Annotated in this window: 74 protein-coding genes, 3 pseudogenes and 1 riboswitch (1 of these 78 only partly in view); of the genes and pseudogenes, 34 read left to right on the forward strand and 43 right to left on the reverse strand. The window is 72.6% G+C overall.

Annotated features, from left to right (window positions below; genetic code table 11):
* Positions 1 to 339, reverse strand: partial view of an aldehyde dehydrogenase family protein gene (locus GA0070623_RS07985; RefSeq protein ID WP_231932715.1) — the 5' end (the start) only. 1,119 nt of this gene lie to the left of the window's left edge; only the first 339 of its 1,458 coding nucleotides appear in the window; it begins with the start codon at positions 337 to 339; its stop codon lies off the left edge, out of view.
* 218 nt (positions 340 to 557) lie between these two features.
* Here GA0070623_RS07985 and GA0070623_RS07990 point away from each other — a divergent pair, with 218 nt between their 5' ends.
* Together GA0070623_RS07990 and GA0070623_RS07995 are read left to right on the forward strand one after the other, a co-directional pair.
* Positions 558 to 2,264 carry an MFS transporter gene (locus GA0070623_RS07990; protein WP_067302514.1) on the forward strand — a complete coding sequence of 569 codons (1,707 nt, stop codon included), beginning with the start codon at positions 558 to 560 and terminating at the stop codon, positions 2,262 to 2,264.
* A gap of 144 nt (positions 2,265 to 2,408) precedes the next feature.
* On the forward strand, positions 2,409 to 3,191 hold the full coding sequence (locus GA0070623_RS07995; protein ID WP_067302511.1) for a DUF427 domain-containing protein: 783 nt from the start codon (positions 2,409 to 2,411) through the stop codon (positions 3,189 to 3,191).
* Positions 3,192 to 3,305: 114 nt separating this feature from the next.
* Here GA0070623_RS07995 and GA0070623_RS08000 read toward each other — a convergent pair whose 3' ends face one another.
* Positions 3,306 to 4,004 carry an alpha/beta fold hydrolase gene (locus GA0070623_RS08000; RefSeq protein ID WP_067302508.1) on the reverse strand — a complete coding sequence of 233 codons (699 nt, stop codon included), beginning with the start codon at positions 4,002 to 4,004 and terminating at the stop codon, positions 3,306 to 3,308.
* A 217-nt stretch (positions 4,005 to 4,221) separates the two neighbouring features.
* On the opposite strand from GA0070623_RS08000, the gene GA0070623_RS08005 reads away from it, so the two are divergent.
* Both GA0070623_RS08005 and GA0070623_RS08010 read left to right on the forward strand, forming a co-directional pair.
* Positions 4,222 to 4,611, forward strand: a complete 390-nt coding sequence (locus GA0070623_RS08005; protein WP_067302505.1) for a hypothetical protein — start codon at positions 4,222 to 4,224, stop codon at positions 4,609 to 4,611.
* Positions 4,612 to 4,807: 196 nt separating this feature from the next.
* Positions 4,808 to 5,152 (forward strand): annotated as a pseudogene (locus GA0070623_RS08010) (DUF4291 family protein); the annotation flags it as partial.
* 623 nt (positions 5,153 to 5,775) lie between these two features.
* Here GA0070623_RS08010 and GA0070623_RS08020 read toward each other — a convergent pair.
* Positions 5,776 to 6,075 carry a hypothetical protein gene (locus tag GA0070623_RS08020; RefSeq protein WP_067302502.1) on the reverse strand — a complete coding sequence of 100 codons (300 nt, stop codon included), beginning with the start codon at positions 6,073 to 6,075 and terminating at the stop codon, positions 5,776 to 5,778.
* 118 nt (positions 6,076 to 6,193) lie between these two features.
* Positions 6,194 to 6,838, reverse strand: a complete 645-nt coding sequence (bluB, locus tag GA0070623_RS08025; protein ID WP_067302499.1) for a 5,6-dimethylbenzimidazole synthase — start codon at positions 6,836 to 6,838, stop codon at positions 6,194 to 6,196.
* 36 nt (positions 6,839 to 6,874) lie between these two features.
* Positions 6,875 to 7,073, reverse strand: a riboswitch (cobalamin riboswitch).
* Positions 7,074 to 7,217: 144 nt separating this feature from the next.
* On the opposite strand from bluB, the gene GA0070623_RS08030 reads away from it, so the two are divergent.
* From GA0070623_RS08030 to GA0070623_RS08040, 3 genes are all read left to right on the forward strand, one after another.
* Positions 7,218 to 7,634 (forward strand): MerR family transcriptional regulator, encoded by a 417-nt coding sequence (locus GA0070623_RS08030; protein WP_067302495.1) that lies wholly within the window; start codon positions 7,218 to 7,220, stop codon positions 7,632 to 7,634.
* Between the two features lie 62 nt (positions 7,635 to 7,696).
* A complete protein-coding gene (locus GA0070623_RS08035) occupies positions 7,697 to 8,497 on the forward strand; it encodes an SDR family NAD(P)-dependent oxidoreductase (RefSeq protein ID WP_067302491.1) in 801 nt (266 codons plus the stop codon).
* 73 nt (positions 8,498 to 8,570) lie between these two features.
* Complete coding sequence (locus tag GA0070623_RS08040; protein ID WP_067302488.1) at positions 8,571 to 9,128, forward strand: dihydrofolate reductase family protein; 558 nt, start codon at positions 8,571 to 8,573, stop codon at positions 9,126 to 9,128.
* A gap of 143 nt (positions 9,129 to 9,271) precedes the next feature.
* Here GA0070623_RS08040 and GA0070623_RS08045 read toward each other — a convergent pair whose 3' ends face one another.
* The 8 genes and pseudogenes from GA0070623_RS08045 to GA0070623_RS08080 all read right to left on the reverse strand — a co-directional run.
* Positions 9,272 to 9,937, reverse strand: a complete 666-nt coding sequence (locus tag GA0070623_RS08045; protein WP_067302601.1) for an O-methyltransferase — start codon at positions 9,935 to 9,937, stop codon at positions 9,272 to 9,274.
* Positions 9,921 to 12,737 carry a helix-turn-helix transcriptional regulator gene (locus GA0070623_RS08050; protein WP_067302485.1) on the reverse strand — a complete coding sequence of 939 codons (2,817 nt, stop codon included), beginning with the start codon at positions 12,735 to 12,737 and terminating at the stop codon, positions 9,921 to 9,923. Before GA0070623_RS08050 ends, GA0070623_RS08045 begins: the two co-directional genes overlap by 17 nt.
* 46 nt (positions 12,738 to 12,783) lie before the next feature.
* Entirely contained in the window at positions 12,784 to 13,605 is an 822-nt protein-coding gene (locus tag GA0070623_RS08055; RefSeq protein WP_084261063.1) for an SAM-dependent methyltransferase, read from the reverse strand.
* Between the two features lie 25 nt (positions 13,606 to 13,630).
* Complete coding sequence (locus GA0070623_RS08060) at positions 13,631 to 18,844, reverse strand: type I polyketide synthase (RefSeq protein WP_067302478.1); 5,214 nt, start codon at positions 18,842 to 18,844, stop codon at positions 13,631 to 13,633.
* A complete protein-coding gene (locus GA0070623_RS30570) occupies positions 18,841 to 35,433 on the reverse strand; it encodes a type I polyketide synthase (protein ID WP_089003962.1) in 16,593 nt (5,530 codons plus the stop codon). Before GA0070623_RS30570 ends, GA0070623_RS08060 begins: the two co-directional genes overlap by 4 nt.
* A complete protein-coding gene (locus tag GA0070623_RS08070; protein WP_067312022.1) occupies positions 35,433 to 35,954 on the reverse strand; it encodes a nuclear transport factor 2 family protein in 522 nt (173 codons plus the stop codon). The genes GA0070623_RS30570 and GA0070623_RS08070 overlap by 1 nt, the downstream gene beginning before the upstream one ends.
* Positions 35,951 to 41,152, reverse strand: a pseudogene (locus tag GA0070623_RS08075) (SDR family NAD(P)-dependent oxidoreductase); the annotation flags it as partial. The gene GA0070623_RS08070 and the pseudogene GA0070623_RS08075, both read right to left, overlap by 4 nt.
* Before the next feature lie 132 nt (positions 41,153 to 41,284).
* Positions 41,285 to 46,138: pseudogene (locus tag GA0070623_RS08080) on the reverse strand (type I polyketide synthase); the annotation flags it as partial.
* A gap of 463 nt (positions 46,139 to 46,601) precedes the next feature.
* Between GA0070623_RS08080 and GA0070623_RS08085 the strand changes: the two are divergent.
* The 7 genes from GA0070623_RS08085 to GA0070623_RS08115 all read left to right on the forward strand — a co-directional run bounded on the left by GA0070623_RS08085 (position 46,602) and on the right by GA0070623_RS08115 (position 52,355).
* Positions 46,602 to 47,468, forward strand: a complete 867-nt coding sequence (locus GA0070623_RS08085; RefSeq protein ID WP_067312012.1) for a 3-hydroxyacyl-CoA dehydrogenase family protein — start codon at positions 46,602 to 46,604, stop codon at positions 47,466 to 47,468.
* Positions 47,465 to 47,734 carry an acyl carrier protein gene (locus tag GA0070623_RS08090; RefSeq protein ID WP_067312009.1) on the forward strand — a complete coding sequence of 90 codons (270 nt, stop codon included), beginning with the start codon at positions 47,465 to 47,467 and terminating at the stop codon, positions 47,732 to 47,734. The genes GA0070623_RS08085 and GA0070623_RS08090 overlap by 4 nt, the downstream gene beginning before the upstream one ends.
* Positions 47,715 to 48,848: an acyl-CoA dehydrogenase family protein gene (locus tag GA0070623_RS08095; protein ID WP_231932716.1), complete on the forward strand. Its 1,134-nt coding sequence runs from the start codon at positions 47,715 to 47,717 to the stop codon at positions 48,846 to 48,848. Before GA0070623_RS08090 ends, GA0070623_RS08095 begins: the two co-directional genes overlap by 20 nt.
* On the forward strand, positions 48,841 to 49,920 hold the full coding sequence (locus GA0070623_RS08100) for an HAD-IIIC family phosphatase (RefSeq protein ID WP_067312006.1): 1,080 nt from the start codon (positions 48,841 to 48,843) through the stop codon (positions 49,918 to 49,920). Before GA0070623_RS08095 ends, GA0070623_RS08100 begins: the two co-directional genes overlap by 8 nt.
* Positions 49,921 to 50,025: 105 nt before the next feature.
* Positions 50,026 to 50,505: an SAM-dependent methyltransferase gene (locus tag GA0070623_RS08105; RefSeq protein ID WP_084261460.1), complete on the forward strand. Its 480-nt coding sequence runs from the start codon at positions 50,026 to 50,028 to the stop codon at positions 50,503 to 50,505.
* A 93-nt stretch (positions 50,506 to 50,598) separates the two neighbouring features.
* Positions 50,599 to 50,832 carry a hypothetical protein gene (locus GA0070623_RS08110; protein ID WP_067311998.1) on the forward strand — a complete coding sequence of 78 codons (234 nt, stop codon included), beginning with the start codon at positions 50,599 to 50,601 and terminating at the stop codon, positions 50,830 to 50,832.
* A gap of 257 nt (positions 50,833 to 51,089) precedes the next feature.
* The gene (locus GA0070623_RS08115; RefSeq protein ID WP_089003963.1) at positions 51,090 to 52,355 is read left to right on the forward strand and encodes a prolyl oligopeptidase family serine peptidase; all 1,266 of its coding nucleotides are present in this window, start codon (positions 51,090 to 51,092) and stop codon (positions 52,353 to 52,355) included.
* An 85-nt stretch (positions 52,356 to 52,440) separates the two neighbouring features.
* On the opposite strand, the gene GA0070623_RS08120 is transcribed toward GA0070623_RS08115, so the two are convergent.
* The 14 genes from GA0070623_RS08120 to dpgA all read right to left on the reverse strand — a co-directional run bounded on the left by GA0070623_RS08120 (position 52,441) and on the right by dpgA (position 76,036).
* Entirely contained in the window at positions 52,441 to 53,931 is a 1,491-nt protein-coding gene (locus GA0070623_RS08120; RefSeq protein ID WP_067315121.1) for a DUF7405 family protein, read from the reverse strand.
* 3 nt (positions 53,932 to 53,934) lie between these two features.
* Positions 53,935 to 54,378 carry a hypothetical protein gene (locus GA0070623_RS08125; RefSeq protein ID WP_157517658.1) on the reverse strand — a complete coding sequence of 148 codons (444 nt, stop codon included), beginning with the start codon at positions 54,376 to 54,378 and terminating at the stop codon, positions 53,935 to 53,937.
* Between the two features lie 58 nt (positions 54,379 to 54,436).
* The gene (locus GA0070623_RS08130; RefSeq protein WP_089003964.1) at positions 54,437 to 64,171 is read right to left on the reverse strand and encodes a pre-peptidase C-terminal domain-containing protein; all 9,735 of its coding nucleotides are present in this window, start codon (positions 64,169 to 64,171) and stop codon (positions 54,437 to 54,439) included.
* A 222-nt stretch (positions 64,172 to 64,393) separates the two neighbouring features.
* Positions 64,394 to 64,534 (reverse strand): hypothetical protein, encoded by a 141-nt coding sequence (locus tag GA0070623_RS29875; protein ID WP_197700063.1) that lies wholly within the window; start codon positions 64,532 to 64,534, stop codon positions 64,394 to 64,396.
* Positions 64,531 to 66,357: an asparagine synthase (glutamine-hydrolyzing) gene (gene asnB / locus GA0070623_RS08135; protein WP_067308937.1), complete on the reverse strand. Its 1,827-nt coding sequence runs from the start codon at positions 66,355 to 66,357 to the stop codon at positions 64,531 to 64,533. Before asnB ends, GA0070623_RS29875 begins: the two co-directional genes overlap by 4 nt.
* A gap of 18 nt (positions 66,358 to 66,375) precedes the next feature.
* On the reverse strand, positions 66,376 to 67,638 hold the full coding sequence (locus tag GA0070623_RS08140; RefSeq protein WP_067308940.1) for an MFS transporter: 1,263 nt from the start codon (positions 67,636 to 67,638) through the stop codon (positions 66,376 to 66,378).
* A 31-nt stretch (positions 67,639 to 67,669) separates the two neighbouring features.
* Entirely contained in the window at positions 67,670 to 68,956 is a 1,287-nt protein-coding gene (locus GA0070623_RS08145; RefSeq protein WP_067308943.1) for a hypothetical protein, read from the reverse strand.
* Positions 68,953 to 70,140: a GNAT family N-acetyltransferase gene (locus tag GA0070623_RS08150; protein WP_067308946.1), complete on the reverse strand. Its 1,188-nt coding sequence runs from the start codon at positions 70,138 to 70,140 to the stop codon at positions 68,953 to 68,955. The genes GA0070623_RS08145 and GA0070623_RS08150 overlap by 4 nt, the downstream gene beginning before the upstream one ends.
* 36 nt (positions 70,141 to 70,176) lie before the next feature.
* Positions 70,177 to 70,368 (reverse strand): ferredoxin, encoded by a 192-nt coding sequence (locus GA0070623_RS08155; RefSeq protein ID WP_067309005.1) that lies wholly within the window; start codon positions 70,366 to 70,368, stop codon positions 70,177 to 70,179.
* A gap of 14 nt (positions 70,369 to 70,382) precedes the next feature.
* Positions 70,383 to 71,567: a cytochrome P450 gene (locus tag GA0070623_RS08160; RefSeq protein ID WP_067308949.1), complete on the reverse strand. Its 1,185-nt coding sequence runs from the start codon at positions 71,565 to 71,567 to the stop codon at positions 70,383 to 70,385.
* Positions 71,564 to 72,853 (reverse strand): aminotransferase-like domain-containing protein, encoded by a 1,290-nt coding sequence (locus GA0070623_RS08165; protein ID WP_067308953.1) that lies wholly within the window; start codon positions 72,851 to 72,853, stop codon positions 71,564 to 71,566. Before GA0070623_RS08165 ends, GA0070623_RS08160 begins: the two co-directional genes overlap by 4 nt.
* Entirely contained in the window at positions 72,850 to 74,196 is a 1,347-nt protein-coding gene (gene dpgC / locus GA0070623_RS08170; protein ID WP_067308956.1) for a (3,5-dihydroxyphenyl)acetyl-CoA 1,2-dioxygenase DpgC, read from the reverse strand. The genes GA0070623_RS08165 and dpgC overlap by 4 nt, the downstream gene beginning before the upstream one ends.
* Positions 74,193 to 74,891: an enoyl-CoA-hydratase DpgB gene (dpgB, locus tag GA0070623_RS08175; protein WP_067309008.1), complete on the reverse strand. Its 699-nt coding sequence runs from the start codon at positions 74,889 to 74,891 to the stop codon at positions 74,193 to 74,195. The genes dpgC and dpgB overlap by 4 nt, the downstream gene beginning before the upstream one ends.
* Before the next feature lie 20 nt (positions 74,892 to 74,911).
* The gene (gene dpgA / locus GA0070623_RS08180; protein WP_231932717.1) at positions 74,912 to 76,036 is read right to left on the reverse strand and encodes a 3,5-dihydroxyphenylacetyl-CoA synthase DpgA; all 1,125 of its coding nucleotides are present in this window, start codon (positions 76,034 to 76,036) and stop codon (positions 74,912 to 74,914) included.
* On the opposite strand from dpgA, the gene dpgD reads away from it, so the two are divergent.
* Positions 76,035 to 76,832 (forward strand): enoyl-CoA-hydratase DpgD, encoded by a 798-nt coding sequence (gene dpgD / locus GA0070623_RS08185; RefSeq protein ID WP_084261329.1) that lies wholly within the window; start codon positions 76,035 to 76,037, stop codon positions 76,830 to 76,832. The two genes, dpgA and dpgD, sit on opposite strands and share 2 nt — an antisense overlap.
* Before the next feature lie 7 nt (positions 76,833 to 76,839).
* Here the strand turns inward: dpgD and GA0070623_RS08190 are convergent, their stop codons facing one another.
* A complete protein-coding gene (locus tag GA0070623_RS08190; RefSeq protein ID WP_067308963.1) occupies positions 76,840 to 78,000 on the reverse strand; it encodes a glycine amidinotransferase in 1,161 nt (386 codons plus the stop codon).
* Positions 78,001 to 78,425: 425 nt separating this feature from the next.
* Between GA0070623_RS08190 and GA0070623_RS08195 the strand changes: the two genes are divergently transcribed.
* From GA0070623_RS08195 to GA0070623_RS08215, 5 genes are read left to right on the forward strand one after another with little or no spacing between them, the layout of a single operon-like run.
* Complete coding sequence (locus tag GA0070623_RS08195) at positions 78,426 to 79,463, forward strand: methyltransferase (RefSeq protein ID WP_067308966.1); 1,038 nt, start codon at positions 78,426 to 78,428, stop codon at positions 79,461 to 79,463.
* A gap of 44 nt (positions 79,464 to 79,507) precedes the next feature.
* Complete coding sequence (locus tag GA0070623_RS08200; protein WP_084261330.1) at positions 79,508 to 80,845, forward strand: DUF6002 family protein; 1,338 nt, start codon at positions 79,508 to 79,510, stop codon at positions 80,843 to 80,845.
* Between the two features lie 37 nt (positions 80,846 to 80,882).
* Positions 80,883 to 82,031: a glycine amidinotransferase gene (locus GA0070623_RS08205; protein WP_067308972.1), complete on the forward strand. Its 1,149-nt coding sequence runs from the start codon at positions 80,883 to 80,885 to the stop codon at positions 82,029 to 82,031.
* Between the two features lie 9 nt (positions 82,032 to 82,040).
* Positions 82,041 to 82,544 (forward strand): thiamine pyrophosphate-binding protein, encoded by a 504-nt coding sequence (locus GA0070623_RS08210; RefSeq protein WP_067308974.1) that lies wholly within the window; start codon positions 82,041 to 82,043, stop codon positions 82,542 to 82,544.
* Positions 82,541 to 83,110, forward strand: coding sequence for a thiamine pyrophosphate-dependent enzyme (locus tag GA0070623_RS08215; RefSeq protein WP_084261331.1), 570 nt, complete (start codon positions 82,541 to 82,543; stop codon positions 83,108 to 83,110). The genes GA0070623_RS08210 and GA0070623_RS08215 overlap by 4 nt, the downstream gene beginning before the upstream one ends.
* A gap of 66 nt (positions 83,111 to 83,176) precedes the next feature.
* Here GA0070623_RS08215 and GA0070623_RS08220 read toward each other — a convergent pair whose 3' ends face one another.
* A complete protein-coding gene (locus GA0070623_RS08220; protein ID WP_067308980.1) occupies positions 83,177 to 84,556 on the reverse strand; it encodes a transposase in 1,380 nt (459 codons plus the stop codon).
* Between the two features lie 256 nt (positions 84,557 to 84,812).
* A complete protein-coding gene (locus GA0070623_RS30575) occupies positions 84,813 to 86,006 on the reverse strand; it encodes a PKD domain-containing protein (RefSeq protein WP_067308982.1) in 1,194 nt (397 codons plus the stop codon).
* A 549-nt stretch (positions 86,007 to 86,555) separates the two neighbouring features.
* On the opposite strand from GA0070623_RS30575, the gene GA0070623_RS08230 reads away from it, so the two are divergent.
* Together GA0070623_RS08230 and GA0070623_RS08235 are read left to right on the forward strand one after the other, a co-directional pair.
* Positions 86,556 to 86,993, forward strand: a complete 438-nt coding sequence (locus tag GA0070623_RS08230; protein ID WP_067308985.1) for a hypothetical protein — start codon at positions 86,556 to 86,558, stop codon at positions 86,991 to 86,993.
* Positions 86,994 to 87,086: 93 nt separating this feature from the next.
* On the forward strand, positions 87,087 to 88,121 hold the full coding sequence (locus tag GA0070623_RS08235) for a helix-turn-helix domain-containing protein (protein ID WP_067308988.1): 1,035 nt from the start codon (positions 87,087 to 87,089) through the stop codon (positions 88,119 to 88,121).
* Positions 88,122 to 88,282: 161 nt separating this feature from the next.
* Here GA0070623_RS08235 and GA0070623_RS08240 read toward each other — a convergent pair whose 3' ends face one another.
* The 8 genes from GA0070623_RS08240 to GA0070623_RS08275 are packed head-to-tail and all read right to left on the reverse strand — an operon-like array spanning position 88,283 to position 97,115.
* Entirely contained in the window at positions 88,283 to 89,266 is a 984-nt protein-coding gene (locus tag GA0070623_RS08240) for a DNA topoisomerase IB (RefSeq protein ID WP_067308992.1), read from the reverse strand.
* A gap of 1 nt (position 89,267) precedes the next feature.
* Complete coding sequence (locus tag GA0070623_RS08245) at positions 89,268 to 90,197, reverse strand: glycosyltransferase family 9 protein (RefSeq protein ID WP_067308995.1); 930 nt, start codon at positions 90,195 to 90,197, stop codon at positions 89,268 to 89,270.
* Positions 90,194 to 90,907, reverse strand: coding sequence for an SDR family oxidoreductase (locus GA0070623_RS08250; RefSeq protein ID WP_067308998.1), 714 nt, complete (start codon positions 90,905 to 90,907; stop codon positions 90,194 to 90,196). Before GA0070623_RS08250 ends, GA0070623_RS08245 begins: the two co-directional genes overlap by 4 nt.
* A complete protein-coding gene (locus GA0070623_RS08255) occupies positions 90,904 to 92,433 on the reverse strand; it encodes a PfkB family carbohydrate kinase (protein ID WP_067309002.1) in 1,530 nt (509 codons plus the stop codon). The genes GA0070623_RS08250 and GA0070623_RS08255 overlap by 4 nt, the downstream gene beginning before the upstream one ends.
* On the reverse strand, positions 92,430 to 93,263 hold the full coding sequence (locus tag GA0070623_RS08260) for a D-sedoheptulose-7-phosphate isomerase (RefSeq protein WP_089003965.1): 834 nt from the start codon (positions 93,261 to 93,263) through the stop codon (positions 92,430 to 92,432). Before GA0070623_RS08260 ends, GA0070623_RS08255 begins: the two co-directional genes overlap by 4 nt.
* Entirely contained in the window at positions 93,263 to 94,480 is a 1,218-nt protein-coding gene (locus tag GA0070623_RS08265; RefSeq protein ID WP_067314006.1) for a glycosyltransferase, read from the reverse strand. Before GA0070623_RS08265 ends, GA0070623_RS08260 begins: the two co-directional genes overlap by 1 nt.
* On the reverse strand, positions 94,465 to 95,439 hold the full coding sequence (locus GA0070623_RS08270) for a glycosyltransferase (RefSeq protein WP_067314003.1): 975 nt from the start codon (positions 95,437 to 95,439) through the stop codon (positions 94,465 to 94,467). Before GA0070623_RS08270 ends, GA0070623_RS08265 begins: the two co-directional genes overlap by 16 nt.
* Entirely contained in the window at positions 95,436 to 97,115 is a 1,680-nt protein-coding gene (locus tag GA0070623_RS08275) for an HAD-IIIA family hydrolase (protein ID WP_231932718.1), read from the reverse strand. The genes GA0070623_RS08270 and GA0070623_RS08275 overlap by 4 nt, the downstream gene beginning before the upstream one ends.
* Positions 97,116 to 97,377: 262 nt before the next feature.
* Here GA0070623_RS08275 and GA0070623_RS08280 point away from each other — a divergent pair, with 262 nt between their 5' ends.
* Together GA0070623_RS08280 and GA0070623_RS08285 are read left to right on the forward strand one after the other, a co-directional pair.
* Positions 97,378 to 97,818: an SRPBCC family protein gene (locus GA0070623_RS08280; RefSeq protein WP_331715204.1), complete on the forward strand. Its 441-nt coding sequence runs from the start codon at positions 97,378 to 97,380 to the stop codon at positions 97,816 to 97,818.
* A gap of 90 nt (positions 97,819 to 97,908) precedes the next feature.
* Positions 97,909 to 98,676, forward strand: a complete 768-nt coding sequence (locus tag GA0070623_RS08285) for a polyprenol monophosphomannose synthase (RefSeq protein ID WP_067313996.1) — start codon at positions 97,909 to 97,911, stop codon at positions 98,674 to 98,676.
* A gap of 147 nt (positions 98,677 to 98,823) precedes the next feature.
* Here GA0070623_RS08285 and GA0070623_RS08290 read toward each other — a convergent pair whose 3' ends face one another.
* A complete protein-coding gene (locus GA0070623_RS08290) occupies positions 98,824 to 100,428 on the reverse strand; it encodes a phytoene desaturase family protein (RefSeq protein ID WP_067313994.1) in 1,605 nt (534 codons plus the stop codon).
* A 70-nt stretch (positions 100,429 to 100,498) separates the two neighbouring features.
* Here GA0070623_RS08290 and GA0070623_RS08295 point away from each other — a divergent pair, with 70 nt between their 5' ends.
* Positions 100,499 to 101,932 carry an aldehyde dehydrogenase family protein gene (locus tag GA0070623_RS08295; protein WP_067314012.1) on the forward strand — a complete coding sequence of 478 codons (1,434 nt, stop codon included), beginning with the start codon at positions 100,499 to 100,501 and terminating at the stop codon, positions 101,930 to 101,932.
* Positions 101,933 to 102,016: 84 nt separating this feature from the next.
* Here the strand turns inward: GA0070623_RS08295 and GA0070623_RS08300 are convergent, their stop codons facing one another.
* Positions 102,017 to 102,418, reverse strand: a complete 402-nt coding sequence (locus GA0070623_RS08300; protein WP_067313991.1) for a ChaB family protein — start codon at positions 102,416 to 102,418, stop codon at positions 102,017 to 102,019.
* A 171-nt stretch (positions 102,419 to 102,589) separates the two neighbouring features.
* On the opposite strand from GA0070623_RS08300, the gene GA0070623_RS08305 reads away from it, so the two are divergent.
* The 4 genes from GA0070623_RS08305 (at position 102,590) to GA0070623_RS08320 (ending at position 105,083) form a co-directional block, all read left to right on the forward strand.
* Positions 102,590 to 103,573 (forward strand): YihY/virulence factor BrkB family protein, encoded by a 984-nt coding sequence (locus tag GA0070623_RS08305; RefSeq protein ID WP_067314011.1) that lies wholly within the window; start codon positions 102,590 to 102,592, stop codon positions 103,571 to 103,573.
* 65 nt (positions 103,574 to 103,638) lie between these two features.
* The gene (locus tag GA0070623_RS08310) at positions 103,639 to 104,055 is read left to right on the forward strand and encodes a DUF2795 domain-containing protein (protein WP_067313989.1); all 417 of its coding nucleotides are present in this window, start codon (positions 103,639 to 103,641) and stop codon (positions 104,053 to 104,055) included.
* A 52-nt stretch (positions 104,056 to 104,107) separates the two neighbouring features.
* Complete coding sequence (locus GA0070623_RS08315; protein ID WP_067313987.1) at positions 104,108 to 104,569, forward strand: SRPBCC family protein; 462 nt, start codon at positions 104,108 to 104,110, stop codon at positions 104,567 to 104,569.
* Between the two features lie 250 nt (positions 104,570 to 104,819).
* Positions 104,820 to 105,083 carry a hypothetical protein gene (locus GA0070623_RS08320; protein WP_067314010.1) on the forward strand — a complete coding sequence of 88 codons (264 nt, stop codon included), beginning with the start codon at positions 104,820 to 104,822 and terminating at the stop codon, positions 105,081 to 105,083.
* A 151-nt stretch (positions 105,084 to 105,234) separates the two neighbouring features.
* Here GA0070623_RS08320 and GA0070623_RS08325 read toward each other — a convergent pair whose 3' ends face one another.
* A complete protein-coding gene (locus tag GA0070623_RS08325) occupies positions 105,235 to 106,455 on the reverse strand; it encodes an MFS transporter (RefSeq protein WP_084261319.1) in 1,221 nt (406 codons plus the stop codon).
* A 161-nt stretch (positions 106,456 to 106,616) separates the two neighbouring features.
* Here GA0070623_RS08325 and GA0070623_RS08330 point away from each other — a divergent pair, with 161 nt between their 5' ends.
* Entirely contained in the window at positions 106,617 to 106,829 is a 213-nt protein-coding gene (locus GA0070623_RS08330; RefSeq protein WP_067308773.1) for a hypothetical protein, read from the forward strand.
* A 19-nt stretch (positions 106,830 to 106,848) separates the two neighbouring features.
* On the opposite strand, the gene GA0070623_RS08335 is transcribed toward GA0070623_RS08330, so the two are convergent.
* Positions 106,849 to 107,682 carry a hypothetical protein gene (locus tag GA0070623_RS08335; RefSeq protein ID WP_157517543.1) on the reverse strand — a complete coding sequence of 278 codons (834 nt, stop codon included), beginning with the start codon at positions 107,680 to 107,682 and terminating at the stop codon, positions 106,849 to 106,851.
* 171 nt (positions 107,683 to 107,853) lie between these two features.
* Here GA0070623_RS08335 and GA0070623_RS08340 point away from each other — a divergent pair, with 171 nt between their 5' ends.
* Together GA0070623_RS08340 and GA0070623_RS08345 are read left to right on the forward strand one after the other, a co-directional pair.
* Positions 107,854 to 108,771 carry a hypothetical protein gene (locus GA0070623_RS08340; protein ID WP_157517544.1) on the forward strand — a complete coding sequence of 306 codons (918 nt, stop codon included), beginning with the start codon at positions 107,854 to 107,856 and terminating at the stop codon, positions 108,769 to 108,771.
* Positions 108,772 to 109,078: 307 nt separating this feature from the next.
* Positions 109,079 to 109,444 carry a DUF6401 family natural product biosynthesis protein gene (locus GA0070623_RS08345; protein ID WP_067308783.1) on the forward strand — a complete coding sequence of 122 codons (366 nt, stop codon included), beginning with the start codon at positions 109,079 to 109,081 and terminating at the stop codon, positions 109,442 to 109,444.
* 107 nt (positions 109,445 to 109,551) lie between these two features.
* Here the strand turns inward: GA0070623_RS08345 and GA0070623_RS08350 are convergent, their stop codons facing one another.
* Positions 109,552 to 110,427, reverse strand: coding sequence for a mechanosensitive ion channel family protein (locus tag GA0070623_RS08350; protein WP_067308786.1), 876 nt, complete (start codon positions 110,425 to 110,427; stop codon positions 109,552 to 109,554).
* 199 nt (positions 110,428 to 110,626) lie between these two features.
* Between GA0070623_RS08350 and GA0070623_RS08355 the strand changes: the two genes are divergently transcribed.
* Together GA0070623_RS08355 and GA0070623_RS08360 are read left to right on the forward strand one after the other, a co-directional pair.
* Positions 110,627 to 112,747 carry a SpoIIE family protein phosphatase gene (locus tag GA0070623_RS08355; protein ID WP_067308789.1) on the forward strand — a complete coding sequence of 707 codons (2,121 nt, stop codon included), beginning with the start codon at positions 110,627 to 110,629 and terminating at the stop codon, positions 112,745 to 112,747.
* A 280-nt stretch (positions 112,748 to 113,027) separates the two neighbouring features.
* Entirely contained in the window at positions 113,028 to 114,323 is a 1,296-nt protein-coding gene (locus GA0070623_RS08360; protein WP_067308847.1) for a cation:proton antiporter, read from the forward strand.
* Positions 114,324 to 114,390: 67 nt separating this feature from the next.
* On the opposite strand, the gene GA0070623_RS08365 is transcribed toward GA0070623_RS08360, so the two are convergent.
* A complete protein-coding gene (locus GA0070623_RS08365; RefSeq protein WP_067308791.1) occupies positions 114,391 to 115,341 on the reverse strand; it encodes an NAD(P)/FAD-dependent oxidoreductase in 951 nt (316 codons plus the stop codon).
* Positions 115,342 to 115,343: the final 2 nt, after the last annotated feature.

The raw sequence follows: 115,343 nt of genomic DNA on the forward strand, positions 1-115,343 counted from the left end.
CGCCAACGCCGGCATCCGCCGGGCGAGCTGCATCGGCAGGCCGATCTCCAGGCTCTGCAGCGCGGCGAGGGGTTCGGCGTGCACGAGCAACAGGTCGGCCAGCCGCAGCAGCGTGTCGCGCCGCACCTCGGCCGAGCTGTCCCGCCACCCGGGCAGGCTCTCCCGGGCCAGGGCCACCGCCTGGTCGATCTCGGCCGGCCCGGCGAGCACCACCTCCGTCGTCGGCCGCCCGGTCGCGGCGTAGACGTGTTCCGCCCGGCCGCCCGAGGACTCCACCACCCGGTCCCCGCCGATCCACAGTGCCGGCTCGGGCACCAGGTGGGTGGGGGGTTCGCTCATTCCCATCGTGTGCTCCTCGCGTCGGCATCACCGGTCGTACGTGTCTTTGCAGAATCCCATAAAAGACTCGTAGGACACTAGCGGGCATCTCTGATAGACACTCCTACACGCCGCAGATAGCCTGTCTCTCAGCAACCGAAGTGGCAGCGGTGTCCGCGCTGGTCGCTCCCCTTCCCAGCCGGCCGAAACCCGAAAGAACGATCATGGAAGGTACGCGAATGACACCACCGAGGACGCGACCGTCCCCCAGTCCCGCGGAGACGCCTGCGACGCCGGCCGCGGAGCCGACCGTCGAGCCGGCTCCGATCGCCGGCCGGGCGCGGGCCATCGCGCTCTTCGCCGTCCTGGTCGGCCTGCTGCTCGACCTGCTCGACATCGTGATCGTCAACGTGGCCCTGCCGACCATCCAGGAGGACATCGGCGCCACCAGCTCGAACATGCAGTGGATGGTGGGCGGGTACGCCCTCGCCTTCGCCACCATGCTGGTGACCGGTGGCCGGCTGGGTGACATCTACGGCCGTAAGCGCATCTTCATCATCGGCATGATCGGGTTCGCCACCGCCTCGCTCATCGCCGGCATCGCCGACAACCCCGAGCAGCTCATCCTGGCCCGTTTCTTCCAGGGCGGCATGGGCGCGCTCATGGTCCCGCAGGTGCTGTCGATCCTCCAGGTCATGTACCCGCCGGCCGAGCGGGGCCGGGCCTTCGCCGGGCTGAGCGTGGTCTTCGCCGTCGGCACGGTGGCCGGCCCGATCGTGGGTGCCCTGCTCACCGCCGTCAACGTCGCGAACCTCACCTGGCGCACGGTCTTCCTGGTGAACATCCCGATCGCCGTGGTGTGTCTCCTGATCACCGCCAAGCTGGTCCCCGAGTCCAAGGGCAAATCCGCCCAACGCCTGGACGTCGCCGGTGCCGCCCTGGTGGGCATCGGCATGCTCCTGCTGGTGTTCCCGCTGATCACCGGCCCGGAGCAGGGCTGGCCGGCGTGGACCCTGGTCAGCCTGGCCGCCTCGGTCGTGACCTTCGCCGTACTGGTCGCGGTGCAACGCCGACGGACGGAATCCCCGCTCATCCCGATGTCGCTGTTCTCCCACCGTTCCTTCCGCGGTGGCCTCGCCGTCTCGCTGTTGTTCATGAGCGGCGTCATGCCGTTCTTCCTGGTCAACACCCTCTACCTGCAGTTCGGGCAGGGCTTCTCGGTGATCAAGGCGGGCCTGATCGGCATCATGTGGGGCTTCGCCGTCCCGCTGTTCACCGCCATCTCCGCCCGCCGCATCACCCCGAAGATCGGCCGGCTCGGCCTGCAACTCGGACTGACCATGCTGATCGCGTCGATGGTCATCCTGATCACGGTGATCAACCAGATCGACGCCGCCAATCCCTGGGCGCTCGCCCCCGGGCTCGTCCTGGGCGGCGCGGGCATGGGCATGACCTTCGCCCCGCTGCTCACGTACACCCTCAACGACGTGCCGCTGGACAGCGCGGGCGCGGCCTCCGGGGTCTTCAACACCGTGCAGCAGATGGGTGCCGCCATCGGCATCGCCCTGAGCAGCATGGTCTTCTTCATCGCCCTGGCGGTCCAGTCCTCCGCCGTCGGCGACGACCTGCGGAACACGGTCCGGGACGAGCTGACCGCCCGGGGGGTGCCGGTGGCGACGGCCGAGTCCGCCGCCGACGACGCCCGTTCCTGTCTCACCGAACGGATCAAGGCCGCCAACCCCATCGCCGACCTGGACGTCTGCCGCGCCGTGTCGTCGCAGTCCGGCGCGGACGTCGCCGACCGGCACGACGAGCTGCAGTTCACCGCGAACCGCACCGCGTACCAGGAGGCCACGGTACGCGCGCTGGTCTACCAGATCGTCGTGTTCGCACTGGCCATCGCCGCGAGCTTCCTGCTCCCCCGCCGCGTCGAGCACCGGGGCTGAGCCCAGCCCGCCCCGGGTCCGCCGCCGAACCCGGCGGCGGACCCGGGGGACGTGGCGGAACCCGGGACGGCGGTAGAGACTCGACGACACCAGCCACGACGACGGACGGACACGTGTCGAGACACGTGTGCCGAGGGGGTCACCATGCTCGTGCCCGCACCACGTTTCGCCCCACCCGGGGACCGGCTCACCTACCACCACAGTGAACGCCGGGTCCGGGGCAGCATCGGCGACGTCGTCGTCGTGGACAGCCGGCAGCCGATGCTCGTCTGGGAACCCGGCCTGCCGGTGCCCTTCTGGGTCTTTCCGCTGGCCGACCTGGTCGGTGCGACACTGCGGCCCGCCGCCCAGCCCCCGGACCCCGGCACCCGGGCCGGGAGCAGCTTCCACGACCTGGCCGTCGGCGGGCTGAGCCTGCCCAACGCCGCGTGGACCTACCCGGGGGACTTCTTCTCCGAGACCGTGTGCCTGGCCTGGCGGGAGTGGTTCGGCCAGGGCGTCGAGCGGTGGTACGAGGAGGACGAAGAGGTGTTCGTGCACCCCCGGGATCCGTTCTCCCGGGTCGACTCGGTGTCCAGTTCCCGACACGTGGTGGTGAGACACCAGGACGTCGTCCTCGCCGACACCCGCCGCCCGGTGCTCCTCTTCGAGACCGGCCTGCCCACCCGCTACTACATCCCGGCGGACGACCTGGCCCGGGAGTTGCTGATCCCCTCGGACCACCACACCCGCTGCCCCTACAAGGGAACCGCCTCGTACTGGTCGCTGCGCGACGTACCCGGACCGGCGGGGCGCTCCATCGCCTGGTTCTATCCCGAGCCGCTGCCCGAGGTGGCCAACATCGCCGGACTGACCGCGTTCTACCCGGAGCGGGTGACGATCCTGGTGGACGGCGAGTCGGTCAGTCCGACCACCGCGCTGCCGTGACGGACGTCGCGGGGACGTCCGAGACCTTCCGGCCCGGCGGGCACCCGTTCCCGGCGTCCCCGATGTCGCTCCGGTCGACGGTTCCCCGACCGGGCGGACCGCCCTCCGCCCGGATCACTGGCCGGTGCAGGCGTCGGTGACGGTCGCGGTCCAGACCTCGGGGTGGGTGGACCAGAAGTCGTGCGGCACACCCGGAACCGTCGAGAACCTTCCCCGCGGCACGAGTGCGGCGAGCTGTGCCAGGGGCCACGACGGGCGGATGTCGTCGCCGGCCGCGATGAAGTGCATCGGCACGGCGCAGGTAGCCAGCCCGCGCCACAGGTCCGGCCGGTGGATCCACTCGGTGAACGACTCCCCCAGCGCGGCGTGGACCCCGGGTACCCAGGCGATGTCCACCACCGGTTGGGACGCCCGGCCGGCCTCGTACGCCGCCAACCAGGTCCGGTCGCACTGCGGTCCCCTTCCGGCGACGCTCACCACCGCGGCCACCGCCTCCGGATGGTCGACGGCGTAGCGCACCGCAAGGTCACCACCCCACGAGTGGCCGAGGACGGTCCAGGTGGCGACACCGACCTCGACACGGATGGCCTCAAGATCGGCGATCGCCTGTGCCATGGTGTGCGGACCACCGGCCGACCGGCCGACACCGCGAGGCTCGGGGTACCAGGCCCGGTGACCCCGCGGCGCGAGCCCGTCCCTCTCCAGGTACTGCACGCAGCCCGGACCACCGCTCAGGACGACGACGGCCGGCCCTCGACCGGTGACCCCCACGTGCAACGCCGCCGATCCCACCTGGACCATCCGGGACTCCATGCCCGGGAACGCTAGTGCCTGGACACACCGCGTGTCGATGGGCTCCGCGCCGTCGGGAAACTCCGTCGCCCCGGCACCCGCGTCCCGGCGACAATGCTCACCTGCGACCTTCGCCCTGGCCTGGGGCCTGGCTGCCCGGTCGCCACACACGATCGTCTACCTTCCGCTCCGCCACCGGGAGCCGCCCGTCGACCATGCCTGGGGACGCCCGCTCGACATGGTGCTGCTGCACCACCGTCTCGCGTTCCCGCCGTCACGATGGAAGCAGGTCCGCTCCCGGCTCGGGGCCGGCAGGCCGCACACCGTCGTGCTGTCCGACCGCGCATGGCCGTCGCGGTCGATCGGCGACTACCGGAAGGCCCGGCACCACGGGTTTCGTGATCATCTTCGGTGGGACGTCGCCGCCGACACGTTGGTGCTCACCGGCAGCCGCGAGGCGTTCGAGCTGGAGGCCGACCAGGTCCGTGCCCTGGCCGAGGAGTGTCCCGCACACCGCGCCCCGGAGACACACTGCTGCGCCGAGATCGGTATGGGCGTGAACCGTTGCCCTCCCCACCAACGGCGGCCGTACGCCACACTGCACGCCGAGTACTCGTCGACAGCCTGAGCCACCCCGGAGACAGCTGCGCCACTCCTCCTGCGGCATGTGCGGACACTGCGGTCGGTCGAGGCGACGGGCCGGTCCGGCCGGCTCGGCTCGGCCGGGCTCAGCTCGACGTGGCTCGGCTCAGATCGGCCCGCTCGCGGTCGCAGGGACCGGAATCCGGTGGACCGGTCGGGTCCTGGTCGTCGAGGATCGGCGGGTGTCCGCTCCCGTACGTCAGATCCGTGCTCGCTACTCGGCTGCGACCATCACCGTCTACCAGGCGTACCCGCCGCAGATCGCCCTGCCGTCGGTGTCGGCCGGTCGTTTCGTGGCCCCCTTCAAGCGGGACCGGATGACGTGGATCAAGCCGTCCTTCCTGTGGATGATGTACCGCTGCGGATGGGCCACCAAGCCCGGACAGGAGCGGGTGCTGGCCATCGAGATCACCCGCGAGGGGTTCGAGTGGGCACTGGCACACGCCTGCCTGAGTCACTACGACCGGAACATGCACGGCGACAGGGCGAACTGGTCACGACAGCTGAGGAGCAGCCCGGTCCGGCTTCTCTGACCAGGCTTTCGACCGCATCGGCCAGCTCGGAAACCTCCCGACGGCCGTCGAGTTCCACGGTGGCGCCACGTCGCAGCAGCGGCTCCACGGTGTGCACGTACCGGGCGATCTCCGCGCGCTGCTCAGGCATCCTCCCATACGGGTTGCTCCGGTGGGCGACCCGTCGGAGGAGGACCTCCAACGGTGCGCTGAGCAGGACGATGTGCTGGAAGCGATGGTAGAAGCGGACCTGGTTGTCCACCGTCCCGGACACGACCAACTCGCGATGCCGAGCGAGCAACCCGCTCATCCGGTGCTCGTCCCAGGTCCCGTCGGGCAGCTCCCGGCCACCGTAGTCCGTGTCGACGGTGCGGAAACCCCGGCGGCGCAACTCATCGAGCACCGTGGTCTTACCCACGCCCGTACGGTACCGGGCGACGAACGTCCGCTACGTCACCTCCGGACACCCCGTGACAGACCGTCGCGGCGAGGGATTCCGCGGAGCCTCCGGCACGGCGTCGTTCGGTCGCGCGACGCCATGCCGGATCAGTCCCGTGGAGACGGCCGCCGTGACTCCGGCGGCCTGGAGTACCGGAACCTGTCCGGCGTACGCGTGAGTCGTGCGTACGCCGGACGGCTCACTGCCAGGGGCCGCTGCGGCAGATGAACCGGGTGGTGCCGCTGTACTGGGTGGTGCTGCCGTCGTAGTAGCTGTAGCTGGCCCGCACGGGGTGCCCGAGGTTGCTGGCCGGGCAGGCGGCGAAGAGGGTCGGACCGGCGGTGGTGAAGGTGCCGACGCTGCCGGAGTACCAGGTGATGCTCCAGGTCGTCGTGCCGGTGCTGCTGGCGTCGCAGAGGAACTGCGAGGCGCCGGACTCGCAGAACGGCGCCGGGGCGGCGGCGAGGGCCGGGGCGGCCCCGGCAGCGGCGAGGCTCACGGTGGCAAGGGCGGAGGCGGCCAGAACCTTGACGGTGGTACGCAGGAAACTCCTCCCACGGTGATCGAGAAGTAACTCACTGCTACACCAGGGTAGCCGCCGCATAGGCGTACCTGGATTAGCTGTTCGGTCCATCAGCCACCCGCTGCCGCCAACGGTCGTGGTGCACCGCCTCGGCGAGGGGCCTGCGCCGCCGCCACCCGTGCCGTTCCAGGTCGGGCACCGCCTCCAGGTGGGTGACCGGGCCGACGCAGAGCCAGGCCACCGGCCGGATACCGGCCGGCACCCCCAGCAGTTCGGCGAGGAACGGCTCCCGGTAGAAGGACACCCACCCGACACCCCACCCCTCGGCGGTTGCGGCGAGCCAGAGGTTCTGGATGGCCAGACAGACCGAGTACAGACCGGCGTCGGCGATGGTGTGCCGCCCGAGCACGGCCGGACCCCCGCGCCCGGGGTCATAGGTCACCACGATCGACAGCGTCGACTCCAGCACCCCGTCGATCCTGATTCCGGCGAACCGCTCGGCCGCCGCGCCGTCCAGACTGGCCGCGAACGCCGCCCGCTCGGCCTGTACGTGCCGGTGGAACCGGCGACGGACGGCCGGATCCCGCACCAGGATGAAGTCCCACGGCTGCGAATAGCCGACGCTGGGTGCGGCATGAGCGGCGTCGAGAACCCGGTGCAGGGTGTCGGCCGGCACCGGCTCCCCGGTGAACTGCGCCCGGACGTCCCGGCGGCGATGAATGGCGTCATAGAGTTCCACAGGCAGGCTCCCGCTGCGCTCGGCCCACCCCGGTGGGTGGGCGGTCGACGCGAGGCCGGTCTTCGGACTCCCGGATCGACGCCGACCCGTCCGCCTTCCCAGCCGTACGGCCAGTGGCTGCGCTCCTCGCGCCTGGACGGTCGCTCCCCGGTCACCGCGGCGGGCCCGTGCCGGATTCACACCGGCTTCCCGATTCTCCCCGCACCCGCGGGGCACCTCGCACGATCGTGCCGTCGGCGATGCTAACCCGCCTCGACGACACAGGTCGACCACGCCCCGGCACAGCGGTCACGGCTCCGGAGACGGAGCTCGGCACGGGTCGCGTGGCCAGCGCTAGATTTGACGTTCACACGGATGTCAGGGTTGACCGGGGGGTCGGATGCGGATCGGTGAACTCGCCAGGCGCACCGGCGTGAGCGCCCGGTCGCTGCGCTACTACGAGCAGCAGGGCCTCCTGACCGCCGTCCGCCTCGGCAACGGATACCGGGAGTACGACGAGCAGGCGGTGCTCCGGGTCGCCTTCATCCAGGATCTCTACGGTGCCGGAGTACCGTCGGAGGTCATCCGGGAGATCCTCCCGTGCTCCAGCGGCCGGCACCCCACCGGCGACTGCTCCGCACTGTACGAACGGGTCCGGCAGATCCGTGACCGGCTGGCCCAGCAGGAGCGTCTGATCGGACAGCGACGGGCGATGCTGGACAGCTACCTGTCCGGTGCCGCCTCTCCCGCCGACCTGGCCGTGCCGTCCCGGGGCACGGCCGCACCCGCTCACCACGTTCCCCCAGGTCCCGTGTAGCGACGGGCACCTCCCGGCGCATCTTGACCTTGACACTGATGTCAGTGTCTAGCGTGAGCGGCATGACAACCGCATCCGACATGAAGGACCGCTACGTCCTCGTCACGGGCGGGTCGAGCGGCATCGGCGCGGCGATCGCGGACGAGTTCGCCGGCCGTGGGGCGAACCTGGTGCTGGTCGCCCGTGACGCCGGGCAGTTGGAGAGGACCGCCGCCGACCTGCGTGAGCGGCACGGCGTCACCGTGCTGAGCGTCGCGCTCGCCCTCGACCGACCCGGCGCTCCCCGCCACCTGATGGAGATCGTGCGCGAGGCGGGGGTCGAGGTGGAGGTGCTGGTCAACAACGCCGCCGTGGGCTCGCGGGCGATGGTGGCGGACAGCGACCCCACCAGGTTGCGTCAACTGGTGGACCTCAACGTCGGTGCCCTGACCGAGCTGACCACCCTCCTCGTCGCCGGCATGGTCCACCGCGGACACGGCTCGGTGGTCAACATCGCCAGCACCGGCGCCTACACGCCGGCGCCGGTCATGGCGGCCTACGCGGCCTCGAAGGCCTACGTCCTCTCGTTCACCCGGGCTTTGTGGGCCGAGACCCGGGCCAGCGGCGTCAGGGTGGTGGCGGTGAGTCCCGGGCAGACCCAGACGCCGATGAACCCTCGGCCGGGCCGTGACAAGCGTCAGCCCGCTCAGGTTGCGCGCACGGTGCTCGCCGCGCTGGAGGGGACCGGACCGGCCGTGGTCGACGGGGGCCGCAACAAGGTGGCCACCGTCCTGATGTGCATGGTGCCCGCGCGGCTCATGGCCACTCTCGCGCTACGGATGATGGCGCGTGGCGGGGCTGCGGCCACGGCGTCTCCACACTGACAGTGCCCCGACACGGGTCCGAGGTGCCGATCGTGCCCGGACCGACGACGTCGGGACACTAGACTCGCCGGCCATGGGAATCCTGACCTTCAGCCTCAACGTCACCCTGGACGGTTGTGTCGACCACGAGGAGGGGATCGCGGACGACGAGACGCACGCCTTCTTCACCCGGCTCATGGACGAGAACGGGGCGATGCTGTGGGGGCGCGTCACCTACGAGATGATGGAGAGTGCCTGGCCGGCCGTCGCCCGCGGCGACGTGGCGGCACCCCCGGCGCTGCGCGAGTGGGCGGCCAAGCTGGAGGGCAAGCCCAAGTACGTGGTGTCGTCGACGCGCACGGACTTCCCGTGGACCAACAGCCACCACGTCACCGGTGATCTACGCGAGAGCGTGCAGCGCCTCAAGGACGCGAATCCGGCCGGGGTCCTGCTCGGCAGTGGCAGGCTGGCGACCGAGCTCGACCGGCTGGACCTGATCGACGAGTACCGGATGCTGGTCCATCCCCGGATCGCCGGCCACGGTCCGACCCTGCACCAGGGCGGGCTGCCCGGCACGCGCCGGCTCGAGTTGCTCTCGGCGGAGCCGCTCCGCAGCGGCGTGCTGGCCGTGCACTACCGCCGCGCCGACTGACCCGGAACCGCTCCGGCACGGCCGGCGGTACCCGGCCCGCGCGCCGCAGATCATGCCGGCGCGCAGCGCGTACGCGGCCGCGCGGCAACGGCTGCGCGGCCTGTCGGAGCGGCCCGAGCCCGTCGGTCGGCACCCGACGTCCCTCAGCGCTTCACCGCCAGCGTGAGGCCGTCGGCGAAGGACAGCATCGCCAGGTCGACCCGGTCGTCGGCGAGCAGCGAGACGTTCAGCTCCCGGATGGTGGCGGTGTCCCGGTCCTGGTGTTCCTCGTCGACCACCCGGCCGAAGAACACCGTGTTGTCGAGGACGACCAGCCCGCCGCGGCGGACGAGTCGCAGCGCGGCCTCGTAGTAGTCCGGGTAGCCCGCCTTGTCCGCGTCGATGAACACGAGGTCCACCGTGCCCGGCCCGAGTTCGGTCTCCAGGTCGGCCAGGACCTCCCGCGCGGCACCGATGCGCACGTCGATGCGGTCGGCCACCCCGGCACGTTCCCAGTACGGTACGGCGATCATCGGCCACCGGGCGGAGATGTCCACCGTGAACAACCGGCCACCGGTGGGGAGCGCCCTGGCCATGCACAGCGTGCTGTAGCCGGTGAAGGTCCCGACTTCGACCACCGCCAGCGATGCCGCGGTCAGCCTGACGAGCAGGGCCAGCAGCTGGCCTTCTTCCGGCATGATCTGCATCGCCCGGCCCATCGGCAGGGCGGCGGTCTCCCGACGCAGGTCGGCGAGTATCTCGTCGTCGCGCAGCGAGACCTGCCGGACGTAGTCGAGCAGGGCCTCGGTGAACTCAGTCTGCTGTGCCATCCGCATCCCATCCGGCTCGTATCTCCAGGGCGTCACGCAGCCCGGTCCGTGAGGTGACCCCGAGCTTGGGGTAGACCTTGTAGAGGTGCCCGCTGACGGTACGGTCCGACAGGCGCAGCCGGACGGCGATCTGCTTGTTCGTCAGACCCTGGGCGGCGAGTCTGGCGACGGACTCCTCCTGCGCGGTGAGCCCGGCCGGCCCTTCGGCGGGGCGGGCGACGGCCAGACCGGCGGCCCGGAGCTCGTTACGGGCCCGCGCCGCCCACGGCCTGGCGCCGAGCCTCTCCAGGACCTCCAGTGCCGCGCCCAGCTCCACCCGGGCCGGGCCGATCTCCTTGGCGCGTCGCAGCCGCTCACCGTAGGCGAGGCGGATCCGGGCGTGCTCCAGCGGCCAGCGTTCATGTCCCGGTGCGGTCAGCGCCTGCCGGAAGGCCTCGTCGGTGTGACTGTCCCGGGCGAGCAGCGCGGTGGCCCCGTGGGTGAGCATGGTCATCCGCGGGGAGAGCCGGTCGAAGCCCCCGTCGCGCAGCGTGTGCAGATATGCGGCCGCCTGTGCGCCGTGCCCGGTGTGCGCGGCGGCGTCCGCCAGGTCGAACACGATGCGACGGGCGCTGACCGGCATGCGGGTCATCGCGCCGGCAGGGGCGATGTTGGACAGGGTCGCATAGGCCTGTTCATGGTCGCCGGTGCCCAGAGCCACCAGGGACCGGGCCTGGTGGGCCAGGATGACCGCCAGGCCGATCCCGCGGGGTACGGCCCACCGCAGAACCTCGTCGGCCAGCTCCAGCGCCTGCTCCGTTTCACCGCGTACCGCGGCCAGCAGCGCACGCTGGCACCGGGCGACGCCCTCCAGGGTCCGCAGGCCACTGACGCCCGCCACGGTGGCGCTCTCCCGCAGCAGGGTCTCCGCCTCGCCCCAGCGTCCCGAGTGGTACCGGTCCAGGATCTCCATGTGCAGTCCGAACCTCGCCGTCGGTGCTCCCCGGCTGTCGGCCGGCGCCTCGTGCAGGCCACGCAGCACCGGCAGCAGTTCGGTGACCGCGTCGAGGGCGGCGGCGGTGGCGGAGAGGGACGCCGTGGACAGGGCGGTGAGTTCCGCCGGTGTCGTCGGCCAGCGGTCGAGCAGTTCCAGGAACCGCTCACGCATCGTGGCGGCGTCGCCGTCCCGACCGGAGAGGATCGCGCGGCACCGCAGGACGATCTCCGCCGACGCGCAGTCGGGACGGGCGAGCACGGCGTCCAGGGCTGCCCAGTGGTCCGGCCGGTCAGCGAGGACACACACGTGGAACAGCATCTCCAGCGCCATGCGGCGCATCGGCACGCTGGTGGTGGGGTCGTCGAAGACCCGCACGAGGCGACGGTGGGCCATGTCCACGTCGCCCTCGTCGAGGGAGAGGAGATAGGCGCTGACGGCGGCGGTGTGGGTGGTGACGCCGAACTCTTCCGGGGCCGGGTTGAGGTGTTTCGCCCATTGCAGCCAGCCGGCGCGGCAGGCCAGTTGGGCCGCGATGCCCAGGCGTTCGGCGCGGGCGGCCGGCGCGGTGCTCAGCTCGGCGGCCCGGGCGAACATCTCGGTGGCCGTGGTGAGGACGCCCCGGTCGGCGGCGCGGTCGCCGGCCGCCGCCAGGGCATCGGCCACGGTGTCGTCCGGGCCCAGTGCCGCGGCCGCCAGGTGGGTGGCCCGGACGTCCTGGTCGACGTTGGTCACTGCGGCCAGGTGGCGGTGGGCGGTGTACAGCTCGCCCCGGGTCGCCAGGTCGATCGTGGTCAGCCGGACCAGTGGGTGGGTGAAGAGCAACCGGTCGGTGTCCATCGTGACCAGGTGCTGCCGTTCGGCGGGGCAGAGCCGGGCCGTGACGTCGGTCTCGCCGGTCGCTTCGGCGATCGTCGCGAGCTGGGCTCTCTCATCGAGGGCGGCGACCAGCAGGAGCCGTCGGGTCGGCTCGGGCAGGGCGCGGATCCGGGCGCCGACGTGCCCGCTGATCCGCGGGGTGACCGGCAGGTGGACCGGCAGCGGCATGCTCGCGCACCGCTGCTCCTGGCTGAGTGCCTTGGGTAGTTCGATCAGTGCCAGCGGGTTGCCGCGGGCATGGTCGAGGATGATGCGTCGGACGCGGCTGTGCAGGGTGGGGTGCCACACGTCGATCAGCAGACCGGCGTCGTGGTCCGACAGTGGCGCGAGCTGACGGCCGTACGGCCCGGCGGCGGCGAGCGGCGGCCCGGGTTGGCGGGTGGCGACCACCAGCACCAGACCGGCCAGTTCACACGTCCGGCGGGCGACGAAGGCGAACAGTTCGGTGCTCTCCCGGTCGATCCACTGGGCGTCGTCGACCAGCACCACCAGCCCACCCTCGTCGGCGAGCTCGGTGACCAGGGACAGGGTGGCCGCGCAGGTCGCCAGTCTGTCGGGCAGGGGGCCGTCGGCGTGCCCGAGGATGCGTGACAGGGTGACCCGCTGGTGGGCGGGCAGACGGTCGAGGTCCGCGCGCAGGGAGTACAGGAGCTGGTGCAGGCCCGAGTAGGGAAGGTCGGCTTCGGCGGGCGCGCCGGTGACCCACACGACGCGGCGACCGGCCCGGTGGGCCTGTTCGTCGGTGGCGCGGAGCAGCGCTGTCTTGCCGACGCCGATCTCGCCGTTCACCAGCAGGGCCGGGATGCGCTCCCGGCCGCGTAGCAGGGCGTCGATCAGTTCGGTCTCGGCTGTCCTGCCGATCAGCCCGGCCCGGCTGCGGGATGGTGCCGGGTGCCTGTCGTCGGATGCCGGGGTGGCGAGCAGGGCGAGCTGATGCCGGGAAAGCACCTGGTGACTCCCCACCGATCGATGGGATGGACCCTTCCTCTCACGGTCATCGGCGCTGGGCCACCGCCAGGACGTAGCCGGCCGCGGTGACGGCGCTGAAGCGCCTGAACAGTTCGACCAACTGGTCGAAGTGCGCGGGCGCGATCCTGCCGACGAAGTCCGCCCGGACCTCGCGCATGCGATCGGACAGCGCCGCGAACGCCCGCATCACGTGGGTGCTGATGTCGTCGAACTCGACGATCTCGAAGCCCGCCCGGTTCAGTTTGTCGGGCAGCGCGGCGATGGTCCGGCACTGTGTCACGGCACAGAAATTGTCGATGATCTCTTTCTCTGCGCCGCTCGCCGGGTGTCTGTCGACGATGTCGGCGATGACCAGCCGTGCGCCCGGGCGCAACACGGTGGCGATCTCCTGGAGTGCCCGGTCCTGGTCCGGCATGTGGATGAGGGATTCGATGGCGAAGGCCGCGTCGAACATACCGGGTCCAAACGGCATGTTCATCGCATCAGCGTATCGGAAATGCACGCGGTGGGCGACGCCGAGTTCCCGGGCACGCGCCCTGGCCGTGTCGATCTGTCCGTGGCTGACGGAGATCCCCGTCACCACCGTCCCGTCCTGTGTGGTCGCGAGCCGCAGCGAGGCGGTGCCCGCTCCGCAGCCGACGTCCAGCACCTGACTGCCGGGGCCGGCACCGACGCGTCCGACCACCATGTCGGTGAGGCGGGTGGCCGCCTCGGCGACGGAGGCCTGGTCCTCGTCGTCGCTCCAGTAGCCGACGTGGATGTTGCCGTCGAGCAGCGCGGTGAACAGTTCGGTCATGACGTCGTACATGTGGCCGACGTCGGTCGATACCGGCGCTGAATTCGCCATGTGGTGTCCCTCGCCTTTCTGGGGTCTAGAGGCCGAACCTGCTGTCGATCAGCTTGAGGACCTCCTGCCGTGACGCGCTCGTCAGATCGATGCCGGACGGCGTCGACCGGTCGCCGAGTTCGGCCAGCAGACGACCGAGTCGATCCGTGACCTGCGGTCGGATGCCGTCGTCCGGGTCCAGGGACGCGAGCTGCGTTTCCAGTCGGGTCAGCGTCTCCAGCACGGGCGGCGGTGTGGCCTCGCGCACCGGGACGGCCGCCGCGCGGAGATGGGCCGCCAGTTCCTCGGGGTTCGGATGGTCGAAGACCAGGGTGGGCGACAGTCGCAGGCCCGTCGCGGACTGCAACCGGTTGCGCAGCTCGACGGCCATCAACGAGTCGAATCCCAGGTCCTTGAAGGCCCGCCCGGCACCGACGGCGTCCGCGCCCGGGTGACCCAGGACGGCGGCGGCGTGGCCGCGTACCACGTCGACCAGCACCCGGTGCTGTTCCCCGGGCGACAGCCCGGCCAGCCGATGCAGCACGGTGCGCTGGTCGGTGCTCCGGCGCACCTGTGCGGGGCGCAGGCCACGCATCAGGGGCGACGGGTTGCCGTTCGCGGTCACGTCGAGACGGGCGGGCACGAGCAGGGGCAAGTCGGTCCGCAGCGCGGCGTCGAACAGGGCGGTTCCCTCGGCGGCGGACAGGGGCGTGACGCCGGCCCGGTCGGCCCGGGCGCGGCCGGTCGCGTCCATCGCTGCCGCCATCCCGTCGTGCTGTGCCCACAGCCCCCAGGCCAGCGACTGGGCGGGCAGCCCCAGCGACCGGCGGTGCACCGCGAGGCCGTCGAGGGTGGCGTTCGCCGCGGCGTAGGCACTCTGGCCGGGACTGCCGAGGATCCCGGCGGCGGAGGAGAACATCGTGAAGAAAGCCGGTGGTCGGTCCCTGGTCAGTTCGTGCAGCGCGACGGCGGCGTCGACCTTGGCCCGGAGCACGGCGACGATCCGCTCCGGTGTCATCGACTCGACCACGCCGTCGTCGAGCACGCCTGCCGCGTGGACGATCCCGCCGATCCGCACGCCGACGAGCACGCGCGCCAACGCGTCGCGGTCGGCGGTGTCGACCGCGACGACCTGTGCCCCGAGGTGCTCGACGAGTTCCGTGGCGGCGGGCGATTCCGGGCCGCTACGGCTGAGCACCAGCAGGTTCCGTACGCCACGGTCGACGACGAGGTGGCGGGCGATCAGCCGGCCGAGCGCGCCGGTGCCTCCGGTGATGACGACCGTTTCGTCCGGGGGCACCAGCGGTCCGTCGTCCGCGGCGGCGGGCACCGCGGTCCGTGCCAGCCGGGGCACCAGCATCCGCCCGTCGCGGACCGCGATCTGGTTCTCCCCGGCGGCGACCACCGCGCTCAGGGTCCGCTCGTCGTGTGTGCCGTCGGTGTCGACGAGGACGAGACGTTCGGGGTGTTCCGACTGGGCGGAGCGCACCAGTCCCCAGACTCCCGCGGCACCCAGGTCGGACACGGTGTCGTCGGCCGTCACCGCCACCGCCCCGGCCGTCTGGATCATGAGCCGTTCCTGATCGTCGTGGTGTTCGGCGAGCCATTGCTGCACCTGCCGCAGGATGTCGGTGATCGCGTCGCGCGGGTTCGCGCCGCCGCACCGCCGAACGTCGAACGTGATCCCGGTGGATTCCTGCCCGGCCGACGTCGGCTGCCACCGCACGTGGAACATCGCCCGCCGTGACACGGTGTCGGCAGCCACCTGTCGCGTGCTCGCCGGTCGCAGCGTCAGGGAGTCCACCGCGTACACCGGGCTGCCGGCCTGGTCGAACGCGGCGACGGCGATGGTGTCCGCGCCGGTACGGCGCAGCCACACCCGGGCCGCCGTGGTGCCGGTGGCGAACACCGCGACGCCGCTCCAGGCGAAGGGCAGGCCGGCGGCGACGAGCAGGGTGGCCGCGTGCAGGGAGGAGTCCAGCAGGGCCGGGTGCACGCTGTGGCGGCCGGCCTCCTCCACCGCCACCTCGGCGCCGACGACGTCGTCGCGCTGCCACGCGGCATGGAGGCCCTGGAACGCCGGCCCGTACCCGAAGCCGTGGTCGGCGAGCCTGTCGTAGGTGCCGTCGGTGTCCACGGGCGTGGCATGCGCCGGTGGCCAGTCCGGCCCGGTCAGGGGCAGGGTCGGCTGCCGGTCCGACAGGGTGCCGATGGCGTGGCAGGTCCAGCCGGGTTCGTCCGGTGTCCGGGAGTACACCTTCACCGTGCGCTGACCGGTGGTGCCGCCCGGCTCCAGCACGACCTGCAACGGGACCTCGCCCTGCTCCGGCACTGCCATCGGCGTCGCCACGGTCAGGTCGTCGACCACCGGGCACCCGACCAGGTGGCCGACGGTGAGGGCGAGGTCGACGAACGCCGCGCCGGGCAGGAGCACCACTCCCCCGTACGCGTGGTCGGCCAGCCACGGCTGGGCGTTCCGGGACACTCGACCGGTCACGACCAGCCGGTCCGTGTCGGGTGACTCCACCACCTCGCGGAGGATGTCGTGGTCGAGGGCGGACGACGCACCTCCGACGGCACGCCCCAGACTGATGCCGCCGGCCCAGTACCGTTTGTGCTGGAAGGCATAGGTCGGCAGGTCGAGCCGGCGCCCGGCGTCGCCGAGCCACCCGGTCCAGTCGACGGTCCGACCGTCGACGTGCGACCGGGCCAGCGCGGCCAGGAGCGCGGCCGGTTCGGTCAGCCGGCGGCGCTGCGCCGGCACCCACGGCACCCGCTCGGTGGCCAGTCCGGCCAGTACGGCGTCCGGGCCGATCTCCACACTGGCGGCGACATCGTGCTCGGCGAGGGCACTGACACAGTCGGCGAACCGGACGGTGTCCCGGATGTTCGCCACCCAGTGCTCCGGTGAGCACAACTGGGCCGCCGAGGCGAGTTTCCCGGTCACCCCGGACAGCAGCGGCAGGACCGGGGGCCGTAGCTCCACCGTGGCCAGGACCCGGCGGAACTCCTCGGTCATCCCCTCGATCAGCGGGGAGTGGAAGGCGTGGCTGACCGTGAGCCGGGTGGTCCGGATGCCCCGGGCGGCCAGCTCGGCGGCGGCCGCGAGAACCGGCTGCTCCGCTCCGGAGAGCACCACGGCGGTGGGTCCGTTCACCGCGGCGAGGGCCACCTGCCCGGACAGGTACGGTGCCACCGCCGCCTCGTCCGCGCGTACCGACACCATCGCGCCGCCGGGCGGCAGTGCCTGCATCAACCGGCCACGGGCGGCGACCAGGCGGGCCGCGTCGGGTAGGGACAGCACCCCGGCCACGTGGGCGGCGACGAGTTCACCGACCGAGTGGCCGAGTACCAGGTCCGGCCGGATGCCGAAGGTCCGCATCAGTTCGGTGAGCGCCACTTCGAAGGCGAACAGTCCGGCCTGGGCGTACTCGGTCTGCTCGACCAGTTCCGGGGCGTCGCCCCAGACGACCTCGCGCAGCGGACGCGACAGGTACCGGTCCAGCTCCGCGGTCACCGCGGCGAAGGCCGCGGCGAACGGCGGAAAGGCCCGGGCGAGGTCGCGGCCCATCCCCAGTCGCTGGGAGCCCTGCCCGGTGAAGGCGAATGCCGTCGGCCCGGCCGGTCGCGCTTTCCCGGTGACCACCGCGGGGTCGTCCGCTCCGGCGACCAGCGCGGCGAGGCCCCGCCGCAGGTCGGTCAGGCTCGCCCCGGTGACCACCGCGCGGTGCGGGAACGTTGGACGGACGGCCAACGAGCGCGCCACGTCGGCGGGGTCCGGCTCCGGCTGGCGGTCCAGGTGGGCCAGCACGCGCGCGGCCTGCGTCCGCAGGGCTTCGGGCGTCCGCCCGGACACCGGCCAGACCGGGCCGGGTGGGGTCGTCACGGCGGTGTGCGGCCCCGCTGCCGGCCGGGGAGGCCCGGCCGGTGGTTCCTCGATGATGACGTGCGCGTTGGTTCCGCTCACGCCGAATCCGGAGATCCCGGCCCGCCGGGGTCGCTGTCCGCGGGGCCAGTCGCGGGGTTCGACGAGCAGGCGCACCCCGCCGCTCGACCAGTCCACCTGCCGGCTCGGCTCGTCCACGTGCAGGGTGCGGGGCAACCGGTCGTGCCGCATCGCGAAGATCATCTTGATGATGCCGGCGACACCGGCGGCCGCCTGCGTGTGGCCGATGTTCGACTTGACCGATCCCAGCCACAGCGGTCGCTCCGCGGGCCGGTCACGTCCGTAGGTGGTGAGCAGGGCCTGCGCTTCGATCGGGTCGCCGAGGGTGGTTCCGGTGCCGTGTCCCTCGACCACGTCGACGTCGCCGGCGGTCAGGCCGGCGGTCGCCAACGCCTGGCGGATCACCCGCTGCTGGGCCTTGACGCTGGGGGCGGTGAAGCCGTTCGACGCGCCGTCCTGATTCACCGCGCTACCGCGGAGCACCGCCAGCACGGTGTGCCCGTTGCGCCGGGCGTCCGACAGCCGTTCCACCACCAGGACGCCGACGCCCTCGGCGAACCCGGTGCCGTCGGCGCCCTCGGCGAAGGACCGGCACCGGCCGTCGGCGGAGAGTCCCCGGCGGCGGCCGAACTCGATGACCGCCTCCGGTGTCGCCATGACGGCGACCCCGCCCACCAGCGCCAGCCCGCATTCCCGGGCACGCAGCGCCCCGGTGGCCACGTGCAACGCCACCAGCGACGCCGAGCAGGCGGTGTCCAGGGTCATCGCCGGACCTTCCAGGCCCAACGTGTACGAGATCCGGCCGGAGATCATCGCGCCGGTCCCGGTGCTGCCGAGGTAGTCGTGGTACATGGCGCCGACGAACACACCGGTGTCGCTGCCCCGCAGCGTGGTCGGGTCGATCCCGGCCTGCTCGATCGCCGACCAGGACACCTCGAGCAGCAGTCGCTGCTGGGGATCCATCTCCAGGGCCTCACGCGGTGAGATGCCGAAGAAGTCGGCGTCGAAGGCCCCGGCGTCGTGCAGGAATCCGCTGCCGCGGGTATAGGTGTGCCCGGGCGTTCCCGGCTCGGGGTGGTAGAGGTCCTCGGCCCAGCCCCGGTCGGTGGGCAGCGGCGTGATGCCGTCGCCGTCCCCGACGACGAACTGCCACAGTTCCTCCGGTGACCCCACCCCGCCCGGGTACCGGCAGGCCATGCCGACGATCGCGATCGGCTCCCGCAGCGAGTCGGTCAGGCCGAGGTTGCGCAGGCGCAGCCGTTCGTTCTCCTTGACCGCGGCGCGGAGCGCCTGGACCAGCTTCTCGTCGCTCATGGAGACGGGACCTCCTCGTCTGGGTCGCCCGGGTCGGCACCGTGCAGCGCCCTGGCGATGAGGCTCTCGGTGTCCAGGTCGTCGATCGCTTCCAGCGCGTCCGCCCGGGCCGGCTCACCGGTGGCCAAGGCGAGTAGGCGGTCCAACAGGCCCGACTCGCGCAGCTCGCTCATCGGGATGGTGTGCAGCAGCTGCCGGACCTGCTCGTCGTCGGCGGGGCCGGCGGTCGGTTCGGCCACGGGGAAGAGCACGGTGTCCAGGTGGACGGCAAGCTCGTGCACGCTGGCGTGCTCGAAGACCATGGTGGCGGGTAGTCGCAGGCCGGTGGCGTCGTCCAGGCGGTTGCGGAACTCGACCGCCATGAGCGAGTCGAATCCGAGGTCGGTGAAGGCCCGGTGTGGGCCGATCGTCGCGGTCGTAGGGTGTCCCAGCACGACGGCCGCATGGCCGCCCACCAGGTCCACGAGCATCCGTCGGCGGTCCTGCGTCGAGCGTCCGACCAGCCTGGCCCGGATGTCGTCGCGGCGGGGCCGCTGCCGCGGGGACCGCGGCAGCAGGCTCCGGAGCAGCGGTGCGGTCGTCTCTCCCGGTGTGGGTCGCAGCCGGGCCGCCACCACGACGGGCCGCGCGCAGCGCAGCGCGGCGTCGAACAGCAGCAGGCCGTCCCGGGTCGGCAGGGGGGTGACCCCGGCCCGCGCCGCGCGGTCCCGGTCCACCGCCCCCATGCCGGCGGTCAGGGTCGAGGGTGTCTCCCACAGGCCCCAGACGATCGACCGGGCCGCGAGCCCGCGAGCCCACCGGCGCGTCACCACCGCGTCCAGCGCCGCGTTGGCGGCCGAGTACGCGGCCTGTCCGGCGTTGCCCAGCATTCCCGCGAGCGAGGAGAACACCACGAAGAAGGACAGCTCCTGGTCGCGGGTCAACTCGTCGAGCCACCTGGCCGAGGTGGCCTTGGTGGACACGACGTGCCGGACACGCTCCGGTGCCAGCGAGGCCACCGGGCCGTCGTCGAGCAGTGTCGCGCAGTGCACGACCCCGCCGATCCGGACGCCGTGCAGGGCTCGGCCCAGCGCCTCACGATCGGATACGTCGACGGCGACGATCCGCGCCCCCAGGTCGGCGGCGAGCCCGGCGGCTTCGGGGGCGTCCGGCCCGCTCCGGCTCAGCAGCAGCAGATCGCGGACACCGTGTTCGGCCACGAGGTGCCGGGCGACCAGCGCGCCGAGGCCGCTGGTGCCCCCGGTGACCACGACGGTCGCCTGTGGATCGACGACCGGGAGGTCCGCGTCCACCGTGGTGGGCACCAGGCGGGGCACCAGCGCGCCGGTGGATCGCAGCGCGACCTCGGGCTCGTCCCAACCGGAGAGGTCGGCCGGCGGCTCCTGGGTGCTGCCGGCGGGCAGGTCGGCCAGGATGAACCTGCCGGGGTGTTCGACCTGGGCGGACCGCACCAGACCCCAGACGGCCGCGGCGCCGGGCTGTGGTGGGTCGTCCTGGGCGGTCGTCTGGACCGCGCCGTGGGTCACCAGCACCAGCGGCCGGCCGGTGGTGTCGGCCAGGCGGTTCTGGAGGATCTCCAGGACGTCGCCGACGTCCCGACCGGTGACGTCGATCCGGTCGTGGCCGCCGGTGACGGCAGGATCGGGGTGCTGCGGTGGTTGCCATACGACCGCGAACAACGCGTCGCGCACCCGGCTGTCGGTCGGGTGACTGCGCAGGGTGAGCGCGTCCACGGTCAGGACGGGGGTGCCCGCCTCGTCGGTGGCGTCGACCGACAGGGTGTCCGCACCGGTGTGCCGCACTCGCGCCCGCAGGACCGCACCGCTCGGCGCGTGGAAGCGCAGACCGCTCCACAGGAACGGCACCCGGGGTCGGTGGCCACCCTCCAGGAACACCGCAGCGTGCAGAACGGCGTCCAGCAGGGCCGGGTGTGTTCCGTAACCCTGCGGGTCGGTGGTGGTCCGGGCCTCGACGAGGATCTCCTCGCCGGCCCGCCAGGCCGACCGTAGGCCCTGGAACGTCCCGCCGTAGGCGAAGCCCTGGTCGGCGAGCCCGGGATAGAGCCCGTCGAGGTCGATCGGCACCGCCGCGGGTGGGGGCCATTCGCCCGCCGGGCCGCCGACCTGCGGCACCGTCGGGGAGAACACGCCCGTCGCGTGCTGCGTCCACGGTCCGTCGTCGTCACCGGTCCGGGCGTAGACCGCCACCGGACGCCGGTCGGAGGCGTCCGGGCCGTCGACGATCACCTGGATCTGCACGGCACCGGCGGCGGGCAGGACCAGGGGCGTCCGGAGCGTCAGTTCGTCGACGGTGAAACTGGCGACAGCTGCCGCGGCGCGACGTACGAGCTCCACGAAACCGGTGGCCGGGAAGAGGGTCACGCCGTGGATGACATGGTCGGCCAGCCAGGGCTGGGCGGCGACGGACAGCCGGCCGGTGAAGACCCGTCCGTCCCGGTCGGGCAGGTCCACTCCCGCGCCGAGCAGGGCATGGTCGACGGCGTCCAGGCCGGCGCGGGTGACGTCGCCGGTCGCGAGGCTGACGCCGGGCCAGAACCGGGTGGACTGGAAGGGGTACGTCGGCAGGTCGACCCGGCGGGCGCCCGGGAACAACGTCGGCCAGTGCACCGCGATGCCGTGCAGGTGGGCGCGTGCGGCCGCGGTGACCACGGTGACGTCCTCGGACCGGTTGCGCCGGCAGGTCGGGAGGTTGGCCGCGTCGCGTGGACCCAGTGCCGACAGGAGCGAGTCCGGTCCGATCTCCAGCGACACGGTGACGCCGAGGTCGGCCAGCCGGGCGACCCGGTCGGCGTAGCGCACCGTGTCGCGGACGTGCCGGACCCAGTAGCCGGGATCGGTGACGTCCCCGCCGGCGACGAAGTCGATCACGGGTTTGTTGAGGGTCAGCTGCTCGACGACCTCCCGGAAGTCGGCGAGGACCGGCTGCATGAGGTGCGAGTGGAAGGCGTGCGAAACCCGCAGCCGTGTCGACCGGTCGAATCCGGCGGCCACCCGCAGGACTGCCTCCTCCGTGCCGGCGATCACCACCGCCCGGGGGCCGTTGACCGCGGCGATGGACACCTCGTCGGACAGCAGCGGCAGGACGTCCGCCTCGCCCGCCCGCAGCGCCACCATCGCTCCGCCACGGGGCAACGCCTGCATCAGGCGGGCGCGCTCGGCCACCAGCGTGCACGCGTCGTCCAGGGAGAGGACGCCGGCGACGTGGGCGGCGGCGATCTCGCCGATCGAGTGCCCGGCCACGTGGTCGGGCACGATCCCCCAGGACTCGACCAGCCGGAAGAGTGCCACCTGGAACGCGAACAGGGCGGGCTGGGCGTTGCCGGTCTCGGCGAGCCGGGCCTGGTCCTGGCCGAAGAGCACATCGCGGATCGGTAGCCGGGCCAGCACCTCGTCCATGGCCTGCGCGAAGGCGCGGTGTCGGCGGTACAGTTCGGCGCCCATGCCGGGCCGCTGGGAGCCCTGGCCGGAGAAGACCATCGCCAGTCGGGGCGCGGGCGCGGCTACTGCCCGGAAGAGTCCGGCGTGTTCGTCGCCGGCCGCCAGCGCCTGCAGGGCGGTACGGAACGCGGTCCGGTCCCCGGCCACGACGACCGCACGATGCTCGAACGCCGTCCGCGTCGTCGCCAACGAATACCCGACATCCACCACATCGAGATCCACACACGACACCAACTGCTCCGCCCGCGCCCGCAGAGCAGCCGGACTCCTCGCCGAAATCACCCACGGAACAACCGACACACCCGGCGAGACAACCGACCCCACCACCACCGGCTCCTCCGCCGGCTCCACCACCGCCGGAACCACCGCCACCGGCTCCTCCGCCGGCTCCTCCAAAATCACGTGCGCGTTCGTCCCACTGATCCCAAACGACGACACCCCCGCCCGACGCACCCGACCCACCTCCGGCCACACCCGCGCCTCCCCCAACACCGCAACACCACCACCCGACCAATCCACCCCCGACGACGGCACCGACACATGCAACGACGCCGGCAACACCCCGAACCGCAACGCCTGCACCATCTTGATCACACCCGCCACACCCGCCGCCGCCTGCGCATGACCCACATTCGACTTCACCGACCCCAACCACAACGGCCGCCCCACCACCCGACCCCGCCCATACGTCGCCACCAACGCCCCCACCTCAATCGGATCCCCCAACCGCGTCCCCGTCCCATGCCCCTCCACCACATCCACATCCCCCACCCCCAAACCCGCCCGACCCAACGCCAACCGAATCACCCGCTGCTGAGCAACCCCACTCGGCGCCGTCAACCCATTCGACGCACCATCCTGATTAACCGCACTCCCCCGCACCACCGCCAACACCCGATGACCCCGCCGACGCGCATCCGACAACCGCTCCACCACCACCACACCCACACCCTCCGACCAGGCGGTGCCGGCGGCCGAGTCGGAGTACGAGTGGCAGCGGCCGTCGGGGGACAGGCCGCCCTGCCGGGAGAACTCGATGAAGGTCGTCGGCGTGGCCATGACGGTGACGCCACCGGCGAGGGCGAGCGAACACTCCCCGGCCCGGAGCGCCTGCGCGGCCAGGTGCAGCGCCACCAGCGACGACGAACACGCGGTGTCCACGGTGACCGCCGGACCCTGGAGACCCAGCGTGTAGGAGACCCGGCCGGACACCACGCTGGAGGCGCGTCCGGTGAGGGTGTATCCCTCGACGCCGCTGGTGCTCTGTTGCAGGATCCCGTAGTCCTGGCCGTTGGTGCCGGCGAAGACCCCCGTGTCGCTGTCGCGCAGGGTGGCCGGGTCGATGCCGGCCTGTTCCAGGGCCTCCCAGGAGACCTCCAGGAGCAGCCGCTGCTGCGGGTCGGTGGCCAGGGCCTCCCGCGGTGAGATGCCGAAGAACTCCGCGTCGAAGTCGGCGGCGTCGGGCAGGAAGCCGCCGCCCCGGGCGTGGGTGTGTCCGGCGCGGCCCGGCTCCGGGTCGTACAGGTCGTCGGGCCAGCCACGATCCGTCGGGAAGCCGGTGATCGCGTCGCGTTCCTCGACCACGAACCGCCACAGGTCGTCCGCCGAACGGATACCACCCGGATAGCGGCACGCCATCCCCACGATCACCACCGGATCATCGGCGGTGACGGGCGCGACGGTCGGGGTGGGCTCCGGGCGTTCGCCGCCGACCAGCAGTTCCCGGAGGTGGTCGACGAGGCGTACCGGGGTGGGGTGGTCGAAGGCGACGGTGGTCGGCAACCGCAGGCCGGTCGCCTGGTTGAGCCGGTTGCGCAGCTGAACCGACATCAGGGAGTCGAAGCCGAGGTCACGGAAGGCGTGGTCCGGTGGAACCCGGGACGCGTCGCCGTGCCCGAGGACGAACGCCGCCTCGGTGCCGACCAGGTCCCGCAGGTAGCTGTTCTGTTCGGAGACGGACATGTCCCCGATCCGGGTGCTGGACGCGGCGGGTTCCCCCGGCTCCCGCGTGAGCTGCCGTTGCCCGTCGATGTCGGCGATGACCAGGAACGTCTCGTCCCGGTCGAGGGTCTCCTGGAGGGCGTCGACGGCGGTCTCGGCCCGCATCGCGACGAGGCCCTGGCTGGCCAGCCTGCGGTTGCGTCGGTGGGCGTCCGGTGTGTCCCAGGCACCCCACGCGATGGAGGTGGCGGTACGGCCCTGTCGCCTCCTGCGGTACGCGAGACTGTCGAGGAACGCGTTCGCCGCGGCGTAGGCGCCCTGCCCGGCGTTGCCGATGACTCCGGCGACCGAGGAGAACAGGACGAACGCGGACAGGTCGAGGTCCCGGGTCAGTTCGTGCAGGTTGGTCGCCGCGTCGACCTTCGGCCGTAGGACGGTCTCGAGGCTGGCCGGGGTGATATCGGCCAGCACGGCGTCGTCGAGCACCATGGCCGAGTGGAACACCGCGGTGAGCGGGAACTGCTCGGGCACCTCGGCGAGCACCAGGGCCAGGGCCTGACGGTCGGCGGCGTCGCACGGGACGACGGTGACGCGGGTGCCCAGTCCGGTCAGTTCCGTGGTGAGTCCGGCGGCTGCCTCGGCGTCCGGGCCACGCCGGCTCAGGAGCAGCAGGTGCTCGGCGCCGTTGCGGGCCAGCCACCGCGCGACGTGTCGGCCGACGGCTCCGGTTCCCCCGGTCACGAGGACCGTTCCGGAGGGCTTCCACCGGCGGCGGGCCGGGGTGGCGGTGTACCGGGCCGCCGGGCTCATCCGGCGGACGTACGTCACGCCGGCCCGGATGGCGATCCGGTCCGCGCGCCTGCCGCCGGCCAGGACCCGGCACAGGCGGGCGGTGACCTGGTCGTCGCCGGGCGGCCCGGGCAGGTCGATGAGGCCGCCCCAGCGGTCCGGCAGTTCGAGGGCGGCCACGGCGCCCAGACCCCAGACCAGCGCGCCGACGGTGCCCGTCACGGGATCGGCGGGTTCGGCCGGCACGGCGTCGTCGGTCAGCAGCCACAACGTCGCCGCGCTCCCGGTGTCCTCGATCGCCTGGACGAGGGCCACCGTGGCGGCCAGCCCGCAGGGCACGCCGGGGTGGTCCGGCAGCGGTTCGTCGGCGGCGGCCAGGAAGGACAGCACACCGCGTAGACCGCTTCCGGCAGAGGTGATCAGCTCGGCCAGGTCGGTCCGGCTGGTGGTGCCGGCCGGCACGTCGGCGTGGACGACGTTGACGCCGTGCGCGGTGAGCGCCTCGGCCCAGGCGGTCCCCCACGGGTCGCCGGCCGTCAGCACCAGCCATGTTCCGAGCGGTGCGGTCACGTCGCCGACTCCCGGGGAAGCGGACGCGGTGCCGACGTCAGTGGGGTGCCAGACGACATGGTGACGCCAGGCGTCGGAGGTCGGCCGCGCCCGGTCCGCCGTGGTCAGCCAGAAGTGTTCGTGTTGGAAGGGATACGTCGGCAACCCCACCCGACGACCACCCCGAAACGCCACCCCCCAATCAACCCCCACACCCGCCACGAACACCTCACCCAACGACAACAAAAACCGACCCCAACCACCCTCACCACGACGCAACGTCCCCACCACCGCCACACCCCCACCACCACCACCACGAGCCTCCACCACCTCCTCCACCGCCACCGTCAACACCGGATGCGGACTCACCTCAACAAAAACATCAAACCCCTCACCCAACAACCCACCCACCGCACCCTCAAAACCCACCACCTCCCGCAAATTACGACACCAATAACCCGCCCCCAACTCACCCCCATCAACCACCCCACCCACCACCGTCGAATAAAAAGGAACCCCACCCGACACCGGCACCACCGACCCCAACTCCACACCCAACCGACCCACCACCTCATCCACCTGAAACGAATGCGCCGCATAATCCACATCAACCACCCGCACCCACACCCCCAACTCCCCACACCGCACCACCAACTCCCCCAACGCACCCACCTCACCCGACACCACCACCGACGACGGACCATTCACCGCCGCCACCACAACCCGACCCCCCAACCCCACCAACAACCCCTCCACCACACCCACCGACACCCCCAACACCGCCATACCACCCCGACCCGACAACACCCCCAACAACCGACTCCGCACCGCCACCACCCGCGCCGCATCCACCAAACTCAACGCCCCCGCCACACACGCCGCCGCAATCTCACCCTGCGAATGCCCCACCACCACACCCGGCACCACCCCACACACCCGCCACACCTCAGCCAACGACACCATCACCGCAAACAACACCGGCTGCACCACATCAACCCGATCCAAACCCACCCCACCCGACACCACCTCCAACAAATCCCACTCCACAAAAGGAGCCAACGCCACCGCACACTCACCCATACGCGCCGCAAAAACCGGCGACGACACCAACAACTCCGCCGCCATACCCACCCACTGCGAACCCTGACCCGGAAAAACAAACACCACACCCCGCCCACCACCACCAGAAACACCAGCAACCACATTCGCCGACGCACCCCCGTCCGCCAGGGTCTGCAGGGCCGTTCGGAACCCGGCCCGGTCGCCCGCGACAATGGCCGCACGGTGCTCGAACACCGTCCGGGTCGTCGCCAACGAGTACCCCACATCGACCGGATTCAGATCCACACACGACACCAACTGCTCCGCCCGCGCCCGCAGAGCAGCCGGACTCCTCGCCGAAACCACCCACGGCACGACCGGCAACGCCGGAGACACCAGCGAGGCAGCCGACGCCGGCGGCGCGGACGACCCCGACACGGCTGATGGATCCAGCCCGACAGCCGGCTCCACATCCGCCGCCTCCTCCGCCGGCTCCTCCAAAATCACGTGTGCATTCGTCCCACTGATCCCAAACGACGACACCCCCGCCCGACGCACCCGACCCACCTCCGGCCACACCCGCGCCTCCCCCAACACCGCAACACCACCACCCGACCAATCCACCCCCGACGACGGCACCGACACATGCAACGACGCCGGCAACACCCCGAACCGCAACGCCTGCACCATCTTGATCACACCCGCCACACCCGCCGCCGCCTGCGCATGACCCACATTCGACTTCACCGACCCCAACCACAACGGCCGCCCCACCACCCGACCCCGCCCATACGTCGCCACCAACGCCCCCACCTCAATCGGATCCCCCAACCGCGTCCCCGTCCCATGCCCCTCCACCACATCCACATCCCCCACCCCCAAACCCGCCCGACCCAACGCCAACCGAATCACCCGCTGCTGAGCAACCCCACTCGGCGCCGTCAACCCATTCGACGCACCATCCTGATTAACCGCACTCCCCCGCACCACCGCCAACACCCGATGACCCCGCCGACGCGCATCCGACAACCGCTCCACCACCACCACACCCACACCCTCGGAGAAACCCGTGCCGTCGGCCGTGTCGGAGTAGGGCCGGCACCGTCCGTCGGGGGACAGCGCACGTTGGTGACCGAAGTCCACGTAGAGACCGGGGGTGGACATGATGGTGGCGCCGCCGGCGAGGGCGAGCGAACACTCCCCGGCCCGGAGCGCCTGCGCGGCCAGGTGCAGCGCCACCAGCGACGACGAACACGCGGTGTCCACGGTGACCGCCGGGCCTTCCAGGCCCATGACGTACGCGACCCGGCCGGAGGCGACGCCGCCGGTGGTACCCGAGCTGAGGTAGCCGGCCACCTCGTCGGGTGGCACGTCCACCCGGATTCCGTAGTCGTGGTACATCAGTCCGGTGAAGACGCCGGTGTCGCTGCCACGCAGGGTGGCCGGGTCGATGCCGGCCTGTTCCAGGGCCTCCCAGGAGACCTCCAGCAGGTGCCGCTGCTGCGGGTCCATCGCGAGCGCCTCGCGGTGGGAGATGCCGAAGAAGCCGGCGTCGAAGTCGGCGGCGTCGGGCAGGAAGCCGCCGCCCTGCGCGTAGGTGTGTCCGGCGCGGCCCGGCTCCGGGTCGTACAGGTCGTCGGGCCAGCCACGATCCGTCGGGAAGCCGGTGATCGCGTCGCGTTCCTCGACCACGAACCGCCACAGGTCGTCCGCCGAACGGATACCACCCGGATAGCGGCACGCCATCCCCACGATCACCACCGGATCGTCGGCGGTGACCTGCTGGTCCCCGCTCGCCGGGCGGCCGGGCGTGGCGGGTGCCTCTCGCCCGTCGGTCAACCGCTGGCGCAGGTACGCCGCGAGGGTGCCCGGATCGGGATGGTCGAAGACGAGGGTGGCGGGCAGCCGCAGGCCGGTCGCCCTGCTGAGCCGGTTGCGGAACTCGACGGCGAGCAGCGAGTCGAAGCCGATCTCCTTGAACACCCGGTCGGGTCGGATCAGGTCCGGGCTGTCGTGGCCGAGGACGGTCGCGGCGTGCGTGCGGACCAGGTCGAGCACCAACCGCAGTTGTTCCTCGACCGGCCTGCGGGCCAGCCGGCCGTCGAGCCGGTGCGGCGGGGCGGCCGGCGGGGCGGCCCGGCGACCGCGCAGCAGTGGGGAGGCCCCGTCCCCCGGGGTCCGGGTGAGCCGTGCCGCCACGAGTTCGGCAACGGGGGTCCGCAGGGCCGTGTCGAACAGCCGCAGACCGTCCCGTACGGACAGCGGGTGTACGCCGGCCCGGGCCAGCCGGGCACGGTCCGCGTCGGTCATCGCCCCGGTCAGGCCGGTGCTCACCTCCCACAGGCCCCAGGCGATCGACTGGGCCGGTGCGCCGCGGGCCTGCCGACGCCGGGCGATGCCGTCCAGCGCGGCGTTGGCGGCGGCGTACGCGGCCTGACCCGCGTTGCCGAGGACACCGACGACGGAGGAGAACAGCACGAAGAACGCGAGGTCCTGGTCGCGGGTCAACTCGTCGAGAAGGGCGGCCGAGGTGGCCTTGGCGGCCATCACCCGGGCCAGCCGGTCCGGTGTCAGCGACATGAGTGGGGCATCGTCGAGTACGCCCGCAGCGTGCACGACGCCGCCCACCCGTACCCCGCGCAGCGCCGCACCCAGTGCCGCCCGGTCCGTCACGTCGACGGCCACGATGTCGGCGCCCAGTTCCGCCGCCAGATCGGCTGCCCCCGGAGCGGCCGGTCCGCTGCGGCTGAGCAGCAGCAGGCGGCGTACCCCGTGGTCGGTCTTCAGCCGGCGGGCGATCAGTGCGCCCAGGGTGCCCGTGCCTCCGGTGACGACGACGGTGGCCCGGGGGTCGACGGCGACCGGTGTGTCGCCGGGGTCCGCGGGGACGAGCCGTGGCACGTGGGCGACGCCGTCGCGGAAGGCGAGCTGCGGTTCGTCCCAGCCGGCGATGTCGGCCGGCAGGGGGCCACCGTCGGAGTCCACCAGCAGGAAGCGGCCCGGGTGTTCGGCCTGTGCCGACCGGACGAGGCCCCACACGGCTGCGCTGTCCGGGCTGGGTGGTTCGTCGTCCGTCGTGACCGCCCAGGCCCGTCGGGTGGTCAGCACCAGCGGCTCGGACGGGCCGCCCAGCCGACGCTGCAGGATCTCCAGTACGGCGGCGATGTCCTGGCCGGTGACGTCGACGACGTCGCCGACGCCGGTGGTCGCCGGTGGATCGAACCGCTGCCAGGCGACAGTGAACAGTGCCCCGGCGGGCGTCCCGGCGTCGCCGGCCGGGGCACGCAGGGTCAACGCGTCGACGGTCAGGACGGGCACGCCGGTCTCGTCGACGGCGTCGATCGCCACGGTGCCGGGCGCGACGCGGCGGAGTCGGGCACGCAGCGCCGATCCGGCCGGTCCGTGCACGGTGACACCGGTCCAGACGAACGGTAGACCGCCGTCGGTTGCGCCGTCGAGCAGCGTCGCCGCATGCAGCACGGCGTCGAGCAGTGCCGGGTGTACGGTGTGCCCGCCGGTGGCCAGGTCGGTGCTCGTCTCGACGGTCACCTCGCCGTCGAGCGACCAGACCGTGTCCAGGCCCCGGAATGCCGGCCCGTACTGGAATCCCCGGCTTTCGAGCTCCTCGTAGAAGCCGGTCAGGGGAATCTCGGTGCCCCCGGTGGCGGGGTGGTCCTCGGGTGGCCGCTGCGGTTCGCGGCTGAGGGTTCCGATGGCGTGGCAGGTCCACTCGGGCGAGCCGGTGGCCTCCGTCCGCGCGTTGATCCGCACGGAGCGCTGTTCCGGGTGGTCGGCGGGGTCGATGACGACCTGCAGCTCGACGGTTCCCGACGGGGGGACCACCAGCGGGGTGCGCAGGGTCAGTTCGGCGATACGGGGGTATCCGGCGAGTCCACCGGCGGTCGCCGCGAGATCGAGGAAGCCGGTGCCGGGGAAGAGCACGTCTCCCCGTACCCGGTGGTCGGCCAGCCAGGGGTGGGTCCGGTGCGACAGTCCGCCGAGCAGCAGCAGACGTTCCGGGTCGGGGGTGGACACCAGTGCCCGGAGGATGCCGTGCTCGATCTGGTCCAGGCCGGTGCCGGTGGCCGGCGGGCCGGTGGGGTCGGTGTGCCAGAAGTGTTCGTGTTGGAAGGGATACGTCGGCAACCCCACCCGACGACCACCCCGAAACGCCACCCCCCAATCAACCCCCACACCCGCCACGAACACCTCACCCAACGACAACAAAAACCGACCCCAACCACCCTCACCACGACGCAACGTCCCCACCACCGCCACACCCCCACCACCACCACCACGAGCCTCCACCACCTCCTCCACCGCCACCGTCAACACCGGATGCGGACTCACCTCAACAAAAACATCAAACCCCTCACCCAACAACCCACCCACCGCACCCTCAAAACCCACCACCTCCCGCAAATTACGACACCAATAACCCGCCCCCAACTCACCCCCATCAACCACCCCACCCACCACCGTCGAATAAAAAGGAACCCCACCCGACACCGGCACCACCGACCCCAACTCCACACCCAACCGACCCACCACCTCATCCACCTGAAACGAATGCGCCGCATAATCCACATCAACCACCCGCACCCACACCCCCAACTCCCCACACCGCACCACCAACTCCCCCAACGCACCCACCTCACCCGACACCACCACCGACGACGGACCATTCACCGCCGCCACCACAACCCGACCCCCCAACCCCACCAACAACCCCTCCACCACACCCACCGACACCCCCAACACCGCCATACCACCCCGACCCGACAACACCCCCAACAACCGACTCCGCACCGCCACCACCCGCGCCGCATCCACCAAACTCAACGCCCCCGCCACACACGCCGCCGCAATCTCACCCTGCGAATGCCCCACCACCACACCCGGCACCACCCCACACACCCGCCACACCTCAGCCAACGACACCATCACCGCAAACAACACCGGCTGCACCACATCAACCCGATCCAAACCCACCCCACCCGACACCACCTCCAACAAATCCCACTCCACAAAAGGAGCCAACGCCACCGCACACTCACCCATACGCGCCGCAAAAACCGGCGACGACACCAACAACTCCGCCGCCATACCCACCCACTGCGAACCCTGACCCGGAAAAACAAACACCACACCCCGCCCACCACCACCAGAAACACCAGCAACCACACTCGCCCCGCCGACGTCCACGCCACCGCCGGCCACCTCGGCCAGACCCGACCGCAAACCCTCTCCCGTACCCACCACCACCGCCCGCGTGCCGAAGACCGAGCGCGACCCCAACGAGAAGGCGACGTCCACATCACTCAACCCGGCCACCGCATCCACCAGGCCGTCCGCCATTGCACGCAACGCCGGCTCCGACCGGGCGGACAGCACCCACGGAACCACCGACGCGGTGGACGCCACCGGCACCACGGACGGCACCGGTTCCTCCACCGGTGCCTCCAGGATCACGTGCGCGTTCGTCCCACTGATCCCGAACGAGGAGACGGCGAACCGCCGCGGCCGGCCGGTGGTCGGCCAGGGGGTGGGCTCGCGGAGCAGCGCGACGGAGCCGGACGTCCAGTCGATGCGGGGTGAGGGCACATCGGCGTGCAGGGTCCGGGGCAGCGTGCCCCGTCGCATCGCGCAGATCATCTTGATAACGCCGCCGACGCCGGCGGCGGCCTGGGTGTGGCCGATGTTGGACTTCAGCGAGCCGAGCCACAGCGGACGGTTCGACGGCCGGTGCCGACCGTAGGTGGCCAGGAGGGCCTCGGCCTCGATCGGGTCGCCGAGCCGGGTGCCGGTGCCGTGGGCCTCCACCGCGTCGACGTCCTGCGCCGTGAGACCGGCGACGCCGAGTGTCTGCCGGATGAGGGCCTCCTGGGCGGCGCCGTTGGGCGCGGTCAGGCCGTTGCTCGCACCATCGGAGTTGATCGCCGAACCACGGAGCACGGCCAGCGGCTGGTGCCCGTGACGACGCGCGTCGGAGAGTCTCTCCAGCACCAGCACGCCGGCCCCCTCGGCCCAGGCGGTGCCGTCGGCGTCGGCGCCGAACGCCTTGCACCGGCCGTCGGGGGCGAGGCCCCGCTGCCGGCTGAACTCGACGAACATGCCCGGACCGGCCATCACGCTCACGCCGCCGGCCAGCGCGAGGGTGCACTCCCCCTGCCGCAGGGACTGCGCGGCGAGGTGCACGGCGACCAGCGACGACGAGCAGGCCGTGTCGACGGTGACGGCGGGTCCGGCCAGCCCCAGGGCGTAGGCGATCCGGCCGGAGACGACGCTCACGGTGCCGCCGGTCAGCCGGTAGCCGTCCGAGCCCGCACCGGTGGCGTCGAGCCGGGGTCCGTACTCCTGGTCGGTGGCGCCGACGAAGACGCCCACGCGGCTGTCGGCGAGGCTGAGGGGATCGATGCCGGCGCGCTCGATGCCTTCCCAGGACACCTCCAGCAGGAGGCGCTGCTGGGGGTCCATCGCCGCTGCCTCGCGTGGGCTGATGCCGAAGAACTCGGCGTCGAAGGCCGCCGCGTCGTGCAGGAATCCGCCGTGGCGGACGTAGGAGGTGCCGGGCCGGTCGGGGTCGGGGTTGAAGAGTCGTTTCAGATCCCATCCCCGGTCGGTCGGCAGCGGTGTGATCGCGTCGGTGCCCTCGTCGACCAGACGCCACAGGTCCTCCGGTGACCGGACGCCGCCGGGGTAACGGCAGGCCATGCCGACCACCACGACCGGGTCGTCCGTGCCCGGCGGTGACGCGACCGGCAGTGACGCGACCGGCAGTGGCACGGCCGGCGGTGACGCGACCGGCAGTGGCACGGCCGGCGGTGGCGTGGCCGGCAGTGGCACGACCGGAGGTGACACGACCGGCAGTGGCACGACCGGAGGTGACACGACCGGCAGTGGCGTGGACTGGCCGGTGGGTTCCGCGCGCAGGAACTCCGCCAGGCCGGCGGGGGTGGGGAAGCGGAACGTCAGGCCGGTGGGGAGTTGCCGGCCGGTGGCGGTGCTCAGCCGGGCGGTGAGACTCGTGACGCCCGTCGAGTCGAGCCCGAGGTCCCCGAAGGTGCGGTGCGGGTCGACCGCGTCGCCGGTCCCGTGTCCGAGTTCCGCCGCCACGGTGGCACGGACCAGTTCCAGGGTGTCCCTGGCCGGGCCGGTCGGCGCGGCGACCTCCCCCACCCAGTAGCGCTTGCGGGTGAACGCGTAGGTGGGCAGGTCGACGTACCCGGCCGGGTCGGGTTCCAGGTCGGACAGCCAGCCGGTCGGGGTGCCGGTGTCGGCGCGACCGGCCGCGATCTCCGCCAGCGCCTCCCGGTGCCCGGTGCTGCGCCGTCCGTCGACGACGGCGTGGTGGGCGAAACGTGTCCTGGTCAGCGCGAGGGAGCGGCCGACCGCGTCGGGGTCCGCGTCGGGATGCTCCTGGAGCCAGGTGAGCAGGGCGGCGGCCTGGGCCTTCAGGGCGTCCGGTGTCGGTGCCGAGATCAGCCAGGGCACGGGTGTGCCGGGTCGGGCCGGCGGCCGGTCGGTGGTCGGTGGGGGCGCGTCGGTGAGGACGAGGTGGCAGTTGACCCCGCCCATGCCGAAGGAGCTCACGCCGGCGAGCAGCCGGCCGGCGGACGGCCACGGTCGCAGGGTGGTCTGTACCCGCAGTCGCAGGTCGTCGAGCGGGATCCGGGGATTCGGCCGGGTGAAGTTGAGACTCGGCGGCAGGTGGCGGTGCCGCAGGCTCAGCACGAGCTTGAGCAGGCCGACCACGCCGGCGGCGCCTTCGAGGTGGCCGACGTTGGTCTTGGCGGAACCCACCAGCAGCGGCCGGTCGGCGGGATGGTGGCGGCCGAGGGCCGCGCCGAGCGCGCGGGCCTCGACCGGGTCACCGACCCGGGTGCCGGTGCCGTGCAGCTCGACGTACTGCACGTCGGCGGGGTCGACGCCGGCCCGCCGGTGGGCCTGTTCGATGACCTCCCGTTGGGCGTCCGGGCTGGGCACGGTGAGCTGGTGGTCTCCGCCGTCGTGGTTGACCGCGCCGCCGAGGATGACGGCATGGATCCGGTCACCGTCCGCGACCGCCCGGGACAGCAGCTTGAGCACCATGACGGCGCCGCCTTCGCCGCGGACGTAGCCGTTGGCACGTTCGTCGAAGGTGTAGCAGCGTCCGTCGGGTGACAGGCCGCCGAAGCGGATCGCGCCGAGGGTGCTCTCGGCCAGGATGTTGATGTTGACGCCGCCGGCGATGGCGGCCGTGGACTCGCCCCGGCGCAGGCTCTCGCAGGCCTGGTACACGGCGACCAGTGAGGACGACTGGGCGGTGTCGACCGTCATGCTGGGGCCGCGCAGGCCGAAGAAGTGCGACACGCGGTTGGCGATGATGCCGCGGCCGATGCCGGCGAGGGTGTGCTGGTCGACGGCCTCCGGGTCGGCGTGCAGCACCAGCGACGCGTAGTCGTCCCACATCGCTCCGACATAGACGCTGGTGGCGGTGTCGCGGAGCCGGGCGGGCGGGATCCTGGCGTCCTCCAGGGCCTCCCAGCTCAGTTCGAGCAGCAGCCGCTGCTGCGGGTCCATGGCCGCGGCGGCGCGGGGCGGGATGCCGAAGAAGTCGGCGTCGAAGGTGTCGATCGTGTCGAGGAACGCTCCGAAGCGATGGGGCAACGTGATGCCGGGCCAGCGTCCCGGGGGTGCCTCGCCCACCGCGTCACGCCCGTCGGTCAGCAGATGCCAGAAGTGTCGCGGGGTCGGGGCCTTCGGTAGGCGGCAGGCCATCCCGATGACGGCGACGGGCTCACCCGCCGTGCTGTTCGTACCCGTGGCCATCACTGCCCCGGGCGGGTCGGGTCGGCGGCGGTCGTCCGCAGCGGCGGCGGGGCCGACATGTGCACGGTGCGGTGGGCGATGCGCCAGCGCGTTCCCTCGCGGCGTAGCCGGTCCACGTAGTTGCCCAGGCGGCGCAGTCCCAGCTGCCCGTCGGTGTACAGGCCGGTCACCGTGAAGATCGAGTACACCTCGGCCGTGGTGGGTCCGAGCGAGGTGACCAGGAGGTTGGAGGTCACGTGCCGGAACGCCACGCCGACCTCGTCGCGGGCGTGGTTCCACTGGTACGTGAAGCCCATGATGATCTGCTCCGGGGTGGTGAGCACGCTGGGGTAGCCCTCGGGGGGCGGGTCCATCCGGAAGACCGCGTCGGCGGTGTAGAGGGTCCGGAGGGTGTCGAAGTCGCCGGCGTCCAGCAGCAGTCCGGCCGCGACCACCACGTCCTGGATGGCGGCCCGGTCCCGGAGCGCCCCGGCGTCGAGGAGTTCGGTCTCGCCCGGGTCCAGCCAGTCCGTTCCGCTCATGACATCCCTTCCGTGGTGGCGCTGTCGCGCCGGATTCCGTCCAGCCATGTCCACATGGCGGCAGCGGTGCTGTCGGCGTACTCGCCGACCATCGTGCAGTGGTCCCCCGGTACCTCACCTGCCTCGTGGTCGCCCGGCCATCGTGAGCGCCAGTCGCCGGTGACGGGCGGCTCGTCCGGCGATCCGGGAACCGGCTGCAGTGGACGCAGGAACAGGGTGCGGGTCCGCACCGGTTCGGGACGCCAACCGCGGAACATCCGGCGGTAACTGCCGAACGTGGTGAGGGAGGTGAAGTCGGGGGTGGCGAAGGTTGCCCGGCGGACGACCAGTTCGTGGTTCATGGCACGCCGTAGGGCCGGGGACATGCCGTCGGGCAGGTAGGTGTCCAGCAGGATGAGGGCCAGGGGCGGTGTCCCTGCTTCCTCCAGGGCGGCGGTCACCGCGTGGGCGAGCCACCCTCCTGACGAGTAGCCGAGCAGGACGGGTGCCTCGTCGCCGCGACGTCCGACGACGTAGCGGGTCAGCACTCCGACCAGCGCCTCGACCGAGGTGGCCAGGGGGTCACCGGTCCGGAAGCCGGGCACCGGCAGCACCGAGAGGGTCGTGCGGCCCTGGAGGTAGCCGGCCAGCCGGGCGAACTGGATGGCGGCATCGACCGGCGCGAACGGCGGCACGGCGAACACCGTCGGTCCCTGTCGCCCACGTGCCAGGTCGACGAGGGTCGCGTCGGAGCCGAAGTCGGCGGCGCAGTCGAACGTCTCGCGCAGCGCGGCCGCGCCGACGCACAGGGATTCGATGGCGTTCATCTCGCCGCGCAGCGCGAGCCGTCGGTAGATGTCGTGCAGGCCGCCGTCGGTGCCGCTGGCGAGGGGGGTGGCGGTCGTGGTGTCGCCACTCAGCAGCGCCAGCAGATGGTCGGCCAGGGCCAGCGGGGTCTCGTGGTCGTAGATCAGGCCGGGGGGCAGCGGCAGGTCGGCCAGCTTGGCCAGCCGGTCGCGCAGCGCGACGGCGCGTAGCGAGTCGAAGCCGAGCTCCCGCAGCGGGCGGTGCGGTGCGACGGAGTCCGGTGAGGGGTGGCCCAGTTCGGCGGCGATCTCCGCGCGGACGAGGTGCAGGAGCAGGTCGGTCCGCTGCTCGCCGGACCGGCCGGACAGCCGGGTGCGCAGGTCGGATCGGGTGGACGGATCGGTGGTCTCCGGTGGTGGTGCCAGCTCGGTGATCAGGGGTCGGGGGCGGGCCGCGGTGTAGGTGGCGGCGAAGCGGGGCCAGTCGATGTCGGCGACGACCGGGACCGGGTTCGTGGTCGCGACCGCGCGGGACATCGCCTGGAGGGCGGTGCCGGGCGTCATCGACCGTACGCCCCGCACGGCGTAGTGCTCGCCGGCCAGTTCGGCCATGCCCGGGCCTGCCCATGCTCCCCACGCGATCGAGGTGGCGGCCTGCCCCCGTGCCCGTCGTCGCTGCGCGATGGCGTCGAGGGCGGCGTTGGCGGCGCTGTACCCGGCCTGGGAGCCGCTGCCCCAGATACCCGCCGCGGAGGAGAACAGGATGAACGCGTCGAGATCGTCGTCGCTGGTCAGCGCATCGAGAACCGCGGCGCCGCCGACCTTGGCGTCGAGCACCCCGGCGAGGTCGGTCGCCCCGGTCTCGGTGACCGTCGCCGGCGGTTGCGGGGTTCCGGCGGTGTGCACGACGGCCCGCGGTGGTCGGCCGGTGGCGCGTAACCCGGCCAGCAGGGTGGCCATGGCGGTCCGGTCCCGCACGTCTGCCGCCACCACCGTGGCCTCGACGCCCGTCGCGGCGAGGTCGTCGAGCAGCGCCGCGGCCCCGGGTGCCCGTGGTCCCTGCCGGGACAGGAGCACCAGGTGTTCGGCACCGGCGGTGGCGAGCCAGCGGGCGACCTGGCCGCCGAGGCCTCCGGTGCCACCGGTGACCAGCACGGTTCCGCTCGGCTGCCACGGGGTCGCGGCCGCCGTGGCGGTCGCCCGGGTGAGCCGGCGGACGTGGCATCCGCCGGGACGCAGCGCGATCTGGTCCTCGCCGGGGTCCAGCGCCAGCACACCGGGCAGCGCCGCGAGGTCCGCGTCCGACGGTGCGGCGGGAAGGTCGATCAGGCCGCCCCAGCGGTCCGGTTGTTCGAGCCCGAGCACCCGGCCCAGGCCGGCGGCGGCCGCGCCGGCGACGGTGGCGACGGGTTCACCGGCGACGGACGCCGCGCCTGCCGTCACGTACCACAGGGGTGCGGTGGTGCCGGCTTCCGTGAGGGCCTGGGCCAGGGTGACCGACCTGGTCAGTGCGGTCAGTGCGGTGTCCGCGCCGTCGGGTAGCCACAGGATGCCGGCCGGTTCGGTGGGCAGCTCCCTCAGCCGGGCCGCCAGGGCCTGTCGGCTCGTGCCGTCGTCGGTCAGTCGGGTCACGGTCATCCCGGCCGTGCCGCACGCGGCTGACAGCCGGTCGGCGAGTTCCCCGGCGGCGGCGACGATCAGCCAGGTACCGGCGGGGCCGTGGGCCGGTCGGGGGACGGTCAGCGGCTCCCAGCGGATCTCGTAGTGCCAGTCGTGCCCGTCGGCCGTGGCCTGCGGAGTGGACTCCGGGGCCGGGTCGGGCCAGTAACGGGTTCGTTGGAAGGCGTAGGTGGGCAGCTCGGTCCGGGCGCTTGCCGGGTGCGGGGGGACCAGGGCCGCGACGGGCCCGCCGTGGGTGAACAGGTCCGCCATCGCCTGTTCGAACGCGGCGGTCTGGCCGGTGTCGCGGCGTTGGATCGGCACGATCGCCCGGCCGGGCGACTGCGGGAGGCACTCACGGGCCAGCGTGGACAACACCGCGTCGGGGCCGACCTCGACGTAGACGGTGACGTCGGCGGCGTCCAGTGATCGCAGCGCGTCGGCGAAACGGACGGTGCGGCGGGCGTTGTCGAGCCAGTACCGGGGGGTGGCGAGTTCGACACCGGAGGTGATCCGGCCGGTGGTGGTGGAGACGAAGGCGATGGTGGGTGCTGCGAACGAGATGCCGGCCAGCACGTCGGCGTACCGGTCGAGGATGGGGTCGATCGCGGCCGAGTGGAAGCCGTGGGTGACCGTCAGCCGGGTGCTCCGCCACCCCCGCGCGGTGAAGAGCGTTTCGGCGGCGGTCACGTCGGCGTCGGTGCCGGACACCACCACCGACGTCGGCGCGTTGACGGCGGCGATGTCGACGGCCCGGTCGAGGGTGCCCAGCGCGGCGAGGACGTCGACCTCGCTGGCGCGGACCGCGCTCATGGCTCCGCCGGGTGGTAGTTGCTGCATGAGGGAGCCACGGGCGGCCACCAGGGCGGCCGCGTCCGGCAGGGAGAGCACTCCCGCCACGTGCGCTGCGGTGATCTCGCCGAGGGAGTGGCCGAGTACGTAGTCGGCGGTGTGGCCGAACGACTCGTACAGCCGGTACAGCGCGACCTCGACGGCGAACAACGCGGGTTGGGCGTACCGGCTCTGCTCCAGGTGGGCGGCGTACGGGGACGCCGGGGCCGCGAACACCACGTCGCGCAGGGGGATCGGCAGGGTGGTGTCGAACTGTCCGCACACCGCGTCGAACGTCTGGGCGAAGGAGGGGAACCGGTCGTACAGGTCCCGGCCCATCCCGGGTCTTTGCGCGCCCTGTCCGGTGAACAGTACGGCCGTCCGGACGACGCCGGCCCGCCCGACGTGGACGCCGGCGGCGGGTCCTCCCCCGGCCAGTGACCGCAGGGCGGTGAGCCGGTCGTCGCGGTGCTGGCCGGTGACGACGGCCCGGTGGTCGAACAGGGTCCGGTTGGCGGCCAGCGTGTGGGCCACGGCGGAGTCGGTCAGGTGCGGGTGGGTGGTCAGGTGGGCGTGCAGCTTCGCGGCCTGTGCCCGCAGCGCGGCGGTGTTCCTGGCGGTGAGGATCCAGGGGTGGTGGCCTGCCGGTTCGTCGGTGTCGACGTGCGGGTCGGCCACCTGTTCGAGGACGACGTGGGCGTTGGTGCCGCCGATGCCGAAGGAGGACACGGCGGCGCGGCGCGGCCGCCCGGTGTCGGGCCAGTCCCGGTGGCGGTGGAGGAGTTCGACGGCGCCCTGCGTCCAGTCGACGTGGGACGAGGGTGGTGTCGCGTGCAGGGTCGCCGGTAGTCGGCCGTGTCGCATGGCCTGGACCGTCTTGATGACACCGGCGACGCCGGCGGCGGCCTGGGTGTGGCCGATGTTCGATTTCACCGAGCCCAGGTAGAGCGGTCGGCCGGCTGGTCGGTGCTGGCCGTAGGTGGACAGGAGCGCCCGGGCTTCGATCGGGTCGCCGAGTCCGGTTCCGGTGCCGTGTGCCTCGACCAGGTCCACGTCGGCCGGGGAGAGCCCGGCGTTGGCCAGTGCCTGGGCGATGACCGCCCGTTGGGCGGCGCCGTTGGGTGCGGTGATGCCGTTCGACGCGCCGTCCTGGTTGGTCGCGCTGCCGCGTACCAGGGCCAGCACCGGGTGACCGAGCCGGTTCGCGTCGGACAGGCGTTCCACCAGCAGCAGGCCCGCGCCTTCTCCCCAGCCGATGCCGTCGGCGTCGTCGGCGAACGCCTTGCAGCGTCCGTCGGCGGCGAGGCCGCCCTGGCGGGCGAATTCCCGCAGCGGGGCGGTCGTGCCCATCACGGTGACCCCGCCGACGAGGGCCAGGTCGCATTCGTGTGCGCGCAGTGAGCGGACGCCGAGGTGCAGCGCCACCAGGGAGGACGAGCAGGCCGTGTCCACGGTGATCGCCGCGCCGGTCAGTCCGAGGGTGTAGGCGATCCGGCCGGACAGCACGGACAGCGAGCTACCGGTGACCGCGTCTCCCTCGCGGACGCCACCGGCACCGGTGGCGCTGGGCGCGTAGCCGGTGAACGCGGCTCCGACGATGACGTCGGTGCGGCTGCCGCGCAGGGCGGTCGGGTCGATGCCGGCCCGCTCGACAGCCTCCCATGCCGACTCCAGCAGCAGTCGCTGCTGCGGGTCCATCGCGAGCGCCTCGCCCGGTGAGATACCGAAGAACTCGGCGTCGAATCCGCTCGCGTCGTGCAGGAATCCGCCCAGGTTCGGTCCGACGTCGAGTGGGGTCCATCCCCGGTCGGTGGGCAGGGTGGTGATGGCGTCCGTGCCGGCGGCGACGAGGTTCCACAGCGCGTCCGGGGAGTCGACGCCGCCGGGGTAGCGGCAGGCCATGCCGACGATCGCCACCGGTTCCAGGGGCCGGGCCTCGACTTCGGCGAGCCGCTGGCGGGTGTGCTGCAGTTGGGTGACGGTCTCGCGGAGGAAGTGGCGGAGTCGCTCGGAGTTGGTCACGGACCCTCCTCGGCTGGTGGGCGGTCGGCCGGGTCACGAGATCCCGAAGTTCTCCTGCAGGTACTCGAACATCTCGTCGTCGCTGGCGGGCAGCGGTGCGGTCGTCGCCGTTCCCGCCGCCCAGTTCGCGGTCAGCTCGGCCAGTCGGGCGGTCACCCGGGCCCGGGCCTCGGCGGTGAAGGCGGTGGTGTTCAGGCCGGCTTCGAGCCGGTCCAGGTCGGCGAAGACGGCGTGCGACGGCGGTGCGTCGTTCGCGGGCAGGAGCGCGTCGCGCAACTGTCGTGCCAGCAGTTGGGGGGTCGGGTGGTCGAACACCACGGTGGTCGCCAGCCGCAGGCCGGTGGCGGCGTTGAGCCGGTTGCGCAGTTCCACGGCCATCAGGGAGTCGAAGCCCAACTCCCGGAAGGGCCGGTCGACGTCGACGGCCTGCGCCTGCGCGTGCCGCAACACCCCTGCGGCGCGTTCCTGCACCAACGCGGCCAGGATCTTCTCCTGTTCCGCCGGGTCGTGCGCCACCAGGTGTTCCCGCAGTCGGGCCGCCCGGTCCGTGCCGCCGTCGCGGTCGCCGTCGGCCTCGACGAAGTGCTCGACGAGCGTGCTCGGGCGCAGTGCGGTGTAGGCGGAGATGAACAGGGACCAGTCCAGGTCGGCCACGACCACGGTGGTGTCGCCGCCGGCGACGGCTCTGCCCAGTGCGGTGATCGCCGGCTGCGGGGCCATGGCGCGTACTCCGACGAGGTCGAACAGGTCGCGTAGTTCGCCGGGCGTCTCCGTCAGCCCGGTCTCGGTCCAGCCGCCCCACGCGATGGCCGTCGCGGTCCGGCCACCGGCACGACGACGGCAGGCCAGGGCGTCGAGGTGGGCGTTGGCTGCGCTGTAGGCGGCGTGTCCGGCGCCGCCGAGCACCCCGGACAGCGACGTCATCAGGACGAACGCGTCCAGGTCCGCGCCGCCCAGCAGGGCGTCCAGGTGTTCCGCGCCGTGCACCTTGCCGGCGACCACCTCGGCGAACTGCGCCGTGGTGAGGTCGGTGGTGAGGGTGTAGCCGCCGCTGACGCCGGCCGCGTGGACGACCGCGCGCAGCGGGAACTCCTGCGGGACGCGATTGAGGGCGTCGGCGAGCGCCGTGCGGTCGGCGGTGTCACACGCCTCGAAGGCGACGGTGGCGCCGCAGGCGCGCAGTTCCCCGGCGAGGGTGTCGGCTGCCGGTGCGGCGGCGCCCCGGCGGCTGAGCAGGACGATGTGCCGGGCACCGTTGCGGGCCGCCCACCGGGCGATCCGGGAGCCCAGTGCGCCGGTGCCGCCGGTCACCAGGACGGTGTCCCTCGGCTGCCACCGGTGGCCGTCGGGGCCGGGAGCCGGTGCCCTCACCAGGCGGCGGGCCAGCACCCGGGAGGTGGTCACCGCGACCTGGTCCTCGCCGGTGCGACCGGACAGCACGGCGGGGAGTTGGGCCAGGGCGGCGGCCTCGGGCAGTGGGGGCAGGTCGGCCAGGCCGGCCAGAAGTCGTGGGTGTTCCTGGGCCACGGCCAGGCCGAGACCCCACAGTTGGGCCTGTTCGGGGTCGGGTGCGGGGGTGGTCGCCGTGGTCGCGCCCCAGGTGAGGCACCACAGTTTCGCCGCCAGTGTCACCTGGGTGAGCGCCTGGACCAGGGCCAGGGTCAGGGCGACGCCGCCGGACACCTGGGGATGGTCGGGGTCGGCCTGCCGGGCCAGGGCCAGCAGCGACACCACGCCGACCACCGCCGGGGCGTCCCGCACGCCGTCGCGCAGCCGTTCGGCCGCCCGCGCGCCGCTCGCGTCCCGCGGTGACAGGGTCACCGTCCGCAGGTGGGCGCCGCTGTCCTGGAGCCGGGTGAGTACCGCGTGCAGGCGGTCGTCCTGGTCGTGGACCGCCGGCAGGACCACCACCCAGGTCCCCAGCAGGCCCGCCGGGGGCTGCGGGGGCAGCGGTGTCCACGAGACGTGGTAGCGCCAGGAGTCGGCGAGGGTGGTCTCGGTCGACTGTTGACGCCAGCGGGCGATCGCCGGCAGCGCCGCCCGCAGGGTGGTGTCGTCCGGTACACCGATCAGCCGGGCGAAGTCGGCGGGGTCGGTGCGGTGCGCGGCGTCCCAGAACCGTTGGTCCGCGACGCTGGTGGGGGCGACCGGTGTGCCGGGTCGTCGGTCGGCTGCCTCGTCGGCCTCGGGGAGCCAGTAGCGGTCGCGTTGGAAGGCGTAGGTCGGCAGGTCGACGACGGTCGCGCCGGTGAACGCCGCGCGCCAGTCGACGTCGGCGCCGCGTGCGTGGGCTTCGGCGACGGCCGACAGGAACTGGCGTCGGTCGCCGCGGCCGCGCCGCAGCGTGCCGATGATCGTGGCATCGGTGCCCGACTCGTCGATCAGGTCCTGGACCCCCATGGTGAGCACGGGTTGGGGGCTGACCTCGACGAAGAGGCTGTGCCCGGTGTCGAGCAACGCCCGGGTCGCGACGTCGAGCGCCACCGGCTCGCGGAGATTGCGGTACCAGTAGGTCGCGTCGAGGCCGCGGGTGTCGAGGTGGGTACCGGTGACGGTGGAGTAGAAGGGGACGTCGGACGGCCGCGGGGTGAGGTCGGCCAGCGTCGACTCGATCTCGTCGCGGATCTGCTCCACCTGGCCGGAGTGTGCCGCGAAGTCCACACCCTCGATGCGCCAGCGCAGCATGCCCCGACGGGACAGCTCGCGTTCCAGGTCGGTGAGGGCGGTGTCGTCGCCGGAGACGGTGACGGCGGCCGGTCCGTTGACGGCGGCGATCCACAGCCGGCCCCGCCACGGCTCGATCAGTTCCCTGACGTCGGCCACCGGCACGAGGGCCGAGAGCATCGCGCCGGCGCCGCGTAGCCGTCGCAGGGCTCTGCTGCGCAGGGCGACGACCTTCGCGGCGTCGGGTAGGGAGAGTCCGCCGGCCACGTACGCGGCGGCGATCTCGCCCTGGGAGTGTCCGGCCACCGCCGCGGGGCGTACGCCGTAGGACGCCCACAGTTCGGCCAGGGCCACCATCGTGGCGAACAGCACCGGCTGGACGACGTCCACCCGGTCCAGCGTCGGCGCGTCGGGCAGCCCGCGGACGACGTCGAGCACCGGCCAGTCGAGCCAGGCGGAGAGGGCATCGGCGCATTCGGCCATGGCGCGGGCGAAGGCGGGTTCGGTTTCCAGCAGGTCGCGTGCCATGCCGTCCCAGTGGGTGCCCTGCCCGGAAAAGAGCAGCACCGGTTGCCGGGCGGCCTCGGCGCGGCGTCCGGTGACGGTCGTCGGGGCGGGCCGGTCCTCGGCGAGTGCTCCGAGGCCGTCGAGGAGCGTGGCGCGGTCGGTTCCGGTCACGACGGCGGTGTGTTCCAGGGTGGCGCGGGTCGCGGCCAGTGAGTAGCCGACGTCGGCGGCGTCGAGGGCGTGCTCGTCGACGTGGGCGCGCAGGCGTCGGGCCTGGGCGCGCAACGCCTCGGGTGTGCGGGCGGACAGCACCCACGGCAGGATCACGGCCGGTCCGGGGATGGGTGCGGGGGCGGGGACGGGGACGGGGGCCTGTTCGAGGATGACGTGGGCGTTGGTGCCGCTCATGCCGAAGGACGACACGGCGGCGCGGCGGGGGCGGTCGACCGTCGGCCAGGGCCGTTGCCGGGTGGTCAGGCGTACGGCGCCGGTGGACCAGTCGACGCGGGTGCTGGGCTGCTGGGCGTGCAGGGTCGCGGGGAGCACGCCGTGGTGCAGTGCCAGCACCATTTTGATCACTCCGGCCATGCCGGCGGCGGCCTGGGCGTGCCCCAGGTTGGATTTGACGGAGCCGAGCCAGAGTGGTTCTCCGGCCGCTCGGTCCCGGCCGTAGGTGGCGAGCAGTGCCTGTGTCTCGATCGTGTCGCCGAGCCGGGTGCCGGAGCCGTGTCCCTCGACCGCGTCCACGTCGCCGGGGGTCAGCCCGGCGGCGGTCAGCGCGGCCTCGATCACCTGCTGCTGCGCCGCGCCGTTGGGTGCGGTCAGGCCGTTGGAGGCGCCGTCGGAGTTGACGGATGACCCGCGCAGCACGGCCAGGACGGGGTGGCCGTGTCGGTGCGCGTCGGACAGTCGTTCCACCAGCAGCACGCCGACCCCTTCGCCCCAGCCGGTGCCGTCGGCGGCGTCCGCGTAGGACCTGCACCGGCCGTCCGGGGCGAGTCCGCCGTGTTGCGCGAAGGCGACGAAGCTGGCCGGTGTGGCCATGACGGCAGCGCCTGCGGTCAGGGCGAGGTCGCACTCGCCACCGCGCAGGGAGTGGGCGGCCAGGTGCAACGCGACCAGTGAGGACGAGCAGGCGGTGTCGACCGTGATGGAGGGTCCGCGTAGGCCGAAGGTGTAGGAGAGCCGGCCGGAGCCGACGCTGCCGGACACGCCGGTGAGCAGGTGTCCCTGGAGCCCGGCCGGGGGTGGGACGGCGGTGAAGGCGTAGTCGGTGTTGCCCATGCCGACGAAGACGCCGGTGCGGCTGCCGCGCAGGGTCCGGGGGTCGACACCGGCCCGTTCGAGGACCTCCCAGGTGGTTTCCAGCAGCAGTCGCTGTTGCGGGTCCATCGCCAGGGCTTCGCGGGGGGCGATGCCGAAGAAGCCGGCGTCGAAGTCGGCTGCGCCGGTCAGGAATCCGCCGCTGCGTACGGACGGGGGTCCGGTGGTGTCGGTGGACGGCGGTGGCCAGCCGCGGTCGTCGGGGAAGCCGGTGATCGCGTCCGTGCCGGCGGTGAGCAGCCGCCAGAGGTCCTCGGGTGAGGCCACGTCCCCGGGGAAGCGGCAACTCATCCCGATGATGGCGATCGGCTCCCGCTGGCGTTCCTCCTCCGCGCGGAGCCGATGGGTGGTCCTGTCCAGCTCAGCGGTAACTCGTTTGAGGTAGTCCAGCAGTTCGTCGTCGCTCACCAAGATCGAAGCTCCTCAATTGTCAGAGAACGCCTGATCTATGTACCCGCATCGGGCCACGCGGATCTTCCGTAATCTGACTCGCGTGACGGAGACCACAGGGTGCGACGCCGGCATCCGTTCAACCATCCCCTGGTCAAACCGGCTGCGCAGAGGGCAATGATCTGCGGGACACCCGACGGAATCCATTTCCGATATTTACCGGCAATGTCCCGCCGCGCGTTTTCGCACCCTGCCCTGAATGGACGGATGAGTCATCTGACCTATGTCGGTAAATGTGCCAGGTGCTAGCCTCGCTCGCGGTGGGACCGGACACCGGTCAGCCGGTTCCCGGGAATCCGCCACGTCAGCAGCAGGAGTCCGCCACGTCAGCAGCAGGCCCACGTCGGGCCGCGCGCCACCAGGAGTCCGCTCGGGGCGAGGATCGTCGAGGGTCGGGGGCACACGCATGGGAGTCGAGTCCGAGCAGCGGCCGGTCGCCGTGGTGGGCGCCGGGGTGATGGGAACGGGCATCGCCACGACCGTGCTCGGCAGCGGACGACCGGTGGTCCTGGTCGACAACGACCCGGCGGCGCTCGACCGGGCCGCGCAGACGATCCCCCTCCAGCTACGCCACGCCCGGCTGATGAACGCGGCACCGCCCGACGGGCGGTCCGGCCGGCTGGTGACGGCCACCTCCGTACGGGAGCTGGGTGGCGTCTCGGCCGTGATCGAGGCGGTCAGCGAACACCTCACCACCAAGACCGCGATCCTGGTCGAGGTGGCCGGGGTCGTCAGCGCGGAGGTTCCCCTCGTCACCAACACCTCGGGCATCCCGATCGACGAGTTGGCCGAGGCCCTGCCCCGGCCGCACCAGCTGGTCGGCACCCACTTCATGAATCCCGCGTACCTGATCGACCTGGTCGAGGTGATCCGGGGACCGCGTACGGGCGACGCGACCATGGCCGCGCTGATGGCCCTGCTCGCGGGCCTGCGCCGGCGCGCTGTGCAGGTGCGTGACTCGCCGGGCTTCGTCACCAGCCGGCTGCTGCACCCGATGCTCAACGACGCGGCCCGCCTCGTGGGTGACGGCATCGCCACGGCCACCGAGGTCGACGCCCTCATGCAGGGCTGCCTCGGGCATCGGACCGGACCGCTGCGCACTGCCGACCTCATCGGCCTGGACAACCTGGTGGATTCCCTGGCGGCCCTCTACGAACGCACGGGCGAGCAGCGGTACCGGCCCTGCGACCAGTTGACGACGAAGGTGCGCGACGGCCAGCTCGGCCGCAAGTCGGGCCGCGGCTTCTACGACTACACGGAGGCACTGTCGTGACGGCGGAGCACAGCGCGGAGATTCTCGACACCGAAGAGATGTTGCGGTCGTACCTGGCCGCCCAGCTCAAGACCACCGTCGAGGCCGACCAGGATCTGTTCGACAGTGGCCTGGTCAACTCGATGTTCGCGATGGAGCTGGTGGTCCACCTGGAGCAGACCTTCCAGATCGCCGTTCTGGGCGCGGACCTGCGGCTGGACAACTTCCGCTCGGTGCGGTCGATGGCGACCCTGGTACGGCGGCTGCGTGACGACCGTGGCCGGTGAACGCCACACCGCCGCCCGCGACCTGACCAGCACGCTCATCGGCGACCGCGCCGGTGGGTGGGACCTCGCCGGCGAGCTTCCCGTCGCGGTGCTGCGGGAGTTGGGCCGGCGGGGCGCGCTGTGCGCCCAGGTGCCGGTGGAGTTCGGCGGGCTCGGTCTGAGCAGCGCGGACAACGGTGAGCTGACCGCGCACACCGGCGGTCTGTGCAGCTCGGTGCGCAGCGTGCAGACCTCACAGGGCATGGCGGCCTGGAGCATCAGCCGGTTCGGGGATCCGGAGCAGCGGCGGCGCTATCTGCCCCGGCTCACCGGGGGGCGGCTCGCGGCGGTGGCGTTCAGCGAGGTCGACGCCGGTAGTGACCTGAGCGCCATGACCACCCGCATCGAGGTCGCCGGTGACGAGGCCGTGGTCACCGGGGAGAAGGTGTGGACCACGGCAGCCGGCTACGCCGACCTCATCCTCGTCGTCGGCCGGTCCGGGTCGGGAGCGGCCGTCGCGGTCGTCCCCCGCGACAGCCCGGGGGTACGACTCACCCGGGTTCCGCATCCGTCGGGCTGCCGCGCGGCCGGGCACGCCGACGTACGTCTCGACGCCGTCCGTCTCCCCGTCTCCGCGATCCTCGGCGGCGGTGGGCACGACCTGTCGATGCTGGTGACCGCGATGCTGCTCTACGGGCGGATGTCCGTCGCCTGGGGTTGTGTGGGCATCCTGCGCGAGTGTCTACGGGTGTCGGCCACCCACGTCCGTTCCCGGTCCCAGTTCGGCACCGAGTTGGCCCGCCACCAGCTCGTGTCCCGGCACCTCGCCGAACTCCTGGTCGCCGAACAGGTGGCCACGCGTGCCTGCGAACACGCCAGCAGGTGCTGGGACGCCGGTGAGCCCGGGCTGGTCGCCGCCGTGGTGCTGGCGAAGCAGGTCAGTTCGCAGAACGCGGCACGCGGCGCGGCGACGGCCGTGCAGTTGCTGGCCTCCCGGGCCGCCCACGACGGGAGCCCGGTGGCCCGGGCCTACCGTGACGCCAAGCTGATGGAGATCATCGAGGGCACCACCGAGATCTGTCAGCTCGTCCTCGCTGACCACGTGCTGGCCACGGCGGGGAGGGGCGATGCCTGACCAACCGGTGAAGTGTCTCGTCTGGGACCTGGACAACACGCTCTGGCGGGGCACCCTGCTGGAGGGCGACGACCTCCGGCTGCCGGACGAGGTGCGTGAGGTGGTCACCACCCTGGACGCGCGGGGCATCCTGCAGTCGGTCGCCAGCAAGAACGACCACGCCCCCGCGTGGCGGCAACTGGAGCGGTGGGGTGTCGCGGAGTACTTCCTCCTGCCGGAGATCGGGTGGGGGCCCAAGTCCGAGTCGGTGCGCCGGATCGCCGACGGTCTGCGGTTCGCGTACTCGGCCGTCGCCTTCGTCGACGACCAGCCCACCGAACGCGCCGAGGTCGCGTTCCACCTGCCCGACGTGCGCTGCTACACCCACGACGAGGTGCCCGGACTGCCGCACCGGCCGGAGTTCACTCCGCTGGTGGTCACCGAGGACGCCCGGCAGCGACGCCGGATGTACCAGGCCAACGCCCGACGCACCGCCGTGCGACGCGACTTCACGGGGCCGGATCAGGAGTTCCTCCGCTCGTTGGAGCTCCGGATGCGGATCGACCGGGCGACCGACCGGGACCTCGCCCGGGTCGAGGAGCTGACCCGGCGGACCAGCCAGATGAACGCGACCGGGGTGCACTACTCCGATGCGGCGCTACGGCGGCTGCTCGCCGACGCGGGCCACGAGGTCCTGGTGACCACCCTGGCCGACCGGTTCGGTCCGCACGGGGCGGTCGGCGTCGTGCTGGTGGCGCGCAAGGAGGGCGTCTGGCAGGTGAAGCTCCTGGCCACATCGTGTCGGGTGGTGCAGTTCGGAGCGGGGGCGGTGATCCTGAACTGGCTCGTCGACCGGGCCTTCGCGGCCGGCGTCCACCTGGTGGCCGACTTCCGGCCGACGGAGCGTAACCGGATGATGGAGATCGCCTACCGGTTCGCCGGTTTCACCACCGATCCCTGTGCCTGCACGACGGTGTGTGACCGTCCGGACGAGGCGGACACCCAGCACCTGCATCTCGTGCCGACCCCCCGGGACGCGCCCGGCACGATCCGGGTCACCGCCACCGACCTGTTCCCGGCACGCGGACGCTGACCGCCGGTGGGCCGACCGCGGCGGGACCGACCGCCTCCGGCCCCGGGCACCCAGGCAGCTCCCGTGCCGGCAGACCCGATCGCCAGTGAACAGTGGAGGCCGTAGATGACATCGACAGCAGATGACAACACCACCCGGGTCGCGGAGATGTACGACGGGTTCGTCGGTGAGCAGATGCCGGCGAACCTGCACTTCGGCTACTGGTCGGACGACGACGACCAGGTCGATCTGATCGCCGCGTCCGAGCGGCTCACCGGGCGGCTGGTCGAGCGGCTGACGCCCGAGCCTGGTCAGCGCATCCTCGATCTGGGGTGTGGGGTGGGTGGTCCGGCGCTCACCCTGGCCCGCTCGTACGACGTCGAGGTCGTCGGCATCACGGTCAGCGCCGGTCAGGTCGCGGAGGCCACCGCCCGGGCGCAGCGGGCCGGGCTGGCCGACCGGGTGCGTTTCCAGCTCGCCGACGCGATGGACCTGCCGTTCGACGACGCGTCGTTCGACGGTGCGTGGTTCTTCGAGTCGCTGCTGCACATGCCGGACAAGCGGCGGGCGCTGTCCGAAGCGGCGCGCGTGCTCAGGCCGGGATAGCGGCTGGCCCTGGCCGACTGTTTCCACCGGCCCGGCTACGACGAGCCGGCGGAGGTCGTCGACCTCATCACCATCGACGACTACGCACCGCTGTTGCGGGAGGCGGGGTTCACGGTGCTCGACATCCGGGACGTCACCGGGCACGCGGTCTTCCCTCCCCCGGCCCAGGAGCAGCTTCGGGAGTACATCCGGCTGCACCCCGACATCGCGCGGCTGTACGGCACGAGCATCACCAACTGGCTGTTCCGGGACACCGAGGGGGCGGACGAGCCTGGCCGGGGTGGCTTTCCGGGGTACGTCCTGATCACCGCACAGCGCGCCGATTGACGTTGTCGACGCCCGGCCGCGCGTGCGGTAGCTGCACGGGCCACCCGGCCCGGACCAGCCGGGCGGGCGGGGGCTGCGAGAGCCTCGACACGTACGCGTACCTCGCCGGCCGCGGGCTCGACGACCGGCCCGTCGACGACGCCCACGACGTCGGACCGCCGGTCGATCATCCGAGCCGGCACCGGTTGCCAGCGGATCTCCGTGGCGCTAGGTTGACCATCTATCGATGAGCGTCTACGTAGGTGTCCGGGGGTCGCATGTCAACGTCCGTCACTCGCCGCACCGTCCTGGCCGGTGGCGCCGGCGCCGCCGTCGGCCTGACGCTGCCCGGCCCGGCCGCCCACGCCGCCGGCCACCACCCCACCAGCGTGAGCTTCACCCTCGACGCCACCACCCTCGACGGTGGTGAACAGGTCACCTCGGTCACCCTGCACACCGCACGGCTCGGGCCGATCGACGCCGCCGGGCTCCACCCCGGCACCTTCACCGTGCACGCCAGGGCCACCAGCCCCGTCCCGATCGCCCCCGGCGACCTGATCTTCAGCGAGTACGACCTCGACCGTACGGTGACCGCGGCCCGGCTCGACCGGCACGGAAACATCGTGCTCGACCTGAGCCACGCCGAAGGCCAACTCGGCGGCGGCACCCTCGGCTACATCCTGAGCAAGGGCCGCAACGTCCAACTGGACCTCGTCTACACCATCACGCAGAACACCCCGCTCGTCCGGCGTCACGGCCCGCCGGTCACCATCACCGCTTTCGTGCAGGGGCGGCTGTCGAACCCCGAGGTGGACGCCTTCAGCCACCACGTCTCGGCATCGGGCCTGAAGTACCGGTTGTACTCCCCGAAGCGTCCGGCCCGCCACGGCCGACGGCCGCTGATCGTCTGGCTGCACGGCGCCGGCGAGGGCGCCTCCCTACCCGACGACTACTACGACAACGAGACCACCCTGCGCGCCAACCGGGGCGCGTTGGGCTTCGCCACCCCGCAGGCGCAGCGGATCTTCTCCGACGCGTACGTCGTCGCCCCGCAGAGCACCTCCTACTGGATGGAGGACGGCCCCCGGTTCGTCCCGCTGATCCGCGAGATCGTCGAGGACCTCGTCCGTCGGGAGCGTGTCGACCCCGACCGGATCCACGTGGCCGGCTGCAGCAACGGTGGCTACATGTCCCTGAAGATGACCGTCGCCTGTCCCGACCTGTTCGCCGCGTCGGTCCCGGTGTGCGGCGTCGTCGAGCCGCTCGGCGGCGACGGCCCGCCGCTGATCACCGACGCGGAGCTGGCGGGCATCCGGACCCCGACCTGGCTGGTCACCTCGCGCGACGACGACACCGTGCCGCCCGAGACCAACACGGTCCACGCCCACGACCTCATCCCGGGATCACTGGTCACCCTCTACGACCACGTCGTCTGGAACGGCCACCAGTTCCCCGGTCACTTCTCCTGGATCTACGTGGCCCGCAACGACCCGAGCCACCACGGCACCCACCTCTGGCAGTGGATGGCCAGCCGCCGTCGGTGATCCGCCGGATCCGGCTGGCCCGCACACGGCGGTCACCACCCGTTCCGGGCTCGGCGCGACACCTTCCACCAGACCCTCCGGAGCCCTACCCGCCGGCCAGCTCGACGAGGGGAAAGGCCCGGTGCCGGCGGGGCGGGACCAGGAAGTTCTGCCGACGGGTGCAGGTCAGGAAGCGTTCCAGGCCGTTGTCCTGCTCGGCCACCCGGTGCTCGCGCACCAGGTCCACCGAGGCCTGGCTGCGCCGCATCCGGGTGAAGAAGTCCGCGGTCGGCACGAAGACGCTGAAGTGCAGCTTCGGTTGGCTGCTGCCGTCCGGCACGTCCAGCGGGTCGAAGCCCGGACCGTCCACCCGCAGGTGCATGGGGGTACCGTCCGACGCCCGGGAGCTGCGTTGCAGGGTCGACAGGTGACCCATCCGCCGCTCGCCCGGTGGTAGACCGATCCCCCGGGCGGTGCGCGCGGCGTAGTCCGGCCCACGGTTCTCGGCGGGCAGGAAGGACGGCCCGCCGCCGTCGGTGAGCTGGTCGGGGTTGCCGGGGTGCACCGGCGGGGCGTGGAACATGTACTGCACCCGCTTGGTGAAGTTGCCGTTCTCGCTGGGCGGAGTGCCCGGCGCGGCCATGTCGTAGAACTGGAGCATGTCGAGGATGACGTGCGACAGGTGCTGGATACCGCCGTTGTCGAGGTAGTCGCCGGGCCGGGCGGTGCTCAGCCGGGCCGAGGGGTGGCCGGCGAAGGTGCAGATCTCCGGTGGCCCGGAGGCGTTGACCTGTTGGTCGGAGAAGCCCATCCACATCGGCGAGTCGGGTTGGATGAACCGGGCGTACGACAGCTGGTTCTGCTCGGCCACCGAGCGGGGCAGGCCGACCTGGGTGAACATGTGCCGGCTGGAGGTGATCGTGAGCAGCCCGGCGAAGGCCGGCGGGGGTGTCGGCCGGCCGGCGAGCGTGCCGTTGCCGTCGAACCAGGCCAACACGTCCTGGATCACCGCCGCCCGGTCGCTGCGGAAGGTGAACAGCAGGTCGTTGTTCTCGATCCGGACCGGCACGGTGAACCGTCTCTTGGTCACCCCCGGGTTGTCCGGGTGGACGTCGGTCGGCGCGGGCACCGCCTCTTCCAGCACCGACCGGGTCGGGTCGGCGAGCAGCCGGGGCAGATGCGCGCCGACCAGGTCACCGGTGAGACCGCCGGGCAACCGCCGGAAGTAGGGCAGGCCGTAGGAGACGAACGTCATCAGGTCCGCCGCGCCGAACGGGTAGCGGGACTCCAGGGCGGCGAGCACCCGGGTCAGCTCCTGCTGGTCGTCGCCGCCGGGGGTGCGCGACAGCGCGGCGGTCAGGTAGACGGTGTGTACCGGCGGCATGACGAACGGGCCGCCGGTGGGTGAGGGCTGTTCGGGGGCGCTGAACCGGGCCACGTCGAACTGGATGTCGGGCAGCCCGGCGGCCGGGTCGGGGGCGGCCGGGCGGTCGGGGACACGGGCGTCGGCCGAGCAGCCGGCGAGGGCCGACGCGGCCATGGCCAGCGCGCCGCCGGCGAGCATGGTCCGCCGGCTGAGCCGGGGCTCGTCGCCCATGGCTCAGCTCGACCGGTCGAGCGCGGCGCGCAGTGCCGCGCCCAGTTCCTCGTCACCGGGGGCGGTCAGCCGCACCGTGTGCTCGGTGAGCTCGACGAAGCCCTCCCGGGCACCGCCGTTGCGGGTGGGGCTGACCAGCACCACGTCGGCGTCCCGCTCGACGCCGACGTGCCGGGTGCCCTTGGCGTAGGTGGCGTAGGAGCGCAGGCCGAGCGCGTCGAGGACCGGCGCGAGCGGCGACGGTCCGTTCCGCAGGTCGGGGGTGGGCACCCCAGTGCGGGAGGCGTCGAACATGCGGGACACCGCCGCGCCCAGTTCCCGGTCGTCGGCCGGCTCGTCGAGGAGCGCGAAGGTGCCGTTGGCGATCCACATGCCGTCGACGGTCAGCGAGGAGGAGTGGGCGACGTACCGACCTCTGCGCAGGTCGAGTCCGGCGAGTCTGGTCATCGGTGTCCTCTGTGGAGAGGGGGACGCCCCAGGCTGCCCGTGGGACGTCCCCGGTGGTCTATCTCATCGGGATGATCCGCACGGTCACCCCCTTCTGGGCACCGTACTGGACGATCTGGTTGAGCGCGTCGCGCTGGGCGCTGGTGGCCGCGCCGCGTTGGACGGCGATCTCCAACTCCCGGGCGGCGACCTGCCCCGGTCTGATGGTGACGCCGTCCCAGGTGACCGGATTGCTCTTGGCGAAGCCGGCCGCCTTGTCGACGTAGCCCTGCAACCGGCTGGTGAGCTGGCCGGCGCTCTGGTAGCTCTTCGCGGTCAGGTCGACGCTCTTGATGCTGGTGGCGGTGCCGCTGGCGAACCGGTCGATGGTCGGGAAGCTGCGCGGCAGGTTGCCGCCGAGTTTGGCCTCGATGGCGAGGCCGCGCTCGAACTGGTTGAGCTTCCAGACCGAGCTGCCGGCCTTCAGGTACGCACCGAGGCCGCCGGTGAGCCCGCCCAGTGCGCCGCCGATGGCGAAGTCCTTCAGCGCGTCGCCCATGCTGTACTTGCGCCCGGTCAGCGCGGCCAGGCCCGCGCCGATACCGACCGAGGAGGCGCCGCCGATCAGCGCCCCGATGAGGATCGGCACGCAGATCGGGCAGTCGCCGTTGGGGTCGGAGAGGTTGACCGGGTCGTTGAGGGCGTACGTGTAGAGGTTGGTGCTGCCGCCGCCGAACCCGGCCGGGTCCTGGCTGAGGAACCGGCCCGTCTCCGGGCTGTACCAGCGGGCCCGGTGGTAGGTCAGTCCGGTGTCGGCGTCGCGTTCCCGGCCGGTGAACCCCTGGGTGTTGCCGCTGGTCGTCCCGCTGGTGGTGACCGCGCCGAACGGGTCGTAGGCGTACCGGGTGGTCAGTGTGCCGGTGGAGTCGGCCAGGCCGAGCACGCTGCCCAGCGGGTCGGTGACCGGCACCCGGGCACCGGCGGCGTCGGTGCGGACCAGCGTCTGGTCCAGTCCGGCGGTGAGCCGGTCGGCGGCCGCCGTGCCGGTCTGTTCCCGGACGAGGTTCGGGCCGTCGTAGCCGAAGGTGGTGGTGGCTCCGGCGGCGGTCCGGCTGGCCAGCCGCCCGGCGGGGTCGTAGCCGTACGCGGTGGCCAGGCCCGGCCCGGTCACCCCGGTCAACTCGCCCCGGGCGTTCCAGGTGTAGCCGCGTATGCCGTCGCCGGTGAGGTTGCCCTCGTCGTCGTAGCTGAACGTCTGCGCACCGCGGCCGGTCAGCCGGTTCGCCGCGTCGTAGCTGGCGGTCGGCCCGGTGGCGGGGACGGTGACCTGGGCGAGGCTGCCGGTCAGGTCCGCCACCCGTCCGGTGCCGTCGTAGCCGTAGCGCAGATCGCCGATCGGCACCCCGCCGGTGGTCTCGTAGGACAGCCGGGTGAGCTGGGAGGCGGCGTCGTAGGCGTAGCGGGCGGTGATGCCGGCCTGGTCGACGCGGGTGGTGCGGCCGGCGGCGTCGCGGTGCCAGGTGGCGGTGGTGCCGCCCTGGGTGATCTGCTCGATCAGCCCGGTCTGGTCGTAGCTGTAGGAGATGGCCGGCTGACCGGGCACGGTCATCGCGGAGCGTCGGCCGGCCGCGTCGTAGCCGTAGCCGACGGTGCCGGTCGGGCCGGTGACGGTGACCACCTGGTCGAGGTCGTTCCAGCCGAGGGTGAGCAGCCCACCGGTCGAGTCGTCGATGGTGGTGAGCCGGTCGAGGGTGTCGTAGCTGAACCGTCTGGTGCTCTCGTAGGTCGGGCCGGCGGTGACGCCGTACCCGATGAAGGTGGTGCGGCCGAGGACGTCGTACTCGGTGACGGTGGTCTTGCCGCGCCGGTCGGTGGCCGAGACGACCCGGCCGAGCACGTCGTAGGTCTGGTGGGCCTGCTTGCCGCGCGGGTCGGTGACGGTGACGGGGCGGTCGGAGCTGTCGTAGGTGACGCTGGTGCTGTTGCCCCGGGCGTCGGTGACCGTGGTCAGGTTGCCGTTGCCGTCGTAGCCGAAGGTGGTGACCCGGCCGAGGCCGTCGGTGCTGGTGACGACCTGGTTGTCGGGGTCGTAGCGGACCCGTTCCAGCACCCCGTCGGCGTCGGTGACCGCCACCGGGCGGCCGACGGCGTCGACGAAGCTGCGGGTGGTCCGGCCCAGCGGGTCGGTCACCGCGACCAGGTCGCCCTGGTCGTAGGTGTAGCGGGTGACGTTGCCGAGCGGGTCGGTGAACGAGGTGACCTGGCCGGCGGCGTTGTAGGCGTAGCGTCGGGTCCGGCCGGCGGCGTCGGTCGCGGCGGTCAGGTTGCCCCCGTCGTCGTACTCCATCCGGGTGGTGCGGCCCTGGTCGTCGGTGACCGAGGTGAGCTGCCGGTACGGCCCGCCGGAGGTGACCGTCGCGGACTGCGCAGCGGCGGTGCCGGCGAGTGTGGTGAGCCCGGTGAGCTGCCCGTTCGGGCCGTATCCGAGGGTGGTGCGCCGCCCGTACGGGTCGACCAGCGCGGTCGGCAGGTGGGTGGCCGGGTCGCGGGTGGTGGTCGAGGTACGGGCGTGGGTGGTGCCGGCGGCGGTGGTTTCGGTGGTCACCCGGCCGGCGGTGTCGAAGCGGGTCTCGCGGACGCTGCCGTCGGGTTCGGTGACCGCCGTCTTCACCACCTGACCGGTGGCGTCCGTGGTGTAGGCGAATCCGTAGCTGACCCCGCCGGGCATGGTCTGGGTGGCGACCCGGCCGGCGGCGTCGTAGCTGTTGGTGAGGTAGGTGACGCCCCGGGCGTCGGTGACGGTGGTCATCCGGTGCGCGGTGTCGTAGGTGTACGTGGTGGTCCGGCCGCCCGGCGAGGTGACGGTGGTGAGGCGGCCGGCGGAGTCGTAGCCGTACTGCACGGCCCGGCCCGCGTTGTCCTGCGCCCGGGTGACCCGGCCGGCGGTGTAGCTGAGCTTGATCCACCGTCCGTTCGGCGAGGTGATCTGGGTGATGTCGCCGGCCTGTCCGCCGCTTGCGCGGGTGAGGGTGATCTGGTTGCCGTGCCGGTCGCGGATGGACTGCAACGGGGTGTTCTCCCCGAAGACGTAGACCATGCCGTCGGTGCGGACCAGGTCCCAACCGTCGCCGTTCCAGCTCATCACCGCGTCCCGGAACGGGCCGGTGGTGTCGACGGCCTTGAACACCGCGTCGACCCAGCCGGTGCCGGGGCTGGTCCGCACGAGGTGGACCTTGCCGCTGTCCGGGAAGATCAGGTCGGCCTCGACGTACTCCTGCTTGGAGTTGATGAAGATGCCGTAGGTGAAGTTCGCGCCGATGCCGAACTCACGGTTCTGGGTGTCGTTCTGCCGGTAGGTGCGGGTGATCGAGATCGGCAGCACGTCGTTGACGGTCAGGTCGGTGTGCTCGTCGACGAAGAGACCGCTGGCCAGGTCGACCGGGTCGCCGCCATCGTCGCCGTCCTCACCCGGGCCGGTGCCGGCGGGACGCTTGCCGCTGCCGTTGAACATCGCCCCGGTGAACTCCCAGACCCGCACGTCCGGGTCGGGCATGATCTGCCGGCCGTCCGGAGTGACGGTGCCGTGGCCGTAGATGTACCAGCCGGCCTGCGCGCCGGTCACCGCGCACACGGCGGGGGCCTTGACCGTCTTGACGGGCTTCTTCGGGTACGACTTCACGGGCGTCCTGACGCAGGGCCGGCGGCCCGGGTCGTAGTCCCAGAAGTCGAGCCGGCTGCCCGGGGCGAGGCCCTGGGTGTTCGGGTAGATGATCTGCGCGCCCTCGGGCAGGATCACCGCTCCGCCGGGCTGCACGGTGAAGTAGACGGGGGTGCGGACCCCGGCCGGGAGTGGGAACGGTGGCTGGTCCACCGGCAGGGCGGTGATGGACAGTTCGGTGACCCGCTTGCCGGCCCGGTCGCGGATCACCGAGCCCTGGGGCAGCCGCACCTCGAAGCCGGGGATGGCCGGGGTGGTGATGACTGTCTGCTTGCGGGTGGGTGAGGGGAAACGGACGCTGTTGGCGGTGTCGAGCCGGGTCATCCAGATCGGGTACGACAGCTCGACGGTCTCCCCCGCCCGCAGGTCCACCCCGGTTTCGAAGCGGCCGAACGCCCGGCCGGGGCGGCTCGCCGTCGCCCCGTCGATGACCAGGACGTGGTGGCCGGCGGTGAGCCCGGTGAGCAGGAACCGGCCGGTGGCGTCGGTGCGGGTGCCGCGCCGGCCCACGGTGAGGGTGACGTCGGCGAGCGGCTGGCCGTTGAGCAGCAGGGCCTGCCCGGCGAGGGCGGTGACGCCCCGGTCGGCCCGCAGCGTCGGCTGGAGGTGGCCGTACGCGCCGGTGCGGTGGCTCGCCCAGTCCTCACCGGCGAGGTTGAACCGGTCCGGGGTCCAGGTCTCGGTGACGTCGCCGACCGGCCGGACCGGCGTCTTCGCCGGTGGTCTCCTCTTCGCGGCGGTGGCCGCGGCCGGCAGCCGTACCTCGCCGGTGATGGTGCCGACGGTGCCCGCCGACGGGTCGACCAGGACGGTGTACGTGCCGGCGACCGGCAGGGTGACCGCGCTGAGGGTGCAGGTGTCGCCGCAGTACGCGCTGCTGCCGAGGTTCGTGCCGTCCGGTCTGCGGATGACCACTGTGGCGTTGTAGCGGCTGTAGGTGCCGGCGGTCATCGCCACGGTGACCACCTGGCCGGCGCTGCCGGGGAAGGTGAGGGTGGCGTTCTGGCCGGGCACGGTGGTGGTCAGGGTGGCTGCCGCACCGCCCGGGGTGACGGCCGCGGTGGCGTCGGCCGGCACGTCGTACAGCTGGAGGGTGACCGTGCCGGTGTACATGCCCTCGGGGTTGAGCAGGATGCTGTACGTACCGGCCACCGGCAGGGTGACGGCGTCGAAGAAGCACGTCGCCCCGCAGTACGCGCTGCTGCCGAGGGTCGTGCCGTCGGGTCTGCGGATGACGGCCGTGGCGTTGTAGGTGCCGTAGCTGCCGGCGCTGCCCTGCACCGCGATGCGCTGCCCGGCGGTGCCGGGGAACGACAGCACGGCGTTCTGGCCGGGGGCGGTGGTGGTGAGGGTGACCGCGCTGCCGCCGGGCGTCGTGCCGGCGGCAGCGTCGGCGGGGACGTCGTAGATGCGCAGTGAGACCGTGCCGGTGTACATGCCGTCGGGGTTGAGCAGGATGCTGTACGTCCCGGCGACCGGCAGGGTGGTGGTGTCGAAGAAACAGGACGCCCCGCAGTACGCGCTGCTGGTCAGGTTCGACCCGTCCGGCTTACGCACGATCGCCGACGCGTTGTACGTGCCGTACGTGCCACCGGTGCCCTGCACCACGATCCGCTGACCCGCCGCACCCGTGAACGACAACACCGCGTTCTGCCCCGGCGCGGTGGTGGTCACCGGCACGGCCGGGCCGCCGACGGTGGCACCGACCGCCGCGTCCGCCGGCACGTCGTAGACCCGCAGGGTCACCGCGCCGGTGTACAGGGCGTCCGGGTTGAGCAGGATGCTGTAGGTGCCGGCCACCGGCAGGGTGGTGGTGTCGAAGAAACACGACGCCCCGCAGTACGCGCTGCTGGTCAGGTTCGACCCGTCCGGCTTACGCACGATCGCCGACGCGTTGTACGTGCCGTACGTGCCACCGGTGCCCTGCACCACGATCCGCTGACCCGCCGCACCCGTGAACGACAGCACCGCGTTCTGCCCCGGGGCGGTGGTGGTGAGGGTGACGCCGGCTCCGCCGGGGGCCGTGCCGGCGGCGACGTCGGCCGGCACGTCGTACACCCGGACGGTGAGCGCGCCGGTGTAGGTGGACGCCGGGTCGACCAGGATGCTGTACGTGCCGGCGACCGGCAGCACCATCGTGTCGAACAGGCACGACGTGCCGCAGTACGCGCTGCCGGTCAGGTTCGACCCGTCCGGCTTGCGCACGATCGCCGTCGCGTTGTACGTGCCGTACGTGCCGCCGGTGCCCTGGACCAGGATCCGCTGCCCGGCCGTGCCGGGGAAGGTGACCACGCCGTTCTGCCCGGGGCTGACGGTGGTGACGGTGACCGGGTCGCCGCCGGGGGTGGTGCCGACGGTGGCGTCGACCGGCACGTCGTACACCTGCGCGGTGAGGCTGCCGACGGCCGCCGCGGCCGGGTCGACCAGCACCGTCCAGGTGCCGGCGGTGGGGAGCGACACCGAGCTGAACGAGCAGGTCGTCGCGCAGGACGAGGAGCCGGCGGCACTGCCGTTGGGTGCCCGCAGCGTCGCGGTCACGGTGCCGCCGCCGAACGCGCCGGCGGTGAGGCTGACGGTGACGACCTGCCCGGCCGTGCCGGGGAACGACACCACGGCGTTCTGGCCCGGCACGGTGGTGGTCACCGACACCGCCGCGCCACCCGGGGTGGTGGTCGCGGTGGCGTCGGCGGGCACGGCGTACACCCGGGCGGTGAGCGCACCGACGGCGGTGGTTCTCGGGTCGACCAGCAGGGTGTAGGTGCCGTCGGCCGGCAGGGCGGTGGTGTCCAGGAAGCACGACGTCCCGCAGGAGGTGTTCGACACGACCGTGCTGCCGTCCGGACGCCGCAACGTCACCGCCGCCTCCGACGACCCGAACGTCCCCCCGGAGAGCTGCACCGCCACCCGCTGCCCCGCGCTCACCGGGAACGACACCACCGCGTTCTGCCCCGGCACCGTCGTCGTCACCGACACCGCCGCCCCACCGGGGGTGGTGGTCGCGGTGGTGTCGGCGGGTACGGCGTGCACCTTGACCGTGATGCCGCCGACGACGGTGCCCTTCGGGTCGACCAGCACGGTGTACGTGCCGGCCACCGGCAGGGCGGTGGTGTCCAGGAAGCACGACGTCCCGCAGGACGTGTTCGACACGACCGTGCTGCCGTCCGGACGCCGCAACGTCACCGCCGCCTCCGACGACCCGAACGTCCCCCCGGAGAGCTGCACCGCCACCCGCTGCCCCGCGCTCACCGGGAACGACACCACCGCGTTCTGCCCCGGCACCGTCGTCGTCACCGACACCGCCGCCCCACCGGGGGTGGTGTTGGCGACCGCGTCGTTGGGCAGGTCGTAGACCCGGGCGGTGATGGTGCCGACGATGGTGCCGGTCGGGTTGACCAGCACGGTGTACGTGCCGCTGGCGGGGAGGGTGACCGCGTTGAACGAGCAGCTGGTGCCGCAGTAGCTCTCGCTGGCCACGGTGGAGCCGTCGGGGGCACGCAGCGTCACGCCGGCGTCGTAGGTGCCGAAGGTGCCGCCGCTGAGGCTCACCGAGACGACCTGCCCGGCGGTGCCGGGGAAGGAGACGACCGCGTTCTGTCCGGGCACGGTGGTGGTCACCGACACCGCCGCGCCGCCGGGGCTGGTGGTGGCCGAGGCGTCGGCCGGTACGGCGTGGACCTTGACGGTGGCCTGGCCGAGGTAGGTGGTGTCCGGGTTGAGCAGGACGGTGTAGGTGCCGTCGACCGGGAGCGTCACCGTGTCGAAGAAGCACGATCCCCCGCAGTAGGCGCTACCGGTGAGGTTGGACCCGTCCGGCTTACGCACCACCGCCGACGCGTTGTACGTCCCGTACGTCCCACCGGTGAACTGCACCGACACCCGCTGCCCCGCCGTACCCGCGAACGCGACCACGGCGTTCTGCCCCGGGACGGTGGTGGTCACGGTGACCGGGGTGCCGCCCGGGCTGGCGGTCGCCGTGGCGTCCGCCGGCACCGGGTGGACCTGCACCGCCACCTGGCCCGCGGTGACTCCGTCGGGGTTGACCAGGATGGTGTACGTGCCGTCGACCGGCAGTGCCACCGTGTCGAAGAAGCACGATCCCCCGCAGTAGGCGCTACCGGTGAGGTTCGACCCGTCCGGCTTACGCACCACCGCCGACGCGTTGTACGTCCCGTACGTCCCACCGGTGAACTGCACCGACACCCGCTGCCCCGCCGTACCCGCGAACGCGACCACGGCGTTCTGTCCGACGGTGGTGCTCACCGTGACCGCGCCGGCCCCGGGGGTGGCGGTCGCCGTCGCGTCCGGAGCGACGTCGTGGACCTGCACGGTGACCGCGCCGACGTAGCTGGTGTCGGGGTTGACCAGGATGGTGTACGTGCCGTCGACCGGCAGCACGGTGGTGTCGAACAGGCACGAGCCGCCGCAGTACGCGCTGCCGGTGAGGTTCGACCCGTCCGGTTTGCGCACCACCGCCGAGGCGTTGTACGTCCCGTACGTCCCACCGGTGAACTGGACGAGGACCCGCTGGCCGGCCGTGCCGGGGAAGGAGACCACGCTGTTCTGGCCGGGCACCGTCGTGGTCGCCGTGACCTGCGGGCCGCCGGGTGTCGTCGCCGCCGTGGCGTCGGCCGGCACGTCGTACACCTGGACGGTGATCGTCCCGGTGGTGGCGGCCTGCGGGTCGACCACGACGGTGTACGTGCCCTCGGTCGGCAGGACGGTGGTGTCGAGGAAGCAGGCGGTGCCGCAGGAGCCGTGGGAGACGACCGTGCCGCCGCCCGGCTTGCGCAGCGTCACCGCGGCGTTGTAGGTGCCGTAGGTGCCGCCGCTGAGTTTGACCGAGACCCGCTGGCCGGTGCTGCCGGCGAAGGTGACGGTGCCGTTCTGCCCCGGCACGGTGGTGGTGACGGTGACCGCCTCCCCGCCGGCCGTGGTGACCGCGGTGGCGTCGGCCGGCACCTCCCGCACGGTCGCGGAGACCGAGCCGGTGGCCGTGCTCGCCGCCGCCAGCAGCAGCGTGTACGTGCCCGCCGTGCGGGCCGTCACCGTGTCGATGAAGCCGGTGGCCCCGACGCAGCCGGCCGACGCCGCGGTACGCCCGAACGGGTCGAGGATCTTGGCGGTGGAGATGCCGCAGGAGCCGAAGGTGCCGTCGGCGAGTTGCACGCTCGCCCGCTGCCCCTCCGCCAGGTCGAAGACGACCAGCGCGATGTCGCCCGCGCTCGCGATCGGAACGGGCGTGGTGACGCCGAGCGCGACCCGGGCGGTGTGCGCCACGTCGGCCACCGTGTAGGGGGCGGGCGCGACGAACACGTCGGTGGCACTCTCCCCGCTGCCGTGGGCGGTGCGGACGCCGATGCGGCCGGAGGCGACCCCGGCGGGTACCTCGACGGTCAGGCTGCCGGCGGCGACCGTCGAGGGGAAGGCCCGGGTGCGGTTGAGGGTGACGGCGTTGTCGGCGGTCTGGGCGGCGAACCCGGTGCCGGTGACGGTGACGGTGCCGCCGGGCGTCACGACGGGAGGCGTCACGGCGGTGACGGTGGGCGCGGACTCGTCCGGGCCGGTGACCACGAAGGACTGCGGGCTGGTCGCGGTGGTCCCGCCGACGGTGACGGTGACCAGGCCGGTGGTCGCCCCGGTGGGAACCCGCGCGACCAGACGCCGACCGTCGGCACGGGTGACGGGGGCGGGGACGCCGTTGAACGCGACGGTGTTCTCGGCGGCCACGTCGGAGAAGCAGCCGCCCTGCAGAGTCACCTCGGCACCGACGGCGGCACGGGCCGGCACCACCGACAGCAGGGCCAGGGCGGGGGCGGGGCTGCCGTCGTCGGCGACCGAGGTGACGTTGCCGGTGGGGTCGTACCGGTAGCGGGCGGTCCGACCGGCCTGGTCCTGCACCCCGGCGAGTTGCCCGGCGGCGTCGTAGGCGTAGCCGACGGAGTCGCAGGAGACCGAGGCCGGAACCATGTCCGGCAGGTCCGCCCGGATGGCGAAGGCCAGCAACAGGACGAGGGCGGCGAGCGTCGCGGTGGATCGCAGCCGCGTACCCGCCCAGACCCTCGATCGGATGGTGCCGCGGTCGAGCGGTCCCGACATGCTGCCTCCTCAGACGCGCTTCTGGGTGGCAAGATAGGCGAGTTGCATCAACCGGAATAGATGGCCGAAGGGGGCAGCGGACCCATTGATGCGATCACTTACGGTGACCGGGCCGTCTACCGGCTGAAACGGCGGCCGGCCAGAAAGGCGGTGTCAGCTATGGGACAGTTGGTTGTGTAGTCCGATCACCGGCAAATATGGGCAGGTCAGCGATGTGCCGATTCAGTGGGGATAGTCAGCACTGACACCGAATGCGACCGCCTCGTCGAGCTGCACGAGGTCGCTCACGCCGACGATGGGCCGGATGCCCTGCCGCAGCAGCCAGGCGAGCACGACCTGGTTGCGTGTCGCCCCCGTCTTCACCGGCTCACCCCGATGTCGTACGCCCGCATCCAGGTGTCGATCTCCAGTAACGGCAGCACCAGGTGGGCCGCGTTGACGTGGGTCATGGTCCGGTTCCCCGACTCGATCAGCGCGCGGACCCGCTCGGGATCGAGGTAGCCGTACAGCGGCGAGGTCTCGTCGACGACGAGTTTGTGGACCGCGCCCAGCACCTGGGCGTCGTACCCGGGATCGTGCATCGCCGGGTAGGCGCTCTTGCGGCGCTGCCGGATCTCCTCGGGCACCAGGTCGGCGACGGCCATCCGCAGCAGGCTCTTCTCCCTGCCGTCGGCCTTCTTCATCGACCAGGGCGTGTTCCACACGTACTGCACCAGCCGGTGGTCGCAGAACGGCACCCGGACCTCCAGGCCCGAGGCCATGCTCAGCCGGTCCTTGCGCTCCAGCAGCACGGACAGCGGCCCCTGGAGGCTGAGGAACAGGGCCTCCCGGACCCGCGCCTGCGCCGGGTCCTCACCCGGCAACCGGGGTACGGCGGCACGGAGCCGCCGGTAGTGGTCGCGCTCCACCTCGTCCGGCCGGATCCGCCTGACCACGTCGGGTGCCAGGCACTGCCACAGCCGGGGGGCGTCGCCCAGCCACGGGAACGTGTCCGTGCCGAGGGTGGCGGGGTCGTGGAACCAGGGGTATCCGCCGAAGACCTCGTCGGCCGCCTCGCCGGAGAGCAGGACGCGGGCGTCGGTGCGGTCCCGTACCCCCGCGAAGAGCAGGTACATCGAGGCGTCGAACTGGCCGCTGATCGGCCGGTCCATGGCGCGCATGGCCGACGGGCGCGCGTCCGCGACCGCCGCGGCCGACAGCGCGACCACCGTGTGGTCCGTACCGATCCGCTCGCTCGCGAGACGCGCGTACGGCGCGTCCCGTTCGGGCCGCAGGACGGTCGGGCGGAACGACGCCTCGTCCTCGGGGAAGTCCACCGAGAAGGTGGCCAGCCTGCCCTCGCCACGTGCCGCGAAGGCGCGCGCGGCGATCGCGGTGGTGGCCGTGGAGTCCAGCCCGCCGGAGAGCAGCGTGGCGATCGGCACGTCGGCGACCAACTGCTGGTGCACCACCTCGTGGAGCAGGTCCCGCACGTTGCCCACGGTGGTGGGCAGGTCGTCGGTGTGCGGGTCGGTGCTGAGCCGCCAGTAGCACTCCTGCCGTACGCCCGCGCGGTCCACTGTCACCACGTGCCCCGGCTTCACCTCGTGCAGTCCCCGCAACGGGGTCTGGCCCGGCAGCGCGAGCCGCCGGTTCAGCAGGACGGGCAGCAGCGCCTCGTCCACCGCCGGGCGGAACGCCGGGTTGGCGAAGATGGCCTTCGGCTCGGACGCGAAGAGCACGCCGTGCGGCAGCGGCGCGTAGAAGAGGGGCTTGACGCCGAGCCGGTCGCGGATCAGCACGAGTTGCCGCCTCGGCGCGTCCCACACCGCGAAGGCGAACATGCCGACGAGGCGCTCGGCGCAGGCCGGCCCCCACTCCCGGTAGGCGTGCAGCACGACCTCGGTGTCGGAGCGCTCGACGAAGACGTGCCCGCGCCGTTGCAGCTCGGTGCGCAGCTCCCGGAAGTTGTAGACCTCGCCGCTGTAGGTGAGGACGGTCGCGGCGTCGGGCGCGACCATCGGCTGGCGGCCACCCACGAGGTCGATGATGGCCAACCGGCGGTGCCCCAGCGCGACGTGCCGGTCGACCCACACGCCGTGGTCGTCGGGGCCGCGCCGCCGCATCGTCCCGGTCATCTCCCGGATCAGCTCGACGTCCTGACCGAGGTCACGGGTGAAGTCGAGCCAGCCCACGATTCCGCACATTTTCCCTCTCCCCAGACGTCACGCGGCCGCGGTCCGAGTCAGACTCTTCGCCCGGCGCATCGGTTTGCTCAGCGATGGAACGAGGCACGTCGCGACGACGGCCACCGACGTCACCATCGCGACCCGCAGCCCGAACCGGTCGCCGACGAGACCGGCGACGACCGCCCCCACCGGCATGACGCCCCAGGTGACGAAGCGGTGCACCGCGGTGGCGCGGGTCGACATGTGGTCGGGGGTCACGAGATGCCGGATGGTCAACGCGTTGGTCTTGAAGGCCCCCGAGCCCGCCCCGTAGACGAACGTGCCGACGCTGACCATCACCGCGGCGTACCCGCCGAACGCGCAGACCGTGGTGGCGAGTCCCGCCACGATCGGCACGCTCGCGATCCCGAGGGTCGGCCCGATGCCGAACCGCCGGGTCAGCCACCGGGCCAGCAGCGTGCCCACCGGGAAGCCGGCTCCGCCGAGGCCGACCGCGAGGCCGAAGACGGTCGGGGACAGGTGCAGGTGGTTGACCGCGAAGATCGCCACCATGGCCATGTACATCGCGATGCCGAGGTTGTAGACCAGGCCGGACGCCATGATCAGGCGCAGCAGCGGCTGCTGGAGCACGAACCGGATCCCGGCGCCGACCTCCTGCCAGACCGGCCCGCGCTCCACCACGGGCACCGGCGCCGCACGGTGGCGGATCAGCAGCAGCGTGACCATGCTGACCAGGAACGTCGCGGAGTCGGCGAGCATCGCCCGCACCGCTCCGGTCAGGCCCACCACCAGGCCCGCCAGCCCCGGCCCCAGCAGCAACGCCATCGACTCGGAGAAGGTCAGCCGGGTGTTGGCCGCGTGCAGCCGGTCGCTGTCGGCGATCAGCAACGGCGCGTACGACTGGTAGGCGATCTGGAAGAAGACGCTGCACACGCCCGTCACCAGCGCGGCCACCATCAGGTGCGCGAAGCTCAGCACCCCGGCGAAGCCGGCCAGCGGCACCGACAGCACGGCCAGCGCGCGGATCCCGTCCGCGCCGATCATCGACCGGCGCAGGCCCACCCGCGCCACCCAGACGCCGGCGGGCAGCCCGATCACCAGGTACGGCAGCTTCACCGCCGCCGCCAGCAGGCCGACGTCGAACGCGCTGGCGCCCAGCGCCTGCGTCGCCGCCAACGGCAGGGCGAGCATCAGGACCTGGTCGCCGACGAGGCTGACGCTCTGGCCGCCCCACAGCCACCGGAAATCGCGCCAGCCCTGCCGCGCGTCCTCGCGTCCCCGTACGCCGACACCCGTCACCGGCCACCTCCCGGTCGACACCGCACCACGGTCATCGGTCGACCGCCCCCAGCAGGCAGCCGAGCATGGCGCCGCTCTTCACGGTGACCGCGCCCGGCCCGGTGGCCGTGTCGAACCGCATGAGACAGCCGGTGGGCACGCCGCCGACGCAGAACGGGCTGATCACCGGGTTGGCGAGCACCTCGTCGGTGCGACCGGATTCGTCCAGCATCACCCGCACCGGGTGCCGGACGGGGGTGACGAGTTCCTGCGCCACGTAGTACTCGGATTCCGTGCCGGTACGCACCAGCTCGGCCCAACGCTCGGGCGCGGTGTTCGCGCCGAAGAACACCTCCAGTGACGACAGGCCGGCGGCGCCCTTGAGCACGAAGTCCTCCTGCCGCTCGACGAGCAGCCGGGGCAGCTCGTACGCGCTACCCCGCCAGCGCACCCGGCGCTCGCCCAGCACCCTGCTCCACGGCACGAAGCGGCGTACCAGCTCCCGGTCCTGCCCGGACATCCACGGCAGGCCCTCGGAGAGCCAGGCCAGGACCTTCTTCGAGTCGACGAGCCGGGAGGTCTGCGACGGCGTCGCGTGCATCCCGCTCTTGACGGCGGTCAGCAGCGGCGTCGCGTCCCAGCCGAGCTGCTCCGCCTCGTCCTCGCAGAACTGGACGACGCCCAGCAGGTCGGTCGGCCGGATCTCGTCGAGCAGGTGCGACAGTCGGGCGAAGCGGGCGGGCAGGCCGTGCTCGCCCAGCAGCTGGACCTGCATGTCGTTGACCCGGCCACGCTTGCCGGGATCCGCCAGTGTGCCGATCAGCAGGGCGCCGGGCGGGAGGCCCAGCTCGGCGCAGGTTCTCCTGAGCAGGGCGGCGAAGAGCGCGAAGATGTCCTCGCCCACGAGCGGCGGCAGCCCCGCCGCCGACCGGACGCGTTGCCAGGCGCGGCGCTGCTGCTCGAACTGCACCATGCCGCCGATGCCGGCGCCCACGTTGAGTTCGACGAAGCGCGGGCCGTCCCCGCCGATGACGACGTCGGCGCGGACCACGTCACCGGCGTGCCGTAGCTCGAACGCCTCGTCCGGGTTCGCCCGCTGGTATCCGGCCGGGTCGACCCGCAGCGCGGCCATCCGGCCCGCCAGGTCCGGCGCCAGGCGCAGCACCGTCTGCTGCGACAGCTCGACCAGGCGGCGGGTGACCGCCAGCAGTTCCCGGTACTCGGCCGACGGCATGACGACCGGCTCGGCCGCGATGGGGAAGCCACCCATGGGGATGTCCCGCAGGTGCTCGGCGAGGATCCCGGCAACCCGCGCCGACGAGGGTCCGCTGGTGGTCATGCGGTGACGCTCCTCGTCGACGATCCTTCGGGTACGGCGGCGAGAAACTCGTCGAGGTCGACGTGGCGGGCACCCCGAACGCCCGGGGAGTTCGCGGGGTAGTCGAGCCGTGGGGGCCGTCGGGCGTCGTGGAAGTAGACGGCCTCCAGGAAACCCTGCTCCGTCTCCGCCACGAACGGGTTCGCCACCAGGAAGTCGCGCACCGCCGGGGTGTCCCGCCGGACCCGCAGCCACAACCGCTTGCCGCCGAAGTGGTTGGGCGGCAGGACCACGCGCGTACCGATGAGGCGCTTCGACTGGTAGGTGCCCTTGCTGAGGAAGGGTTCCGTCCCCTGGAAGTCGAGCTGACGCACCCCGTTGGCCGCCGCCCACTCGATGAACAGGACGTTCATCGCCTTGATCACACCGTTCGCGTAGTGCACGTCGGCACCGTCGCGCACTCCCACCAGCCGCGACGTCAGCACGCCGGTCGCGGGGTTCCAGTGGCACAGCCGTCCGGCGATGCGCTCGCCGTCCTCGGTGAGCACGAACAGCCGGCCGGTGCGGAACAGGCACTCGTACGCCGACTCCCGGGATTCGGTGCGCTGCCGGGCGCCGTGCCGGTTGTGCATGGTGGCGCTGTAGTAGTGCTCGTAGAAGTGGTCGAACCAGGCGGCGTCCCGCACGATCTCGCTACCCCACCGGTGCCGACGCGCGTTCCTGCGGAACCTGCGTCGTTCGTTCTTCGAGATCCGGCCGAGCACCACCTCCGCGTCGTCGTCGAAGTCCACCACGAAGTGCACGCGCATCGGCAGGACCAGCGCCGCGTCGGCGGGCATCCGCCGGGCCCGCGCCGCGCTCGTGCCGAGGATCGTGATGTCGGCGTCCGGCAGCCGGTCGGCCGACCTGAGGTCGCGGCCCCGCAGGGCGGCGGTGCGGCGTGCCGCCGTCCGCTCCCCGTCCGCGCCGCGGCGCTGTTCGGTGAAGTCGAGCGTGTAGGCCAGCCCCTCCGGCAGCCCGGAGTACGAGATCGACAGGCCGCCGAGATCCGAGCGTACGGCGGGGAACCGGGCCCAGTCCCTGGTGTCCCAGGCGACCCGGGCCGTGGTCAGCAGCGGGTGACCGCTGTTACGCCAGTGGTAGCCGGCGTGCAGGCGCAGCCGTCGAAGGAGGGGTACGCGGGCCGGGGCGGTCGTCTCAGACACGGGATCGGCTTTCCTCGTCATCGGATCGGTTCCTCGTCACTGCGCCGTGATCGCCCGGACAGGGCAGCGGCTCGCCGCCTCGCGCACCGCGCCGTGCAGCCCGGCGGGCGGCCGGTCGTCCAGCAGCACGACCCTGCCGTCGGCGTCGTCCTGGTCGAAGACCTCCGGCAGCGCTAGCGCACACTGCCCGGAGCCGACGCAGGCGTCACTGTCGACCTGGATTCGCACGCGTTCCCTCCTCGTCACCAGGTGACCGGCAGCTCGTGCACGCCGTAGACGCTGACGTTCGTCTTCAGCGGCACCTCGTCCGGTACGACGGCCAGCGCCAGCCGGGGGAAGCGCCGGAAGATCGCCGGCAGCGCGACGCGCATCTCCATCCGCACCAGGTTCTGCCCGAGGCACTGGTGGATGCCGTAGCCGAACGCCATGTGCCCGGCCGTCCGACGGTCGAAGTCCAGCCGGTCCGGCTCGGCGAACCAGCTCCGGTCCCGGTTCACCGCGGGCAGCGAGATCGTGATCGACTCGCCGGCCCGCAGCAGGTGCCCCTCGACCTCGACGTCCTCCAGCGGCGTTCGCGGCACTCCGAAGTGGAAGATCGTCAAATATCTGAGCAGCTCCTCCACCGCGTTGTCGACCAGCGTGGGCTCCGCCTGCAGCCGGGCCAGGTGCTCGGGGTGCGACAGCAGGGTGAAGACACTCAGCCCCAGCGAACCCGCGGTGGACTCGTGCCCCGCGGTCAGCAGCAGCACCCCGATCCCGGCGATCTCCTCGGTGCCGAGCGAGCCCTCCGCCGCCAGCATGCTCAACAGCCCGCCGGTGTCGGTGTCCCGGCCCACGACCAGTCGCCGCAGCAGCCCGTACAGCTCGTCCATCGCCCGCGAGGCGTCCTGCGCGCTGGCCTCCAGGCTGAACAGCGTCGCGCTGTTGCGCTGGAACTCCGCCCGGTCGCGGTACGGCACCCCGAGCAGCTCGCAGATCGCCAGCGACGGCACCGGCAGCGCGAACAGCGACACCAGGTCGGCCGGCGGCCCGTGCTTCTCCATGGCGGTGAGCTGGTCGTCGACGATCCGCTCCAGCAGCGGTCGCAGGTCCCTCATCCGTTTGGCGGTGAACTTCCCGGCCAGTTGCAGCCGCAGCCGGGTGTGCTCCGGCGCGTCCATGTCCACCAGCCAGCCGGGCAACGCCGGTGCGCCGAAGAACGGGTCCGCGCTCGGCCGCGCCACCGGCGCCCGCTTGAACTCCGACCGCGCGCTGAACCGCTGGTCGGACAGCAGCCTCCTGGCCAGTGCGTGACTGGTCACCAGCCAGCCGACGTGTCCGTCCGGGTAGACCATCGGCCTGATCGGCGTCTGCTCCCGGTACTCCGCCAGCTCGGCCGGCGGGTCGAACGGGGTGATCCGCGCCGTCGGCAACGGAACCGGCTTCATGCCCTCACCTCTTCCTTCACGAACGCGGCCAGCCGTCGTACCCCGGTGTCGATCTGGTCGGGGTCGAGGTAGCTGCAGGACAGGCGCAGCTGCCTCTCGCCCCCACCACCGAGGTAGAACTGGGCCATCGGGGTCCAGAGCACGCCGTACTTGCTCGCCGACCGCTCCAGCAGGTCGACGGTGACCGGGACCGGCAGGCGCATCCGGACGAAGAAGCCGCCGTGCGGCCGGTTCCACGCCAGCCGGTCCGAGCGCGCGTCACCGAGGTGCGCGTCGAGCGCCGTGACCAGGTGGTGCAGGTTGCGCCGGTAGAGCTCGGACTTGCGCCTGGAGAGCTCCAGCAGGGACCGGCCGTGCTCCAGCAACATGCCCCCGATCACCGCCTGGCACAGCGGTGAGGTGTTCACCGTGACCATGGTCTTGATCGTGGCGAGTTCGTCGGCGAGCACCTTTCCGCCGTCGCCCACGCGCTGGTCCGCGAGCACGTACCCGACCCGCGCGCCGGGGAAGGCCACCTTGGCGAAGGTGCCGATGTGGATGACCCGCCCGCCCTCGTCCAGCGCCTTGAGCGGCGGCAGGTGCTCGTCGGACGGCGCGGTGAACGCGTACGCGTCGTCCTCCAGCACGAAGAAGTCCTCCCGCGCGGCGAGCGCCAGCAGCTCCCGCCGGGCGGCCAGGGTCATCCGGCTGCCGCCGGGGTTGGAGAAGTCCGGGGCGACGTAGCACGCCCGGATCCGTCGGCCCGCCCGCCGGGCCTGCCGACAGGCGGTCGCGAGCGCGTCGAGATCGATGCCGGCCGGGGTCTCCCCGATCGCGAGGCGCTCGATGTCGAGCAGCCGCGCGGCCCCGGTCATCCCGACGAAGCAGGGGTCGACCACCGCGAGCACGTCGCGGTCGGAGCGGAACAGGGCGCGCAGCACCAGGAGCATGCCCTCCTGCGCCCCCACGGTGATCACGATCGCGTCCGGGTCGACGTCGATGCCGTGGTCCCGGGCCAGTGCGTCGCCGACGATGCCGTTGATGATCCCCCGGCCGGGGCCGTACTCGTAGAGCAGCCGTTGCGCCTGGGCGGGGGTGCGGCCCTCGTCCCGCAGGTGGGTCAGGAAACGTTCGGTGTACCGCTGGATGTCGATCTCGGTGAGGAAGTCCGGGTGCGGTGCGCCGGGCGCGAAGGAGATCGCGTCCGGGAACCGGCCCATCACCTCGTTGAGGAAGCCGATCGACCCCAGCAGCGGATCCCGTAGCGACGGGTGCAGGGAGTCCTGGTCGAGCCACGCGGCGCTCATCGGCGCGCTCCCGAGCGCTGCCAACGCCGCTCGACCTTGGCCAGGACGTCGTCGCTGTAGGCTCTGCGCACCTGGGCGTACGCGAACTCGGCCAGATACTCCCGGAACACGTCCAGCGGCTCCTCCGCGAGCACGAGCATCCGCCGGTTGGCGGCCACGGCCGGTGCGCCGAGTTCCCGCACCGCGCGGTCGATCGCGTCGGGCATGTCCTGTGGTTCGACGACCTCGTCGCAGATCAGCCGGCCCTCCGCGCTCGCCACCGGGATGCTCCGCCCGCCCAGGACCACCTGCCGGGCGAGCCGCGCCCCGGTGAGCCGGGTGAGCCGGAGGTTGCCCAGCCCCGGCACGATGCCCTCCTCGGCCGCGGGCAGGCTGACGTAGGCGTCGCGTTCGGCGATCACCCGGTCGAGGACGAGCAGCAGCTGCATGCCACCACCGATGGCGAACGAGTCGACCGCGCCGATCCACGGTTTCGCGACCGTACGGTCCGACCAGGGACCGGCCGCCACGTCGACCAGCAGGCCCCGGCACATCTTGTTGAGGTAGCCGAGTTCCCGGCCCAGCAGGAACTCCAGCAGCGGGATCGCGCCGTTGCGCAGGTCCTTGAGGTTGATGCCCGCGCTGAACACCCGCCGCCCCCGGTAGCGGGGGTGGTCCACCTCCCCGCCCCGCAGCACCCCGACGCGCACCTGGTCGTCCAGCAGCGCCAGGTCGACGGCCGTCTCCAGGTCGGCGATCAGGCCGGTGTCCTCCGCGTTCAGGCAGTGGGCGTTGCGGAAGGTCACCTCGGCGGCGTGCCCCCGGCGTTCGACCAGCACGGTGTCCAGCTCGGCCACGCCCGTCCGCCGGAAGTCGGCGAGCAGCCCGAGCGCCCGCGGGGTGGGCATCAGCATCGCGTCGATCAGGTGCCGCCCGGCCGTGGCCGACCGCAGCACCGCGGCGCAGAAGATACCCTGGTCGATCTCCCGGCCCTCCTTCTCCGCCTGCACGTGTCGTCGTTCGGCGTCCATCTGGGCGGCCGACGGCACGAGCCCGGGAAACCGCTCGGCCGCGGCCCGCACGAGTGCGGGCAGCCGGGGATAGCGGGTGCGGCCGTCGGTGAGCAGGTCGTACACGGCGTCCACGTGCCGGGCGAGGAACGCGTGGCGGGCCGCCCGGCAGGCGGCGTGGATCCGGTCCGCGGCCTGCCGCTGCGGGCCGTCGCGCGCGGCCTTCGGGGGCAGCCCGGCCAGTGTCTCCTCGCCCGCGGCGACGTACCCGGCCAGTTCCCGCGCGTCGTCGTCGAGCACGCCGGAGAGGACCGGGGCCGCCGCCTCCCGCACCGGGGCACCGGTCGTGGTCACGAAGCGGCCCCTACCGCCAGCCTGCGCAGTTCACGGTCGCACGCGGCCAGGTGCACGCCGAGCGCGTCGTCGTACTCGGCGGCGGACGCTTCGAGCAGCAGTTGCCGGCGCACCGCGAGTTCCTGGTCGGACACCCGGCCCATCAACACGGTCGCGGTGTGCACGGCGTCGTCGAGGTCCTCGCTGACCTGGTCGACCAGGCCGAGTTCGGAGGCCTTCGCCACCGAGATGTCCATCCCCCAGATCACGATCTGGCGGGCCCTGGCCACCCCGAGGTTCTGGACCAGCCGGTAGACCGACATGCCCGGCCAGAAGTGCCCGTCGTTGACGGGCAGCAGGAGCACCAGGTCCGGTGCGCCGATGCGGAAGTCGACCGCCAGCAGCAGGTCCAGCGCGGGACCGCCACACGGACCGCTGGCCGCCACGACGTTCGCCGCCGGCAGCCGTTCGAGCCTGCGGACCGCCCGTTCCCACCGGTTGACGTCGCGGATCCCGACCTCGCCCGGCCACACCCGGCTCTGCGCCGCCGTGCCGTCCAGCCGCAGCACGACGACCGTCCGTCCGACGCGTTTCTCCACCTGCTCGCAGATCGCGTTCACGGAGTCGGTCAGTTCGGCGAGCGGTCGTGTCACGTCGACCGTCAGTACGAGCGCGAGCCCGCCGGAGACGCCTGTCAATTCGAGGTGCCTGCTCATCGTGGCGGTCTCCCCTTCCGTCACCAGGCCACCAGGGCCATTTCGATAGTTGATCCCGGTCCCATCGTCATGAGGACGCCGAATTCGCCGGGCACCGCGCTCTGCTCGGCGAGCAGACGCTGGTAGGAGAAGAGGAAGGACCCGCTCGACAGATTCCCGTGCTCCCGCAGGACGCCGGTCGTGTGCCGTACGTCGTGGCGGGACAGGCCGAGATTCGCACGCACGGAGTCGATCACCTTCTTGCCACCGGAATGGATGATCCAGTGCGATATGTCGGAGCGGTGCAGGTCCGTCCCGTCGAGCAGCTTTCCGAGCGCGAGTTCGGCGTGCGCGCCGACCACGTACGGCACGTCCTGGTCGAGCCGGAAACTGAACTTGCCGTGGTCGTCGTCCCAGTCGTACCGCATCGCGTCGATGGCGTCGGGGATGATGCAGCTGGAGAAGCGCAGGAGCGCGGTGCCCCGGGGGACGTCGCCGTCCGGCCGGCGGACCGCCACCGCCGCAGCACCGTCGCCGAACAGGCTGTTGACCACCGACGAACGCATCGTTCCGTCGAAGACGTACGCCGCCGAACACGCCTCGATGCAGACCATGAGCGCCAACTCGCCCGGGTGTGCCCCGGCCCAGCCGGCGACGGCGGTCAGGCCGTTCAGGCCGGCGTTGCACCCCATGCCCACCACGTCGAGCCGCGAGCAGTGCACGCTGAGGCCGAGCTCTTTGATCAGCAGGGCGGAGAATCCGGGCGTGATGAATCCCGTCGAGGAGACGCAGCACAGGTAGCCCACGTCGGACGGCGTCGCGCCCGCGGCATCCAGGCACGACGCGACGGCTCTCGTGCCCAGGGCGAGACCGTTGGTGACGTGTTTGCGCAGCAGGTCGCCCTGGCTCTCCACACACCGCGAGCCGTCGGGTCCGAGCGGCGGCAGCGTGAGCCCCCGGCGGTCGATCGCGCTGTTGAGGAAGACCGACCGGATCCGCGGGTCGGTGATGCGGAATTCGTCGAGCAGCTCCCGCTGGCTGTATGACGTCGCCGGTACCGCGGTGCCGACGCCGACAATGCGCGGGGCATCGACCCGCTTCTTCACCCCGAGCCGCATGGACCTATTCCTTCCCGTGAAAGTCGAGCCGACTAGACTCGCTGCCATGTCCCCTGGAGTGCGTTACGAAAAGAACGGTCATGTGGCCGTCGTGACCCTCGACCGGCCTGAGGTGCTCAATGCGATGGACCTGCGCATGCACCAGGAACTGGCGCGGGTCTGGGACGATTTCGAGGCCGATGACGACCTGTGGGTGGCCGTGCTCACCGGCGCGGGCGACCGAGCCTTCTCCGTCGGCCAGGACCTCAAGGAGCTGGCCGGACGGGTGCGGGCGGGCACCGCGGGCACGGCGACCTTCGGCAGTCGGGGCAAGCCCGGCTGGCCCCGGCTCACCGAGCGGTTCGACCTGGCCAAGCCGGTCGTCGCCAAGGTACGCGGGTACGCGATGGGCGGCGGCTTCGAGCTCGCGCTGGCCTGCGACCTCGTGATCGCGTCGACCGATGCCACGTTCGCGCTGCCGGAGGCCCGGCTGGGTCTGATGGCGGGCGCGGGCGGCGTGTTCCGGTTGACCAGGCAGCTGCCCTGGCGTACCGCGATGGGGCAGCTGCTCACCGGCAGGTCGATGACCGCCCGGCGGGCCTTCGAACTCGGCCTGGTCAACGAGGTGGTGCCCGCCGACGAGCTCGACGCCTGCGTCGACGGGTGGGTGGCCGACATCCTCCGGTGCGCGCCGCTGTCCGTGCGGGCGATCAAGGAAGCGGCGACGAAGTCGCTCACCATGCCGCTGGAGACCGCGTTCTCGACCCGGTTCCCCCGGGAGGAGCAGCGGATGCAGAGCATGGACGCCGTCGAGGGTCCGCTCGCGTTCGTGGAGAAGCGCGAACCACGGTGGCAGGGCCGCTGAACGCCCATCAGCGGAGGTAGTCTTCCGCGCCGCCCTGGCGGACGGTGTCCAGGGTGAAGCAGTGCAGGCCCCCACCGAACAGCCGGCGGTGGCGGTGGCGGACGGGTACGGCGGTGAACCCGTGCCGTTCCAACGTGCGGGCCAGCTCCGGGCACGCCTCGTTGACCAGCACCGTCGCCGGGTCGACGGAGAGCACGTTGAGGTCGATGAACGGGCTGGTGAGGATGAGGTCGTCGTCGTCGTAGCGGGGGAAGCTGTCGCCGTCCGGCTCGGGCGCGACGATGTGGTCCCAGCTGCGCAACGGCGCGGGGAGCTTCTCCATCACCTCGGCGGAACGCACCAGCAGGGTGCCCGGCCGTAACGCCAGCACCATGCTGTCGAGGTGACTGTCGCTCAGCTGGTACACCCGGTGGATGCGGAACCGTCCGGCGAGGTGGCGTTCGAGCCAGTCGCACGCCAGGGCGTGGTTGGCCGTCGAGACGTTGGCGACGACGTCCCGGCCCAGTCGCAGACACTGGGCGCCGTCGAACATCATCTCGAACCCCACGTCGTACGGTGACGGGCGCGGGTCCTCGATCGTCTCGGTCGGCCCGCCCGCCGTGCCACTGCGGACGTAGGACAGGTCGAACGAGGCGTCGGTCATCATCGGCCGCGGCATGACCGTCCACCGCGCGCCCCGCCGGAAGTAGTCGGCGAAGATCGGCTTGAGCAGCTGCGTCTCGAAGTACCGCGAGCGGATCATGGGTGGGGTCTCGATGATCTCGTCGCCCAGGATCAGGGTGTTGTCCCGCACGTTGAGTGGTGGGACGACGGCGGCCGACCACGCCGGCGTGGCGACCTCCACCGTGGACGGGTCCAGGGTGATCGGACGGTGGACGGTCACCGCGAGGGATTCGAGGGTCTTGGCGAGCCCGTCGAGGTCCTCGCAGAGCTCGGCGACGTACCGCTCCTTGATCGGCACCCGGCCGGGCTCCGGCGCCGCCGCGGTGGCCGCGCGAGCCGCCAGGCGGGGGTAGTACCACTCGGTCCGGAAGGACCGGTTCTCCCTGATGTTGTCGTGGAAGAACAGGTCGAATGACAGCTCACGGTCGTGCGATATGTAGTTGTCGGCCGAGCCGACAATTACTTCCTTCAGCGGCGACCACTCGTCAAAGCTGTTGAGCTGCATGCACTCCCCCGGGGCTGCATCTGATTAGTCCGCGCCGGACACCCGCGTGACCAGTGGTGCGGTCTCACCGGCGGTGTCGAGGGATGCGCGAGACGGTAACCCACAAGGCGCTTTCCATTAGTCGATCTAGGCACCCGGGGGCTTCGTGACCACTTAATCACACACAATCACCGCCGTAAATGTGATCCACGTCACACCAATTGGGATGCTGGGCCTTTCGGCCTTCAGGTAGGCTCGCCAACGCGGTCAATCTATTCAAACTTCTCAATGATCATCGATGGTCGGGAGAGGTGAACGGGGGTCTCCGCGACACGAATCCGCATTTCAAACGCGACAACCATCCGCGCGACCGATCGCCTGCGGCATGTCGCGGAAATACTTTCCATCGGGAATTCTTACCAGCCTGCACGGGAGAGGTGGGGCCAATGCGTGCCGCACACGATGGCGATCCGGTCTATGAGCGCTTCCAGTTCCTGATGAACGCTCCCGCGTTGTTCAACGCGGTGGCCACCTCCGTCGAGCTGGGGATCTTCCATTTCCTCGCCGACCGGGCCGAGGCGACGTTCGACCAGATCCACCAGCACACGGCACTGCCGCTCCACCAGCTCCGGGTCCTCCTCCAGGCGGTCTGTTCGACCGGGCTGCTGACCAGGCGGGACGGCCGGTACGCCAACTCGGCGGTCGCCCAGGATCTCCTCGCCTCCGACGACGAGGACAGCTGGGCGCACATCATCGTCGGCTGGAAGGAGGTCTACTACCCCGCCTTCGGGCAGATGACGACGGCGCTGCGGGCGGGCACCAACACCGCACTCGACGCCTACCCCGGCGACGAACCCACGCTCTACCAGCGGCTTTCCCGCAACCCTGACCTTGAGGCGGTGTTCCACCGGGCGATGAGCGCCTTCACCCTGCGCTCCGTCGACGCGCTGGTCGAACGGCCGGAGTTCGCCGAGGTGCGGCACCTGCTCGACGTCGGCGGCGGCGACGGCACGACGTCGATCCGCCTCGCGGCACGCCACCCCCAGCTGAAGTCGACGATCTTCGACATTCCCAGCGTGTCCAGAATCGCCGACGGCAAGACGACCGCACTGGCCGACCGGGTCGACCTTCTCTCCGGCAACATGTTCACCGACAACTTTCCTCTCGGCCCGGACGCCGTCCTCTTCAGCCACGTGCTGGAGATCTTCTCCGCCGAGCAGATCCTGGCGATGCTGCAGAAGGCCTATGACGTCCTGCCGGTCGGCGGACGGGTCTTCCTGTACGGCTACAACGTCTCCGACGACGAGACCAGTGGCATTTTCTCGGCCCGCCTCGGCCTGTACTTCAATGTGCTGGCGAGCGGGCAGGGCATGGCATATCCGGCAGCGGACTACGAGCGCTGGTTGAGCCGCGTGGGCTTCCGCGACGTGACCACGGTCCGCGGTCTCCCCTTCGAGCACGGCCTCAGCATGGGCACCAGATAGCACCGACCACCGAAAACAGCGCGGAATTCCGGAAGGCTGTCCACATGCTTCTCGAGAATGCTCTCGCCCATTATTATCCGCAGGTTCAGGATGCACTGCGAACACTGTCGGGCAGTGCCGCGTCGAGCGAGTTCACGCCCGGTGTCGAACTGCCCGAACCGACACCCGCGATGCGCGAGTACCTTTCGGCCTCCGATCTGGGGCACACCCCGATGGGGCGGTACCGCGGCAGGAACCTCGCGCTGCTGGACCTCACCCGCAACCCCGGGACGATGACGACGAAGACCTTCGCCTCACTGGTCATCGTCGCCCGTGCGGTCGGGTACATCCAGCGCACCGGCGAGCGGGTCACGATCATCACGCCGTCCTCCGCGAACAAGGCCGTCGCCATGCGGGACGCGGTGCTGCGGGCGATCGGCGCCGGACTGGTCACCCCCGACCAGCTCAACGTGGCGGTCGTCGTACCCGCCGGCTCGGTCCACAAGATCCGCGCGTCGGAACTGCTCACCGACCCGTACCTGCGCGCCCGCAACCCCATCGCCGTGTACCGGGGTGACGTGCCCGGCACGGTGAAGACGATCGCGCGGACCATGGTCGACACCCACAGGGAGGCACTGGAGAAGAGCGCCAAGACCAACCTCTGGTACACCCTGCAACTGGAGAACTACCTGGCCGCGGACGTGGTGCGGGCGCTGGCGGAGGAGGAGTTCTTCCCGCCGGCAGCGACCGTACCGCGGCTGCACGTGCACGCCGTGTCCAGCGCGTACGGGCTGCTCGGGCACGCGTACGGCCGGGAGCGGTTCGGCGGGACCGGCCTGCCCTCGCGCTACTTCCTCGTGCAGCATCTCGGCGCGCCGGACATGGTGGTCAGCCTCTACCACGACGGCGACTTCGACAGCAGGCACCTGCCCGACTACTCCTACCAGCCGGAGTCCGGTCGCTACGTCCAGCAGGAGGACCCGCACTTCCCGGCCGTCACCTTCGACCCCCGGGAGACGCTCGACCCGACGTTCTACACCAGGACCCCGGTGACCTCGGCCCGGATGAACGCGCTCATCCACGGCCAGGGCGGCGGCGGCGTGGTCGTCTCCCTCGCCGAGTGCCTCGAACGGTACGGCCAGACCCGCGCCCTGCTCGGTGAGGCGGGCGTGCCCGTCCCGGCGAATCCGACCGCGCTCCGCGAGTGGTCGCTGGTCATGGCGGTGACCGGGATCCTGAACGCCATCGACCGGGACCTGGTGCCGGAGGACGACATCCTCGTGCACGGCTCCGGCTGCTACGCCACCGGCGACTTCGACGAGGTGACCCTCCGCGACATGCACGAGGTCGACACCGACGACGACTCGCTCAGGAACGTGGTGCTCGACGCCGCCGCACTGTGACCGCCCGCCACCGCTTCACCAGGAGGGGACCTTCCCGATGCGCCTGAACAGCTACGACGACTTCTCACCGCTCAAGGAGGTCGTCCTCGGCTCCGCGACCGACTACCTCGACCGCATCGACGACCTGTCGTTCGACATGTTCGTCAGCGACAACCTCACCGGCGCCAAGGGGTACTACCCGAGCATCACCGACTGGTACGACGGCGCTTCCCGGGCCGACCGCAACGAACCGCACCGGCTCGCGACGAAGAAGCGCTTCCTCGGCGAGCTGATCGAGGACGTCGAGGGCATCGCGGCCATTCTCGAGTCCCTCGGGATCCGGGTGCTCAGGCCGATGCCGCTCGACCCGCGCCCCGGGAACGTGGCGACCCCCGCGTGGTCCGCACCGGTCACGCCCCCACTGAACGTGCGGGACAACACGCTGATCCTCGGCGACGAGATCATCGAGACGCCGCCGACCCTGCGGGCGAGGTACTTCGAGACGCAGTTCCTCAAGCCGATCTTCATGAGGTACTTCGCCGAGGGCGCCCGCTGGACGACGATGCCCCGGCCGATGATGACCGACGCCTCGTTCGACCCGGAGAACGTCGCGAACGCGGCACCCAACATCGAGGTGCCGGTCGACCCCCGGCCGTCCGCGTACGACGTCGGCCCGGAAATCATGATCGACGGCGCGAACTGTCTGCGGCTCGGCCGCGACCTGATCGTCAACATCTCCAACGCCAACCACGCGCTGGCCTACGACTGGCTTCAGCGGCACCTGGCGGGGCGCTTCCGCGTCCACCGCATGCACAAGCTGACCCAGAGCCACATCGACAGCGTGGTGATCCCGCTGCGGCCGGGCACCCTGCTCATCAGGTCCGAGCGGGTCCTGGACTTCCTGCCGGAGCGGCTGCGCTCGTGGGACCTGATCGTCTCCCCGGTGCCCGACGTCAGCGACTACCCACAGTACGACAACGACGACCCCATTCCCGCCAGCCCGTACATCGACCTCAACCTGCTGTCGATCGACGAGAACACCGTGCTGGTCAACGACGCCTGCAAGACCCTGATCCGCACCCTGGAGGACCACAGGTTCACGGTGGTGCCGGCGCGGCACCGCCACCGTCGGTTGTTCGGCGGCGGTTTCCACTGCTTCACCCTCGACACCGTCCGTACCGGCGGCGCCGAGGACTACCTCGGCTAGGAGGGGTTCATGGCGGTTCCCGACTGCGCATCGGCCCTGTCCGACGCACTGCTGGAGCACGAGTTCGCACCGTTCTTCGGCACCCCCTGCGGCATCCTGGCGCCTCTCTACAGCCGGCTCGAGGCCGCCGCGGACCTGTGGACCATCTCGCGCGAGGACAACGCGGTGGGTGTCGCCGCCGGCGCCGCGATGGCGGGGAGGAGCCCCGTGGTCCTGATGCAGAACTCCGGTCTCGGCCAGTCGGTGAACGCCCTCGCGTCCCTCGTCGTGCCGTACCGGATTCCGATGCTCCTCATCATCAGTCTGCGCGGTATCCCCCCGGACTTCACCACGGAGAACATCGTCATGGGTCGTCTGACCGAACCACTGCTCCGCGAGGCGGGCATCCCCACCGCCCGACTCGCGGAGGAGAACCTCGCGGCGCAGACCGACTGGGCCAGCCGGCTCGTGGTCGAGGACCGCCGACCGGCGGCCCTGCTCGTTCCCCCGGCCCTGCTCGGGTGGCAGGCATGAACAAGACGGCAGTGATCCGCGCGCTGATCGAGGCGACGTCCACCGACCCGATCATCTTCACCACCGGCTACTCCTGCCGCATCGCCAGGAACGTGGCGGACCGGCCGAACCACTTCTACATGACCGGCAGCATGGGCCTCGCGGCCGCCATCGGTACCGGCATCGCGTTGTCGACGGGCCGGCTCGTGGTGGTCGTCGACGGTGACGGCGCACTGGCCATGAATCCGGGTTGCCTGCTCACCGCCGGCGCGCTCCCCCACCTTCCCCTGCTGCACCTCGTCCTCGACGACGGTCGGTACGACTCCACCGGAGGCCAGCGCGTCCCGTCGCGACGCATCAACTTCACCGCCCTGGCCGAAGCCGCCGGATACACCGGCGTCTGGCACGTCGACGATCTGAGCAAGTTCCGGGAGTTGCTGCACAGCGAGGCGAGGACGTGCACCAGCCCCACCTTCGTCCACTGCGAGCTGACCGAGGAGGACGAGGCCGGCACACCGCCGAGAATCGAGGCCGAGCTCGCGCAGCACCAGCTCCGGTTCAGCCGACACCTCACCTCGTCCCGGTGACCGGACGCCCGCGCCGTACGGTCGGCCTGCCGCGGTGGCTGCCAGCGGCCGGTGATGCCGGGTCGGCTAGCCCAGGATCGCCTCGATCAGGCGCATGGTGCCGTCATGCTCCCATCTCGCCTGGTAGCCGGCGACGGTCATGCCCGGTGGATAGGGCGCCGGCAGCTCCGCCCAGCTGCAGCCGGTGCGTCTGCGGTGGTAGATCGCTTCCACGAGCAGCCGCCGGTGGTGCTGCCGGCTCCGGTGCGGGTCGCCCGGCAGGATCGCCGCGATCTGCCGCCACTGCTCGTCGGTGATGACGCCCTGAGTCGACGGTCCGTGCTGCTCGACCCGCTCGGGAGGGCGGGATGGTGGTCGCGGCACCTCGACGGCTCTCGGCGCCCCGACCGGTTCCGACGGTTCCGCACCGCCCTGCCGGCTGTCCCTGGCCGACAGCCGGGCCCGCGCCGCCGCCGCGATCTGTTCCCGAACCGGCAACGGCTGGGCCGGCGGATATCCGGTGAAGCCGGGTTCGAGGGCGGCGGTGAGGAGCCCGCAGACATGGCGGAGCTGCTCCCACTGCGGGGCGAGGGCCAGCAGGTGGGCGGTCGCCGGATCGTCGCCGCCGAACGACTGGAGGCGACCGAGGATCACCGGTTGGCGGTGGGCGTACCGGGCCAGGACGCGGGCGATGGCATCGTGCACCGACGACCGGTACTCCTCCTGGTACGGCCCGGCCAGGTTGAACGCGTACGCCTGGGTGTTGTATTCGGCCATCTCGGCGGCGAGGTCGGGGCAGTCCGCCAGCACCTGCGGGAACTGGTCGGGATCCAGGTAGTCCAGCCACCGGGGCGCCGGCTGGTCGCCGCCGTCAGGTGCCGGGTTCCCGGGCTGACCGGTCAGGTCCGGTTGCGCGACGGTGGCGGGCAGATACCACTGCCGCAGGTGCTCGTCGCAGGCTGCGGCGAAGTACGGCAGGTACGCCGCGGCGACCTCGCCGGCGAGGGCCTCGGCGGCCACCGACCATTGGGCGAACGTGTACCCGGTGTCCACCTCGAACACCTGCGTCAAGCGGGTGACCAGCGCGAACATGTCGTCGAGCTGGGCGAACTCCGCGACGAGCGTCGGATCGACCTCCCCGAACGCCATCGCCAGGGGGTGGTCGACCCACGGCGGCCGGACGGTGTCCACCAGCGCGACGACGAGGTGGTCGCGGTCCAGCTGCCCACCGGCGTGCTGCTGGAGCAGCGTGATCGTGGCCAGGCTACGGCGCAGCTGGTCGACGCCGGTGTGGGCGGCCTGTTCGTCGGCCCAGGCATGGAACATCGCCAGGCAGGTGGGGTTCTGCTGGGTTTCGACCCAGGCGAGGCTCTGGAAGAACGCCGGCTGGTGCTCGGCGATCCAGGCGAAGGTCGTGGCGAACGTGTGTTGCCATGGCGCCGGCTGGACGTCCTGATGCGGGTACACGCCTGTCTCCCGGTCGGTGGGCGGGTCCGCACCAGCGTGCGCCGGACCTACCGGCCCGTTCCCCGGTCGCCGGCCGGTCCTGCGGGCAGTCCGGGTTGCCCCTACGGGCAACGCGGTGCCGACCGGTGCGGGCGCGGCGACGTCGAGACGCGGTGCCCACCGCCGGAGGCCGGCTGGACAGCACCGTCCGGCTGGGCCGTGTGTCGACGTCGGTCGACGGAACTCCGACGGCAGATCGGTCTACTGCTGGTAAGGCTCAGAACGCTCTATGGTGCGCGACAGTAGACCTTGATCGACTGTCCTGCCGACTCGTGGCCGGTACGGCCGGGCGGGTGACTGCCCCGTCGTGGATCCGTACCGGAACGACCTTGGTCGTCTTCCCTTTTCGGCCATCAAGGGTCGTCACGGTCAGACTTACCCGGTAGTCACCGTCGGCCGCGTACCGATGAGTGGGGGAGAGCCCTTCGAACGTCGTTCCGTCACCGAATTTCCACAACCGTGAGGCGAATTCCACCCTGCCGGGGTCGAACGAGTAGTCATGGAAGGAGACGGTGTCCAGGGTGCTCGGATCGGTGGGGCTGTAGGAGAAATCCGCATTCGGGTTCGGCGTGACGTGGACGTCGAGTTCGGCCGGTCCCGTGCTCGGTTCGGTCGGGCAGCACCGCAGGTCGACCTGGAACAGGTAGGTCGTGCCGGCTTCCGCCCGGAAGGTGAACGGGACGTTGTACCGGTATGAGCAGCCCAGCAGGGTTAAATTCGTCAACGACGTCCCGCTGTAGCCGGCGACCGAGCCCCAGTAGCCCGCTGAAGCGGTGATGGAGCGGGTGACCGCGGGGGTGTACGAGTACCAGCGCGTCTGCTTCGCATCGAGGCAGGCGGTCGGTTCGCCGACCTCCATGCTCGCGGTGTCCAGATCCACCGCGCGTGAGAACGGCAACTTGTTGATCACCTTGGCGGCGGCGAAGCTGTCGTTCTTCGGCCGGTTGGTCCGCCTGAGGGAGAACGCCAGCTCACCGGCCTCCGCCTCGAAGTACGAGGTGACCATGAAGTGGTAGGTGGTGCCCGCGGTGGCCGTGAAGGTGATCCGGGAATCCGCGTCGCCGTAGCTTTCGTTGCAGGCTACGAGGTCCAGCGACCCGGAGGGGCCACTCCAGGCGGACAGGACCGTACTGTAGTCGCTCCCGAGGGTGCTCGCCTGGATCAGCGTGTCCTTGGTGGGAGTGAAAGTGAACCAGACGGACTGATACTCTCCGCATTCCCCGGGATCCGCCGGATCGGTGGTGGCGCTGCTGGTGTCCTGCGTTGTCTGGAAGGGCAGGCTGCCGACCGTCGTGGCGCTGGCGAATTCGTCGTTCGCGGGCTGGGCGAAGGCCGCTGTCGGCCGGACACCGACCAGCGCGGTCAGAATAGCCAAAACTAGGGAGAGTCTCAGTACCGCCGGTTTGATCATTGCGACTCCTTGCGGTAAGCGTCCGGTTTCGCTCCGTAGGCCGTGTCAGGTTAGCAGAGCGCATTGCCCGGAGTGATGATTCGTATCGCGGGGTACGTTTCATTCATGGTTCATTCCAGTTCGCATCCGATTGTGGATATGATGCGGCATTGCCTATGCATCAGTGATGGTTCGCCACTCCGCCGAGATCGAGTAGGATCTCAACCCACCAATGTCTGCATTCTTTCGACGGTCGGCACTCGTGGGAAGCTGATGAGCGTCCTGATGCGGACGAACGGTGGGTGGCATTCGTCGTCGGCGTCGATGAAGGGGCGGATCGCACCTATCAGGTCGGCCGCGTCCAGGAGCCGGTGCACGTCAGATCGTGGGACACGCCGCGCACCTCGGCCGCCCCTCTCGCCCCGACCGCCGTACCGTCAGGCGGTGACGGCCGGATCACGGCCGGACCTCACCGGCATCCACCCACCCCGATGTTCGGGACCGGTCGGTTCTCCTGTCCAGACTCGGCGGTCGCCCTCCGACGTTCGCTCAACTCGATAGCATGCCCGCATGTACGCGCTCTACGCCTGGGGAAACTTCATCGGCGAGGTCGGACTCGACCGGCGGCCGGCCTGGCTCGACCCGACCGTACTCCGCGGCGAACGACAGGTCGTCGACGAGAGCCTGATGATCGGCGACACCGACACGCTCCTGGTCGACGGCGCCGGCACGCTCTTCGAGATCGACGACGACGACAAGAATCTCGTGCCCGGTAGTGCACTCATCGGCCGCGACCTCAGCGGTGTCACCTGGCGGGTCTCCCGCATCCGGGTAGCCACCGACGGCACCCGCGAGGACGCCCTGCGCATCGTCGCGGCCATCGAGGAGGACGGCGACTTCTCCGAAGAACACGAGCGGCACGAGTACAACTCGGTCCCGGTCGGCGAGGTCGTCACCCTCTGGGAAGACGATCACGGACAGTGGACGATGGCCCTGGTCGAACTCTGAGACAGCCCGTGTCCGTCCGGGCCGACCGGTGCCGGGCGCATGGCCCCTTCGTCCAGAATGGAGCGGTAGTGCCCGCCGACGGGGAGGCCGGACATGGTGCACCGCACAGTCATCGACACGCAGCGACTACCGCCGGCGGAACGGTTCGGGATGTGGCTCGACCTGGTGGCCCGCACCTCGACGCCGCTGCGGATCCGCTCCGACCACCAGCACGACTTCCGGGCCAGCGCCGAGATCATCGACCTGGGTCCGGTCCGGTTGCTGCGCTACCGCTACCCGTCGCTGGAGGCGGTCCGTACCGCGAAGCTGGTCCGCCGCTCCGAGGTGGACTACCACCTGCTCGCCCTCACCCTCAACGGCACCGGCGTCGTCGGGCAGGCCGGCCGGCAGAGCCGGCTGGACGCCGGGGAGTTCACCTTCTACGACGGCTCGCGCCCGCACGAGGTCAGCCACTTCGGTGAGGAGGGCGACCAGCGGTACGCCGCCTCCGTGGTCGCCCTGATCCCGTACGGCGCGCTGCCGGTCCCGCCGGAACGGCTCAGTCCGCTGCTGGCGGGCCGGATGTCGGCCAGCGAAGGGCTGGGCGCGCTGGTCGCCCAGTACCTGACCCGGATCACCGCGTTTCCGGAGCAGTACCGACAGGCCGACGCCGAGCGCCTCGGCGGGGTGGCACTCGACCTGATCTCCACCATGCTCGGCCGGCACCTGGTCGCCGAGGACGACGTGCCCCGCGAGGTACGCCGTCGGGCGCTGCTCGCCCAGGTGCGCGACCACGTCCAGCGACGGCTGGGGGACGCCGGCCTGACCCCGGGCTCGATCGCCGAGGCGCACCACGTCTCGGTCCGGAGCCTGCACCGGCTCTTCGAACAGGAGCAGACCACCGTCGCCTCCTACATCCGTGAGCTGCGCCTGGCGCGGTGCCGGCGGGACCTGGCCGATCCGGCGCTGGCGCACCGACCGGTCCAGGCCATCGCCACCCGCTGGGGATTCCGGGACAAGGCGCACTTCAGCCGGGTCTTCCGCGCCGCCCATCAGCTGACACCCCAGGAGTACCGGACGCTCCACCTCCAACAGGCACGGATGGTCAACAACCCGGCGTCCGGAGTCAACCCGGGCTCGCCATACTGACGGTGGGCCGAGGGTCACCCGACCGGACGGCCCGACGGCAACGGGGGACCGCGGCGTGGCGTCCGTGACCCAACCTCACGGGCGGCCCGCCCCGGTGCCGTCCCCGGAACCGGGGCGCGGGTGGCCCGCCCCGGTGCCCCGACCGCCCGGCGGGCGGGCGCTCAGGCCTCCGCCAACAGCTCCAGCACCGCTCGTTCGACCTGCTCACGGGGGGCTTCAGGGTGCACCGGCAGCAGCACACCGTCGTGGTAGAGGTCGACCACCCGGGGATCCACGTAGGACGTCCGGGCCACCGTGGGTGTGTTGCCGAGCAGTTCGGCCACCGCCCGCATCACCCCGGCCACCGCACGGCGACGGGCCGTGGCGGAACGCTGCGTCCCCACGGTGGCCAGTTCGGTGGCGGCCCGTACGGTGGCGTGCCAGGTCCGGAAGTCCTTGGCGGTCATCTCGCCGCCGCTGGCGTCCCGCAGGTAGCCGTTCACCTCGTCGCTGCGCACGTCCCGCCAGGCCCGGCCGTCCCAGTAGCCGAAGAGCCGCTCCTCGGCCCGCCGCCGCCGACGCAGGTTGGTCAGTACCCGGCACAGCTCCGGGTCCTCGATCCGACGGACCTGCTCGACGCCGCCCTTGGCGGGGAACTCGAAGACCACGCAGCCGCCCCGGGACCGGGCGTGCTCCGGGCGCAGGGTGGAGACGCCGAAGGTGGCGTCCTCCCCGACCGCATACTGCTCGTTGCCGACCCGGAACGCGCCCATGTCGAGCAGCCGGGCGACGGTGGCGAGCACCCGGTCCCGGTTCAGCCCCCGGCCGGTGAGGTCGCCGGCGATGCGCTCGCGCAGGGCCGGCAGCCGTCGGGCCACCTCCAGCACGTGGTCGAACTTCGCCTCGTCCCGCTTGCGCCGCCACTGCGGGTGGTAGAGGTACTGCCGGCGACCGGCCGCGTCGGTCCCGGTGGCCAGGATGTGCCCGTTCGGGTACGGCGCGATCCAGACGTCGGCCCAGGCGGGCGGGATCACCAGCTCGCCCAGCCAACCCAGCACCTCCGGATCCCGCACGGGCGTACCGTGCCGGTCCAGGAAGGTCCAGCCCTTGCCGCGTCGGCGACGCCCGTACCCCGCCCGACCCGGATCACTGCGCCGTAGTCGCACCTCAGACCCGTACCGTTTCCTCGACCTCGTCCACGGCGGCCAGCACCCGGTCGACCGGGAGCGCCGCCCATCCCGACGCTGTTGCTACCCCGGACGAACCACCGCAGTCCTCCCCCGACGCCCAGAGCGCGCGGTGCCACGGCCGGTCCGGTGGCGGCCCCCAGCGGGCCGGCGGGACCGGGCCGAAGATCAGCACCGACGGGGTGCGGTAGGCGGTGGCGAGGTGGCCGACCCCGGTGTCCCCGCTGACCACCAGTCGGGCGGCGGCCACCAGCGCGGCCAGCTCACCCAGGTCGGTCCGCCCGGCCAGCACCGCCGACGCGGGCAGCCCCGCCCCGGCCGCCACCCGGGCGGCCAGCTCCCGCTCGCCGGTCGAGCCGGTCACCACCACCCGGTGCCCCCGCCCGGCCAGCCGCCCGGCCAGCGTGGCGAACCGGTCCGCCGGCCACCGCTTCGCCTCGACCTTGCTGCCCGGATGCACCACTGTCACCCCCGCCGGCATCCGCCCCGACGCCGGCCGCCGCAACGCCAGGTCGGTGCGGTCCGCCGGGATGCCGTACCAGTCGAGCAGCCGGCACCAGCGGTCCACCTCGTGCTCGTCGTCGCGCCAGTCGGGGCCGTCGAGGTGCCCGGCCGGCGGGCACCTGAAGGCCAGCAGCCGGCCCGCGCCGGCCAGCGTCCGGTGCGACTGCGGCCCCCGCCCGTGCAGGTTGACCGCCAGCTCCGGCGGCGGACCGGGCCAGGGCGGCGGGCCGGGGCCGTCGGTGGCCAGCAGCCGGTCGACGCCGCCGACCAGCCCCACCAGCGGCCCCAGCCAGGCCGGCGCGGCCAGCACCAACTCCTCGTCGGGGTAACCGGCCCGCACGGCACGCAGGGCGGGCACCGCGGTGGCCAGATCCCCCACGCCGAGCGCCCGCAACACCAGGATCACGGGTAGGAGGTCTCCTGTTCGGCACAGACCACCAGCTCCCGTACCGCACAGCCGGGTGGTTGGGACAGCGCGAACATGACCGCGGCGGCGGTGTCGGCCGGATCGTTGAGCTTGGCGTCCGGACCCGGCCGGTACTGGGGGTCGCGGTCGTCGAAGAAGGCGGTCCGCATCCCGCCGGGGACCAGCAGGGTCACCCCGACGCTGCCGGCCAGCTCGGCGGCGAGCGACCGGGTGAAGCCGACCACCCCGAACTTCGCCGCACAGTACGCGGTGGCGTCACCGACGGCCTTGACGCCCAGGGTGGAGGCGACCGTGACGACGTTGCCCCGGGACGTCTCCAGGTAGGGCAGCGCGGCCCGGACCACCGCCACCGTGGCGAGCAGGTCCACCGTGACGATCCGCTCCCAGGTCTCGCGGGGCACGTCGGCCAGCCGGCCCGGCACGTCCATGCCGGCGGCGGTCACCACCGCGTCCAACCCGCCGGAGCGCCCGGCCAGCTCCCGGGTGGCCTCCTCGGCGGCCCGGGTGTCGGCCAGGTCGCACTCGACCCACGGCACCCCGTCGCCGGGAGGTTGCCGGTCGAGCACCAGCGGTCGCCCGCCGGCCCGGGTGACGGCGGTTACCACCGCCGCGCCGAGCCCGCTCGACCCGCCGGTGACCAGGACGGTCCGGCCTGCGCCGGACGGACTGCTGTTGCTGCTGCTGCTCATCGTGCCCCCTCCGCTGTCGGATCGGCCGTACCCGCCGACGAGCCGGCCGACGTGACCGGACCCGCCGTCGCGCGGGCCGGTCCCGGTGGCGGGCCACCGGTCGGCGCGGGGCTCCGGCGGCCACCACGGGCCGCGGCGATCATGTCGGTGGTGGAGCGCCCGTCCAGGTACGGCACCACCACGCTGTCCCCGCCCCACCGGCGGAGCAGGTCGGCCTCGGGCAGGCCGGGTGCCTCGCCGACGCCGGTGGCGTAGTCCCCACCCTTGACCCAGACGTCGGGTCGCAGCCAGCCCAACGCCGCGTGCGGGGTGGACTCGTCGAAGACCACCACCGCGTCGACGCAGCTCAGCGCGGCGAGCAGCCGGGCCCGGTCGCCCTGCGGGGTCACCGGCCGGTCCGGACCCTTCAGCGCGGTGACGCTCGCGTCGGAGTTCAGGCAGACCACCAGGCAGTCGCCGAGTTGCCGGGCGGCCTGGAGGGTCGCCACGTGTCCGGCGTGCAGCAGGTCGAAGCAGCCGCCGGTGGCCACCACCGTCCCGCCGGCCGCCCGTACCTCGGCCACCACCGCACCGGCGGCGGCGGCCCCGATCCGCTCGCCACCGCCGACCAGCACCGGCGGGCAGGCGCGCACCGGCACCGGCAGGGCGGCGGCCACTCCCCCGTCCGCCACGTACGCCGACGCCGCGCCGACCGCCGCCTGGACCGCCTCGGAGACCACCGCGCCCCCGGCCAGCGCCAGCCCGGCCGCCGAGGCGAACCGGTCCCCCGCCCCACAGGTGTCCCCCTGCGCGGAGACCGGCGCGGAGACCATCAACGGGGTCGCCCCCGCGGAACAGAGCAACGCGCCGTCGCCGCCGAGGGTGACCACCACCGCGCCGGCCCGCCAGCGGTCCCGCAGCCCCTGCGCGGCCCGCGCGGCGACCGCCAGCCGGGATCCGCCCGGCGGCACCTTGGCCAGCTCCCGGGCCTCCGACTCGTTCGGCGTCACCAACTGCACCCCGGGTACGGCCACCGGGCCGCGCGGATGCGGATCCCAGACCACCGGCGCGACGGTCGCGGCCAGCGCCGCCCGCACCGCCGGCTGCCGGGCCACTCCCCGCCCGTAGTCGCTGACCACCACCGCCGACGCCCCGGCGATCAGCCGGAGCACCGCGTCGCCGGGTGGCCCGGGTTCCCCCGCCGCGCCACCCCGGTCGTGGCGCAGCAGCACCCGCCCGTGTGCCCGCAGCCGGATCTTCTCCGGGGTGGCACCGCTCAACGGCAGGGCGTACACCTGCACGCCGGCGGCGGTGAGCAGCGAGCTGAGCCGGGCCGCCCCGGCGTCGTCGGCGAGCGCGGTCACCAGCGCCACCTCGGTGCCCCCGGCGGCGGCGAAGACCGCGGCCAGACCGGCCCCGCCGGGCCGGTCGGTGGACGCCGTCTCGTCCAGCACCGGCACCGGCGAGTCGGGGCAGAGCCGGTTCACCACCCCCTCGACGTCCCGGTCCAGCAGGGTGTCGCCGATGACCACCAGGGGACCTCTCACGCCGCTCCTCCCCGTCGCCCGTCGGTCGTCGGGTCCACCCCGTCGACCACCACCTCCACCCCGGTCCGCACCGGCGGGCCGTCGGCCGGCACCACGGACCGGTCGGCCACCGGCGGGCCGTCCGCCGGCACCACCGACCCGTCGGCCACCGGCCGGCCGGGGGCGTCGACCGGTGCCTGCGCCGCTCCGCCACCGCGGCCGGCGGCGACGGCGGCCGCCTGCCCGGCCAGGGCGGCCAGCGCGGTGGGCAGCGCCCGGTCGACGTACTCGCAGAGCACGTGCGTGGAGACCAGGTGCAGTTCCTGCACCACCTGGCTGTCCGGACAGGCGACGGCGAGCGCCTCGTGGCAGGCCCCGGCCAGCGGATTCGGCGCGGGACCGGTGAACGCCCAGCAGCGCAGCCCGGCCTCCCGGGCGGCGGCCACGGCGGCGAGCAGGTTGCCACTGGCCCCGCTGGTGGACATCAGCAGCAGGACGTCACCCGGCCGGCCGTGGGCGCGCACCTGGCGGGCGAAGACCTCGTCGTAGCCGTAGTCGTTGCCGATCGCGGTCAACGCCGAGGTCTCGGCGTGCAGGGCGATCGCCGACAGCGGTTGCCGGTCGTCGCGCAGCCGGCCGACCAGTTCGGCGGTGAGGTGCTGGGCCTCGGCGGCGCTGCCCCCGTTGCCGGCGACCAGCAACCGGCCACCACCGACCAGGATTCCGGCCAGGTCGGTGCCCCACCGGGCCAGCAGCGGCTCCGCCGTGCGGTACGACAGCAGCGCCTCGGTCAGCAGGTCGAGGTGCGCGCCCAGCAGCCCGGCCCGCGCCGCCCGGTTCGACGTCGTCATCAGGCGACCACCCGACTCGGCCGATGCACGGCGGCGACCTCGGCGTACACCTCGGTCATCCGGTCGGCGGCCGTGGCCCACGAGTAGTTGCGGCGGGCCCGCTGCAACGCGGCGGTGGCGTAGCCGAACCGACGGATCCGGTCGTCGAGCAGGCCGGCCAGCGCGGCGCCCAGGGCCTGCGGGTCGCGGGCCGGGACCAGGTCACCGGTCACCCCGTCGACCACGGTGTCCCGGATCCCGCCGACCGCCGTGCCGACGACCGGCACGCCACAGGCCATCGCCTCCAGCGGGGTCAGCCCGAACGGCTCGTACCAGGGGGCGGCGACCAGCACGTCGGCCGACCGGTACCAGCGGCCCATCTCCTCCCGGGGCACCGCCCCGACCAGCCGGACCCGGTCGGCGACCCCGCAGGTGCCGGCGAGCGCCCGCAGCCGCCGGGCGTACGGGTCGGTCTCCAGCAGCCCGGCGGGTGGACCGCCCACCACCAGGCACTCGGCGTCGGGCACCAGGGCCATCGCCCGGATCACCGTCTGGAATCCCTTGCGCTCCACCAGCCGACCGACGGTGAGCACCCGGGGCCGGTCGGCGTCCCGCTCGACGGCGGGGCCGAGCGGGGCGAAGGTGTCGAGGTTCACCCCGGACGGCACGACGGTCATCCGGGACCGGGGGACGCCGAGCCGGACCAGCTCCCCCACCTCGTCGCGGCACTGGGCGACGACCCGGTCGACCGAGCGGCCCAGCTCCCGTTCGTAGCCGATCCGGCGGGCCGGGCTGGTGTCCTGCACCCCCTGGTGGCGCTTCTTGACCGTGCCCAGCGCGTGGTAGGTCTGCACCACCGGCACCCCGTTGCGCCGGCCGGCGGCCAGCGCGGCCAGCCCGCTCATCCAGAAGTGCGCGTGCACCACCTCGGGCGTCCAGTCCCCACCCCGCCAACGGGCGGTGAGCCAGTGGCTGAACTCCGTCATGTGCGGCAGCAGGTCGTCCTTGGCGACCGGTTCGGCCGGCCCGGCGGGCACGTGCACCACCTCGTACCCGTCGGGGGCGCGGACGGCGACCGGCAGGTCGACCGCGTCACGCCGGGTGTAGACCCGGACGTCGTGCCCGGCCGCCACCAGCGCGGCGGAGAGCTCCGCGACGTGGGTGTTCTGCCCACCGGCGTCCGCACCGCCCAGCACGGCGAGCGGACTGGCGTGCTCGGAGATCATCGCGACGCGCATACTTCCTCCTCCAGCAGGCGGTCCCAGTCGGCGAGGAAACGGTCCAGTCCGTAGCGGTCCAGGGCGGCGGCACGCGCCGCCGCGCCGGCCCGGCGGGCCTCGGCGGGGTCGGCGACGAGGCGGGCGGCGGCGGCCAGCAGGGTGTCGACCCGGGTGGCGAGCGCCCCAGCCCCGGGCGGCACCGCCTCCACGGCCTCGGTGCTGGCCAGTGCGACCACGGGCATGCCGATCGTCATCGCCTCGATCAGGCTCAACCCCAGCGACGTCCACCGGCACAGGTGCAGGTAGGCCCGCCGTCGGGCCAGCTCCGCGTGCATCCGGTGCTGGGGGACGTCCTCGTGGCTGGTCAGCCGGTCGGCCGGCAGGCCCAGGTGGTCGGCGAGTCCGGCCACCCGCATGCCGAACACGTCCAGCGGGGCGATCTCGGCGAACCGGGCGAGCAGGTCGGTGCCGGTGACCCGCCCCCGGCGGACCGGCTCGTTGATCACCACGGCGAGCCGGTCGAGTTCACCGGTCCAGGTCACGGTGGGTGGCACCACGCCGTGCTCGACCACGCCGGTACGGGTGGTGCCGTTGTCCCAGAACAGTTCGTTGAAGTGGGTCACGTGGGTGAGCAGCAGGTCGTCCCGGTCGGCCATCGGGTGCCGGGTGTTCGGCACGTCGCCCTTCGGGGTGTTGTGCTCGACGTAGATCGCCGGCACCGCCCGGCCCACCGGCCGCCCGAGCCACTCGCACGCCAGGTCGAACTCCTCGGGGCGTTGCAGCAGCACCACGTCGACGGTCTCCCCGCCCAGTTGCCGCGGGGTCACCTCGACGGCGCTGTCCGGCCACGGGTAGGTGCGCGCCCGGCCCAGCCCGTACGGTCCCCGGTCCGGGGTGACCGGGACCAGGTAGCGGTGCCGGCCGTGCACGAACGACGTGGTCCACGAGCCGTGCACGTGCCAGAGCAGGATGTTCATCGGGTCCTCCCGCGCCCGGCGCTGACCGGCGTCACCCCGCCGCGCGGCACTCCGCCCGCACCGGCCGGCGACCCGGCCCGCACCGTCGACGGCGGCACGACGGGGACGCCCAGCAGGCGTACCGCGTCGAGGACCCGGCCCGGCTCGACGGCCGCCAGGCAGGGGTGGCCGGGAACCGGGCAGACCGTGGCCCGGCTGTCCCGGCAGGGCGCGGCGGCGTCGCCGAGCCGGACCGTCGGCACCCGGTACGGCCCCCACTGTCCGTACCGGACGGTCGGGGCGAACAGGCTGACCACCGGTACGCCCAGCGCGGCGGCCAGGTGGGCCGGGCCGGTGTTGCCGACCACCAGCGCGCCGGCCCCGGCGAGCACGGCGGCCAGCTCGGCCAGGCCGGTCCGGCCGCCCAGGTCGATGCCGGTGTCACCGGCCACCCGGGCGGTCAGCGCGGTCTCCCCGGGTCCGCCGGTGACCGCCACCCGGTGCCCGGCGGCGGTGAGCGTCCGGACGATCCGGGCGGCCAGCTCGGGCGGGACGGCCCGGCTCGGCACCGCCGAACCGGGATGCAGCACCAGGTAGCCGGGGCCGCCGAGCCCGGCCGGGGCGGCCGGCACCCGGTCGGTGCGTACCCGCAGCCGGGGGTCGTCGCCGTCGGGCAACGCGAAGCCGGCGGCGGCGGCCAGCGACAGCGCCCGTTCCGGCTCGGGCAGCCCGTCGGGTGTCCGGTGCCGGACGTCGAGCAGGGAACCGGGGTAGTCGTCGCTGATCGCGCTGACCCGCGGCGTGCCGGCCAGCCGCAGCAGCAGCGCCAACGGCAGGGGCGACTGGTGGAAGGAGGTGAAGACGACCGCCTCGTCGGCGCGGACGGCGCGCAGCCGTTCGACGAGCCGGCCGATGTCCCGTGGGTCGACCGGGGCGGGTGCGCCGTCGATCCAGGGCAGCGGCCACTCGACGATCTCGTCGACGCCGGGCAGCAGAGCGGCGGCGTCGCGGCCCCGGGGGCCGCAGAGCAGCACGACCCGCTCGGCGTTCGCGGCGACGGCGCGGACGGCCGGGCCGGTGACCAGGACGTCCCCGGCGGAGTCGCTGCGGGCCACCAGCACGGTGCCGGTCCGCCGCGGCGACGGGCCGGTGGCCAGGGTGGCCCGGTGCAGGATCAGCTCCACGGCGGCGGTCAGGTCGACGGCCACCTGCCCGGCGGCGGCCACCTCGGCGGCCCGGGTGGTCGGGGTGGGCACCAGCACCCCGCTCGCGCCGGCCGCCTCGGCGGCGGCCACGTCGGCGCCGATGTCGCCGACCAGCACACAGCGGTCGGCGCTGGTGCCGAGCGCCCGCGCGGCGGCGTGCACCATGCCCGGGGCCGGTTTGCGGCAGGCGCAGCCGGCCCGTTCGTCGTGCGGGCAGCACTGCCAGGTGTCGAAGGGGCCGAGCAGCTCCTCGACCCGGGCGTTGACGGCCCGCAGCTGCGCGGCGGTGAACAGCCCCCGGGCCAGCCCCGACTGGTTGGAGACCACCCCGAGCCGCAGGCCGGCGGCGCGCAGCCGGTCCAGCGCCGCCCGGACCCCGGGCAGCGGCCGGACCTTGTCGGGGTCGCCGTTGTAGGGCACGTCCTCGACCAGGGTTCCGTCACGGTCGAGCAGCACCGCGTCGAACAGCGCGGAGCGGCCCCGGCCGGGCACCGGGTCAACCCGGCCTGACCTGCGCTGATACGGCTCCGCGTCCCGTCGCACGGCCGGCGGGTTCCCGGGGCCCCGGGGAGTAAACCTGGCCCTACCGGCCGGTACGCCGGGCCGCCGCGGGTCCACCACGTCACCCGTCGCCGCCGGCCGGTCGCGCACCCGTCACCGTCAGGCAGCGTTACCCGTCGGCCCGGAGCGGCTAACCCGTCGGGTTAGCCGGTGCCGCCCCGGGTACTGCTCAGCGGTGGCGATAGTGGAGAAAGTGATCGATGCACCCCCGCAGCAGGTCTTCGACGTGCTGGCCGACGGCTGGACGTACAGCGACTGGGTGGTCGGCACGGTGCACGTGCGGGACGTCGACGCGCAGTGGCCCCGGGTGGGCACCCGGCTGCACCACCGGGCCGGGCCGTGGCCGTTCTCCCTGGAGGACGCCTCCACGGTGCTGGTCTGCGAGCCGCCGCACCGGCTGGTGCTGCGGGCCGGGTTGTGGCCGGCCGGCGAGGCGATCGTGGTGTTCACCCTGACCCCGGAGGGCGACGGCGCGACCCGGGTACGGATCGGCGAGGACTTCGCCGCCGGCCCGCTGCGCTGGTTCCGCACCAGGCTCAACGACCTGGTGCTGCACCAGCGCAACCGGGAGACCCTGCGCCGGCTCGCCGACATCGCCACCCGGCAGAAGGCCGACGAGCGCGCCGAACGGTGACCCGGACGCCCGCGGGTGCCACGGCGGGCTCCCGGCCGGGCTTTGGCTACCCTGTGGGGGAATGCCGTCCGCCGACTGAGGATGTCCGAAATGATCGAACCCGTGGAGCTGCCGTCACCGTGGCGGGACGCACGCCTGACCGTCGTGGTCCCCACCTACAACGAGGCGGGCAACCTCCCGGTGCTGGTCGACCGCTTGCTGGCCCTTCCGCTGCCCGGCCTGAAGGTGCTCGTCGCCGACGACAACTCGCCCGACGGCACCGGTGAGGTGGCCGACAAGCTGGCCCTGGAGCACCCGGACCGGGTGCAGGTGGTGCACCGGGCCGGCAAGGAAGGCCTGGGTCGGGCGTACGTGGACGGCATCGGCCGGGCACTGGACGGCGGCGCGGAGTACGTGGCGCAGATGGACGCCGACCTGTCGCACCCGCCGGAGGCGCTGCCCGGGATGCTCGGCGCGTTGCTCTCCACCCAGGCCGGCGTGGTGATCGGCTCCCGCTACGTGCCCGGCGGCCAGCTCGACGAGGCGTGGCCGCTCTACCGCCGCGCGCTCAGCGGCTGGGCCAACCTCTACGTGCACACCCTGCTGCGGGTTCGGATCCGGGACCTGACCGCCGGCTTCAAGATCTGGCAGGCCGACGCGCTGCGCGACATCGACCTGAACCGGGTGCAGTCGAACGGCTACAGCTTCCAGGTGGAGATGCACTATCTGGCCACCAAGCTGGGGCACACCATCCTGGAGGTGCCGATCCGGTTCGAGGAGCGCCGCGACGGCGCGTCCAAGATGACCACCGCGACCAAGGTGGAGAGTGCGCTGATGCCGTTCAAGCTGCGCACCCGGCACCGCAACCTGGACTCCTGATCCGCCGGTGCCGGCCCGGTCTCCGTGACCCGGGCCGGCACTCGCGGCGGACCCGGCCGGCTGGTGGGAGCCGCAGGGCGACCCCCGCCCGAGCACCGCCGGCTGCCCCGGCCCGAGCACCGCCGCTGCTACCGGCCGGAGCGCGGGTCAGCGGTAGACCGACCGGTGCACGGCGTCGATCAGCCCCGCGTACAGGCCGCCGGTGACGGCGCGGTCGCGGGCCAGGGCCGCCCGGGCGGCGTTCGCCCCGGGCGCGCCGTGCACCCCGCCGCCGGGGTGCGCCGAGGCGCTGGCCAGGTAGAGCCGGTCGACCGGGGTGTCGGCCCGGCCCAGGCCGGGGATCGGGCGCAGGAACAGCTGCTGGTACGCCGCGGCGGTGCCGCCGCCCAACGCCCCACCGACCAGGCTCGGGTCGCCCTTCTCCAACTCGGCCGGCCCGGCCACGTGCCGACCGACGATCCGGCTGCGGAAACCCGGGGCGGCGGCCTCCAGCACGTCCTCCATCCGTTCCACCTGCCGGGCGATGTCCTCGGCCCGCCAGTCCCGCCGGAACGGCAGGTGGGTGTACGCCCACAGCGATTCGGTGCCGGCCGGCGAGTGCGTCGGGTCGGCGGTGGTCATCTGCCCGACCAGCAGGAACGGCGACGCCGGGATCTCGCCCCGGGCCAGCGCGGCGGAGTACGTGGTGAGCCCGTCGAGATCGGCGCCCAGGTGTACGGTGCCCGCGCCGGCCACCGCCGGGTTGGTCCACGGTACCGGGGCGGACAGCGCCCAGTCGACCTTGAGGGTGGAGCCGTCCCACCGGAAGTGGGCCAGGTCCTCCACCAGCCGGGGCGGCAGCAGCGCCGCACCCACCAGGTCCAGGTAGAGGGCGGGGGCGGGCACGTCGGCGAGCACCGCCCGGCGGGCCCGGAAGGTCGCCCCGCCGACGGTGCGGACCCCCATCGCCCGGCCCCGGGCGGTGAGCACCCGGTCGACCCGCGCCCGGTAGGTGATCCGGCCACCCCGTGCGGTGAGCCGGGCGACCAGCGCGTCGGTGATCCGCTGCGCGCCGCCCACCGGCACCGGCCAGCCGACCTGCTGCCCCAGCATGGCCAGCAGCCAGCCGTACACGCCGGAGCCGGCCTCCTCGGGGGACAGGTCGGTGTGCAGGGCGCAGCCGGCCAGCAGCGCCGGTCCGCCCTCGCCGGTGAACAGCTCCGCGCCGAGTTTGCGGACCGGCAGCACCAGTCGGCGGCCCAGCCGCAGCGCGCCACCGACCCGCAGCCGGCGCAGCAGGCCCACCCCGCCGCGGACCGGGGGGAACGGGGTGGTGATCGCGTCGAGCATCGGCCCGGACACCTGCGCCCAGTCGGCGTACGCGTGCCGCCAGCGGTCGCCGTCGCCGGGGGCGAACTCCTCCAGCGAGGCGGCGGTCCGGTCGAGGTCCCGGTTGATCACGGCGGCCCGGCCGTCGGGCAGCAGGTGGGCCAGCACGTCGGGGGCGTGCGTCCAGTCCAGCCCGTACCGGGGCAGGTCGAGACCGCCGAGCACCGGGGAGGCGTATCCGAGGGGGTAGAAGGAGCTGTAGAGGTCGCTGAGGTAGCCGGGGGCGGTGACCTCGGCGGAGCGGACCGCCCCGCCGGGCGCGGCGGTCGCCTCCAGCACCAGGACGTCCCAGCCGGCGTCGGCGAGCAGGTTGGCGGCCACCAGGCCGTTGTGTCCGGCGCCGATGACGACGGCGTCCGTGGTGTCCGTGCCGGGCGGGATCATCGGATCCGGCTACCCGGCCGGCAACCGGGCGAAACGCGTTTGCTTCGCCGGGATCCGGGCATCCCGCCGCATGTACCGGGTGGAGCAACTCATCGGTGGGGTATGGGGTGCCGGCGGCACGGGCGGCGAGCTGACCGTCCACGATCCGGCCGACGGCAGCCCGGTCGGCACGGTGCCGGTGGCGACGGCCGACGAGGTGGCCAAGGCGGTCGGGGCGGCCCGTGAGGTGGCGGACGCGTGGGCGGCCACCCCGGCCGCGCAGCGGGCGCAGCTGCTGCACGAGGCGGCGGACGCGGTGGCGGCGTCGGCCCACGAGCTGGCCGCCGCGACGACGGCGGAGATGGGCAAGCCGCTGGGCGACGCCCGGGGCGGGGTGGCGGCCGGTGTCGGCACCCTGCGCCAGTACGCCGAACTGGCCCCGGTGCGTGGCGGCCGGACGCTGCACGGCGACGCCGACGCGCTCGATTTCATGACGCCGCAGCCGCGCGGGGTGGTCGCCGCGATCACCCCGTGGAACGACCCGGTGGCGGTCTCCTGCGGCCTGCTCGGCGCGGCCCTGGTCACCGGCAACGTGGTGCTGTACAAGCCGAGCGAGCGCACCCCGGTCACCGGCTGGCTGCTGGCCCGGCTCCTCGACGGGGCGCTCCCGGCGGGGGTGCTCTCCCTGCTGACCGGGGGCGCGGAGGTGGGTGCGGCGCTGGCCGCACAGCCGGTGGACGTGGTCGCGCACGTCGGGTCCACGGCGACCGGCCGGACGATCGCGGCGGCCTGCGCCCGCACCGGGGCCAAGGCGCTGCTGGAGAACGGTGGCAGCGACCCGCTGGTGGTCGACGCCGGGGTGGATCCGGGCTGGGCGGCGGCCCAGGCGGCCCAGGGCGCGTTCGCCAACGCCGGGCAGCTCTGCGTGGCGGTCGAGCGGATCTACGCGCACCGGGACGTCGCCGAGGACTTCCTCGACGCGCTGGTGCAGCGGGCCGGGGCGCTGGTCGTCGGGCCGGGGCGCGACCCGGCCACCGAGCTGGGTCCGTTGGTCGACCGGCGGCACCGCGACCGGGTGCACGGCCAGGTCACGGCGGCGGTGGCGCAGGGGGCGACGCTGCGCGTCGGCGGGGTGCTGCCGGAGGGGCCGGGGGCGTTCTATCCGGCGACGGTGGTCGCCGACTGCCGCCAGGAGATGCCCCTGGTCCGGGAGGAGACGTTCGGCCCGGTGGCGGCGGTGGTGACGGTGGACTCGTTCAGCGAGGCGCTGCGGTGCGCCGCCGACTCGCCGTACGGGCTGGCCGCGACGGTGCTGACCGGATCGATGAGCCACGCCCAGCGGGCCTGGCGGGAGCTGCCGGTGGGCACCGTGAAGGTCAACGCGGTGTTCGGGGGCGCCCCGGGCGGTGCCGCGCAGCCGCGTCGGGGCAGCGGCCAGGGCTTCGGGTACGGCCCGGAGCTGCTGGACGAGTTCAGCACGGTCAAGGCGGTGCACCTGGAGGCACCGGGCGGCGGCCACTGGTGAGCCGGGGCGACCCCCGGGTGGTGACCGGGGCCGCCCCGCAACGGAGCGGCCCCGGTCTGCGGCCCGGGTTCCGCGTACCCCCGGTCAGTCGCCGCGGGCCTTGCGGGTGGCCCGGTCGTTGGCCTTCTCGATCGCCTTGACCAGTTCCGGCTTGCTCATCCGGCTACGGCCGGGCACGTCCAACTTCTTCGCCACCTGCATCAGGTGGTCCTTGGTGGCGTTGGCGTCCACGCCGCCGGCGGTGGGTGCCCGCCGGGACGGGCCGCCGCCGGCCGCCTGCCGGTCGCTGGGGCCCTTGCGGCCCTTCGGCTCCCAGTGGTCGCCGACCTTCTCGAAACCGTGCTTGACGGCGGCGAAGGCGGCGCGGTGCGCCCGCTCCCCCTCACCGTAGGTCTCGACCGCCGAGTCGTGCGTCTTCGCCCAGGTGCGTTGCGCCTTCTCCGGGGAGCGTCGCAGCGTGCTGGGCAGTACCTCGCGTCCGGGCATCTCGTCCTCCTCCGCACCGATTGTCGGGCTGCCTGACTGCACGGTTCCCTGCGCCCGCACCGGCAAACACCGGCGTCGGGTTTGTCGATTTCGGCCGTCGGGTACCGCCCGGCCCAGACGCGCGCCGGACGTCGGGTCCGCCGGGGTCGTCGGGTGGACGAGGAGCCGAGCATGGCAGCGACGACGGATCCGGCCCCGGTCGCCGGTGACGGGCCGGGGGTCCGGGTGCCCCGCCGGATACGTCAGTTGAGCTGGAGCACCTGGCGGGGCGTGCTGCTCCGCAGCGGGCAGGGTTTCGTCAAGGACAACTGCGCCGACTGGGCGGCGGCGCTGACCTACTACGGGGTGCTCGCCCTCTTTCCGTCCACGGTCGTGGTGGTGGCCCTGGTCGGTCTGGTCTCGGACGGCGAACGGACCGTGGACACGGTGCTGGACCTGGCCCGGGACATCGGGGCCGGTTCGGTGGTCGGCAACGAGGGTTTCGTCTCGGTGGTACGCACCGTGGTCGAACAGCAGAGCGGGACGAAGGTGCTGCTCAGCTTCGGGTTGGCGGGCGCGCTGTGGTCGGCGTCCGGGTTCATCGGCGCGTTCACCCGGGCCTCGAACGCGATCTACGGGGTCGAGGAGGGCCGCCCGTTCTACCGGCTGCGCCCGTTGCAGATCGGGATGGCCGCGCTGTCGCTGCTGCTGCTGGCGGTGGTGGCGCTGGGTCTGATCGTCAGCGGCCCGGTCACCGACGCGGTGGGCGACCTGGTGGGTGCGGGCGGACTGGCCCGGACGGCGTGGAGCGTCGTGAAGTGGCCGGTACTGGCCCTGGTGATGATGGCGCTGTTGTCGCTGATGTTCTGGATCGCGCCGAACGTCCGGCAGCCCCGGTTCCGCTGGCTCACCCCGGGCGGGGCGGTGGCCCTGCTCTCCTGGATCGTCGTCTCCTTCGGCTTCGGGCTCTACGTGGCCAACTTCGGCTCGTACGACGTCACCTACGGCAGTCTGGGCGCGGTGATCGCCTTCCTGGTGTGGCTGTACCTGTCCAACTCGGCGCTCATGTTCGGGGTGCAGATCAACGCGGAGTTGCAGCGGGGGCGGCAGCTACAGGCGGGCCGGGAGGACCCGGGTCAGCCGGTGCTGCCACCGAAGGCCACCGCCGGTTCGTGACCGGTTGCCGGGTCCGGTGTCCGGTTCGGCGTTTCCCCGGGTCGGCTGCGGGTAGCACACCAGACATGGACCGTGGCAGCAGCAAGCACGCACCGAGGGTCGACGACCAGATGAGCCAGGAGGTCAGCGGCCTCGTCCAGGGGCCGGGCACCGGGGGCTCACGGGTCGAGGAGTTCCGGGAGGCGGAGCCGGCCGGCGAGGACCAGCCGGGTGCCACCACGGCCCCGGCGGGCGACCTGCGGACCGGCACCCCGCAGGGGATGACCTCGGAGGACGTCGAGGCACGCAGCCGGCTGGGTCGGTTCATCACGATGGCGGCCCTGCCCGGGGACCGGCTGGCGCTGATCGCCAACGCCCGGGAGAACGACGCCCCCGACGACCTGGTGGCCGCCCTGGAGCGGCTGCCGGAGGACACCCGGTACCAGACGATTTCCGAGGTGTGGGCCGCACTCGGGCACCGCAACGAGACGACGCGCTGGTGACCGGATCGGCCCACGATCCGGACGAACACCAGCGGGCAGAGGAGGATGTGGCATGAGCGGCGTTATCGAGCACGTGGACGTGTCCGTACCGGTACGGACGGCCTACGACCAGTGGACCCAGTTCGAGGAGTTCCCGCACTTCATGGAGGGGGTCCAGGAGGTCCGGCAGTTGTCGGAGACGATGACCCACTGGACGGTGGAGATCGCCGGGGTCAAGCGCGAGTTCGACGCCGAGATCACCGAGCAGCTGCCCGACGAGCGGGTGGCCTGGAAGTCGACCGGCGGCACCCAGCAGGCCGGCGTGGTGACGTTCCACCGCCTCGACGAGAGCAACACCCGGGTCACCCTCCAGATGGACTTCGAGCCGCACGGCGTGGTCGAGCAGGCGGGCGACAAGTTGGGCGTGGTCGACCGCCGGGCCAAGGGTGACCTGGAGCGTTTCAAGCAGTTCATCGAGCGTCGCGGTCAGGAGACCGGGGCGTGGCGCGGGTCGGTCGACCGCCCGCAGCCCTGATCCCCACCCGCACACCGACCCGGATCCGACCGGATTCCGGTAGATCCACCGACGGCCGCCGGCTCCCCCGGCGGCCGTCAGCGTTTCCCGGCAGTCGTCAGCGTCTCCCGCAAGCCGTCAGCGTCTCCCGCTGCCGTCGACGGTCCCGGCGCCCGTCGACGCCGCCGGTTGCGGCGGCGCGGTGCCGGAATCGGCGGCGCGGCCGGCGAACCGGCCGTTTGCGATCATCGGGTCCGGGTACCGCGATGACATGACGGACGACGACGGCAGGATCTGGCGGGACGAGCGGAAGACGCCGCTGGAGGAGCTGGACCGGGCCATCGCCCGGTCCACCATCGACGGGCAGGCCGACGACGCGACCGGCAACGACGCGGGCGAGGAGGCCGCCTTCGGGCACGGTCCCGAGCCGGTGGACCGGGGAGCCGGCCCGGCGGCCGAGCGGCGGGAGATGACCGACACCGAGCGCGCCTACCGCCCCTCCACGACCGGGCGGACCGGCCCCGACACGATGTGACCCCGGCGTCGCGTGCCGACCGCCGCACGGCCCCGGCGGCAGGCGGCAGGCGGCAGGCGGCAGGCGGCAGGCGGCAGGCGGCAGGCGGCAGGCGGCAGGCGGCAGGCGGCCGACCGTGGATCAGCCGGCGGGCGACGGGACGGCGGGCGGGTCAGACCGGGAGCGACGGGACGGTGCGGCGGTTGGCCGCCGCGTGCGCCGCCAGCAGCGCCACCGCCAGGACCGTCAGCGCCGGCCCGAGCAGCCGCGACGAGGTGACGCCGAGCAGCACCCCGAGCCCTCCCGGGATGAGGGCCGCCCCGAGCCCGGCGGCACCGATCTGCACACCGATCACCCGGTCGGCGTGCTCCCGGCCGACCCGCTCGGCGGTGCTGAGGGTGAGCAGCGGGAACACCGGCGCGGCGGCGAAGCCGAGGATCAGCAGACCGGCCACCGTCACCGCGCCCGGGGCGGGCAGCGCGATCAGCGCCGCCCCGGCCGCCATCCCCAGCAGGCTGCCCCGCAGCACCCGCGCGGTGCCGAGCCGCTCGGCGACCAGCCCCTGCACCACCCGGCCCACGAAGAGGCTGCCCCAGTAGCCGGAGACGCACACCCCGGCGGTCACGTCGGGCAGCCCTCGCCCCTCGGTGAGCAGCAGGAACGAGTAGAGCCCGGCGGACACCTCGATGGACACGTAGACGGCGAAGGCGAGCGCGCCGAACCACACGGCGGGCAGCCGCAGCGTCTCCCGGATCCGGACCGCGGCCTGCACCGGTTCTCCCGGCCGGGCGGCGGGGTCGTCCCCGGAGGCCGGGACCGCCGACCCGCCCGTGCGGTCCCGCCAGGCCCGGACGGTGAGCGCGAACGCGGTGGCCAGGGCGAGCTGGGCGGCGGCGGTGACCCCGTACGCCCAGCGCCAACCCGCGCCGGTGGTCAGCATCGCGGTCATCACCAGCGGACCGATCGCCACGCCGAGGCCGAAGAAGGCGTGGATCCAGTTCATGTGCCGGGGGCCGAACGCACCGGCGGCGTAGGCGTTGAGACCGGAGTCGACAGCCCCCGAACCGAGGCCGAGCACCAGCGCGCAGCAGATCAGCACGGTGAGGGTCGGCGCGGAGGCGTACCCGGTCAGGGCCAGGCTGGCCAGCAGGGTGCTGCCGGCGAGCAGCCGGCCCACGCCGAGCCGGGCGAGGGTGAACCCGGCGAGCACGCTGGAGGTGAGGTACCCGATCGTGCCGGTGGTGAGGATCAGGCCGACCGCTCCGGTCGGTACGCCGAGTTCGGCGCTGATCGAGGGCCAGCCGACCCCGAGCAGACCGTCGGGCAGGCCGAGGCTGACGAAGGCGAGGTAGGCGAGTACGAGCAGTGAGGTGCGGGGCGGGGCGACGGACACAACAGCTCATCCTGCCGCATCATCGCTAACAGGTCGAGGTGACGGTCACCTCCCCCGAATCGGCACAATGGGACGTCCTGACGGGCGGGAAGCCGGACAGGACGTCCAGAATCCACCGCTCGGCTGACCGCAATCCGAAGCGGTCGCGCAAGACTTTCGGGATGCAACAGGGCTCCGGTTTCCTCACCCCTCGTCAGCGCCGCCTGGCTTGGCTCGGCTTCCTGCTCGCCGCCGTCCAGGCTCCGGTCGCCGCCAGGTTCGCCTCCGACGACTCGTGGTTGTTCAGCCTCTGCGTCGCGCTCATGGTGGCCACCGTGATCATCGCCGACGACGCCGGCCGTCGCCGCCCGGCCGACGCCGCCTCCACGGACTGACCCGGCCGGCGTCACCTGTTCACGGGGTGGGGCCGGGGAACTCCCGCTGCGGGCAACTGAGCGGCCGGGCCGGGTCGACCCGGTGCAGGGCGTACCCGATGCCCTGGGTCGGCACGTGCGTGCTCGGCGGCCGGTCGCCGAGCTGGACCAGCGCGTGCCAACCGGTGCGCTGCGCGGTATAGAGCGTGCAGCCGTCGAGGACCTGGGTATGCTGCCGGGCCGCGACGGTGGCCCGGCTCTGCACGAAGGTCGCCGGATCGGCCGGGTCGCTCTCCGCCAGCAGCAGCGAGGAGGCGGCGGTCGTGGTGTTGGCCCAGAACGACTCCCCCGCCGTCAGGTGGAGGTCGGCGACGGTCACCACATCGTGGTCGACCAGGCTGGAGAAGGCCAGGTCGGGGTCGGCGGCTCCGGTGGTGCCGGAGTGGGTCACCGGCGGCAGGGTGAGCGTCGTGGTGTCGGTGCGCTGCTGCACCCAGTACGGGCCGGGCGTGTACGCGTTGACCGAGGCGGTGTATCCGCCGAACGGCCGGTGTCCGGCGGTGGAGTCGACCACCACGAAGTCGGTCCGTCCGACGCCCAACCAGCTCGTGGCCAGGGTGACGCCACCGGCGTCCCGCAGGGTCAGGTCCCAGTCGGCGGTCGCGGCGGGCTGCACGGCGACCACCGACCAGCGCCGTTGGTAGGTGCGGTAGGTGTAGTCCTGCGCGGTGCGGGCGACCAGCACGTCGCCGTCGCCGAGCGCGGTGCCGGCGACCGCCGCCCCGGCATGCGGCAGCGGCGCGGCGAGCGCCACCACGACGGCGCCGGCAAGGCGCACGCCCCACCACCGGCGAACGGTACGAGAGATTGCCATCGGCGGGATTCCTTCCAGGCGGGACCTGGACTGTAGCGACGACAGGCCGTCCCGGGGACGGTCGCGCACTGTCGGATATCGGCCCCGCCACGCCGGGCGTGCCTGTGCGACCTTGTCGTCATGCCGTCCGGATCTGCACACCGCCGGCCCGACCGCCGAGGAGCGCCCACCATGACCAGACGACCGACGGTGTGGCTGTGGCTGCCGACCCTGCTGGCGGTCGTGCTGTCCGCCCCGGCACCGGCCTCGGCCGCCCCGGCCGGCGGTGAACGCGACGCCCGGGACCGGGCCGTCACCCGCAGCGCCGCGCAGCAGGCGTCCTGGTCCACCGGCACGGTCGCCGCCGGTGCCAGCCAGGGCTGGGTGTGGAACAACGCCAACCCGCTCGACGCCGCATACCAGGTGGGCTTCTCCCCGACCGGGGCCGGGTGCGAGTTCGAGGTGACCCGGAGCTGGTACTCCCGGCAGCCCGGCGGCGAGCGGCGCTTCCACTTCGTGGTGCGCAACAGCGGTACGACCGGCTGCGCGGCCACCGTCCTGCTGTCCTGGCTGACCCCGACCCACACCTGGTCGACCGGCGCGTTGGCACCCGGGGCCAGCGGCAACTACGGCTGGGTGGAGCAGATCGCCCCCACGGTGTCGTACCTGCTGGGGCTGACGCCGACCGGGGCCACCGCGACCGCCCCCTGCCAGCTGGAGGTCACCCGCAGCTGGTACCGGCAGGAACCGGACGGGGTACGGAAGTTCTACTTCGTGCTCCGCAACGTCGGCACGGTCACCTGCTCCGGGCAGTTCCAGCTCGCCCAGACCGGCCCGTCGGCCTCGTGGTCCACCGGCACCCTGGCCGTCGGTGCCTCGGCGAGCTGGACCTGGAACAACGCCAATCCGCTGAACACGGTCTACCTGCCCGGGTTGTCCCCGACGGGGGCCGCCGGCGGCACCGCCTGCCAGTTGGAGGTGACCCGCAGCCGGTACGTCCAGCGGATCAACCCGGACGGCACCGCCCAGCGGCAGTACCTCCTGACCGTCGGCAACGTCGGCCAACTGCCCTGCGCGGGCACCGTCCTGCTCGGGTCGCTGACCCCCTGAGCGCGGCCGGTGCCCGCCCACGCCGACCCGTGGCCGGGTGCCGCCCGACCGGCTGCGGGGTCCGGGGGCCGGGTGTCCGGTGCCGGCCCGCGCCGACCCGGCCGCCCGTCCGGTCCACGCCCGGGTGGCGGGGTCGTCCCGATGGTGCCCGCCCCGGCCGCGAAGGCTTCCGCTGCGTGCGGATGCCGCTCTGTCCGTCGGGGACCGGGTCGGTCCACCCGGTGGAGGTCGGTCGGCCGGAGGGGGCGTCGGTACCGGCCGAGCGACCGACTCCGCGCCGGTTACCCGGTGGTTAACCTCGGTCCCCATGCGAGTGCCGTACCCCCAGGTCGCGACCCGGACCGCCGTGAGCGCGGCGCGCTCCCGGCTGGCCCTGCTCACCGCCTCGGTCGGCGCTCCCGGCCTCGCCGCAGCGGCGGCCCGGCCGGGCCTGCTCGCGCTGGTCGACCAGCACGCCGCGGCGGTCCGGGACAGCCTCGACGGTGACCGCCGGCCGCTGACCGTGGCGGCCCTGGCCGGCTACGCCGAAGGGATCCACGACACCGCCCGCGCCCACGGCCTGCTGCCCGTCGGCGCGGCCGACTTCACCGCCCCCGACTGGGCACTGACCCGCCTGGTCGCGGTCTGCCTGCTGGCCCGCACCCTCGACCCCCGGCACCTCGCCACGACCTGAGCCGCCGGGCCGGATCCGCCCGGCCCGAGCGGGCCGCCGCCTGCCCGGCCGGGACGGCACGGGAGGGCGTCCGCACCGCGGACACCCTCCCGGTGGTACGTGCCGAGTCAGCTACCCGGCCGACCGAACTGCTGGGTCTCGTCACCCGGGCCGCCCGACTGGTAGGTGCCCCGACCACCGGCCATCGTCCGGGCCTCCTCGACGCGCGGCATGCCCTGCGTCCGCTCGCCGGCCCGGTCGGCCATCTGCCGGTTCATGTCGCCCTGCCCGGCCGTACGCGCCCGCCGGTGCTCCTGGACCGCCCGCGACTCCTCGGCCGCCCGGTCGAGCCAGCCGTCCCAGCGGGACTGCATCGGCTTGACCAGACCACCGCCGACGCCGACGATCAGGATGCCGGCCACGGTGGCGAGCACCGCGATCAGGACCGGCGTGGTGACCGTGGTGGCGATGCCGACCTGGTTCAGCGCGGCGATCACCCCGAGGGCCAGGATGAAGATCGCCGTCAGGTCGGCCAGCACCTTGCCGTACGACAGGCCGCCGAGCGCCCCGGAGACCAGGTCCCGGACGGCGTTGGCGATCGCGGCGGCGACGACCACGATGACGATCGCGACGAACGCCCGCGGCAGCCAGGCCACCACCCCCCGGATCAGGTCGCTGATCGCGTTGGGCCCCCACACCCCGAAGGCGAACTGCAGGGTGAACAGCAGCACCGCGTAGTACGCCAGCCGGGCCAGGATGTCACTGGCGTCGTACCTGGTGCGTTCCAACGCGCGTCTGATCCCGCCCCGTTCGACCGCCCGGTCGAAGCCCACCCGTTCCAGCGCCGCGTCGACGACCTTGAGTACCGCGCGGGCGATGAGCCAGCCCACCACGAGGATGACGATGAACGCGATGGCCCTCGGCACGAAGAGCAGCACCGACCGCCACATGTCGGTCAAGGCGCTACCGATGTCGACCTGCCTGACCGCAAGGGTTTCCGGCATGATGTCCCTCCTGTCCAATGGACTGCGCCGCCCGGTTACCCGTCCGCCGCAGCGGCACGCCGCAGAACCCGTACGGATTTTCCCGACATGTCACAGGAAAGGACCCTTGAACCGCACGAACAACTCCGGGCAGCGGCGTCGCCGGTTCCCACGGGACACGATCGGTTCACCCCGGGGCGGCTCCGGATAGGCTGCGGACATGCCAGGCACGGTCGGGCGGACCCCGACGTCATCAGCCCCCGTACCGGGATCCGCCGGGGTCTCACCGGCGGTGGCGGCCGTGCGTGCCCACCCGTGGGCGGAAACCCCGCTGGGTCCGCCACAGGGCTGGGACGTGACGGTCCGCGTGCTGGTCGACGTGATCCTGTCCTCCCCCGTGCCGATGGCGCTGTACTACGGCGACGACCTCGTCCTGCTCTACAACCAGGCGTACGCGGAGGTGATCGGCGACCGGCACCCCGACGCGCTGGGCCGACCGGCCCCCGAGGTGTACGCCGACCTGTGGCACTCCCCCGACGTCGGCGAGGTGATCGAACGGGCCTACCGGCACGGGGAGTCGTTCCTCCAGAAGGAATCGGTACTCCCGGTCCAGCAGCACGCCGCCGGCGACCACGCGGTCTTCACCCGGGGCCACTCCCCGGTACGCGACAGCACCGGCCGGATCGTCGGCGTGCTCACCGTCGCCGCCCAGACCAGCCAGCTCACCCAGCAGTTGCAGAGCCTGTCCGACTTCGCCGCGGCGCTGTCGGGCACGCTCACCCTGGACGACGTGGCCCGGGTGACGTTGCGCTACGCGCTGCACTCCTTCGACGCCGACCAGGTGTCCTTCGCGGTCGACGACGGCCCCGCCTGGCGGCTGGTCCGCCGGATCCGGGGCGAGCTGCTCGACGAGGCCGACGAGCGGCTGCCACCGCTGTGGCGGCCCGTCCCACCGGACACCACCGCGCCCGTGGTGGTCGCCGCCCGCAGCGGGGTGCCCTTCTTCGCCGGGGACGGCCAACCGCTGCGGGACACCGCGGTCGACCGGCACGACCAGAAGATCCGGTCGCTGGCCGCGCTGCCGCTGCGCTCGTCGGTCATCCGGGGCGGCCTGGCCGTGGGCTACCAGGCCCCGCACGGCTGGTCGGCGGCGGAGCGGGCGCTGCTGACCGCCTCCGCCGAGCTGGTCGGCCAGGCGGCCGAGCGGGCCCGCCGGTTCGAGACCCAGCACGGCACGGCGCAGCTGTTGCAGCGCAGCATGCTCCCCGAGCAGTTGCCGGCGCTGCCCCGGCTGCGCATCGCCGCCCGGTACGACCCGGGGGTCGACGGCAACGCCGCCGGTGGCGACTTCTACGACGCCTTCCTGCTGCCCTCCGGCGACCTGGGCGTGGTGCTCGGCGACGTCGCCGGCCACGACGTGCAGGCCGCGGCCCGGATGGGACAGGTGCGCGCGGCCCTGCGGGCGCTGGCGCTGGCCGACCCCCGACCGGACGCGGTGCTCGCCGGCCTGGACCGGCTGGTGGCGAGCCTGGGCACCGAGACCGGCACCCACGAACTCTTCGTGACGGTGGCCTTCGGGGTGGTCGACGCCGACCGGGCGGAGATCACCCTGGCCAGCGCCGGGCACCCCCCACCGTTGATCCGGCGCAGCGGGCCGGACGGCGTCGCCACCGCCAGCTTCGTCGAGTTGCCGACCGGCGCGCCGCTGGGCCTGGGCTGCCGGCCCCGCACCGCCACCGTGCCGTTCGCCCCCGGTGACACCCTGCTGCTCTACAGCGACGGGGTGGTCGAGCGGCGCCGGCAGAGCCTCACCGCCGGAATGGCCGGGCTGGTGGCGGCGGTGGCCGGCGCGACCAGTGGTGACCCCCGGGCGCTCTGTGCGGTCGCCACCGGCGCGGTGGGCGGCACCACCGAGGACGACGTGGCGGTGCTCGCGGTCGAACACGCGCTCCGGCCGAGCCGTTCCGCCGGGATGGAGATGCCGGCCGAGCCGACCGCGCCGAGCCGGGTCCGGCACTGGATGACCGCGCAGCTCGCCGAGTGGCAGGTGCCCGAGGCGGTGATCGGCGCGGCGGTGCTGTGCACCAGCGAGCTGACCACCAACGCGCTGCTGCACGCCGGCACCGCCGCCCGGGTGGAGATCGACCTCAGCCCGGAACGGCTGCTGGTGTCGGTGGCCGACTCCGGCACCCGGGGCACCGTGACCCGCGCTCAGACCGACACGCTGAGCAGCCGGGGCCGGGGGCTCGGGCTGATCGAGCAGCTCTCCGACGCCTGGGGCACCGACCCGACCGTACGCGGCTCGACCGTCTGGTTCGAGATCCTCCTGCCCCCGGCCTGATCGGGACTCCCCGCCGGCGCACCCGGTCGGCCCCTGGCTGCGGACCGATCCCTCGCCGGCAGCGTCGGCCGTCCCCGCCGGAGTCCGTACGAGGTCACGCTCGAACAATGGTGTAGTGGCCTCGCTACGGCCGTAGACCACTACAACCTGGAAGTAGCGCGATCTTGCCTGCCTGGGCACCGGTCGGGGACAAGCCGGACACCCAGGCTTAGCCCGACCATCGACGGGGCACAGTCCCACCCCCGACCGCACCCGTGGCCGGGGGTGAGAGGTGGTCGGGGTGGAACTGGTCGATGTCGAGTTCGCGCTGGTGGGGGCGGGTGCCCTGCTGGCCGGGGTGCTCCCCCGACTGCTGGAGCGCCGCCCGCTGTCCATGCCGATAGCGTTCCTCGGCCTCGGGATGCTGGTCTTCGCCCTGCCCATCGGCCTGCCCGCGCCGGATCCGCTGCGCTACCCGCAGGTCGCCACCCACCTGACCGAGATCGGCGTGATCGTGGCGCTGATGGGTGCCGGTTTGAAGATCGACCGACCGTTGAGCTGGAAACGCTGGTCGTCCACCTGGCGGCTGCTGGCCATCGCCATGCCGATCTGCATCGCGGCGGTGGCGCTGCTGGGCTGGTGGTGGGCCGGTCTGGTGCCGGCCGCGGCGCTGCTGCTCGGCGCGGCCCTCGCCCCGACCGACCCGGTGCTCGCCTCGGACGTCCAGGTCGGCGAACCCACCGACGCCGAGGACTCCGAGGACGAGGTGCGCTTCGCGCTGACCTCCGAGGCCGGCCTCAACGACGGCCTCGCCTTCCCGTTCGTCTACGCGGCCATCGCGATCGCCACCGCCGGGCTGGCCCCGGCCGGCTGGTTCGCCGAGTGGTTCACCGTCGACGTGCTCTACAAGCTGGCCGTCGGCGTCGGCGGTGGGCTGCTGATCGGCTGGCTGCTCGGCAAGCTGTTCTTCCGCGCCCCGAGCGAGCTGCGGCTGGCCCGGCACGCCGAGGGCTTCCTCGCGCTGGCCGCCACCTTCCTGGCGTACGGGCTGGTGGAGGTGGTCGGCGGCTACGGCTTCCTGGCCGTCTTCGTCGCCGCGCGGGCGATCCGGGCCGCCGAGCGGACCCACGAGTTCCACGCCGTGCTGCACGACTTCGCCGAGCAGACCGAGCGGCTGCTGACCGTCCTGCTGCTGCTGCTCTTCGGCGGGGCGGTGATCACCGGCCTACTCGCCCCGCTCACCTGGCAGGCGGCGACCGTCGGGCTGGCCCTGGTCTTCGTCATCCGGCCGCTGGTCGGCTGGCTGTCGCTGCGCGGCGCACCGGGTCGACCGGCCGAGCACTGGGTGATCGCCTCGTTCGGCATCCGGGGCGTCGGCTCGTTCTACTACCTGGCGTACGCCACCACCAAGGCGGACTTCGCCCAGGCGGACCTGATCTGGGCGACGGTCGGCCTGGTGGTGGTGGTCTCGGTCGTGGTGCACGGGATGGCGGCCACGCCGGTGATGCAGTTGCTGGACCGGGCCGGCGAGCGCACCGCCGACCCGTCCGAGCGGGATCGGCACGACGAGCCGGCACTGGACGGCGCCCGCGGCTGACCGGCAGAGCCGACCACCCAGGGTTGACCGGCCGGTTCAGCCGCCCGCCCGGGGCTGACCAGCCGGCTCAGCCGGGGTTGTCGGCTAGTCGCCGGGCGAGTTCCCGGCCCAGGTCGCGGCCGGACCGCCAGGCGCTCTGCACCCGGGGCCGGCCGAAGGCGTCCCCGGCCAGCCCGACCCGGTCGTCGTCGAGGAAGAAGCCCTCGTCGGCGACCGGCTCGACCGGCCGGGCGTACGTCCACCGGTGGACGTGCACCTGCGCGGCCGGTTCCGGCAGGCCGAGCAGGTCGCGGACGGCCTGTTCGATCGCCGGCCCGGCGTCGCTGGGCTGGGCCAGGTGCCCGGCGGCGAACTCCGGCGTGGTGTGCGCGACCAGCACCGGGCCGGCGTCCCCACGCCGGTCGCCGTCGTCGCAGACCAGGGCGAGCACCGGATGGTCGTTGACGAAGGCGCCCCGGAAGTCGGCCCACCGCCGCGCCGGGAAGTGCAGCACCCCGGCGAGCACCGGTGACCACCGCTGCCGTACCGCGGCCCGGGTGACGCCGGTCAGCGCCGGGTCGACCAGCAGGGCGGCCTGCGGGCCGGGCATGCACAGCGCCACCGCGGCGGCGGGCCGACCGTCCACCACCGGCCCCGGCTCGACCGTCGACACCCACCGGTCGACGGTCACCGGCACCTCCCGGGCCAGCGCCTCGACCAGCGAACGCAGGCCGCGCGGGGCGGCCCAGCGGACCGGTCCGGGCACCTCCCGCCGGCCGTCCGGGCCGTACGCGACGAAGGTGTCGGTCCACTCCCGCACCAGCCCGGCGGCCTGCCAGCGCCGGACGACCTCGACGAAGTCCGGGTCGTCGGCGGTCAGGTACGCCGCCCCCAGGTCGGCGGGGCGACCGTCGAAGCGTCTGCTGGCCATCCGGCCCCCGGCCACCCGGCCGCGTTCCCGGATCTCCACCGGTACGCCCGCCCGGACCAGCTCACCGGCACACGCCACGCCGGCGATGCCGGCACCCACCACGATCACAT

The organism is Micromonospora rifamycinica (assembly GCF_900090265.1).
Classification (GTDB): Bacteria; Actinomycetota; Actinomycetes; order Mycobacteriales; family Micromonosporaceae; genus Micromonospora; species Micromonospora rifamycinica.

Bases quoted from the DNA above. Each gene is read 5' to 3' on its own strand.
- GA0070623_RS08005 (WP_067302505.1), top strand. From the start codon at position 4,222: ATGGTGCTGCTGCACCACCGTCTCGCGTTCCCGCCGTCACGATGGAAG.
- GA0070623_RS08320 (WP_067314010.1), top strand. From the start codon at position 104,820: ATGACGGACGACGACGGCAGGATCTGGCGGGACGAGCGGAAGACGCCG.
- GA0070623_RS08030 (WP_067302495.1), top strand. From the start codon at position 7,218: ATGCGGATCGGTGAACTCGCCAGGCGCACCGGCGTGAGCGCCCGGTCG.
- GA0070623_RS08330 (WP_067308773.1), top strand. From the start codon at position 106,617: ATGCAACAGGGCTCCGGTTTCCTCACCCCTCGTCAGCGCCGCCTGGCT.
- GA0070623_RS08125 (WP_157517658.1), bottom strand. From the start codon at position 54,378: ATGACCAGACTCGCCGGACTCGACCTGCGCAGAGGTCGGTACGTCGCC.
- GA0070623_RS08235 (WP_067308988.1), top strand. From the start codon at position 87,087: ATGGTGCACCGCACAGTCATCGACACGCAGCGACTACCGCCGGCGGAA.
- GA0070623_RS08310 (WP_067313989.1), top strand. From the start codon at position 103,639: ATGGACCGTGGCAGCAGCAAGCACGCACCGAGGGTCGACGACCAGATG.
- GA0070623_RS08160 (WP_067308949.1), bottom strand. From the start codon at position 71,567: ATGAAGCCGGTTCCGTTGCCGACGGCGCGGATCACCCCGTTCGACCCG.
- asnB (WP_067308937.1), bottom strand. From the start codon at position 66,357: ATGTGCGGAATCGTGGGCTGGCTCGACTTCACCCGTGACCTCGGTCAG.
- GA0070623_RS08070 (WP_067312022.1), bottom strand. From the start codon at position 35,954: ATGAGCGGAACGGACTGGCTGGACCCGGGCGAGACCGAACTCCTCGAC.
- GA0070623_RS08260 (WP_089003965.1), bottom strand. From the start codon at position 93,263: ATGACGACGTCGAACCGGGCGGCGCGGGCCGGGCTGCTGGGCGCGCAC.
- GA0070623_RS08270 (WP_067314003.1), bottom strand. From the start codon at position 95,439: ATGAACATCCTGCTCTGGCACGTGCACGGCTCGTGGACCACGTCGTTC.
- GA0070623_RS30570 (WP_089003962.1), bottom strand. From the start codon at position 35,433: ATGGCCACGGGTACGAACAGCACGGCGGGTGAGCCCGTCGCCGTCATC.
- GA0070623_RS08340 (WP_157517544.1), top strand. From the start codon at position 107,854: ATGACCAGACGACCGACGGTGTGGCTGTGGCTGCCGACCCTGCTGGCG.
- GA0070623_RS08165 (WP_067308953.1), bottom strand. From the start codon at position 72,853: ATGAGCGCCGCGTGGCTCGACCAGGACTCCCTGCACCCGTCGCTACGG.
- GA0070623_RS08210 (WP_067308974.1), top strand. From the start codon at position 82,041: ATGGCGGTTCCCGACTGCGCATCGGCCCTGTCCGACGCACTGCTGGAG.
- GA0070623_RS08205 (WP_067308972.1), top strand. From the start codon at position 80,883: ATGCGCCTGAACAGCTACGACGACTTCTCACCGCTCAAGGAGGTCGTC.
- GA0070623_RS08265 (WP_067314006.1), bottom strand. From the start codon at position 94,480: ATGCGCGTCGCGATGATCTCCGAGCACGCCAGTCCGCTCGCCGTGCTG.
- GA0070623_RS08335 (WP_157517543.1), bottom strand. From the start codon at position 107,682: ATGGCAATCTCTCGTACCGTTCGCCGGTGGTGGGGCGTGCGCCTTGCC.
- GA0070623_RS07990 (WP_067302514.1), top strand. From the start codon at position 558: ATGACACCACCGAGGACGCGACCGTCCCCCAGTCCCGCGGAGACGCCT.
- dpgA (WP_231932717.1), bottom strand. From the start codon at position 76,036: ATGGCAGCGAGTCTAGTCGGCTCGACTTTCACGGGAAGGAATAGGTCC.
- GA0070623_RS08130 (WP_089003964.1), bottom strand. From the start codon at position 64,171: ATGTCGGGACCGCTCGACCGCGGCACCATCCGATCGAGGGTCTGGGCG.
- GA0070623_RS08350 (WP_067308786.1), bottom strand. From the start codon at position 110,427: ATGCCGGAAACCCTTGCGGTCAGGCAGGTCGACATCGGTAGCGCCTTG.
- GA0070623_RS08060 (WP_067302478.1), bottom strand. From the start codon at position 18,844: ATGAGCGACGAGAAGCTGGTCCAGGCGCTCCGCGCCGCGGTCAAGGAG.
- GA0070623_RS08285 (WP_067313996.1), top strand. From the start codon at position 97,909: ATGATCGAACCCGTGGAGCTGCCGTCACCGTGGCGGGACGCACGCCTG.
- GA0070623_RS08200 (WP_084261330.1), top strand. From the start codon at position 79,508: ATGCTTCTCGAGAATGCTCTCGCCCATTATTATCCGCAGGTTCAGGAT.
- GA0070623_RS08195 (WP_067308966.1), top strand. From the start codon at position 78,426: ATGCGTGCCGCACACGATGGCGATCCGGTCTATGAGCGCTTCCAGTTC.
- GA0070623_RS08230 (WP_067308985.1), top strand. From the start codon at position 86,556: ATGTACGCGCTCTACGCCTGGGGAAACTTCATCGGCGAGGTCGGACTC.
- GA0070623_RS30575 (WP_067308982.1), bottom strand. From the start codon at position 86,006: ATGATCAAACCGGCGGTACTGAGACTCTCCCTAGTTTTGGCTATTCTG.
- GA0070623_RS08000 (WP_067302508.1), bottom strand. From the start codon at position 4,004: ATGGAGTCCCGGATGGTCCAGGTGGGATCGGCGGCGTTGCACGTGGGG.
- GA0070623_RS08045 (WP_067302601.1), bottom strand. From the start codon at position 9,937: ATGGCACAGCAGACTGAGTTCACCGAGGCCCTGCTCGACTACGTCCGG.
- GA0070623_RS08345 (WP_067308783.1), top strand. From the start codon at position 109,079: ATGCGAGTGCCGTACCCCCAGGTCGCGACCCGGACCGCCGTGAGCGCG.
- GA0070623_RS08190 (WP_067308963.1), bottom strand. From the start codon at position 78,000: ATGCAGCTCAACAGCTTTGACGAGTGGTCGCCGCTGAAGGAAGTAATT.
- GA0070623_RS08145 (WP_067308943.1), bottom strand. From the start codon at position 68,956: ATGACCACCAGCGGACCCTCGTCGGCGCGGGTTGCCGGGATCCTCGCC.
- GA0070623_RS08290 (WP_067313994.1), bottom strand. From the start codon at position 100,428: ATGATCCCGCCCGGCACGGACACCACGGACGCCGTCGTCATCGGCGCC.
- GA0070623_RS08250 (WP_067308998.1), bottom strand. From the start codon at position 90,907: ATGAGCAGCAGCAGCAACAGCAGTCCGTCCGGCGCAGGCCGGACCGTC.
- GA0070623_RS08040 (WP_067302488.1), top strand. From the start codon at position 8,571: ATGGGAATCCTGACCTTCAGCCTCAACGTCACCCTGGACGGTTGTGTC.
- GA0070623_RS08305 (WP_067314011.1), top strand. From the start codon at position 102,590: ATGGCAGCGACGACGGATCCGGCCCCGGTCGCCGGTGACGGGCCGGGG.
- GA0070623_RS08035 (WP_067302491.1), top strand. From the start codon at position 7,697: ATGACAACCGCATCCGACATGAAGGACCGCTACGTCCTCGTCACGGGC.
- GA0070623_RS08315 (WP_067313987.1), top strand. From the start codon at position 104,108: ATGAGCGGCGTTATCGAGCACGTGGACGTGTCCGTACCGGTACGGACG.
- dpgD (WP_084261329.1), top strand. From the start codon at position 76,035: ATGTCCCCTGGAGTGCGTTACGAAAAGAACGGTCATGTGGCCGTCGTG.
- GA0070623_RS08115 (WP_089003963.1), top strand. From the start codon at position 51,090: ATGTCAACGTCCGTCACTCGCCGCACCGTCCTGGCCGGTGGCGCCGGC.
- GA0070623_RS08055 (WP_084261063.1), bottom strand. From the start codon at position 13,605: ATGGCGAATTCAGCGCCGGTATCGACCGACGTCGGCCACATGTACGAC.
- GA0070623_RS07995 (WP_067302511.1), top strand. From the start codon at position 2,409: ATGCTCGTGCCCGCACCACGTTTCGCCCCACCCGGGGACCGGCTCACC.
- GA0070623_RS08295 (WP_067314012.1), top strand. From the start codon at position 100,499: ATGTACCGGGTGGAGCAACTCATCGGTGGGGTATGGGGTGCCGGCGGC.
- GA0070623_RS08215 (WP_084261331.1), top strand. From the start codon at position 82,541: ATGAACAAGACGGCAGTGATCCGCGCGCTGATCGAGGCGACGTCCACC.
- dpgB (WP_067309008.1), bottom strand. From the start codon at position 74,891: ATGAGCAGGCACCTCGAATTGACAGGCGTCTCCGGCGGGCTCGCGCTC.
- GA0070623_RS08120 (WP_067315121.1), bottom strand. From the start codon at position 53,931: ATGGGCGACGAGCCCCGGCTCAGCCGGCGGACCATGCTCGCCGGCGGC.
- GA0070623_RS08355 (WP_067308789.1), top strand. From the start codon at position 110,627: ATGCCAGGCACGGTCGGGCGGACCCCGACGTCATCAGCCCCCGTACCG.
- GA0070623_RS08085 (WP_067312012.1), top strand. From the start codon at position 46,602: ATGGGAGTCGAGTCCGAGCAGCGGCCGGTCGCCGTGGTGGGCGCCGGG.
- GA0070623_RS08300 (WP_067313991.1), bottom strand. From the start codon at position 102,418: ATGCCCGGACGCGAGGTACTGCCCAGCACGCTGCGACGCTCCCCGGAG.
- GA0070623_RS08105 (WP_084261460.1), top strand. From the start codon at position 50,026: ATGACATCGACAGCAGATGACAACACCACCCGGGTCGCGGAGATGTAC.
- GA0070623_RS08100 (WP_067312006.1), top strand. From the start codon at position 48,841: ATGCCTGACCAACCGGTGAAGTGTCTCGTCTGGGACCTGGACAACACG.